Source organism: Pseudomonas wenzhouensis (assembly GCF_021029445.1).
Taxonomy (GTDB): domain Bacteria; phylum Pseudomonadota; class Gammaproteobacteria; order Pseudomonadales; family Pseudomonadaceae; genus Aquipseudomonas; species Aquipseudomonas wenzhouensis.
The window spans coordinates 3,483,413-3,598,161 of record NZ_CP072610.1 but is presented as its reverse complement, the minus strand read 5'-3'; the positions used below and the strand labels follow the sequence as shown (position 1 = coordinate 3,598,161).

The following is a 114,749-nucleotide window of genomic DNA, read 5'->3' as shown; positions in this document are numbered from 1 at the left end:
TGATCGCCGAGCTGATGGCCCGCAACTGGTTGCTCGGTGGGGAAAATTCCGGGCATCTGGTGTGCTTCCAGCACACCACCACGGGGGATGCCATCATTGCTGCGCTGCAGGTGCTGGTGGCGCTCAAGCGTCGTGATCAATCGCTGGCCGAGGCGCGCATGGGCGTCAAGAAGTGCCCGCAGGTGCTGATCAATGTGCGCTTTTCCGGTGAGCTCGATCCGCTTGAGCATCCTTCGGTGAAAGAGGCCTGTGCGCGTGTTACCGAGCGTATGGCTGGGCGTGGTCGCGTGTTGCTGCGCAAGTCCGGTACCGAGCCTCTTCTGCGCGTGATGGTCGAAGGTGATGACGAAGCTGCCGTGCGCAGCTATGCCGATGAATTGGCTAAGATTGTTGCGGAAGTCTGTGCATGATTGCGCTTGCTACGCGCATGGCTCTTGGGTAACATCTGCGCCCTCTTTGATCGACGAGGTAAGGCATGCGTCGCCCCTTGGTTGCAGGTAACTGGAAAATGCACGGTACCCGCGCCAGCGTCACAGAGCTGATCGAAGGGCTGAGTCAGCAGGTGTTGCCTGCTGACATTGATGTCGCGGTTTTCCCCTCGAGCTTGCATATCGCCCAGGCTGTTCAAGGCTTGAGTGGTAAGGCGGTGAAGGTTGGGGCGCAAGATTGCGCGGCGCAAGTGGAGCAGGGCGCCTTGACCGGTGAGTTGGCGACGAGTCAGTTGGTCGATGTGGGTTGCGAGTTTGTGCTGGTCGGTCACTCCGAGCGTCGTCTGATTCTGGGCGAAAGTGATGAAGCGGTCGTTCGCAAGTTTGCAGCCGTGCAGGCAGCTGGATTGATTCCAGTGCTTTGCCTCGGTGAAACACGCGAGCAGCGTGAGGCGAATACGACGCTGGATGTGGTGGGTGGCCAGTTGGCCGCAGTGATCGATGCTCTGGGTGTCGAGTCGCTGAGCGGTGCGGTGGTTGCCTATGAGCCTGTCTGGGCTATTGGTACCGGACTGACCGCCACGCCTGAGCAGGCTCAGGAAGTGCACGCCGCGATCCGTGCGCAGGCTGCGCACTTCGATGCTGGTGTCGCGGCTGGTTTGAGAATTCTTTATGGCGGCAGTGTAAAGGCCGCCAGTGCAGCCGAGTTGTTCGGCATGCAGGATATCGATGGGGGGCTTGTGGGTGGAGCCTCTCTGAATGCGGATGAATTCGGTGCGATCTGTCGCGCTGCAGGAAACTGAAGAATGCTGGAAACAGTCATTGTTGTTCTGCACCTGCTGGGTGCGATCGGGATTGTGGTGCTGGTGCTGTTGCAGCAGGGTAAAGGCGCTGACGCAGGTGCGTCGTTCGGTTCGGGTGCTTCGGCAACTGTATTCGGAAGCCAAGGTTCCTCTACCTTTCTGAGTAAGTTTACTGGTATACTTGCCGCAGCTTTTTTCATTACCAGCTTGGGTTTAGCGTACTTTGCTAAAGAGAAAGCTGATGCGCTGACACAGGTTGGTCTTCCAGATCCAGCGGTTCTGGAAGTTCAACAAAATCCGGTCGTCGAAGACGTGCCGGTGCTCGAAGAGCAAGCTCCTGCATCCGATGCTTCGGATGTGCCGGAGGCTCCAGGGCAGTAACCGTTTTGCCGAGGTGGTGAAATTGGTATACACGCTACCTTGAGGTGGTAGTGGCCATAGGCTGTAGGGGTTCGAGTCCCCTCCTCGGTACCATACTCAAGAAAGCCCGCTGTTCGCGGGCTTTCTTGTTGCTGGAGTGTTGGGTTGACCCTTGTCAGTGGGTAGCCGTATAATTCCGGCCCAGCTTTGACGCGGGGTGGAGCAGCTTGGTAGCTCGTCGGGCTCATAACCCGAAGGTCGTTGGTTCAAATCCAGCCCCCGCAACCAGTTTCAGAGGCCCCTTTTCAGGGGCTTTTTGTTAGCTGAAACACAGTGTCTGCTGATTCATGGCGGACTGACGGGATGGGCGTTTCGCCCATTTTTTATTTGCACAGCATGCACGAGGGCCGTTAAGTGTCGAGCAAGCTAGAACAGTTGCAGGCCTTGTTGGCCCCGGTAATCGAAGCGCTCGGTTATCAATGCTGGGGCATCGAGTTCCTGTCGCAGGGGCGTCATTCGCTGCTGCGTGTCTATATCGATAAAGCCGACGGCATCCTGATCGATGATTGTGAAATCGTCAGTCGTCAGCTCAGTGGTGTGCTCGATGTCGAGGATCCGATTACCTCGGAGTACACGCTGGAAGTTTCTTCTCCTGGCATGGATCGTCCGTTGTTCACGCTTGAACAGTTTGCGGCGCATGCTGGTGAGCAGGTGAAGATCAAGCTGCGTTCGCCTTTCGATGGGCGTCGCAACTTCCAGGGCCTCCTTCGCGGTGTGGAGGAGCAGGACGTGGTAGTGCAGGTGGATGACCACGAGTATCTGTTGCCGATCGACCTGATCGACAAGGCCAATATCATCCCCCGATTTGATTGAGAGGCGCATTCTGTGGCGCTGCTGCACAGCCGAGTATCGGCGCAGCATGAGTGGCACAGGTGACGCAAAGGTAGCGCGGCAGCGCACGTATCCTACGCCCATGGTGTGAACGTGATGCCGACTGCGCAGAACCAATGGATTGCGAAAGGCGAGGCGTACGATGAGCAAAGAAGTACTGCTGGTTGTTGAGTCGGTATCCAATGAAAAGGGTGTACCGGCTGGCGTGATTTTCGAGGCGCTGGAGCTTGCTCTGGCGACTGCCACCAAGAAACGTTTCGAGGACGAGGTCGACCTGCGTGTGGCGATCAATCGTCAGAACGGTAGCTACGAGACCTTCCGTCGCTGGACCGTGGTCGACGAGTCCGAGTTCGAAGATCCGGCCTACCAGCTGACCGACGACATGCCGCAGGCCGTCGAAGCCAATGCCAAGATCGGTGATGTGCTCGAAGAGAAAGTCGAGTCCATCGAGTTCGGTCGCATCGCCGCGCAAACCGCCAAGCAGGTCATCGTGCAGAAAGTGCGTGAAGCCGAGCGTGCACAGGTGGTCGACGCCTACCGCGAGCGCCTGGGTGAGATCATCTCCGGCACCGTGAAGAAGGTCACCCGCGACAACGTCATCGTCGACCTGGGCAACAACGCAGAAGCCTTGCTGGCCCGCGAAGACATCATCCCGCGCGAGACCTTCCGCGTTGGCGTGCGTCTGCGTGCCCTGCTCAAGGAAATTCGTACCGAGAACCGCGGCCCGCAACTGATTCTGTCGCGTACCGCGCCGGAAATGCTGATCGAGTTGTTCCGCATCGAAGTACCGGAAATTGCCGAAGGGCTGATCGACGTCAAGGCCGCCTCCCGTGATCCGGGGTCGCGCGCCAAGATCGCCGTGCGCTCCAAGGACAAGCGTATCGACCCGCAGGGTGCCTGCATCGGTATGCGTGGTTCGCGTGTCCAGGCCGTGTCCGGCGAGCTGGGTGGCGAGCGCGTCGATATCGTGCTGTGGGACGACAACCCCGCACAGTTCGTCATCAACGCCATGTCGCCGGCTGAAGTGGCGGCGATCATCGTTGACGAAGATGCCCATGCCATGGACATCGCCGTGGGCGAAGACAACCTGGCTCAGGCCATCGGTCGTGGTGGTCAGAACGTGCGTCTGGCCAGTCAGTTGACCGGCTGGACGCTGAACGTGATGACCGAAGCGGACATCCAGGCCAAGCAGCAAGCGGAAACCGGCGACATCATGCAGTCCTTCATCGACGAGCTGGAAGTCGACGAAGAACTGGCTCAAGTCCTGGTCGAAGAGGGTTTCACCAGTCTCGAAGAGATTGCCTACGTACCCATGGAAGAAATGCTCAGTATCGATGGCTTCGACGAGGAGATCGTCAATGAGCTGCGTGCACGGGCTAAGGATCGTCTGCTGACCAAGGCGATCGCCAACGAGGAAAAGTTGGCCGATGCCCATCCGGCAGATGATTTGCTGGAACTGGAAGGCATGGACAAGGCGCTGGCTCTGGAGCTTGCGCTGCGCGGCGTGATTACCCGTGAAGACCTGGCCGAGCAGTCGATTGACGACCTGCTCGACATCGACGGCATCGACGAAGAACGTGCCGGCAAGCTGATCATGGCCGCTCGAGCCCACTGGTTCGAATAAGCGGTTGCGGCCTGAGGAGAAAGATGCATGACGCAAGTCACGGTAAAAGAACTGGCCAAAGTGGTCGACACCCCGGTTGAGCGCCTGCTGCAGCAGATGCGTGAAGCCGGCCTGTCCCATGAAAGTGCCGAACAGGTAGTGACCGATAGTGAGAAGCAGGCCTTGCTGGCCCATCTCAAGAGCAGTCACGGCGACAAGGTCGAAGAGCCGCGCAAGATTACCTTGCAGCGCAAGACCACCAGCACCCTGCGTGTTGCTGGCAGCAAGACCATCAGCGTGGAAGTGCGCAAGAAGAAGACCTTCGTCAAGCGCAGCCCGGAAGAGCTCGAAGCCGAAAAGCAGCGTGAGCTGGAAGCTCAGCAGGCCGCTGCCGAAGCCGAGCGTCTGAAAGCCGAGGAAGAAGCCAAGCGCAAGGCCGAAGAAGAAGCCAAGCGTCAGGCCGCCACGGCGACCAGCCCAGCGTCCGCACCTGCTGCTGCGCCGGCTCCGGTCAGCGAGCCGGTTGTTGCCGCTCCGGTCGTCGACGCCGAGCGCAAGAAAGAGGAAGTGCGTCGTCCCGAGAAGGCGCGCAGTGACGAAGACGAGCGCCGTGAGCGCAAGCACGCACAACACCGCCCGACCCTCAAGGAAAAGGCGCCGGCGCCGCGTGTCGCGCCGCGTAGTGTTGACGAAGAGAGCGACGGCTTCCGTCGTGGTGGTCGTGGCAAGGCCAAGATGAAGAAGCGCAACCAGCACGGCTTCCAGAGCCCGACTGGTCCGATCGTGCGTGACGTATCGATTGGCGAGACCATCACCGTTTCCGATCTGGCCCAGCAAATGGCCATCAAGGGTGCGGAGATCGTCAAGTTCATGTTCAAGATGGGCACCCCGGTGACCATCAACCAGGTGCTGGATCAGGAAACCGCTCAACTGGTCGCCGAAGAGTTCGGTCACAAGGTCAAGCTGGTCAGCGACAACGCCCTGGAAGAACAACTGGCCGAATCCCTGAAGTTCGAGGGTGAAACCTTCCATCGTGCACCGGTCGTGACCGTGATGGGCCACGTTGACCATGGTAAGACTTCGCTGCTCGACTATATCCGTCGTGCCAAGGTGGCTTCCGGTGAAGCCGGTGGTATCACCCAGCATATCGGTGCCTACCACGTCGAAACCGAGCGCGGCATGGTCACCTTCCTCGACACTCCCGGTCACGCTGCGTTCACCCAGATGCGTGCCCGTGGTGCCAAGGCCACCGATATCGTCATTCTGGTCGTCGCCGCTGACGACGGCGTGATGCCGCAGACCCAGGAAGCCGTTCAGCATGCGAAAGCAGCTGGCGTGCCGATCGTGGTCGCGGTGAACAAGATCGACAAGCCCGATGCCAATCCGGACAACATCAAGAACGGCCTGGCCGCGCTTGACGTGATCCCGGAAGAGTGGGGCGGCGATGCACCTTACGTGCATGTCTCGGCGAAGATGGGTACCGGTATCGACGAGTTGCTCGAGGCCGTGCTGCTGCAGGCTGAAGTGCTCGAGCTGAAAGCCACGCCGTCGGCCCCGGGTCGTGGTGTGGTGGTCGAATCGCGTCTGGACAAGGGCCGTGGCCCGGTGGCTACCGTGCTGGTTCAGGATGGTACCCTGCGTCAGGGCGACATGGTGCTGGTCGGCGTCAACTATGGCCGCGTGCGTGCCATGCTCGACGAGAACGGCAAGTCGATCAAGGAAGCCGGTCCGTCGATTCCGGTCGAGATTCTCGGCCTGGACGGCACGCCGGATGCCGGTGACGAGATGATGGTGGTGGCCGACGAGAAGAAGGCCCGCGAAGTTGCGCTGTTCCGCCAGGGCAAGTTCCGCGAGGTCAAGCTCGCCCGTGCTCACGCCGGCAAGCTGGAAAACATCTTCGAGAACATGGGCCAGGAAGAGAAGAAGACCCTCAACATCGTCCTCAAGGCCGACGTTCGCGGTTCTCTGGAAGCCCTGCAAGGCTCGCTCAGCACCCTGGGCAACGACGAAGTGCAAGTGCGAGTGGTCGGTGGCGGCGTCGGTGGTATCACCGAGTCCGATGCCAACCTGGCGCTGGCTTCCAATGCCGTGCTGTTCGGTTTCAACGTCCGTGCTGACGCTGGTGCGCGCAAGATCGTCGAGTCCGAAGGCCTCGACATGCGCTACTACAACGTCATCTACGACATCATCGAAGACGTCAAGAAGGCGCTTACCGGTATGCTCGGCAGCGATGTTCGCGAGAACATCCTGGGCACCGCCGAAGTGCGTGACGTATTCCGTTCGCCGAAGTTTGGCGCGGTTGCCGGCTGCATGGTCATCGAAGGCACTGTCTTCCGTAACCGTCCGATCCGCGTACTGCGCGAGGACGTGGTGATCTTCGAGGGCGAGCTGGAATCGCTGCGTCGCTTCAAGGACGACGTCGCCGAAGTGCGCAACGGCATGGAGTGCGGTATTGGCGTGAAGAGCTACAACGACGTCAAGGTCGGCGACAAGATCGAAGTGTTCGAGAAAGTCCAGGTGGCTCGCAGCCTGTAATCGCGAGTCGCAACACGCAACGCCCGGCCCCGCATTCGCGCGGCCGGGCGTTTGCCGCTTTTGAGTCCGCTGACGAATAGACAGCGGACGCAGTAAAGGTAAGTAGAAAATGGCTAAAGATTACAGCCGTACCCAGCGTATCGGCGACCAGATGCAACGTGAACTGGCCCAGCTTATCCGGCGTGAGGTCAAGGACCCGCGTCTGGGGCTGGTGACCATCACCGCGGTCGATGTCAGTCGTGATATCGGTCACGCCAAGGTGTTCATCACCGTCATGGGGCAGGATGATGCCGACGCGATCAAGGAGAGCCTCAAGGTGCTCAACGACGCGGCCGGTTTCCTGCGCATGCAGCTGGGCAAGGCGATGAAGCTGCGCAGCGTGCCACAGTTGCACTTCCACTACGACGAGAGCGTCCAGCGCGGCGCGCACCTGTCGGCACTGATCGAGCGTGCCGTGGCGGAAGATCGTCTGCACGACGACACCGCAGGTTCCAAGGAGTAAGGTGTGGCGCAGGTCAAACGTATTCGCCGCAAGGTCGACGGCATCATTCTGCTCGACAAGCCGCGTGGCTTTACCTCCAACGCGGCGCTGCAGAAGGTGCGCTGGTTGCTCAACGCCGAGAAGGCTGGGCATACCGGTAGCCTCGACCCGCTGGCCACCGGCGTGCTGCCGCTGTGCTTCGGCGAGGCGACCAAGTTCTCCCAGTACCTGCTCGATGCCGACAAGGGCTACGAGACCGTCGCTCAGCTCGGTGTCACCACCACCACCGGTGATGCCGAAGGCGATGTGCTCGAACGGCGTCCGGTGACCGTTGGTCGTGTCGAAATCGAAGCGCTGCTGCCGCGTTTTCGTGGCGAAATCAAGCAGATACCGCCGATGTACTCGGCCCTGAAGAAGGATGGTCAGCCACTCTACAAGCTGGCTCGTGCGGGTGAAGTAGTGGAGCGCGAAGCGCGTTCTGTTACTATTGCGCGCCTGGAATTGCTGGCTTGCGAAGGCGAGCAGGCGCGCCTGGCGGTTGATTGCAGCAAAGGCACCTATATTCGTACGCTGGTCGAGGACATTGGCCAGTTGCTCGGTTGCGGTGCACATGTCGCCGAACTGCGCCGTACCAAGGCAGGCCCGTTCGACCTGGCGCGCACCGTGACGCTGGAAGAGCTGGAGGCCGCACACGCCGAAGGTGGTAACGAGGCGCTGGATCGCTTCCTGCTGCCGGCCGATAGCGGTCTGCAGGACTGGCCGCTGCTGCAGTTCTCCGAGCACAGCGCGTTCTACTGGCTGCAAGGGCAGCCGGTGCGTGCGCCGGAAGCGCCGAAGTTCGGCATGGTGCGGGTGCAGGATCACAATGGTCGCTTCATCGGTATCGGTGAGGTGAGTGACGATGGGCGTATTGCCCCGCGTCGATTGATTTATACCGGCGCCTAGCGCCGGACGGTTCGACCAAGAGGTCGAAACCTGAGGCTGGCGATAGCGGCGTCAGGATTGCGAGGGTGGCTGTCAGTAGGCACGGTCATGCCTCTTTTTAAAACACGGGAAGCGATTCCCGGCCTATTGAGACTGCTTCGGCAGTTTCCAGATGAGAGGAAGCCAACATGGCACTCAGCGTTGAAGAAAAAGCCCAGATCGTAAACGACTACAAGCAAGCTGAAGGCGATACCGGTAGCCCGGAAGTGCAGGTTGCCCTGCTGACCGCCAACATCAACAAGCTGCAAGGCCACTTCAAGGCCAACGGCAAAGATCACCACAGCCGTCGTGGTCTGATCCGTATGGTTAACCAGCGTCGTAAGCTGCTGGACTACCTGAAGGGTAAAGATGTCAGTCGTTACAGCGCCCTGATCGGTCGCCTGGGCCTGCGTCGTTAATAGACGCGAGCTGCACAAGTTGGAAGCTGGGAGTTCGGCGTCGCGCGTGGGGAGTGATCCTCATCGCGTGGCGCCGGGCTTCCAGCTTTTGGCTTTTCGAGGGATGCATCGGGTCCGACTCCCGCGCGTCTTTCCAATTTCCCCCAAGGCAACAAAGAGAAGGAAAACACCGTGAACCCGGTAATCAAGAAATTCCAGTTCGGTCAGTCGACCGTTACCCTCGAGACTGGCCGTATCGCCCGTCAAGCCTCCGGCGCCGTGCTGGTCACCGTTGATGACGACGTCAGCGTGCTGGTCGCCGTCACCGGCGCCAAGACGGCCGATCCGAGCAAGGGCTTCTTCCCGCTGTCCGTGCACTATCAGGAAAAGACCTACGCAGCCGGCAAGATCCCCGGCGGTTTCTTCAAGCGTGAAGCGCGTCCTTCCGAGAAGGAAACCCTGACTTCGCGCCTGATCGACCGTCCGATCCGTCCGCTGTTCCCGGAAGGCTTCCAGAACGAAGTGCAGGTCATCTGCACCGTGGTGTCCACCAGCAAGAAGACCGATCCGGATATCGCGGCGATGATCGGCACCTCGGCCGCTCTGGCCATCTCCGGTATCCCGTTCAACGGCCCGATCGGCGCCGCACGCGTGGCTTTCCACCCGGAAACCGGCTACCTGCTGAACCCGAACTACGAGCAGCTCAAGGCTTCCAGCCTGGACATGGTCGTGGCCGGCACCAAGGACGCTGTGCTGATGGTCGAGTCGGAAGCCAAAGAGCTGACCGAAGACCAGATGCTGGGCGCCGTACTGTTTGCCCATGAAGAATTCCAGGTGGTCATCCAGGCCGTTGCCGAGCTGGCCGCCGAAGCCGGCAAGCCGACCTGGGACTGGCAGCCGAAGCCGGAAAACACCGCACTGCTGAATGCCATCCGTAGCGAGTTCGGCGAGGCGATTTCCCAGGCCTATACCATCACCGTCAAGCAGGACCGCTACGCGCGTCTGGGCGAGCTGCGTGATCAGGTCGTGGCCAAGTTCTCCGGTGAAGAAGGTCAGCCTACTGCCGGTGAAGTCAAGGAAGCCTTCGGCGAGATCGAATACCGCACCGTGCGCGAGAACATCGTCAACGGCAAACCGCGTATCGATGGCCGTGACACCCGTACCGTGCGTGGCCTGAACATCGAAGTCGGCGTTCTGGACAAGACTCACGGTTCGGCGCTGTTCACCCGTGGCGAAACCCAGGCGCTGGTGGTTGCGACCCTCGGTACCGCACGCGACGCACAGCTGCTGGACACCCTCGAAGGCGAGAAGAAAGACCCCTTCATGCTGCACTACAACTTCCCGCCGTACTCGGTCGGTGAGTGTGGTCGCATGGGCGCCACTGGCCGCCGCGAAATCGGCCACGGCCGTCTCGCCCGTCGTGGCGTTGCCGCCATGCTGCCGAGCGCTGACGAGTTCCCGTACACCATCCGCGTAGTGTCGGAAATCACCGAGTCCAACGGTTCTTCCTCCATGGCTTCGGTGTGCGGCGCTTCGCTGGCGCTGATGGACGCCGGTGTGCCGATGAAGGCGCCGGTTGCCGGTATCGCCATGGGTCTGGTGCTCGAAGGCGAGAAATTCGCCGTTCTGACCGACATCCTCGGTGACGAAGATCACCTGGGCGACATGGACTTCAAAGTAGCCGGTACCGCCAAGGGTGTTACCGCGCTGCAGATGGACATCAAGATCCAGGGCATCACCGAAGAGATCATGGAGCAGGCGCTGGAGCAGGCGCTGGAAGCGCGTCTGAACATCCTCGGCCAGATGAACCAGGTCATCGCCCAGTCGCGCAGCGAGCTGTCGGCCAACGCACCGACCATGATCGCGATGAAGATCGACCAGGACAAGATCCGCGACGTCATCGGCAAGGGTGGCGCCACCATCCGCGCGATCTGCGAAGAGACCAAGGCGTCGATCGATATCGAAGACGACGGCTCGATCAAGATCTTCGGCGAAACCAAGGAAGCGGCCGAGGCGGCTCGTCAGCGCGTTCTGGGTATCACCGCAGAAGCCGAAATCGGCAAGATCTACGTCGGCAAGGTCGAGCGCATCGTCGACTTCGGCGCCTTCGTCAACATCCTGCCGGGCAAGGACGGTCTGGTGCACATCTCCATGCTGAGCGATCAGCGCGTGGAGAAGGTCACCGACGTACTGAAAGAAGGTCAGGAAGTGAAGGTACTGGTACTGGACGTGGACAACCGCGGCCGTATCAAGCTGTCGATCAAGGACGTCGCGGCTGCTGAGGCCTCTGGCGTCTAAGCACGACTCGTCTGTGCGAACGAGAAGGGCTCCTGCGGGAGCCCTTTTTTGTGCGTGCTCGGCCAACACCGAGGTGTACCGGTGGGGCATGCGTTGACTGGGTTGCCTGATCATGCAATTTGCCCGGATGTTTTTCTGCAACCCGGCGAAATGCAATTGAAAGCAAATTCCTGAATTTTATTAAGTTATTGATTTATAAGTAATTTTTAATTGTTCAAAAGCTGGCATAGCCCCTGCAACAGTACTGCTGAACCTGCAGCCAGGAGTTGGTTTGCAGATTGTCTGGAATGTACAGGAATCGAATCATGAAACAGCCAATCAACCGTTTTGCCGCTACCACCCTGACTGCTGCCGTGCTGAGCATGTCGCTGGCCTCGGCAGCCATCGCCGCAGAGCCGACCATGCTGGCGGCCAGTGAGACCGTGGACAAGGCTGAGCAGGCGGTCTCCGATACCTGGATCACCAGCAAGGTGAAGTCCACCTTCATCGCCGATCAGAGCCTCAGTGCCCTGGATATCAAGGTTGAAACCAATCAGGGTGTGGTGTCCCTGTCCGGCGTGGTCGCGAGCGACGCTGAGCGTGACCTGGCCATCGCCAAGACCCGCGAGGTCGAAGGCGTGCGTGACGTGGCGGCTGAAGCCCTGAAAACCGCTGACTGATAGCCGAGCCGGCCGGGCTCGCGCCCGGCCTCGCGCCCGGCCTCACGTTCCGTCACAGGGAGAATGACCATGAACAGCGATATCATCAAAGGCAAATGGAAGCAGCTCGGCGGTCGCATCAAGGAGCGCTGGGGTAACCTGACCGATGACGACCTGGACGTTGCCGAGGGCCACAGCGAATACCTGGCCGGCAAGCTGCAGGAACGTTACGGCTGGACCAAGGAAAAGGCCCAGCAGGAGCTGCGCGATTTCAGCGACAAGCTCTGAGCGCCTACTGTTGGCAGCATCGATATGACAAGACCCCGCTGGTTTGACTGGCGGGGTCTTTATCGTTACAGCGCATACCTGGGGTATTCTCAGGCGTTTTCGGTGGCATTGCCTGTGGCGTCAACTGCCGCGTTTACTGCGTATCTCACTGAGCCTGCCTCCCTCGAAACGCAGGAAGTGGTACATGCCGTTGTTTGGCCCATACACCCACTCCTCGACGCTCACCTCGTTGCGAAAGCCATAGCTGTCTACTACCTCCTTGTAGCCGATGAAGTCGCGGCTGGATGGTTCTCCGCACTTGCTCAGCACTTCGCTGGAGGGGGCTGTCTTGCTGACCAGGGCGCTGCCGCAGCGATAGGTCGAGGAGGCCTGGGCGGCCAGCGGCAGGCACAGCAGTAACATCAGGTAGTTGAGTTTGCGCATCATGCTTCTCCTGTTCAGCGCTCACGTCGCCGTTCGATGGCAACCAGACGATTGCCTTCGAAGCGCAGGATACTGAGCATGCCGTTGCTCGGGCCGTAGACCCATTCTTCGATCTTGAACTCGCGGCGCTCATAAGGGCCAAGGGTGTAACCGATCGGATCGCGATGCACCGGTGCGCCGCACTTGCGCTCGACTTCGAACGGGCGATCACCCAGGCTGACCAGAGCGCTGCCGCAGCGCAGCGTGTCGGCGAGCACACTCGCAGCGAACAGACCGGCACTCAGGGTTAGCGTGATGATGGATAAGCGGCGCATGGTCATTGGCTGTCCAGGTGCAGGGTGGTGAGTACGCGGCCATCGGCTTCGGCCTCGCCCAGATTGGCATCGATCAGATAGACGCGCTCATCGTACAGCCCGCCCTGTTCCACCAGATAGTCCTTGATCGTTGCCGCACGCTGCTGGGCCAGTTGGCGCAACAGCAGCTTGCTCTGAGACCAGGAAGCGAGTACGGCCTGGCGCATGTTCTGCTGGCGCTGCTCGCTGTCCAGTTCAGCCCATTCGGCCGGTGGTTGCTGCTTGAGGCGGCTGCGGTAGATGCCTTCGAGCAGCGCGGCCTGTTCGTCCTCGTCCACCATCAGTTCATCGGGGCTGGCCGGTACCTTATCGCCCCGGCGTTGCAGCACCTTGTACCAGGTTTCGCGAAATTCCCGCTGCAGGCGCTGCTCGGCCAGCAATGGGCCATCGGTGCTCTGCGCGGCCTGGCCTTCCACCTCCAGGCGCAGATTGGGCCGCTCCTGCAGTGCCTTGGCCAGGGTATCCAGGGCCTGACGTGCATCGCCCTGCAGCTCCGTAGAGCCGGCGGCGAACGGTACGGTACTGAGGTCTGAATTGCTGCCACCGACCAGTCCGGCGATGAACTTGAACGGCGCCTGGGCGGTGCGTAATACCAGATTGCGCAAGGTTTGCCAGACGATGGGCATGACGCTGAATTCGGGGTTGTTCAGATCGCCCTTGACCGGCAGTTCGAGGGTGATACGGCCCTGGGTATCCTTGAGCAGGGCCACTGCCAGGCGAATCGGCAGATCCACGGCGTCGGGGCTGTCGACGCGCTCGCCCAGTTGCAGGTTCTCCACCAGCACCTTGTTGTCGGCATTGAGTTGGCCCTTCTCGATGCGGTAGTGCAGATCCAGATTCAGCCGTCCCTTGCGGATGCGATAGCCGGCGAACTTGCCGGAATAGGGGGTGATGGTGGTCAATTCGACGTTCTTGAAGCTGGTAGCGATATCCAGGCTGTTGAGTGGATCGAATGGCGTCAGCTTACCTTTGATGCTCATTGGCGCGTAACGGTCGACCTTGCCCTGAATGTCGACGCTGGCCGCTTGCGGCTGCTGGTTGTCGAGCATGCCGATGCGCCCGTTCATCTGCTGGATGGCCGTGGCGAAGCTGGGGGTCAGGCTGAAGTCGGCGAAATTGGCCGAGCCGTCATTGATGGCGACGCCGCCGATGCGGATCGCCAGTGGTTTGCCCGCATCGGCCTTGCTCTCGTTCGGGGTCGCCGGCTGCGGCACGATCAGTTCGCTGACGTTGGTGGTCAGGTTCTCGTTGATCACGAAGCGTGCATAGGGCTGATCCAGCTCGATGCGTTCGATGGCCAGGCTTTCACCGTGGCGGTAGTCGAGACCATTAACCCGAACCTGCTTCCAGCGCACGAAATCACGCTCACGCAGGGTGTCCAGGGTGTGCAACTGGTCGACCCTGGCGCTGCCGGTGACGCTGAGGGCCAGCGGTTCGGTACTCTTGAGTTGCACGTCGAGGTCACTGCCGAGCAGGCCGCTGCGCAGTTCCAGGCGAATGAAGGGGCTCAGGTAGGCCTGCGCCAGACGCAGATCGATGTCCTGGGTAGCGACCTTGAGCTGAGCGCTGGTTGGGCTCAGTTGTACGTTGCCGGCAGCCTGCAGCTTGCCCTGTTTGCCCAGGCCGGTGTCGAGCCTGAGATCGAAAGGCTTGTCGCCAAGGCTGTCGAAGTTCTTCAGGTCGAAGTTCAGTGGGCCGACATCGACCGCCACTTCCTGCTGCGGTACTCGGTCGGCCAGGTGGGCCTTGTAGTCGCGTAGCTGCACATCCTGCAGCAGCACCTGCCAGGGCTTGCTCTCGCCGGGCTGCTGCGCCGGTTCGGCTGCTTCGCTCTTGGCGCCTTCTGGTTTGGCGAACAGCTTCTGCCAATCCAGCTGGCCGTCGGCTTCGCGCGCCGCCCAGGCCTCCAGCCCCTGGCTGCGTACCTGGCCGACCACCACCCGCTGCTTGGCCAGGTCGAGGCTGCTGTTGTCGATATCCAGGCGTTGCAAGCGTACCAGCGGTTTGCCTTGCGGGTCGTCGAGGGCGAAGGGGGCCAACTGCACCTTGATCTTGCTCAGCTGCAGCTTGGTACCGCTGGAGAGGTCGAGGCGATAGTCGCTGCTGAGATCGACCTGGCCTTCCTTGAGCACCAGTGGCAGGGCGTCGCGTACATAAGGCCAGAAGGTGCTCAGGCGGCCATCGCTGACGCTCAGGCTGCCGCTGGAGGTGATGGGGGTGAGGCTGACCTGGCCGCGCCAGTCGATCTGCGCGCCGTGCGGGCCGCTGGCGGTCAGGGTCATCTCGGCGTTGTCGCCGGCCAGGGTGCTGAGGTTGTGCAATTCAAGATCGAGCGCGTCGTAGGCGAACTCCACGGCCTCGCTTGGACGCAGATCCTGGAAGCGCAGCGACTTCTCGCGCAGACGAATGCGGTCGATGCGCAGTGGGAAGGGCTCGCTGTTCTCGGCCTTGGGTTCGGCCTGGCTCTCCGGCAGGTTGAACAACTGGGTGAGGTTGAGCGTGCCGTCTTTGTCGAAGAGTATCTCGGTACGTGCGCCATCGAGTTCGATATCGCTCAGGTGCAGGGCGCCGCTCCACAGGCTGTCGCTTTGCAGGTTGGCGTACAGGCGCTGGAAGCTCAGCTGCTCCTGGTTACTCTCGCCGATACGCAGGCCCCACAGGCTCAGCTCGAGGCTGAAGGGGTTGAGCTGCACGCGCTGCAGCGAGGCCGGCAGCGTGGCGTATTGCGCCAGTTGCTGGTTGGCGATGCGCAGGGCGATACCCGGCACAATCAGAAAGCCGATCAGGCTGTAGAGAAAAACGGCGATCAACAGTGCGCTCAGCGCGCGCTTCAGTCCTTTGGGCATGGCAATACGTCATCTGTCCAGATGGGGAGATGAGTTGGAGTATGGCACGCGCGCTCGGTTCCGGGCGTGTCGAGCGGCGTTTGCCAGGCAGGCGTTCTCAGAAGCGCAGGATCAGGCTCTTCAGTGGCGGCTTGCCGTCGCGCGAGGGGAAGTCGGTAGCCGGGGCAAGCACCTGGCAGTCGCGCACCGGGCGCCCGAGCTTCTCGGCACATCGCAGCACCTGCGTGCGCCAGTCGCTCATCTCCACCTTTGCCAGATTGTTGCAGCACACCAGCGTGCCGCCTTCAGCAGTGGCCAGCAGCGCCGGTTTGAGCAGGCTTTGATAATCGCGCAGCAGATCGACCGTACCGAAGGCGCTCTTGGCCCAAGCCGGCGGATCGAGGAACACCAGATCGAACTGACGCGGCTGCAGGCGCGGGTAGCTGGGCAGTTTCTGTCCGCGGCGGCTGCTGATCGGCAGGTCGGCGAGTTGGCGGATGGCCGGGAAGTAGTCGCTCTGGATGAACTGCATGGTCGGCAGCGCGGGATTGAGCGCGGCGTTCTCGCGGCCGACCGCCAGGTTGCCTTCGGCGAAGTCCAGGTTGACCACTTCACGGGCACCTCCTGCGGCGGCGCACAGGCCAACACCGCAGGTATAGGCGAACAGGTTGAGTACGGATTTACCGGCGCTGTTGGCTTTGACCCAGCCGCGTGCATTGCGCAGGTCGAGAAACAGCAGCGGGTCCTGTCCGGCATGGCGACCGCGCACCCGGTAATTCAGGCCCCATTCCTGGCCGACCAGATCCTCCAGGGCAGCCGCCTCGGTCTGATGCAGTTCGGGGTTGCGGTCGATGCGCGAATGGCTTTTCGAGCGGTCGTTGTAGACCAGCAGCAGGGGCAGGCCGAGTTGCTCCCGAACCCGGTCGGCCAGCGCCTGCAGGGCGTCATGTTGCAGTGGTTGGTGAAAGCTCTGCACCAGCAGTTGCGGGCCGTAGCGATCGACGGTCAGGCCGGGCGCACCTTCCTGCGTGCCATGGAACAGGCGATAGCAGTCGGTGCCTTGCGTGTGCAGGTCACTGAAGAGGTTTTCACGGGCGGCGAGGGCGGCGCGCAGCGCCTGATCAAGAGCGGGCATGCGCGGCATCTCGGGGTAGGAAAGGGCGGCAGTCTAGCAAGAAAAGCCGCTGCCCGAGGGAGCGCTCGCCTTATGAGTCAGGCAGCAGACGGCGACGGGCGCGCTGCGCGGCGCTGTTACGTACGGCCCAGCGCAGCAGGTTGGCGGTGCGCTGCACGCTGGCGCGGATCAGCGGGCGGCGCCAGGCGGCCTGGTGTTCGCCGAGCAGGTCGCTGGCCCAGTCCGGCAGCAGGTCGACGCCGGCCTGCATCATCAGGCCGCCGAAGGGCTTGGCGAGCAGGCTGGGCATCGGCGCGTCGTACAGCAGGCGCACCACTTCGCGTGTGCGCGCATCGCACAACAGTTGCGGACGCATGTGCTGCAGGTAATCGGCGATGGCCTGCGCGGATTTGGGCACGTCCTGCGCGCCGAGGCGTTCGGCGATCAGCGCCACTTCGCGGTAGTAGCGATCCTGTTCGGCCGCCGGCAGCTGCGGATCGACGTAGCGCAGGTAACCAGCAAGGAACTGGCTGACCTCGGAGACATGCACCCAGGTCAGCAGCTCGGGATCGCTGGCGGCGTAAGGACGGCCATCCGGCGCATGACCGACCACCTGCAGGTGGATGCGGCGCACCTTGTCGATCAGCTGTTCGGCATCGTGCAGCCCGCCGTAGGAGGTGCCGGCGATGAACAGGCTGGTGCGGCGCAGGCGGCCGAGCATGTCCTGGCGAAAGGTCGAGTGATCCCACACCCCGGCCAGTGCCAGCGGGTGGAGCATCTGCAGGAGCAGTGCAGAGATGCCGCCGACCATCATCGCGGTGAAGTCGGCATGGACTTCCCAGACCATCGACGCGGGGCCGAACAGGCCAGCATCTCCGCGTGGCTGGTCGAGGTCGAGCACGCCCAGCGAGGCGCCGGTGAGGCTGTGCACCTGTTTTTCGATCTGACGACGTAGGCTTTCCATGGCGCGCAGTGTCGGCGCTTGGCAGGCGCAAGACAAGATGCGCCCGGCCCTTTCAGGCCGGGCGCGAAGCTCAGCGGTTGAGGCGCTGATCGATCAGGCTGTCGACCACGCTGGGGTCGGCCAGGGTGGAGGTGTCGCCCATGTTTTCCAGTTCGTTGCAGGCGATCTTGCGCAGGATACGCCGCATGATCTTGCCCGAGCGGGTCTTGGGCAGGCCGGGCGCCCACTGGATCAGCTCCGGCTTGGCGAAGCTGCCGATCTCCTTGCCGACCAGGCTCAGCAGATCCTTCTTCAGCGCGTCGGAGGGCTCCTGATCATTCATCAGGGTGACGTAGGCGTAGATGCCCTGGCCCTTCACATCATGTGGATAGCCGACCACGGCGGCTTCGGCCACGGCATCGTGCAACACCAGCGCGCTCTCCACTTCGGCAGTGCCGATGCGGTGGCCAGAGACGTTGATCACGTCGTCGACGCGTCCGGTGATCCAGTAGTAGCCGTCCTCGTCGCGGCGTGCGCCGTCGCCGGTGAAGTAGTAGCCGGGGTAGGGCTTGAAGTAGGTGTCAATCATGCGCTGGTGATCGCCATAGACGCTGCGGATCTGGCTCGGCCAGCTGGCCTTGATCGCCAGTACGCCGCTGCCGGGGCCGTCGATTTCCTTGCCCTGCTCATCCAGCAGCACCGGCTGCACGCCAAAGAAGGGGCGGGTGGCCGAGCCCGGTTTGAGGTCGGTGGCGCCGGGCAGCGGGGTGATCAGGATCGAGCCGGTTTCGGTCTGCCACCAGGTATCGACGATGGGGCAGCGCATGTCACCGACCACATGGAAGTACCACTCCCAGGCTTCCGGGTTGATCGGCTCGCCCACGCTGCCGAGCAGACGCAGGCTGCTGCGCGAGGTAGCTTTCACCGGCGCCTCGCCCTCACGCATCAGTGCGCGCAGGGCGGTCGGTGCGGTGTAGAAGGTGTTGACCTGGTGCTTGTCGATCACCTGCCAGAAGCGCGAGGCGTCCGGGTAGTTCGGTACGCCCTCGAACATCAGGGTGGTGGCGGCATTGGCCAGCGGGCCGTAGACGATGTAGCTGTGCCCGGTGACCCAGCCGACATCGGCGGTGCACCAGTAGATCTCGCCTTCGTGGTAGTCGAACACGTACTTGTGGGTCATCGCCGCGCCAAGCAGGTAGCCGCCGGTGGTGTGCAGCACGCCTTTCGGCTTACCCGTGGAGCCGGAGGTGTAGAGGATGAACAGCGGGTCTTCGGCGTCCATCGGTTCGGCCGGGCACTCCGCGCTGACTTCCTTGAGCGCCTGGTGATACCAGAGGTCGCGGCCTTCGACCCAGGCGACGTCACCCTGGGTGCGCTCGACCACCACCACGGTGGACACATCCGGACAACTCTGCAGAGCCTTGTCGACGTTGGCTTTCAACGGGATGTACTTGCCGCCGCGCACGCCTTCATCGGCGGTGATCACGGCGCGGCAGTCGGCATCGAGAATACGATCGCGCAGGGCATCGGGGGAGAAGCCGCCGAACACCACCGAATGCACGGCGCCGATGCGCGCACAGGCGAGCATGGCGTAGGCCGCCTCGGGGATCATCGGCATGTAGATGCACACCCGGTCGCCCTTCTTCACGCCACGGCTTTTCAGTACGTTGGCCAGGCGACTGACGTTGTGGTGCAGCTTGTTATAGGTGATGTGCGCCGACTCGGCCGGGTTGTCGCCTTCCCAGATGATGGCGATCTGTTCGCCACGTTTTGCCAGGTGGCGATCGATGCAGTTGTAGGCGACGTTGAGCTGGCCGCCCTTGAACCATTCGGCGTGGCCCAGCTGCAGATCGCTGGCGTGTACCTGATCCCAGGGCTTGAACCAGTCGAGGAAGGCTTTGGCCTGCTCGGCCCAGAAGGTTTCGGGTTGCTCGACGGACTGCTGGTACAGGCGCAGATAGGCGTCGTTATCCAGGTGCGCACGCTGGCGCACGGCATCTGGCACGGGGTGACGGGTGATCTCGAACATGGCGGGGTCCTTGTAATTGTTTGTCCGCAACAATCACAAGGGTGCACCCAAGCAGGTGCTTGGTTCAAGGGGGGATTCAGTGGGCCAGTACAGCGCCGCCCGGCTCTCAGGTGCCGGGTGGCGCGAAGGGAGATGGATCAGCCGCGATGGCGCTCGCGGAAGTGGTCGATCAGGCCCTGGGTCGAGGCATCCGAGGCGCTGCTGTCGAGCTGGCCGGTCAGGCGCTGATAGACCTCCTTGCCCATCTCCTTGCCCAGCTCCACGCCCCATTGGTCGAAGGCGTTGATGCCCCAGATGGCGCTCTGCACGAAGACCTTGTGCTCGTACAGGGCCACCAGTGCGCCCAGCTCGAACGGTGCGATGCGGTTCATCACCAGGATATTGCTCGGACGGTTGCCGGGAATGACCTTGTGCGGCGCCAGGCGCTGCACGTCGGCCTCATTCATGCCTTTGGCGCGCAGTTCGGCTTCGGCCTCCTCACGCGTCTTGCCCTGCATCAGCGCTTGGGCCTGCGACAGGCAGTTGGCGAACAGCCACTGGTGATGGTCGGACAGCGGGTTGTAGCTGTTGACCGGGACGATGAAGTCCGCCGGTACCAGCAGACGGCCCTGGTGCAGCAATTGGTGGTAGGCATGCTGACCGTTGCAGCCGACGCCGCCCCAGATGATCGGCCCTGTAGCGATGTTCAGTTCGCTACCGTCCTGGCGCACGCTCTTGCCGTTGGACTCCATGTCCAGCTGTTGCAGGTGCTTGGTGAAATTACGCAGGTAGTGATCGTAGGGCAGGATCGCGTGGCTCTGCGCGCCCCAGAAATTGGTATACCAGATGCCCAGCAGGGCCATCAGCACCGGCATGTTCTCGGCCAGCGGTGCCTGGGTGAAATGCTGGTCCATGGCGTAGGCGCCGGCCAGCAGTTCCTTGAAGTTGGACACGCCGATGGCCAGGGCGATGGGCAGGCCGATGGCCGACCACAGTGAGTAACGCCCGCCGACCCAGTCCCACATGGGGAATATGTTTTCTTCGCCGATACCGAACTCGATGGCGGCCTTGCGGTTGCTGGTGACGGCAATGAAGTGGCGGTGCAACTCTTCTTCCGGGCCACCCATGGCCAGGTACCAGTCGCGCGCGGCCAGGGTGTTCTTCAGGGTTTCCAGGGTGCCGAACGACTTGCTGGAAACGATGAACAGCGTGGTTTCCGGGTCGAGGCGGGCGGTCAGTTCGCGGAATTCGCTGCCGTCGATATTGGCCAGGTAGTGGCAGCGCACACCGCGTTGGGTGAACGGACGCAGTGCTTCGGACACCAGTTGTGGGCCGAGGAAGGAGCCGCCGATGCCGATGTTGACCACTTCCTTGATCGGCTTTTCGCTGTAACCGCGCCACAGGCCGCTGTGAATGCGACTGACCAGTTCGGTGACCTGGTTCAGGACGCGATGGACTTCGGGAATGATGTCATGGCCGTCGACCAGCAGGCGGCGACCAATCGGGCTGCGCAGGGCCGTGTGCAGTGCGGCGCGGCCTTCCGAAGCATTGACCTGCTCACCGTTGAACAGGTTGGCGATGGACTCGTGCAGACCGGCCTGCTCGGCCAGTTGCATCAGCAGTTCCAGGCCGCGTTCGTCGATCAGGTTTTTCGAATAATCCAGCAGCAGCCCGCAGCTATCGAGGGAAAAGCGCTGGAAGCGCCGTGCGTCCGCTGCGAAGGCCTCGCGCATGCTGAACCCGGCCATTTCGGCGCGGTGTTGCTGCAGGGCCTGCCAGGCGGGCAGGGTGGTGACGTCGTGAGGCTGCTGGTAATAGGCCATCGGAGCTCCTGATCCGCAAAAGCAAAAGGCCCGGATCGATCCGGGCCTTTGAGAGTGTAACCGGCTGCCTTTGCAGGCAGCTACTGGCTTGGCAGTTCCACCACCAGATTGTCGATCAGGCGGGTGCTGCCCAGCTGTGCTGCAGTGAGAATCACCAGATGGCGGTCGTCGACCTGGGCCGGACGCAGATTCACCGCGTTGCGGATTTCCAGATAATCGGGGATGAAACCAGCGGTACGCTGTTGCGCCTGAGCAGTCTCGATAAGCCGTGCGTAGTCGCGAGCGCCACGGCGCAGTTCCTCGGCAATCGTTTGCAGGCCTCGATACAGCGTAGGGGCGGCGGCGCGTTGTTCGTCGCTGAGGTAGCCGTTGCGCGAAGACAGCGCGAGGCCGTCCTCGGCGCGTTGAGTCGGCGCACCAATGATCTGGATCGGCATGTTCAGGTCCTGCACCAGCGCGCGGATTACCGCCAGTTGCTGATAGTCCTTCTCGCCGAATACGGCCAGATCAGGCTGGACCATGTTGAACAGCTTGGTCACCACCGTCGCCACACCCTCGAAATGCCCCGGACGGCTGGCGCCGCAGAGACCTTCGGAAACACCGGGAACGCTGACGCGGGTCTGGTCACCCATGCCGTGTGGGTAGATTTCCGCAACATCGGGGTGAAACAGCAGGTGGCAGCCGGCTGCCAGCAGTTTTTCCTGGTCGGCGGCGAGGGTACGCGGATACTTGTCCAGATCTTCACCGGCGCCGAACTGCAGTGGATTGACGAAGATGCTGGCAACCACGAAGTCGGCGCGTTGGGCGGCGATCTCCACCAGCGAAACGTGACCCGCGTGCAGATTGCCCATGGTCGGCACGAAGCCGATCTGCTTGCCCTCGGCACGTGCCTGGGCAATGGCCGCGCGCAGCTCGCGCAGGGTTTTCACCATGTTCATGCGGAGAAACCGTGTTCGGCGGCGGGGAAGCTGCCGTCCTTGACCGCCTGAACGTAAGCGCTGAAAGCACCCTGAATGCTGCTCTGCCCCTCCATGAAGTTGCGTACGAACTTCGGCGCACGGCCCGACAGCGACAGCCCGAGCATGTCGTGCTGCACCAGTACCTGACCGTCGGTGGTGCTGCCGGCACCGATGCCGATCACCGGAATCTTCACCGCCTGGGTAATTTCCGCAGCCAGTTCGCTCGGCACGCATTCCAGCAGCAGCATGGCGGCGCCGGCCTGCTCCAGGGCCATGGCGTCGGCACGCATCTGCCGCGCCTGTGCTTCCTGGCGACCCTGCACCTTGTAACCGCCGAGGATGTTCACCGCTTGCGGGGTCAGCCCCAGGTGCGCACACACCGGCACGCCACGTTCGGCCAGCAGGCGAATCGGCTCAGCCAGCCAGCCGGCACCTTCGAGTTTGACCATATGGGCGCCGGCCTGCATCAACCGGGCGCTGTTGTGCAGCGCCTGTTCGGTGGTGGCGTAGGCCATGAATGGCAGGTCGGTGACGATCAGTGCACCCTGGTTGCCGCGCTTCACGCTGGCAGTGTGATAGGCCATGTCCTCGACGCTGACCGGCAGGGTGCTGTCATGCCCCTGCAGAACCATGCCCAGGGAGTCGCCAACCAGCAGCACATCGACGCCCGCCTGGCAGGCCGCATGGGCGAAGGTGGCGTCATAGCAGGTCAGCATGGCGATCTTTTCACCGTTCTGCTTGAGACTCTGCAGGGTGGTCAGGGTAACGTCAGGCATTTCAAGGGTCCTCGCTCAGGCTCGGTATACCGCTTCTATCCGGCAGCAATCCGGCCTGGATTGGCATCAAAAGTGCGCCCAGCGCAGGGCGACGGGACGCCTATAGTCCTGATGGGGGGGCACGAAGTCAATTGCGGGTGTTACCGCTCTGTTACTGGCGTTACCGCGCTAATGCCGCGCTAGAGCCTGCGCGGCCTTGCTGCCTTATTCCGGCAGGCGTTCCAGGCCGCTGAAGGGGCAGGCTTGCAGCAAGGCTGCGAGACTGCGGCCGTCCGGCAACTGCAGCTCGGCGACCAGCTCGGCCAGCGGGTAGAGCACGAAGGGGCGGGCGTGCATGTGATAGTGCGGCACGGTCAGGCGTTCATCGTCGATCAGGCGCTCACCGAACAGCAGAATGTCCAGATCCAGCGTGCGCGGGCCCCAGCGCTCGGCCTTGCGCACGCGGCCCTGTTCCTGCTCGATACCTTGCAGTGCATCGAGCAACTGCCAGGGCTCCAGTGCGGTATCCAGCGCCGCCACGGCGTTGACGTATCGCGGTTGATCGGCAGGGCCCAGCGGATCGCTGCTGTAGAACGACGAATGCGCCTGGAGTTGGCTGTGCGGCAACTGTGCGATGGCCTGCAAGGCCGCGCGCAGCTGTTGCAGGGGCTCGGCCAGGTTGCTGCCAAGGCCGATGTAAACCCGTTCCATCATTCGCCGCCGCTTTCGTCGCTGCGCTTGCGGCGATTGTTGTTGCTGCGGCGCCGTTTGCGCGGCGCGTTGCCGGTGGCTTCGCCTTTGCCGGCGAGGTCGCGAATCATCTGCCGGCGCTCGCTGTCATTGGCGTCCTGATAGTCCGTCCACCATTGACCCAGGCCGCCGGTGTCTTCGCCGGCCAGTTCGCGCAGCAGGAGGAAGTCGTAGCCGGCGCGGAAGCGCGGGTTTTCCAGCAGCAGGTCGGCACGCTTGCCGCTGCGGCGCGGCAGGCGCTCCTGCATGTCCCAGATCTCGCGAATCGGGATGGTGAAACGCTTGGGTACGGCAATGCGCTGGCACTGCTCGGCGATCAGTTCGTGGGCGGCTTCCTGCATCGCCGGAATCGGCGGCATGCCCTTGCTCTGCAGATGCAGCACACGCGCCGGCAATGCAGGCCAGAGCAGGGCCGCAAAGAGAAACGCCGGCGTCACGGATTTGCCATCGTGAATACGGTCGTCGGTGTTGATCAGTGCCTGACGAATCAGCTTCTCGGTGTACCCGGGATTGCGCTTGAGCGCTTCACCGCTGGCCGGGAACAACTGGGCGAACAGGTCGTGCTCGAGCAGCAGATCGAAGGTGTATTCGGCGTAACCGGCGAGAAATAGCTTGAGCACTTCGTCGAACAGGCGTGCCGACGGGATATCGCGCAGCATCGGTGCCAGGCGACGAATCGGTGCGGCGCTGTGCTTCTCGATGTCGAAGTCGAGTTTGGCGGCAAAGCGCACCGCACGCAGCATGCGTACCGGGTCTTCCAGGTAACGCTGTTCCGGATCGCCGATCAAGCGCACCAGGTGGTTGCGCACATCATGCATGCCACGGGCGTAGTCGAGGATGTGTTCCTGGGTCGGATCGTAGTACAGCGCGTTGATGGTGAAGTCACGGCGCTGTGCATCGTCTTCCAGGGTGCCGTAGACGTTGTCGCGCAGGATGCGGCCGCTCTCGTTGCGCGACGCCTGATTGGTGTTCTCTTCCTCATCGCCCTGGGGGTGATTGGCGCGGAAGGTGGCCACTTCGATGATTTCACGGCCGAAATGCACATGCACCAGCTTGAAACGGCGACCGATGACCCGGGCGTTACGAAATTCGGCACGCACCTGCTCGGGCGTGGCGCTGGTGGCCACGTCGAAATCCTTGGGGTCTATGTCCAGCAGCAGGTCACGCACGCAGCCGCCGACCAGGTAAGCCTGATAACCGGCCTTCTGCAGGCGTTCGACCACGCTGATGGCGTGGCGGCTGATTTCATTGCGTTTGAGTGGGTGTTGGCGACTGCTCAGCACTTCGGGCGTGCTGCGTGGATGTGGCGCACGGCGCAGAGGTGAGCGGAAGGACTTGAACAGCTTTTTCAGCATGGGATGCACTGTTTGGAGTAGTGACCGGCCTGTTGCGCATGCGCTTGAAAATCGTATTGCGTAGGCATTGGGGCGTTGCAGCAGTCTGCCATGGCAAGGTTTTTCAACTGCATGCGAAACGATGACCGCATGATTGCTGCGGATTCTAGCATCGTGTCGGGAGAAGGTGTGTAGAAGGGCGGCAGGCGGGGAATTCTGGGGCCAGAAGCTACTGGGGGAGCCGAAGCTCCCCCCCAAGTTGGTGCGTGCTGTTTTTTATTGTTATTGAGAGCCTGTTGTTTTTGTTGTTGGCTCTTCCCGGTTTACCGTGGCTTACCGGGTGCTCCCCAGAGAGGGGAGCCAATAGCAAACGGATTTCTTTGGACGCTGATGCTGCCTTAATAAACCAGTTCCGGCGCTGCCTTGAGGCAGTTTTGTTGTTCTCAGCCTGGTCGCTGGGGCGAACCCCTTGCGGCAACTCCTCTCCAAAAGAATCAGTTAGCTGCGCCTCCGTACCTTGTTGTTTTTGTTGTGCTGGAGTCGTTACGTCTTGTTCTTATTGTGTAGGGCATTGCTTGTTATTGTTGTTGTGCCAGAGATAAAGCAGATGCCGTGCCAGTTTTAGCGATTCCTTGTAAATCAAGGGTTTGCGGCAGGGTGGGGTGTTCGGTGGGGGAGGGGAAAGCCGGGTTTTCGTTACCGATAGACCCGGCCTTTGTTACGAGATATTGAAAAGGTAACAACCTGTGGAACCCCGGCGCAGACAGGTTGTCACCGAGGCGTTAAGTCAAGGGCTGCTGGTTACACCGGTTTTACGCCGTGGAATGCCCAGGCGCTGACGGCGCTCCCACAGGCATTTACGGCTGATGCCCAGTTTGCGCGCCAGTTCGGTTTCGGTCATGTGGTCCTGGTGCTCGAGGACGAAGTGCTGGAAGTAATCTTCCAGTGACAGATCCTCGGTCGGTTCGTGGCTGCTGCTGCTTTGCCCGGCCGCCGCCGAGAGGCTGAAGTCCTCGTCATCCAGGTCGTCCAGCTTGATATCGATGCCCAGCAGGTCGGCGCAAATTTCTGCGCCCTCGCAGAGGATCACTGCCCGCTCGATGGCGTTTTCCAGTTCACGCACGTTACCTGGCCAGGGGTAATGGCGGATCGCCTGTTCGGCATCATGGGCGAAGTGCAGAGGTTCGTAGCCCATGCGCGTGTACTGGCGCACGAGGAAGGCCTGGGCGATCTCCAGCACGTCGTTACCGCGTTCGCGCAGTGCCGGCAGCTTGAGGGCGATGACGTGCAAGCGGTAATAGAGGTCTTCACGAAACTGGCCGGTCTTGGCCAGAGTCTTGAGATCGCGGTGCGTCGCGGCGATCAGGCGCACGTCGACCTTCTGCGACTGCACCGAGCCGACCCGGCGAATTTCCCCTTCCTGCAGTACGCGTAGCAGTCGCGCCTGCGCTTCCAGCGGCAGTTCACCGATTTCGTCGAGGAACAGCGTGCCACCGTCGGCCGCCTCCACCAGACCGGCACGCCCGGCGCTGGCGCCGGTGAAGGCGCCTTTTTCGTGGCCGAACAGTTCGGACTCGATCAGGGTCTCCGGAATGGCCGCGCAGTTCACCGAAATCAGCGGCGCCTTGGCGCGTTTGGAGAGGTTGTGCAGAGCGCGCGCGACCAGCTCCTTGCCGGTGCCGGACTCGCCCTGCACCAGCACATTGGAGTCGGTGGGGGCGACCTTGCGAATCTTGCTGTAAAGCTCCTGCATGGCCGCGCAGGAGCCGATGATGCCGATCTCGCCGTTGGCGTTAGCCGTCGCCTTTTCGGTTGCGCCATTACGCGCGTTACCGCTGGTGGCGACAGGCGCCGGTGCGCGCCTGGCTTCCTGGTGATCACGCAGAATGCGGGCAACGGCCTGCAGCATCTCGTCGTGGTCGAACGGCTTGGCGATGTAGTCGACCGCGCCCATCTTCATCGAGTCCACCGCCGAGCGCAGGCTGGCGTAGCTGGTCATGATCAGCACCGGCGTGCCTTCACCCAGTTTGATCAGTTCGGTACCGGGTGCACCGGGCAGGCGCAGGTCACTGACGATCAGGTCGAAGGTGGGAATGCTGTAGCGCTCCTGGGCTTCCTGTACCGAGCCAGCTTCGCTGACCTGGTACTGATTGCGTTCGAGCAGGCGGCGCAAGGCAGAGCGGATAATGGTTTCGTCTTCGACGATAAGAATATGTGGCATCAATTCGGTCTCTCGACGGTCACGGAGGTGCCATGGGCGCCTCTCTCGCTGTTTACATCGCTACGGACGTCGCCTCGACATGCCTCGGCAGGGTGACCCGAATACGAGTGCCCAGTTGGCGCTCGGGGTCGGCCGGGCTGTCGATTGTTATCTGTCCATAATGCTCTTCCACGATCGAATAGACCAGCGCGAGGCCCAGGCCTGTCCCTTCGCCTGGGTCCTTGGTGGTGAAGAAAGGCTCGAACAGGCGGTCGATGATCGCCTTGGGAATGCCGCTGCCTTCATCCTCGACGATCAGGTCGACGGTGTGCTCGCTGGCCTCGCTGCGCACGCGGATGGCGCCGCCCGGTGGCGAGGCATCACGTGCGTTGGACAGCAGGTTGATCAGGACCTGGGCCAGGCGTTGTGGGTCGCCGCAGGCCCAGTGCTGCGGATCGCACAGGTTGTAGAACTGGATCTCGAAGTTGCGCTTGTTCAGCGACAGCAGGCCGATGGCGTCCTGCGCCACGTCGGCCAGGCACACCGGTTCGTCGCTGCGCTGGTGGCTGCCGGAGTGGGCGAAGCTCATCAGCGACTGGACGATGCGCGAGACGCGCTTGGTCTGTTCGAGGATCTGCCCGCTGATTTCGGTCAGTTCGGCGTCGTTCTCCCGCTCTTCACGCAGGTTCTGCGCCAGGCAGGCGATGCCGGTGATGGGGTTGCCGATCTCGTGGGCCACGCCGGCAGCGAGGCGACCGATGCTGGCCAGGCGTTCGGAGTGCACCAGTTTGTCTTCGAGCATCTGGGTTTCGGTCTGATCCTCGACCAGCAGCACCAGGCCACTGTTACCGGGAGCCAGCGGCTCGTTGATGGCTGCCTTGTGCAGGTTCAGCCAGCGAATCTGGCCATCGAGCGCCAGGTGCTGCTTGTGCAGGTGCTGGTCGGGGCGTTCGATGAAGTCCTGCAGCAGGCTTTGCCAGGGTTCGCTCAGGGTGCTCAGGCGCGAGCCGACGATGCGCTGGGCAGGGATGTCGGTGAGTTCTTCCATGGCCCGGTTCCACATCAGGATCTCCTGATCCTTGGCCAGCGAGCACACCCCCATGGGCAATTCCTGCAGGGTCTGGCGGTGGTAGCGGCGCAGGGCATCGAGTTCGGCGGCGAGGCCGGTGAGGCGTGACTGGTAATCCTCCAGGCGGCTTTCAATGAAGTGGATGTCCTCGGTGACATAACCTTCGGTGCCGGATTTGTAGGGCAGGAAGGTCTCGACGATGTCCTGTGCCACGCTCGGTCCCATCAGGCCGGACAGGTTGGCCTCGAGGCGGTCACGCAGGCGACGCAGGGCGTAGGGGCGGCCTTCGTCGAAGGGCAGGTGCAGATCACGCAGCGCCTGCTCCACTTCGCGCTGGGCGGTCTTGGCGCCCAGTGGCTTGGCCAGTTGCGCGGCGAAGTCCTGTGGCGACACGGCGACCAGTTCGCGGCGTTGCGGGCGGCGTACGTTGTCCACCGCGCAGGCTTCGGCGGCGCTCTTTTCCTCGGGGCTGGCTTCGCTGAACAGTGACACCAGGGTGAACACCAGCACGTTGGTCGCCAGCGAGGCGATGGCCGCCAGGTGCCAGCTGGCGTCATCGAGGACGTAGATGACGTTGAACAGTGGCAGGTAGAAACCTTCCAGATTGCCCAGCAGCGGCAGCAGCATGGTCAGCGCCCAGACGCCGGTGCCGGCCAGCAAGCCGGCGATGAAACCGCGACGGTTGGCCGTTTGCCAATACAGTACCGACAGCACGCCCGGCAGGAACTGCAGGGTGGCGACGAAGGCAACGATGCCCAGATTGGCCAGGTCCTGCTGGGCGCCGAGCAGCAGGTAGAAACCGTAGCCGGCCATGATGATGAAGGCGATCAGCGTGCGCCGGGTCCACTTCAGCCAGCGGTAGATATTGCCTTCGGCCGGTGGTTGGTACAGCGGCAGCACCAGATGATTCAGTGCCATGCCCGACAGCGCCAGGGTGCTGACGATGATCAGCCCACTAGAGGCTGACAGCCCGCCTATGTAAGCGAGCAGGGCCAGCGTCTCACTGTTGACGGCGATGCCCAGGCCCAGGGTGAAATATTCCGGGTTGGTGGTGGCGCCCAGTTTGAGGCCGGCCCAGAGAATCAGTGGCACGGCCAGGCTCATCAGCAGCAGGAACAGTGGCAGGCCCCAGCTGGCGCTGACCATGGCGCGTGGGTTGAGGTTCTCGGTGAAGGTCATGTGGTACATGTGCGGCATGACGATGGCCGAGGCGAAGAACACCAGCAGCAAGGTGCGCCATGGGCCTTCCTGCAGGGGCGTGTGCAGTGTCGCCAGTGCCGTTTGGTTCTGTACCAGCCACAGCTCCAGCTCGCGCGGGCCGCCGAATACCTGATACAGCGCGTACCAGCCGATCACGCCGAGGGCGACCAGCTTGACCAGCGACTCGAAGGCAATGGCGAACACCAGGCCTTCGTGTTTCTCGCGGGTGGCGATATGGCGCGCGCCGAACAGGATGGTGAAGAGGATGATCAGGCCGCAGTAGCTCAGCGCCACTTTTTCCTGCAGCGGTTCGCGGCTGAGGATGCCGATGGAGTCGGCTACCGCCTGAATCTGCAGGGCCAGCAGCGGCAGCACGCCGATGAGCATGAACAGGGTGGTCAGTGCCCCGGCCCAGGTGCTGCGAAAACGAAAGGCGAACAGGTCGGCCAGCGATGACAGCTGGTAGGTGCGGGTGATGCGCAGGATCGGGTAGAGCAGCACCGGCGCCAGCAGGAACGCACCGGAGACGCCCAGGTAGCTGGCGAGAAAGCCGTAGCCGTACTGATAAGCCAGGCCCACCGTGCCATAGAAGGCCCAGGCGCTGGCGTAGACGCCCAGTGACAGGGTGTAGGTCAGCGGGTGACGGATGATCCGACGGGGTACAAGGCCGTGTTCACTGGCCCAGGCGACGCCGAACAGCACCAGCAGATAGCCGGCGCTGATCAGGGTCAGTTCGCTCAGGCTAAAGCTCGTCAGCATCGCGTTGGCTCTGAAGAATGAAGGTGACGACGATCAGGATCAGCCACAGCAGATAAGGCCGGTACCAGGCGCCATTGGGGTCGATCCACCAGTCCATGATGGCCGGTGAGAACAGGTAGATCCCCACTACCAGGATCAGAACCAGTCGGTAGATATACATGTGACATCCCGTCGAAAGATGCCGCGATGGTAAAGGATGCCGCATATCGCAAGCCACAAACTTGAAGCCAGCACGCGTAGCCCGGATGAAATCCGGGGATGCCTGCACCATCGTCCCCGGATTACGTTCGGGCCACTACTACTTCAATTGCGCTTCGGCCAGGGTGCGGCTTCGGGGAATGCGGGTGGCATCCCAGTTGGCGATGCCCCAGGCCAGTAACTCGGCGGGGGCTGCACCTTGCAGCTCGGCTGGCGGTTGCTGACCCAGCGCACGCAGGGCGCGCAATAGCAGCGGGCTGGCCTGGTCGGCGGGCAAGGGCGGCGAACGGTAGCTTTTGCCCAGCTTGTGGCCGTCCGGCTGGATGATCAGCGGCACGTGCAGGTAACGCGGCTGCGGCAACCCGAATAGTTCCTGCAGGTAGAGCTGGCGCGTGGTGGAGTCGAGCAGGTCGGCGCCGCGCACCACATCGGTCACACCCTGCCAGGCATCGTCCAGTACCACCGCGAGCTGGTAGGCAAACAGGCCATCGCGGCGGCGAATGACGAAATCGCCCACTTCACGGCCCAGGTGCTGGCGGAACTCACCCTGCACACGGTCGACGAAGTGATAATCCAGCTCCGGTACGCGCAGGCGGATCGCCGCGTCGTGATCGGGATGACAGGCGTTGCGGCAGAAGCCCGGATAGATGCCGGCGTAGCCTTCGAGCTGCTTGCGCGAGCAGATGCAGGCGTAGGCCAGCCCCTGGGCGAACAGCCGGGCGATCACGGCGGCGTATTCGCTGTGGCGCGCACTCTGGCGCACCAGCCGGCCATCCCACTCGAAACCGTAGGTCTCCAGGGTGCGCAGGATGGCATCCTGGGCGCCGGGCATTTCCCGTGGCGGGTCGAGGTCTTCCATGCGCAGCAGCCAGCGGCCGCCAACGGCGCGGGCGTCGAGATAGGAGGCGAGGGCGGCGACCAGCGAGCCGAAGTGTAGATAACCGCTGGGCGTAGGGGCGAAGCGCCCGATGTAGGACGTGTTCATGGAGCCTGAGCCAGAAACAGAGCGGGGCGCCTGAGCGCCCCGTCGACAGATCAGGAACCGACCTGTTTTTCCTTGATTTCCGCCAGCGTCTTGCAGTCGATGCACAGGGTCGCGGTCGGGCGGGCTTCGAGGCGGCGGATGCCGATTTCGACACCGCAGGAGTCGCACCAGCCGTAGTCGTTGTCTTCGATCAGCTGCAGGGTCTCGTCGATCTTCTTGATCAGCTTGCGCTCGCGGTCACGGGCACGCAGTTCCAGGCTGAATTCTTCTTCCTGGCTGGCGCGGTCGGCCGGGTCAGGGAAATTGGCCGCTTCGTCCTGCATGTGGTGCACGGTGCGGTCGACTTCCTGCATCAGCTCCAGCTTCCACTTATTGAGGATGCTGGTGAAGTGAGCGCGCATCGGCTCGCTCATGTATTCCTCGCCCTTCTTTTCCTGATAGGGCTCGAAACCACGCATCAGCTGGCTGGTGCTTTGGGCTTTTTCTTTTGTGGGCATGGATGACGCCTCTCACTCTTTCAATTCCATCGCGCAGGTAATTCCGTTGCCAGGCGTTTGCCCGGCCCTGCGGCTGCAAGCGGGCGAACTTACCAGATCGAATCGGGGCGCGCTACTCCCGGTTGTCTCTGCCTTGCCCAGGCTGTGAGCGAAATCCTCACAGGGCTGAGCAACAAGCGTAGCGGTGCTTTTGTGCCCTTGCCGAGGCCCGAAGCCGCCCTGCTAGAATCCGCGCCTCGCAACCCTGAAGACAGAACCATGGCTCAGCTCTACAGTGCGCGCAGTCGCGCCATCGAACCCTTCCATGTGATGGCCTTGCTGGCGCGTGCCAACGAGTTGCAGGCAGCCGGTCACGATGTCATCCACCTGGAGATCGGCGAGCCGGACTTCACCACGGCCGAGCCGATCATTCGCGCCGGTCAGGCCGCGCTGGCGGCCGGGCACACCCGCTACACCGCCGCACGAGGCTTGCCGCAACTGCGCGAAGCCATCGCCGGCTTCTATGCCGAGCGCTATCGCCTGACGGTCGATCCGCAGCGTATTCTGGTCACCCCCGGTGGCTCCGGTGCATTGCTGCTGGCCGCCAGTCTGCTGGTCGATCCGGGCAAGCACTGGCTGCTGGCCGACCCGGGCTATCCGTGCAACCGCCACTTTCTGCGCCTGGTCGAAGGCGCCGCGCAATTGGTGCCGGTTGGCCCGGATGTGCGTTACCAACTCACCCCGCAACTGGTCGAGCGGCACTGGGACGAGGACAGTGTCGGCGCGCTGGTGGCTTCACCGGCCAACCCGACCGGCACCTTGCTGCACAAGGATGAGTTGGCGGCGCTGTCGACCTGCCTCAAGCAGCGTGGCGGCCATCTGGTGGTGGACGAGATCTACCACGGCCTGACCTATGGCTGCGATGCGCCCAGCGTGCTGGAAGTCGACGACGATGCCTTCGTGCTCAATAGTTTCTCCAAATATTTCGGCATGACCGGCTGGCGTCTGGGTTGGCTGGTGGCGCCCGAGGCCGCCGTGCCTGAGCTGGAAAAGCTGGCGCAGAACCTCTACATTAGCGCACCGAGCATGGCTCAGTATGCCGCGCTGGCCTGCTTCGAGCCGGCGACGCTGGCGATCCTCGAGGAGCGCCGCCACGAGTTTCAGCGCCGCCGCGATTACCTGCTGCCAGCGCTGCGCGAGCTGGGCTTCGGCATCGCCGTAGAGCCTGAAGGCGCTTTCTATTTATATGCCGATATCAGTGCCTTCGGCGGCGATGCCTTCGCTTTCTGCCGGCATTTCATCGAAACCGAGCACGTGGCCTTCACGCCGGGTCTGGACTTCGGTCGCTACCAGGCCGGGCATCATGTGCGCTTCGCCTATACGCAGAATGTCGAGCGTCTGCAGCAGGCCGTCGAGCGCATCGCCCGTGGCCTGAAAAGCTGGCAGCCCGATGCGCTTTGATCCGCCGCTGGAAGAAGGGCGCCTGCTGCGCCGCTACAAGCGCTTTCTTGCCGATATCGAGACCGCCAGCGGCGAGCAGATGACCATTCACTGCGCCAACACCGGCTCGATGCTCAACTGCATGAGCGAAGGCTGTAGGGTCTGGTTCAGCCGCAGCAACGATCCCAAGCGCAAGCTGCCGGGCAGTTGGGAAATCAGTGAAACGCCGCAGGGGCGTCTGGCCTGCATCAACACCGCGCGGGCCAATGCGCTGGTGGAGGAAGCGTTGCGCGCCGGGCTGATCAGCGAGCTGACCGGTTTCACCGCGCTCAAGCGCGAAGTGCCTTATGGCGTGGAGAACAGCCGCGCCGACTTTCGTCTGGATTACCCGCAAGGGCCGGCCTATGTCGAGGTCAAGAGCGTGACGCTGGGCTTCGATGGCAGCGATGTGGCGGCCTTTCCCGATGCGGTGACGCAGCGCGGCGCCAGGCACCTGCGCGAACTGGCGGCGCTGGCACGGGCCGGCGTGCGCACGGTGCAGCTGTACTGCGTGAACCTCTCCGGTATCCGCGCCGTAAGGGCGGCGGCGGAGATCGACCCGGCATACGCGGCGGTGTTGCGTGATGCCAAGGCTGCCGGAGTCGAGGTGCTGGCCTACGGCGCCGAGCTGAGCCCTGAAGGAATCACCCTGGTTCACCGGCTGGAGGTGTTGACGTAGTGTGTGCTGCGCGCACCCGCTTCTGTTTCGGTAGCACGGTGGGCGCGATGTTGGCGTAGCCCGGATGCAATCCTGGAAGCCAGTTTTCGCCCATCCCCGGATTGCATCCGGGCTACCTGGCTGCAGCGCCTGCGATCCAGATCCCGTGCGCGTCTTCCCTGCATTCCAGTCCCCGCAGCGCCTGCCCTTCGCAAGGCCCGGCCACGCATTCGCCGCTCTCGATGAGAAACAGCGCGCCATGAGTTGCACAGCGGATCAGGCTGCCGCTGTCATCGAGAAAGTCGTCTACCTGCCACTCCAGGGCAACGCCGCGGTGTGGGCAGCGGTTGAGGTAGGCGTATACCTGGCCGCCTCTGCGCACGGCGAACAGGCTCATCTGGTCGATCAGAAAGCCCCGGCTCTGACCTTCGGTCAGCTCGTTCGGGGCACATAGGCGGATCATCGCGTTCTCCGTTTCAGGTGGCGCGATTATCCCGCAGGAAGCAGGAGGGCGCATCCCTGCGCCAAGTGGAACTCAGAACTGCCAGGAGGCCGACACGCGGAAGGTGCGACCTGGCTCACTGTAGTAGTCGACCGGTTGCGGTGTAGTGCGGCCGCCAATGCTGGGCACGTTGAGGGCGTTCCAGTATTTCTTGTCGAACAGGTTGAACAGACCGGCCTGCAACCGGACGCCGTCCAGCGCTGCCGGCTGCCAGTAGCCGGTGAGGTCGACCACGCCGTAGCCGGGGGCCTTGAAGTCGCTGTCGTTCTCGACCTTGTCGCGACGGCGGGCGGCGGTCAGCATCAGATCCGCGCCGTAGTGCTGCTGGGTATAGCTCAGGCCCAGGGTGCCGGTCAGCGGGGCGACCGAGTTCAGGTGCTTTTTGGTTTCGCGATCCTTGCCCACGGCCCAGGCGACCGAAGTCCAGGCCTGCCAGGCGGGGGCGAACTGCCAGTGTGCGGTTCCTTCGGCGCCGTAGATGCGCACCTTGTCGCGGTTTTCCATGACTTCGAAGAAGGTCGGGAATTCGCCAGGCTGGAAGCCGTAATCCTCTTCGTTGGCGGTGATGCTGTCGATGAAGTTCCTGTAGCGGTTGTCGAACAGGCTGATGGCGCCACCCAGATGCCTGTCACCCAGGCGCGCGCCGACTTCGTAGCCGGTGCTTTCCTCGGGTTTGAGGTTGGGGTTGCCGACGCGCGCGTAGCCCATGCCGGAGTTGGTGAAGGTGCTGTACAGCTCGTTGACGTCCGGTGCCTTGAAGCCCTGCGCCCACTGCGCGTAGAGGGTCGCCAGCTCATGCGCCTGCCAGGTCAGCAGCAGGCTGCCGGCCCAGTTGGAGTCCTTGTTCTCGGTGAGCATCACGCTGTCGCCGGGCAGCACGTAACCGCTGGTGCCGCTCCTGGGGTTGTACTCGTAGCGGTCATAGCGCACGCCTGGCGTCAGGGTCAGGGTGTCGCTGAGGGCGATGTCGTCTTTCAGGTAGAGGCCATAGAGGTTGCCTGGCGTTTTCGGCATCTCGGCCTGGTTGGTGTGCAGGTTGATGCAGGAAAAGTAGATGCCGGCCGGCGTGCTGTCCGGGCGCGGCGGGAAGGGCGGCACCAGAACGCTGGGGCAGGCATCGTAGCCGCCGCTGTACTGCTCGGCCTCGATGCGGCTCCACTCCACGCCCAGGGTCAGATTGTGCTGGCCCAGCTGTTTGCCCAGGCTGCTGGTGACACCGTACTGGGTCTTTTCGATCTCGTTATTGCGGCCAAAGGGGCCGGCCAGCGTCCCGGCGCGGGTCGCCTCTACCTCATCCTCGCGCTGCAGCTTCTGCCAGTAAACGATGGTGTCGGCCCAGTCGAGCAGGCTGTCCGCGTCATCGGCGCGGTACTGGTGATCGAAGGACAGGCGCTTGCGCTCGTTGTTCTCGCGTGTGTCGTAGTGCCGAGGGTAGTTGGCGGTGCCCTGGTTGATGCGGCTGTCCATGTCCTCGGTGCGCTCGAACAGTTCGGCGGTCACACCAACGCGGTGCCCGCCGGCGAGCTTCTGCTGAACCTTGAGCAGCATGCTGTGCTGATCGGTATCGCTGGGGTTGGCTTCGGTACGCTGGGTGCCGAGCACATTCTGGGTACCCTGGTTTTCGAGTTGGTGGCCTGTGCGCCCGCCGGCCTGGAGTAGCCAGGCGGTGTCGTTGAAACGCCCGGCCAGAGCGGCATTGAGCCCCCAGCTACGGTCGGCGCTGTCGTAGTCATTCTTGACCAGACCGGCGAACGCGTCCCTATCGCCCAGCAGGTCATCAGGGTTCAGCGTGCGCAGTTGCAGCGCGCCACCCAGGGCGCCGGAGCCGACCTGGCTGGAGTTGGCGCCGCGCACCACATCGATGGCGGACAGGCTCTGGAAGTCGATGCTGTCCAGACCGCCGTTCACTTCGCGCACCGCATCGTTCAGCCAGGGCATGCGGATGCCGTCGACGGTGGTCAGCACGCGGTCGCGATCCAGACCACGGATGTTGATGCTGTTGTTGCTGCGGTTGAAGTTCACCCCGGGCTCGGCGCGGCGCGACAAGTCATCGAAGCTGCGGATCTGGCGGCGTTCCAGGGTCTGCGCATCGGTCTGCGTGGTGGTGGGCAGTGGCTGCTTGGCGGCGGCAGCAGTGACTTCGACGTCGGGCAGCTCGGCCGGCGTAGCGGCCAGAGCCAGTGAAGGGCACAGCAACAGCAGCGCGAGCCAGGGGCGGCGGGCATAGGGCGGGCGAACGAGCATGATGATACTCCTGTGCATGCGTGGCAGTTCTGCGACTGCCTGGTTGGCGACGGCGCAAGACGGTAACCAGAATATTTATCCGATGCAAATAATTCTCAGATAGATTATGGTTCTTCAAAGTTGCACTGCTGTGTCGATACGCGCTCGTGTCGCCGAAGGCGATGATTACCGTTCGTGAGAGAGGAAATTCCGATGAGTACCGCAAACACTCTGGCTGCGCCGGCTGCCGATCTTTACCAGGCCTGGCAGGCGCTACGTGATGAGCAGCCGCGCTTGCGTGCCCGTGAAGCGGCAGCGCAACTGGGCGTCAGCGAGGCCGAGCTGACCGCCAGCCGTCTGGGCATCGATACCCTGCGACTGCGCCCGGACTGGGCCGCACTGCTGCCGGCACTTGGCGGGCTCGGCCGTGTCATGGTGCTGACTCGTAACGAGCATTGCGTGCATGAGCGCAAGGGGCTGTATCGCGAGGTCAGCGTTGCCGCATCCGGGCAGATGGGCCTGGTGGTATCGGCCGATATCGATTTGCGTCTGTTTCTCGGTGGCTGGGCCAGCGTGTTCGCCGTCACCGAGCAAACCGCCAAGGGCACCCAGCGCAGCATCCAGGTGTTCGATCAGCAGGGTGTCGCCGTGCATAAGGTCTACCTGACCGAGCCCAGCGAGCTGGGCGCCTGGCAGCCGCTGATCGAGCGTTTTGCCGGCGAGCAAAGCGCCGAGTTGCAGTTGTTGCCAGCGCCGCCTGCGCCGCTGCGCAAGGCCGATGCCGAGATCGACAGCCAGGCGCTGCGCGCTGGTTGGGCGAAATTGCAGGACACGCACCATTTCTTCACCCTGCTCAAGAAGCATGAGGTGGCCCGCACCCAGGCGTTGCGCCTGGCCGGTGAGCAGTGGGCGCAGCCGCTGGCCACCTCCGAGCTGACGGTGCTGATGGAACAGGCCGCTGCCCGCGAAGTGCCGATCATGGTGTTCGTCGGCAATCGTCACTGCATTCAGATTCACACTGGCCCGGTACGCACGCTGCGCTGGATGGACAGCTGGTTCAACGTGCTCGATCCCGACTTCAATCTGCACCTGCAGACGCGCGGTGTGGTCGAGCTGTGGCGTGTGCGCAAGCCCAGCATCGATGGTGTGATCACCAGCCTGGAGGCCTTCGATGCCGACGGTGAGCTGGTGATCCAGCTGTTCGGCGCGCGCAAGCCGGGCATGGCCGAGCGTGACGATTGGCGCGAACTGGTCGAATCATTGCCCGTGCTGGCCTGAGCGGAGGAGTCCGGAGCATGCGTCTTGCCAATATTCTGGGCGGCCTGGCGGCCGTGCTGTTGTTTCCCCATCTGGTGCTGGCCAGCGAGTCGTTGCCGCAGCGCTGGGTGAGTTCAGGCGGTGCCCTGAGCGAGTGGGTGGTGGTGCTGGGCGGCGAGCGCAAGCTGGTCGGGGTCGATACCACCAGCCGTCATCCTGTGTCGCTGACCCAACTGCCGAGTGTCGGTTACCAGCGTCAACTGGCGGCCGAGGGTATTCTCGCCCTGCGTCCTGACCTGCTGCTCGGCAGCGAAGAAATGGGCCCGCCGCCGGTGCTCGAACAACTGGCAGCCGCGGGTGTGCATATCGAGCGCCTGACGGCGCGCGCCGAGCTGCACAGTCTGCAGGCCAACCTGCAGCGTCTGGGGCAGTTGCTCGGTGATGAAGCAGGCGCCCAACGTGCCTTCGCCGATTACCAGGCGCGTCTGCAGACCCAGCAGCAATGGGTCGAGCAGGCGCAGCGCAGTCAGGAAGCCCCCGGTGTGCTGCTACTACTCGGGCACGCTGGTGGCAGCCCGCTGGTGGGCGGTGCCGATACGGCGGCCGACTGGCTGATCAATCGTGCCGGTGGGCGCAATCTGGCCACTCACAGTGGTTACAAGGCACTCTCCAGTGAGGCGCTGTTGGCGCTCGATCCGCAGGTCGTGGTGGTCGCTGACCGTGCCCTGGAAGGCGACGCCGCGAGGCGGGCTTTGCTGCAGCAGAACCCGGCCCTGGCCGGTACGCGAGCGGCGCGCGAGGGGCGTTTGCTGGCGCTGGATCCGACCCTGCTGGTCGGCGGCCTGGGGCCGCGTGTGCCGGATGGACTGGCGATGCTCGCCGCAGGCTTTTATCCTGCCAGCCAACCCCTGACTGCCGAAGCCAAGCGCGAGCCATGATTCCAACCCTATCGACGCGTCCATTGTTCATCGCGCTGGGCCTGCTGCTGACGCTCGTGCTGTGGTTGTCGCTGGCGCTCGGCCCGGTCAACCTGCCACTGGGCGATACCCTGCGTGCCGCGCTGCGTCTGCTGGGCTTGCCCCTGGCGACGGATGCCGCGGTGCAGCAGGCCGAACTGATCCTGGCGCAAATCCGCATGCCGCGTACGCTGCTCGGCCTTGCCGTGGGCACGGTGCTGGCGCTCTGTGGTGTGGCGATGCAGGGCTTGTTTCGCAACCCATTGGCCGATCCCGGACTGGTCGGTGTTTCCAGTGGTGCTGCGCTGGGTGCTGCGGTGGCCATCGTTGGGGGCGCCGCATTCGGCGGTTTGCCCGAGGCTTTCGCCCCTTATCTGTTGTCGGTATGCGCCTTCGCCGGTGGCTTGCTGGTGACGGCGCTGGTCTACCGCCTGGGACGGCGTGATGGGCAGATCCACGTGGCGACCATGCTGCTGGCAGGGATCGCACTGACCGCACTGGCCGGTGCGGCCATCGGCCTGTTCACCTACCTGGCGGACGATGCGACCCTGCGTACCCTGACGTTCTGGAACCTGGGCAGTCTCAATGGCGCCAGTTATGCACGGCTCTGGCCGCTGTTGCTGGCCACATTGGCTGTAGCGCTGTGGCTGCCAAGACGGGCGCGGGCATTGAATGCCCTGCTGCTCGGCGAGTCGGAGGCGCGTCACCTCGGGTTCGATATCGAGCGAGTCAAACGTGAATTGGTGTTCTGCACCGCGCTGGGTGTCGGTGCAGCAGTGGCTGCCGCGGGTCTGATCGGTTTCATCGGCCTGGTGGTGCCGCACCTGATGCGTTTGCTGGTCGGTCCCGATCATCGCCTGCTGTTGCCGGCGTCAGCACTGGCCGGTGCCAGCCTGTTGCTGCTGGCGGATCTGGTCGCGCGTCTGGTGCTGGCGCCTGCCGAATTGCCGATTGGCATCGTCACGGCGCTGATTGGCGCGCCATTCTTCCTCTATCTGCTGCTGCGAGGACGCCACTGATGTTGCGCGCCGAACAGTTGGACGTCCGTCGCGGGCCTTGTGTGGTGCTCAGTGGTATCGACCTGCAACTGCGTCCCGGTGAAGTGCTGGGCGTGCTGGGGCCCAACGGTGCCGGCAAGAGCACCTTGCTGGCGGCCATGGCCGGCGAGTTGGCGGCCAGCACGGGGCGGGTGACCCTGGAGCAGCGTGCGCTGACTGACTGGCCCGGGCCGGAGCGAGCCAGGCGTCTGGCCGTATTACCGCAGAGTTCCAGTCTGAATTTCGCCTTCCGCGTCGAGGAGGTGGTCGCCATGGGCCGGCTGCCGCATGACAGCGGGCGCGTTCGCGACGCGCAGATCGTGCAGCAGGCGCTGCAGGCGGCCGATGCCGCGCACCTGGCGGGGCGCAGCTATTTGGCATTGTCTGGCGGCGAACGTCAGCGCGTGCACCTGGCACGGGTGCTGGCGCAGCTGTGGCCGGGCGGTGAGGGGCAGACCCTGCTGCTCGATGAGCCGACCTCGATGCTCGATCCCTTGCATCAGCACACCTGTCTGCAAGCGGTTCGCCGTCTGGCAGAATCCGGTGTAGCGGTACTGGTGATTCTTCATGACCTCAACCTGGCTGCGCGCTACTGTGATCGCCTTTTGCTGCTGGAGCGGGGCAGGGCACATGCCCTGGGTTCGCCTGCCGAGGTCTTGCGTGCCGAACCGCTGGAGGCCGTATTCGGTTTGCAAGTGCTGGTGCAGACTCATCCCGAGCGCAGCCATCCCCTGATCATCGCGCGTTGACCCGTGGAGCACTCGATGCGAGTTCTGTTGCTGAGCTGTCTGATGCTGCTGGCCGCCTGCCATGGCCGCGATACGTTGCCGCCCCCGCAACCGCTTGCACCGCTGGGGCATGAGCATGCCGACCTGGGCCGTATCGTCGATCTGGCCACTGGGCAGAACATCAGCCCTGAGCAACTCCTGCGGCGTCTGGCGTCGGCTCAGCGGGTGCTGGTTGGTGAGCAGCACGACAATCCCGATCATCACGCCCAGCAACTCTGGCTCTTGCGTGAGCTGGCATGGCAGCGGCCGCAGGGCAGCGTGCTGATGGAGATGCTCAATCCCGATCAGCAGCACAAGGTCGATCAGGCCCAGGCGGCTGTGCGTGCGGGGCAGGCAATTACCGATCCGTTCGACGCCCTGGCCTGGCAGTCGGGATGGGACTGGTCGCTCTACGGGGCGCTGGTCATGCACCAGTTGCGCCAGCCCTATCCCTTGCTCGCGGCCAATCTGGATCGTGCCGAGATCATGCAGATTTACCGTCAGCGCCCGACGTTGCAGGGCAAGCACTCTAGCGCCAGCGATGTACAAGAGCGCCTGCTGGCGGATATCCGCGAATCGCACTGCGGGCTACTGCCGGACACTCAACTGCCGGCGATGCTCGCCGTGCAGCAGCAGCGTGATCGGCGCATGGCCGAGGCGCTGCTGGCGGCGCCGCAGCCAAGCCTGCTGTTGGCCGGTGCCTTTCATGTGCGCAAGGATCTCGGTGTACCGCTGCACCTGACCGATCTGGGCGCGCGTGCGGGCAGCACGGTACTGATACTGGCCGAAGTCGGCCGTCAGGTCGATGCGTCCATGGCTGACTATGTCTGGTTCACGGCTGCGCTACCTGAACAGGATCACTGCGCCAAACTGCGACCCTAGCCGCCTTTCGCTCGCCCGCCAGGCGCTATCCTCGGCTTTTTGCCGCTTTGGAGCCCGCCCTATGGCCACTGACGTCCACGACCTGCTGCAAGGTTATTTCAACGCGCTCAATGAGCGGGACATTCGTGCCTGTCTGGCCCTGGTCTGCGACGAGCTGATTCTGCAGCCCAATCAGGGGCTCACCGAGCAGGGGCGTGATGCCTTCGCCGGATTTCTCGAGCGGCAGCTGCACTGCTACCGCGAAGTCCTCGAACCCCAGGTGATCCTGGCCGATCCGCAAGGTCGGCATGCCGCCTGCGAGTACCTGGTGAGCGGCGAATACCTGGCCACCGACGATGGACTGCCGGAGGCTTGCGGGCAGCATTATGCAATGCGCGTGGGTGCCTTTTTCGACATCCACGACGGCCTGATCAGCCGTATCGGTCTGCATTTCAATCTGCCGGACTGGCTGGCCCAGATCGACGACTGAGCGTTCCGGTACGGAATGCGGCAGGCCACAGTTTCTTCCAGGCAAAAAAAGACCCGGCAAGAGCCGGGTCAATAACCGTGATTAGCCTGATGAGGAGATAATCTGAAGAGGCCGACTGAATGGTCTCTTTAGCTTATCGGCTGATCTCGCGACCAGTTGAGGTAATAATAACAATTCTCATTTCATAGTCAACGCCTTTTTGAGAATTTCTCTCAGAAGGCTTCAGGCCCGGAAAAAACAACCCCGGCACGGGGCCGGGGTTGTTTCAGAGTTGCGTTTATCCTGGCAGGCGCAGCTGGGTGACTTCCTTGTTCAGCAGGTCGATGCGGCGGGCCATGCTTTCGATCAGGCTGTGTGCGATACGTGGGTTGCTCTGCATCAGGCTGAGGAACTGTTCCTTGGGTATCACCATCACCGTGCAGGGTTCGCTGGCGATCACCGTGGCGCTGCGTTTCTCGCGGGTGAATACCGCCATGGCGCCAAAGATTTCATCTTTCTGCACGTCGCCGACCTTTTGCCCGTCGACCTGGGCTTCGGCATGGCCTTCGATGATGATGAACACGTGGTCGGCTTCATCGCCCTGGTGAATCAGTTCCTCGCCAGCGGCGAAATGCTGGAAGCCGGTGGCCGGGCGGATCTCCGGCTGTTTCAGGCGGGCCAGCGCATCGGACAGCAGGGCCGTATGGCCGATCAGGTAGTGGATGAACTGTTCCTGGCGTTGCTCGTCGGCATAGATATGTTGGAACACCTCGGTGCGCGAGTAGGGCACCAGGCTGATAGGCTCTTCACTGCTGTAGCGGCAGGTGGGCAGATCGATCCCCTGGCGCAGGCCGACCAGATCACCTTCCTGCAGATAGAACAGCGGACGCTCATCGACCAGAGCGTGCAGCAGGCCATTCTCGATGATGAACAGCTGGTTGCCCGGCAAGACCTTGGCCAGGTCATCGACACGCTCAAGTTGCAGCGGCTCTCCGGCAGGCTGCAGCCCTTCCAGCAGGCGAGTGGGGATGCTCTGCAGGCGATTGATCAACTGATCGGCATAAGCCGGTTGCTCCCCGAGTAAATACATAACCGTAATTCCTTGAACTGGCTGGGCTGGCTGGGCACACGAAGATCCCTGAAACAATATGCTGCGCGGCCCGGCGAGTAAATCACCTTGCGCTGGTGTTGTGAGCTAGCTCTTGTTGTGATTTTGGGCAGCATCGAGCTGACCATTCAATTCGGCCTTGAGTGCCGGCGGCAATTCATTCCAGTGCACATCGAGCAACGCCCCCTCGATGGCATACAGCAGCACCTTGGAGGCGCGAAAACCACGGGCCTTGACTGCCCGGTAGGCGCTGACGGCACCATGCCGGCGCAGATCGCTGGCGCTGTGAATGCCTACGGCATGCAGCCACTGCGCCGAGGTTTTGCCCAGGTTCTTCAAATGTTGCAGTTCGTCGTTCATCGGGCCTCCCTGCGTGTGAGCGAAAGATTCACGGTGGCGTGCCTGGCAAAGTGTAGCGGTCAAATATCTAAGCGCTGCTGTGGTGCGTGAGGCGTTATTTGGTGCGATAGCGCAGGCGCGTGCCGAAATTTACGGACATGAGAATTTCGTCAGCGGTCAGCTCGACGGGAAAGTAGGCGCCGGAGATCTGCGCATGGGCCAGGCTGGCGCCTTCGATCCGGGCGTTGCGAAAGTCCAGGCCGCGCAGGTCGGCACCACGAAAATAGGCGTCGGTGAAGTTGACGGCATCGGTGTCCATGTTGCGCAGGTCGAGCCCGCGAAAGTCGCCGCCGGAGAGATCGACTTCGACATCCTTTGGCTTGCGTGCATTGAAGCCTTTGACATCGTCGTTGTGCAGGAGGTGGTAGAGCGGATGATCAAGCTGACGTGGCTGGCTCATGGCAGATACCGGTGATGGTCTCACCGGGAGTATAGAAGGCCTGCCGGGGTTTGCCCGGCAGGTGCTGGTCAGCGGTAGGCCGTGGCTCAGACTCCAGGCAGGCGCTGGCGAATGCGCTCGACCAGGCTGTCGAGGCTGGCGCTGTCATGGGTGTCAACGCGTTTGCTGTGGCTCAGTTCCTGTTCATCGAGTGGTTCGCGGCTGGCGTGTTGAGCCTGGATCACCTCCAGCGTCGCATCCGATGGATCCTGGCCTTCGCTCTGGCGCTGCGCCAGCCAACTGGCGATCACCGCCTCTGGCGCATGGCAGTCGAGGATCAGCAGGGGCACGCCGGTTTTCTCGGCCACTTCGCTGGCGGCCAGGCGCTGCGCAGCCTTGAGGTAGGTGGCATCGATCACCACGGGGAAGCCGGCCTGCAATACCTGGCGCGCGAGCTGATGCAGACGCAGGTAGGTGGCCTGGCTGGCCTCGGTGCTGTAGATGCCCGCAGTCAGTTGATCCCGGGTTTCGGCGCTCTGTTCGCCGAACAGGCGCTTGCGCTCGACGTCGGAGCGCAGGCGGATGGTGCCCAGCGCTTCGACCAGACGCATGGCGACGTGGCTTTTACCGACGGCAGAAACACCGTGGGTGATGGCCAGGAAGGGCGAGGGAATGGCGCTGTAGCTTTCCGCCAGAGCGGCATAGCTGCGGTACTGGCGCAGAATCACCGCGCGTTGCACCGAGCTCTCTTCCTGGCCCAGGCGGAACAGTGCGACCTTGCCACGTACCATGGCGCGGTAGGCCTTGTAGAAATTCAGCAGTTGCAGGGCCGCATAGTCACCGGTGCGTTCCAGCCAGCCGCTGATGAAACGATGCGCCAGGCACTTGAGGCCACGGTCTTCGAGGTCCATGGCCAGGAAGGCGATGTCGGCGGTCACGTCGGTCAGGCGAAAGGGCTCATTGAACTCGATGCAATCGAACAGCACCACGCGGCCATCGATCTGGGCGGCATTGCCCAGGTGGATATCGCCATGGCATTCACGGATGAAACCCTGTGCCTTGCGTTCGTTCAGCAGCGGCTGCAAGCGCTCGTAGCTAGATTGTGCCCAGGCTTCGAGGGCGTCGAGTTGCTGCAGGTCGGCAGCCTCGCTGAGCATCGGACGAATCTGCTCGAAATTCTGCTGCACCGGGGCCATGACCGCTTCAGCGCTGCCCAGCTCGTGCGTCTGCGGCACCTTGGGGGCGTTGAGGTGAAAGGTGGCGATCTGCTCGGCAAGCGCATCGATATGCGCATCGTTCAGCTCGCCGCGAGCCTGAATGGCGCTGAGCAATTGCTCCTGCGGGAACTGGCGCATTTTCAGGGCGTATTCGATGGCGGGCGTGCTGCCGTCGAGGCTGGGCGCGTCCTCGCTGCCGCCTATCGGCAACACCTGCAGATACAAATCCTGGGTCAGGCGCTGGTTCAGGCGCAGCTCTTCTTCGCAAAAATGACGACGTGCGTCGAGCTCGGTGAAGTCGAGGAAACCGAAATTGACCGGTTTCTTGATCTTGTAGGCGTAGGGGCCAGTGAGCAAAACCCAGGAAATGTGGGTCTCAATGACCTGAAACCCCTCCACAGGATGCGGATACAGGGCCGGGTTCTGCAATGCGGCAATCAGGGCTTGGCTCACGTTCGATCCTTGTTCTAGACGCTGTTCGAGCTGTGCATTATGGCCGCTGTGAGCTGCTCTGCAAACCATTCGGGCGGCCTGCTGGCGCCCATTTAAAGTGCGTATAATCCCGCCATGACTCGAAAACGCTCCCCTCGCTCAAACAAAAAATCCCGCTCCTCCGGCATGCGTCCCTGGCTTGCCTGGGGGCTCAAGCTCGGTCTTGTCGGTCTGGTAATCCTGGCTGGCTTCGCCATTTATCTCGACGCCGTGGTGCAGGAGAAGTTTTCCGGCAAGCGCTGGACCGTACCTGCCAAGGTCTACGCCAGGCCGCTGGAACTGTTCGTGGGCCAGAAACTGGCCAAGGATGATTTCCTGCGTGAACTCGATGCGCTGGGTTACCGCCGCGAAAGTGTGGTGAATGGACCGGGGGCAGTGTCCGTGGCCGGTAACACGATCGAGTTGCACAGTCGCGGCTTTCAGTTCTACGAGGGGGCTGAGCCAGCGCAGAGGGTGCGTGTGCGTTTCTCCGGTGACTACGTCGCTGGTCTGACCCAGGCCAATGGCAGCAACCTGGCCGTGGCGAGGTTGGAACCGGTGTTGATCGGTGGACTTTATCCGGCGCATCAGGAAGACCGCATCCTGATCAAGCTGGATCAGGTGCCGGCCTATCTGATCGAAGCGCTGGTGGCGGTCGAGGACCGTGACTACTTCGATCACTTTGGCGTGTCGCCCAAGGGCATCGCCCGTGCCATGTGGGTCAATGCCACGTCCGGGCGTCTGGTACAGGGCGGCAGTACCCTGACCCAGCAGTTGGTGAAGAACTTCTACCTGACCAACGAACGCACCCTGGCGCGCAAAGCCACGGAAGCGATGATGGCGGTACTGCTGGAGTTGCACTACGACAAGCGCGAGATTCTCGAGGCCTACATGAACGAGGTGTTCCTCGGTCAGGATGGGCAGCGCGCCATACATGGCTTCGGTCTGGCCAGTCAGTACTTCTTCAGTCAGCCGGTTTCCGAGCTGAAGCTCGAGCAGGTTGCGCTGCTGGTGGGGATGGTCAAGGGGCCGACCTTTTTCAATCCACGGCGCAATCCCGAACGTGCCTTGGCGCGGCGTAACCTGGTCATCGACCTGCTCGCCGAACAGGGTTCGATCACTGCTGACGAGGCCGCGGCGGCCAAGCAAAAGCCATTGGGCGTGACTTCGCGCGGCAGCATGGCCGACAGCTCGTTCCCGGCATTTCTGGATCTGGTCAAGCGTCAGTTGCGCGAAGACTATCGCGATCAGGATCTGACGGAAGAAGGCCTGCGTATCTTCACCAGCCTGGATCCGATTCTGCAGCTCAAGGCCGAAGAGGCTCTGGCCGAAACCCTCAAGCGCCTGGCCGGGCGCAAGGGCGTGGACGAGGTGCAGGCCGGGATGGTGGTGACCAACCCCGAGACGGGTGAGATCCAGGCCTTGATTGGCAGCCGTCAGCCGCGTTTCGCCGGTTTCAACCGAGCGCTGGACGCCGTGCGGCCGATTGGTTCGCTGATCAAGCCGGCGATCTACCTGTCGGCGCTGGAGCGTCCCAGCCAGTACACCCTGACCAGTTGGCTGGAGGATGAACCCTTCTCCATCAAGGGGCAGGACGGCCAGGTCTGGACTCCGCAGAACTATGACCGTAAGGCGCACGGCACCATCTACCTGTATCAGGGGTTGGCGCAGTCCTACAACCTGTCCACGGCCAAGCTCGGCCTGGAAATCGGCGTGCCCAATGTGCTCAAGACCCTGGAACGACTCGGGGTCGAGCGTCAGTGGCCGGCCTACCCGTCGATGCTGCTCGGTGCAGGGGCGCTGACGCCGATGGAGGTGGCCGGCATGTACCAGACTCTGGCCAATGGCGGCTTCAACACGCCGTTGCGCGGCATTCGCAGCGTACTGACCGCCGATGGTGAACCACTCGGGCGTTATCCATTCAAGATCCAGCAACGCTTCGATCCGGGTGCCATTTACCTGGTGCAGAACGCCATGCAGCGCACCATGCGTGAAGGTACGGGGCGTTCGGTGTACAGCCAACTGCCCAGCTCGCTGAACCTGGCGGGCAAGACCGGCACCAGTAACGACTCGCGTGACAGCTGGTTCGCCGGTTTCAGTCAGGACCTGCTGTCAGTGGTATGGCTGGGCCGCGACGATAACGGCCCGACCCCGCTGACCGGCGCGACCGGGGCGTTGCAGATCTGGACCAGCTTCATGCGCAAGGCAGACCCGCTGCCCCTGGACATGCCGATGCCGGATAACGTCACCCTGGCCTGGATCGATCGCCAGACCGGCTTGGGCTCGGCTTCGGGCTGCCCGAATGCAGTGCAGATGCCTTATATTCGCGGCAGCGAACCCGCCCCGGGCTCCGCGTGCGGTATCCAGGCTCCGGTCGAGTCCGTGATGGACTGGGTCAAGGGTTGGTTGGAATGACGGCCGGGTGGTGCATCCCGGTGTTACCTGAAGAGGATTGGATGTGAACAAGAAGTGGCTTGCCACACTGCTGGCAACGGCAGCTCTCAGTGGTTGCAGTACCGTACCGCAGGGCTCGATTCCGGTGATCGACGCCGGCGCTCCGCTGTCGTCGGGCGGTTCTGGCGCTGCGTCCAGCGCGAGCCCTGCAGCGGCGCCGCAACGTATCGAGGAAGACTCCGGGGTGGTGGTGATGGTGCCGCAGGGTGCGGTCTCTACCCCTTTGCAGACCGATGTGCAGCCGATTACCTCGAGTGGTGGCCTGACGTTCGATCCGCCCGTCAGCAGCCAGCCTGCCGTGCCCAGTCAGGGTAGCTTCGGTGCGTCGGCACCGAGCATGCCCAGTGGTATTCCCAGTGGCGGTGGCCTGGCGGCCGATGAGCAACTGGACGGTCCGGTGCTGGCTCTGCTGACCACTGCTCAGCAGCAGCAGGGCGGTGGCGATCTCAATGGTGCGGCCTCCAGTCTCGAACGCGCCCAGCGTATCGCCCCGCGCGAGCCGCAGGTGCTTTATCGTCTGGCTGAAGTCCGTATGGCTCAGGGCGATGCCGCGCAGGCCGAGCAACTGGCGCGCCGTGGTCTGACTCACGCCAGTGGCCGCCCGGCACTGCAGGCCAGCCTGTGGGATCTGATTGCCCGTGCGCGCGAGCGTCAGGGCGATTCTGCGGGCGCCGCTCAGGCTCGTGAGCGCGCCCGAGTCAATCTCTGATGGACGCTCGTGTGAGCATGCTGGCCGAACACCTGCTGCTGATCGAGCGTGAGTTGCGCCTGCTGGGCTGGTGGCAGGATGAGGCGCCGAGCGCCGAGGCGCTGGCCAGTCCTGAGCCGTTCTGCGTGGATACGCTGACCTTCGAGCAGTGGCTGCAGTGGATTTTTCTGCCGCGTATGAAGGTGCTGCTGGAAAGCGGCGCTGCACTGCCGTCGGTATCGGGTATCCAGGCGATGGGTGAGATGGTCTATCGGCAGCAGCCAGGCATTGCGCGCCGGCTGCTGGAGCTGCTGGGCGAATTCGATCGCCTGCTCACGCGCACGCCTTGAGGTCGTGCGCGTACTTCATCACTGGCAGTTTTCGGCGATGGATTTCTTCAGTTCGCTGATGCGTTCCTGGCGCTCGTTCTCGTCGATGCGGCGAATCTCACCATCATTTTCGATGCGCAGGCGCGGATTGTTTTCCAGTTGAGCCAGATTGGTGCGGGCGTTCTGGCAATATTCCTTGCGCTCGGCTTCCTGTTTGGCAATATCGTCCTTGACCTTCTTGTCGATGGCTGCCTGTTCGGGATCGAGCTGCTCTTCGATGCTCGGCGCCGGCTCGCTGGCGGCTTGGCGGGGAGGTGGCGCTGCAGTATTGATCGTCGTGGCTTGCTGACCTTGCGGGGGTTGCGCGCCGAAGTGGGTCACGCCTTTGTCATCGACCCACTTGTAAACCTGGCTGGCCATTGCAGTGGCGCTCAGTGCGAGCATCAGGGTGCCAGTAAGAATCATATGGCGCATGCTGTTTCCTTTATCGAGAGCGGCGGTGCTGTGGTTACTATAACCAAAAGCCGGCAATCTTCATTCTGCGCTGCGTCACAGCAGCGTGTCGAATAAACGGTTACACATCGCTTGACTTGCCCTCGCTGAACCCGAACAATCGCGCCTTACCCGTAGTGGAGTCCGCCGCAAGCGTCCTCCAGCTCCGGGAAAAGAGGCGCTACCCGCGCCGAACCGTGACACCCGCAACGCGTTACCTCGCGCTGGGAGGGTCAGCCCCGCAAGACCATGGGCTGCTCCGTTACTCGTCAAGCTGATGTTCCGAATCCACGACCACCGTCGTGCGTGTCTGCTGACAGTAAGAACCTACTTAGGGCTACCCGTTGGTGGGTGGCACACTGGCGTTCAAGAGGTGAACAACGTGGAGCTTTTATCCGGCGCTGAAATGGTCGTCCGCTTCCTGCGTGACGAAGGCGTTAAGTACATCTATGGGTACCCTGGCGGTGCTCTCCTGCATATTTACGATGCCCTGTTCAAAGAACCGGAAGTGACCCACATCCTGGTGCGTCATGAACAGGCTGCGACCCATATGGCTGACGGCTATGCCCGCGCCACCGGCAAAGCTGGTGTAGTGCTGGTGACCTCTGGCCCGGGCGCGACCAATGCCATCACCGGCATCGCCACCGCCTACATGGATTCCATTCCGATGGTGGTGATTTCGGGTCAGGTGCCAAGCAACATGGTCGGCACTGATGCGTTCCAGGAAACCGACATGGTCGGTATCTCTCGCCCGATCGTGAAGCACAGCTTCATCATCAAGCACCCGTCGGAAATTCCCGAAGTCCTGAAAAAGGCCTTCTACCTCGCCGAGTCCGGTCGTCCCGGCCCGGTCGTGGTCGACATTCCGAAGGACATGGGCGACCCGACCCAGAAGTTCGAGTACGTCTATCCGAAGAAGGTCAAGCTGCGCTCCTACAGCCCGGCGGTACGCGGCCACTCCGGGCAGATCCGCAAGGCAGCCGAAATGCTGCTCGCGGCCAAGCGTCCGGTCATGTATTCCGGCGGTGGTGTGATCATGGGCAATGCCTCTGCGCCGCTGACCGAGCTGGCACAGATGCTCAACCTGCCGGTCACCAACACCCTGATGGGTCTCGGTGGCTATCCGGGGACTGATCGTCAGTTCATCGGCATGCTTGGCATGCACGGCAGCTACACCGCCAACCTGACCATGCATCACGCTGACGTGATCCTGGCCGTCGGTGCGCGCTTCGATGATCGCGTGATCAATGGCGCGGCCAAGTTCTGCCCGAACGCCAAGATCATCCACATCGATATCGATCCGGCTTCGATCTCCAAGACCATCAAGGCTGACATTCCGATCGTCGGCCCAGTGGACAGCGTGCTGACCGAAATGGTCGCCATCCTCAAGGAAATCGGCGAAACCCCGAACAAGGACACCGTCGCCAGTTGGTGGAAGCAGATCGACGAGTGGCGCGGTAGCGGCCGCCTGTTCCCCTACAACGAGGGCGACGGTTCGATCATCAAGCCGCAGGCCGTGATCGAAACCCTGTGCGAAGTGACCAAAGGCGATGCCTTCGTCACCTCCGACGTTGGTCAGCATCAAATGTTCGCGGCGCAGTACTACCGCTTCAACAAACCCAATCGCTGGATCAACTCCGGTGGCCTTGGCACCATGGGCTTCGGTTTCCCGGCGGCGATGGGCGTCAAGATGAACTTCCCGGATGCCGATGTGGCGTGCGTCACCGGCGAAGGCAGCATCCAGATGAACATCCAGGAGCTGTCGACCTGCCTGCAGTACGACCTGCCGGTGAAGATCGTCAACCTGAACAACGGCGCGTTGGGTATGGTTCGTCAGTGGCAGGACATGCAATACAGCAGCCGTTACTCGCACTCCTACATGGAGTCGCTGCCTGACTTCGTCAAGTTGGCCGAAGCCTATGGGCATGTGGGCATGCGCATCACCGAGCTGAAAGACCTCAAGCCGGGTCTCGAAGAGGCCTTCGCCATGAAGAATCGCTTGGTCTTCCTCGATATCGCGGTCGATACCAGCGAGCACGTCTACCCGATGCAGATCCGGGATGGCGCAATGCGTGACATGTGGCTGAGCAAGACGGAGCGGACCTAAGATGCGACACATCATTTCCCTGCTGTTGGAAAACGAGCCGGGTGCACTGTCCCGCGTGGTCGGTCTGTTCTCCCAGCGCAACTACAATATCGAAAGCCTGACCGTTGCACCGACCGAGGATCCGACGCTGTCGCGTCTGACCCTGACCACGGTCGGGCAGGATGAGGTGATCGAGCAGATCACCAAGAACCTCAACAAGCTGGTCGAGGTGGTCAAGCTGGTCAACCTGTCGGAGAGCGCCCACATCGAGCGCGAGCTGATGCTGGTGAAGATCAAGGCAACCGGCGCCCAGCGCGCCGAGGTCAAGCGCACCACCGACATCTTCCGCGGCCAGATCGTGGATGTGACCAGTAGCGTTTACACCGTGCAGCTGACCGGCACCAGCGACAAGCTCGACAGCTTCATTCAGGCCATTGGCACCGCGTCGATTCTGGAAACCGTACGCAGTGGTGTCACCGGCATCGCGCGTGGCGACAAGGTACTGAGTATCTGATTGCCATGTTGATGCAGAGCCCCGCCCGGTGCGGGGCTTTTTATTGCCTGAAATTCAGCGCTGGCGATTCCAGAAGGCGGCGATCAGCGGATCCTTGAGGCGTTTTTCCAGCGCGAACAGGCCAATGTCATACGCGGTGAGTGGTGGCTGGATGTCGTAGATGCGAATGCGCGCAGTCAGCGGGCTGTTGTCCAGAACGATCTGCGGCACCACGCCGATGCCGAAGCCCAGGCTGACCATGCTGACGATGGCTTCGTTGCCGCTCACCTGGGCATAGATACGTGGCTTGATGTTGTGATGTTTGAGCCAGCGGTCGGTGCGCGTGCGTGCCAGGCCTTCTTCGGACAGAATCATCGGCACGTCCTTCCAGCTTTCCGCGCCCGGATGCTTGAGTTGTTCCTCGTTCAATAGCTGTGGTGCTTGCGGGCCGATAAAGCGCAATTCAGAGCGGGTGATCGACTGGAACACCACACCGTTGGGCAGGCTGTCGGGCAGGGCGCCAATGGCCAGATCTTCCAGGCTTTGCTGCACGCGCTCGACGGCTTTCGCCGGGTCGCCAGTGTGCAGTTTCATTTCGATGCGTGGGTAGTCCTGGCGGAAGCTGCTGAGGATGTCATAGAGGAAGCTGTAGCTGGCTGTGACCGAGCAGTACAGCGACAGCTCGCCGTGCAGGTTGAGCTGATCCTGCATGAAGGTCTGCCGTATTGCCTGCCAACCATTGATGACCTCGCTGGCGTACTCGCGAAACTGCTGGCCTTCGCGCGTCAGGCGCACCGAGCGGTTGTCGCGCACGAACAGGGCGGCGCCGAGTTCATCTTCGAGCTGCTTGATGCTGCGGCTGAGCGCGGACGGACTGACATGCTGTTCGCGACTGGTGCGGCCGAAGTGCAGGTTGTCGGCCAGGGCGAGAAAAAGCCTGAGGGAATGGCTGTCCATCTATATTTCACAAATCGGCATGTTGTGTTGCAAATATATCATTTTACGCAATGGTGTGGATCACTTAAGGTGTCCTCGTCGCGGTGCTTCGCACCCATCCCTTTCGATTGAAAAGAGCCCAGAACATGAAAGTTTATTACGACAAAGATTGCGACCTCTCCATCATCCAGGGCAAGAAAGTCGCCATCATCGGTTATGGCTCCCAGGGCCACGCCCAGGCCTGCAACCTGAAGGATTCCGGCGTTGACGTCACCGTGGGTCTGCGCAAAGGCTCCGCTACCGTGGCCAAGGCCGAAGCCCATGGCCTGAAAGTGGCTGACGTTGCCACTGCCGTTGCTGCTGCCGATCTGGTCATGATCCTGACCCCGGACGAGTTCCAGGGCCAGCTGTACAAGAACGAGATCGAGCCGAACATCAAGAAGGGCGCCACCCTGGCCTTCTCCCACGGCTTCGCCATCCACTACAACCAGGTCGTACCGCGTGCCGACCTCGACGTGATCATGATCGCGCCGAAGGCTCCGGGTCACACCGTACGCACCGAGTTCGTCAAGGGCGGCGGCATCCCTGATCTGATCGCCGTTTACCAGGACGCCTCCGGCAATGCCAAGAACGTTGCCCTGTCCTACGCCTCGGGCGTTGGCGGCGGCCGTACCGGTATCATCGAAACCACCTTCAAGGACGAGACCGAGACCGACCTGTTCGGTGAGCAGGCTGTTCTCTGCGGCGGTACCGTCGAGCTGGTCAAGGCCGGTTTCGAAACCCTGGTCGAAGCCGGTTATGCACCGGAAATGGCCTACTTCGAGTGCCTGCACGAGCTGAAGTTGATCGTCGATCTGATGTTCGAAGGCGGCATCGCCAACATGAACTACTCGATCTCCAACAACGCCGAGTACGGTGAGTACGTCACCGGTCCGGAAGTGATCAACGCCGAATCCCGTGCGGCCATGCGTAACGCTCTGAAACGCATCCAGAACGGCGAATACGCCAAGATGTTCATCACCGAGGGTGCTGCCAACTACCCGTCCATGACTGCCTATCGCCGCAACAATGCCGCTCACGGTATCGAAGTGGTCGGTGAGAAGCTGCGTGCGATGATGCCGTGGATCGCAGCCAACAAGATCGTCGACAAGACCAAGAACTAAGGTCTGCGATGTGCGAAAGAACGCGGCTTTATGCCGCGTTTTTTCATTCTGGAGCGAGGCTTCTGGTATAAAGCCAGCTCACTGGGTAGCGAACTGAGTTCAGGCGCCCGGGTCGAAATTCGTCAAACCCGTTGCAAGGTGCTGTTAATGAGTGAAGGTCCCGAGGATCAAAAGCCGGCTGGCGACAACCTGGAAAGCCTGCTGCCGATCGACGAGCACATAGAGGAAGGGCAGGATGCCGAAGGGCGCAAGGTGCGCCATCGCGGCATCTACCTGCTGCCCAATCTGTTCACCACGGCCAACCTGTTTGCCGGTTTCTATTCCATCATCAACGCGATGAACGGCAACTTCTACGTAGCTGCTGCCGCTGTGTTCGTGGCCATGGTGCTCGATAGCCTGGATGGCCGTGTGGCGCGCCTGACCAATACGCAAAGCGCATTCGGTGCCGAGTATGACTCGCTTTCCGACATGGTCGCCTTCGGTGTGGCGCCGGCACTGCTCGCGTTCGAATGGGCGCTGGGCAGCATGGGTAAAGTAGGCTGGATGGTCGCCTTCATCTATGTTGCCGGGGCGGCGTTGCGCCTGGCCCGGTTCAATACGCAGATCGGCAGTGTCGATAAGCGCTATTTCATCGGTCTGGCCAGTCCGGCTGCGGCCGGTGTGGTTGCCGGGACCGTTTGGGCGTTCAGTGACTTCGGCATCAAGGGCTCGAACATGTCCTTCGCCGTGGCGTTGCTGGTGGCGGCTGCAGGTTGCCTGATGGTCAGCAATATCAAGTACTACAGCTTCAAGGATCTGGATCTGAAGGGTCGTGTGCCGTTCGTGGCCATTCTTGCCGTTGTGCTGGTGTTTGCGGTGGTATTCAGCGATCCGCCCCGTATCCTGCTTCTGATCTTCCTCGCCTACGCGTTTTCTGGGCCTATTCAGTACCTGTTGCAGTTACGCCGTCGTAAATCGGTGTGATGCTGTAATTTCTTCCGCGTTCCGTGGTCTACAGTTCGTTTCTCGAACTTTAGTCGCGGAGTCGCCATGCTCATCCGAGTTCCCCCTTCCTCTCGGGCCTTCGAGTCCGAAGTCACCCCCGAGTCGGTTTATCTCTCCCGCCGCAAGCTGATGCAGGGCTCGCTGGCATTGGCGGCCATGGCTGCCATGCCGGGGCTGGCCAGTGCTGACGCTGCAGGTGTCTATGCGGATGTCGAGCCGTCGAAGGCTCCGGGCTGGTTTCAAGAGAAGCTGGCAGCAGCGCGCTGGCAGGCGATAACCGCTGAAGGTGAAAGCATCACGCCTTTCAGGGACGCCACGCATTACAACAACTTCTATGAGTTCGGCACAGGCAAGGGCGATCCGGCAGCCAATGCCGGCAAGCTGCAGGTTGAGCCCTGGACGGTGATGGTCGACGGCGAAGTAAGCAAGCCTGGCCGTTACTCTATTGAGGACCTGGTCAAACCGCATGCATTCGAGGAACGCATCTACCGGCTGCGTTGTGTCGAGGCCTGGTCCATGGTCATTCCCTGGCTGGGATTTCCGTTGGCTGATCTGCTCAAGCAGGTCGAACCCACTTCGTCGGCGCGCTATGTACGTTTCGAGACGCTGGTCGATCGTGAGCGCATGCCGGGCCAGCGTTCGGGGTTCTCGCTGATCGATTGGCCCTATGTCGAGGGGCTGCGTCTGGACGAGGCCATGCATCCGTTGACCTTTATGGCGGTGGGGATGTATGGGCGTGTATTGCCGAACCAGAATGGTGCACCGCTACGCCTGGTGGTGCCATGGAAGTATGGTTTCAAGAGCATCAAGTCCATCGTGCGGATCAGCCTGGTCGATGAGGCGCCCAAGACGACCTGGGAACGCATTGCACCTAACGAGTACGGCTTCTACGCCAACGTCAACCCGCAGGTGGATCACCCGCGCTGGTCGCAGGCCACCGAGCGGCGACTGCCCAGTGGCTTGTTCAGTCCGAATGTGATCGATACACGGATGTTTAATGGTTATGAGGAGGTCGCTGACCTTTATGCGGGCATGGATCTGTCGAGGTACTACTGATGCGCTATAGGCTTTGGCGTGTCGGCGTATTCCTGGCTGCGTCGATGCCGCCGCTGTATTGGTTGTATTGCGCCGTCTTCAATCTCCTGGGGCCTGACCCTGGCAAGGTTTTAGTGGACAACCTGGGGCTCGGAGCACTGGTTCTTCTGTTGATCACCCTGGCCATGACGCCACTGCAGCAGTTGAGTCGCTGGGGTGGCTGGATCGCGGTGAGTCGACAGTTGGGATTATGGTGCTTTGCCTACGCGGCACTGCATCTGTTCGGCTATGCACTGTTTATTGCTGGTATGCGAGCGGAGCTGGTACTGCGCGATTTGTCCGAGCGCCCCTATATCGTCGTGGGGGCACTGACCTTTGTAGGTTTATTGGTTCTGGCCATTACCTCAAACCGTTTCAGTATCAGAAGGCTGGGTCGTAGGTGGAAAACGCTGCATCGCCTGATCTACGTCATCCTGCTGCTGGCCTTGTTGCATATGCTCTGGGTGGTACGTGCCGATCTGGGCGAGTGGCTTGCTTATGCGCTCGTCGGTGGGGCGCTGCTACTGATGCGCGTCTTCGCAGTGGCAAGTGGGTTGCAGCGCGCAGGCGCCCTTTGGCGAGAAAATCCGAAGAAAGTTGGAATTTAGGCTTGACGCACAATCTGCTGGATGTAGAATGCGCGCCACTTCAGCGATGAAGTGCTTCAAAAACTTCTTGTTAATCAATAAGTTAAGTTCAATGAAGGGCTTGTAAAGCTGAATCTGGCGTGTAGAATGCGCGTCGGTCGACAGGGTGGAGGTTTGGCTCTGTTGGTGGTTCGGTCGAATGAATCGAAAGTGGTAGAAAAGAGGTGTTGACAGTGGTTTTGAACGCTGTAGAATGCGCCTCCCGCTGGAGAGAAGAAGTTCTGATCGAAAGCGCAAGTGGTTGAGTAGAAAAGAGTTTCTCCGGAAACAGAATCGAAAAACAGCTTGACAGGTAGAAAGGCTGCTGTAGAATGCGCGGCCTCGGTTGAGACGAAAGGCTTAACCAACTGTTCTTTAACAACTGAATCAAGCAATTCGTGTGGGTGCTTGTGAGGTAAGACTGATAGTCAACTGATTATCAGCATCACAAAGCAACACTCGTTAATTCGAGAGTTACCTTTCATTAATTTGAAAGTTTTGCGATTGCTGAGCCAAGTTTAGGGTTTTCTCAAAACCCAAGCAGTATTGAACTGAAGAGTTTGATCATGGCTCAGATTGAACGCTGGCGGCAGGCCTAACACATGCAAGTCGAGCGGATGACGGGAGCTTGCTCCCTGATTTAGCGGCGGACGGGTGAGTAATGCCTAGGAATCTGCCTGGTAGTGGGGGATAACGTTCCGAAAGGAACGCTAATACCGCATACGTCCTACGGGAGAAAGCAGGGGACCTTCGGGCCTTGCGCTATCAGATGAGCCTAGGTCGGATTAGCTAGTTGGTGAGGTAAAGGCTCACCAAGGCGACGATCCGTAACTGGTCTGAGAGGATGATCAGTCACACTGGAACTGAGACACGGTCCAGACTCCTACGGGAGGCAGCAGTGGGGAATATTGGACAATGGGCGAAAGCCTGATCCAGCCATGCCGCGTGTGTGAAGAAGGTCTTCGGATTGTAAAGCACTTTAAGTTGGGAGGAAGGGCATTAACCTAATACGTTAGTGTTTTGACGTTACCGACAGAATAAGCACCGGCTAACTTCGTGCCAGCAGCCGCGGTAATACGAAGGGTGCAAGCGTTAATCGGAATTACTGGGCGTAAAGCGCGCGTAGGTGGTTCAGTAAGTTGGATGTGAAATCCCCGGGCTCAACCTGGGAACTGCATCCAAAACTGCTGAGCTAGAGTACGGTAGAGGGTGGTGGAATTTCCTGTGTAGCGGTGAAATGCGTAGATATAGGAAGGAACACCAGTGGCGAAGGCGACCACCTGGACTGATACTGACACTGAGGTGCGAAAGCGTGGGGAGCAAACAGGATTAGATACCCTGGTAGTCCACGCCGTAAACGATGTCAACTAGCCGTTGGAATCCTTGAGATTTTAGTGGCGCAGCTAACGCATTAAGTTGACCGCCTGGGGAGTACGGCCGCAAGGTTAAAACTCAAATGAATTGACGGGGGCCCGCACAAGCGGTGGAGCATGTGGTTTAATTCGAAGCAACGCGAAGAACCTTACCTGGCCTTGACATGCTGAGAACTTTCCAGAGATGGATTGGTGCCTTCGGGAACTCAGACACAGGTGCTGCATGGCTGTCGTCAGCTCGTGTCGTGAGATGTTGGGTTAAGTCCCGTAACGAGCGCAACCCTTGTCCTTAGTTACCAGCACCTCGGGTGGGCACTCTAAGGAGACTGCCGGTGACAAACCGGAGGAAGGTGGGGATGACGTCAAGTCATCATGGCCCTTACGGCCAGGGCTACACACGTGCTACAATGGTCGGTACAAAGGGTTGCCAAGCCGCGAGGTGGAGCTAATCCCATAAAACCGATCGTAGTCCGGATCGCAGTCTGCAACTCGACTGCGTGAAGTCGGAATCGCTAGTAATCGTGAATCAGAATGTCACGGTGAATACGTTCCCGGGCCTTGTACACACCGCCCGTCACACCATGGGAGTGGGTTGCTCCAGAAGTAGCTAGTCTAACCTTCGGGGGGACGGTTACCACGGAGTGATTCATGACTGGGGTGAAGTCGTAACAAGGTAGCCGTAGGGGAACCTGCGGCTGGATCACCTCCTTAATCGAAGACATCAGCTTCTTCATAAGTATCCACACGAATTGCTTGATTCATAGTCGAAGACGATGCTGTAACGCGACCCTGTTATAGGTCTGTAGCTCAGTTGGTTAGAGCGCACCCCTGATAAGGGTGAGGTCGGCAGTTCAAATCTGCCCAGACCTACCAATTGCTTGGTGCAGAAGAATACGGGGCCATAGCTCAGCTGGGAGAGCGCCTGCCTTGCACGCAGGAGGTCAGCGGTTCGATCCCGCTTGGCTCCACCACTCTCTACGCGGTTACGGTGTGAAGATAAAGAGTTCAGAAATGAGCGCTTCAGGGTAGATCTTGCGAGTGCTGATTTCTGGTCTTTTGACCGGTACGAATATCGTTCTTTAAAAATTTGGATATGTGATAGAAGTGACTGATTAATTGCTTTCACTGGCAATTGATCTGGTCAAGGTAAAATTTGTAGTTCTCAAGACGCAAATTTTCGGCGAATGTCGTCTTCACGATTGAGACAGTAACCAGATTGCTTGGGGTTATATGGTCAAGTGAAGAAGCGCATACGGTGGATGCCTTGGCAGTCAGAGGCGATGAAAGACGTGGTAGCCTGCGAAAAGCTTTGGGGAGTCGGCAAACAGACTGTGATCCAGAGATCTCTGAATGGGGGAACCCACCCGGCATAAGCCGGGTATCTTGTACTGAATCCATAGGTGCAAGAGGCGAACCAGGGGAACTGAAACATCTAAGTACCCTGAGGAAAAGAAATCAACCGAGATTCCCTAAGTAGTGGCGAGCGAACGGGGACTAGCCCTTAAGTTGATTTGAGTGTAGTGGAAGGCTCTGGAAAGTGCCGCCGTAGTGGGTGATAGCCCCGTACACGAAACGCTCTTATCAATGAAATCGAGTAGGACGGGGCACGAGAAACCTTGTCTGAACATGGGGGGACCATCCTCCAAGGCTAAATACTACTGACTGACCGATAGTGAACCAGTACCGTGAGGGAAAGGCGAAAAGAACCCCGGAGAGGGGAGTGAAATAGAACCTGAAACCGTATGCGTACAAGCAGTGGGAGCCTACTTTGTTGGGTGACTGCGTACCTTTTGTATAATGGGTCAGCGACTTATATTCAGTGGCGAGCTTAACCGAATAGGGGAGGCGTAGCGAAAGCGAGTCTTAATAGGGCGCTTTAGTCGCTGGGTATAGACCCGAAACCGGGCGATCTATCCATGGGCAGGTTGAAGGTTAGGTAACACTGACTGGAGGACCGAACCGACTACCGTTGAAAAGTTAGCGGATGACCTGTGGATCGGAGTGAAAGGCTAATCAAGCTCGGAGATAGCTGGTTCTCCTCGAAAGCTATTTAGGTAGCGCCTCGTGTATCACTGCTGGGGGTAGAGCACTGTTTCGGCTAGGGGGTCATCCCGACTTACCAAACCGATGCAAACTCCGAATACCAGCAAGTGTCAGCACGGGAGACACACGGCGGGTGCTAACGTCCGTCGTGAAAAGGGAAACAACCCAGACCGTCAGCTAAGGTCCCAAAGTTATGGTTAAGTGGGAAACGATGTGGGAAGGCTTAGACAGCTAGGAGGTTGGCTTAGAAGCAGCCATCCTTTAAAGAAAGCGTAATAGCTCACTAGTCGAGTCGGCCTGCGCGGAAGATGTAACGGGGCTCAAACCATACACCGAAGCTACGGGTTCATCCTTTGGATGAGCGGTAGAGGAGCGTTCTGTAAGCCTGTGAAGGTGAGTTGAGAAGCTTGCTGGAGGTATCAGAAGTGCGAATGCTGACATGAGTAACGACAATGCGAGTGAAAAACTCGCACGCCGAAAGACCAAGGTTTCCTGCGCAACGTTAATCGACGCAGGGTTAGTCGGCCCCTAAGGCGAGGCAGAAATGCGTAGTCGATGGGAAACGGGTTAATAATCCCGTACTTCTAGTTACTGCGATGGAGGGACGGAGAAGGCTAGGCCAGCACGGCGTTGGTTGTCCGTGTTTAAGGTGGTAGGCTGAGATCTTAGGTAAATCCGGGATCTTAAGGCCGAGAGCTGATGACGAGCGTTCTTTTAGAATGCGAAGTGGTTGATGCCATGCTTCCAGGAAAAGCTTCTAAGCTTCAGGTAACTAGGAACCGTACCCCAAACCGACACAGGTGGTTAGGTAGAGAATACCAAGGCGCTTGAGAGAACTCGGGTGAAGGAACTAGGCAAAATGGCACCGTAACTTCGGGAGAAGGTGCGCCGGTGAGGGTGAAGTATTTACTACGTAAGCCCATGCCGGTCGAAGATACCAGGCCGCTGCGACTGTTTATTAAAAACACAGCACTCTGCAAACACGAAAGTGGACGTATAGGGTGTGACGCCTGCCCGGTGCCGGAAGGTTAATTGATGGGGTTAGCGCAAGCGAAGCTCTTGATCGAAGCCCCGGTAAACGGCGGCCGTAACTATAACGGTCCTAAGGTAGCGAAATTCCTTGTCGGGTAAGTTCCGACCTGCACGAATGGCGTAACGATGGCGGCGCTGTCTCCACCCGAGACTCAGTGAAATTGAAATCGCTGTGAAGATGCAGTGTATCCGCGGCTAGACGGAAAGACCCCGTGAACCTTTACTATAGCTTTGCACTGGACTTTGAGCTTGCTTGTGTAGGATAGGTGGGAGGCTTTGAAGTGGGGACGCCAGTTCTCATGGAGCCATCCTTGAAATACCACCCTGGCAACCTTGAGGTTCTAACTCTGGTCCGTTATCCGGATCGAGGACAGTGTATGGTGGGTAGTTTGACTGGGGCGGTCTCCTCCCAAAGAGTAACGGAGGAGTACGAAGGTGCGCTCAGACCGGTCGGAAATCGGTCGTAGAGTATAAAGGCAAAAGCGCGCTTGACTGCGAGACAGACACGTCGAGCAGGTACGAAAGTAGGTCTTAGTGATCCGGTGGTTCTGTATGGAAGGGCCATCGCTCAACGGATAAAAGGTACTCCGGGGATAACAGGCTGATACCGCCCAAGAGTTCATATCGACGGCGGTGTTTGGCACCTCGATGTCGGCTCATCACATCCTGGGGCTGAAGCCGGTCCCAAGGGTATGGCTGTTCGCCATTTAAAGTGGTACGCGAGCTGGGTTTAGAACGTCGTGAGACAGTTCGGTCCCTATCTGCCGTGGACGTTTGAGATTTGAGAGGGGCTGACCTTAGTACGAGAGGACCGGGTTGGACGAACCTCTGGTGTTCCGGTTGTCACGCCAGTGGCATTGCCGGGTAGCTATGTTCGGAAAAGATAACCGCTGAAAGCATCTAAGCGGGAAACTTGCCTCAAGATGAGATCTCACTGGAGCCTTGAGCTCCCTAAAGGGCCGTCGAAGACTACGACGTTGATAGGTTGGGTGTGTAAGCGCTGTGAGGCGTTGAGCTAACCAATACTAATTGCCCGTGAGGCTTGACCATATAACACCCAAACAATCTGCGAAGGCATAAGCCGGAGACAGAGGGTGTCGATGGTGAAGTCGACAGAAAGCCGAAAATTTGCAAGAACTACAAAGCATCTATCACGTATCCAAGGGATAGCGTCTCACGACGACATCCCAACCGAATTGCTTGACGACCATAGAGCGTTGGAACCACCTGATCCCATCCCGAACTCAGTAGTGAAACGACGCATCGCCGATGGTAGTGTGGTGCTTCACCATGTGAGAGTAGGTCATCGTCAAGCTCCTATACGAAACCCCCGCTTCGAAAGAGGCGGGGGTTTATTCTTTGAGCGCGGAAAAATAGAGCTGCGTGTAGGGTGCGCTGCGCGCACCAACAAGGACGCCGACAGGTCGGTGCGCGCGGTGCACCCTACGATATGTCGGCGTCTGGTGTCGCTCGGGTAGAATGCGTGAATTCTGCAGGGGACTTTCATGTCTGACTCGCCGCCCGAATCTTCCTTGTCATCTTTGCCACTCGAACAGTTGATTGCCTGTCATGAATGCGATCTGCTGATGCGCAAGCCGGTGTTGCAGGATGGCGAGAGTGCCGAATGTCCGCGCTGCGGCTACGAATTGTTCAGCCATCGGCATCGTGTCGTGCGGCGCAGTATGGCGTTGGTGCTGACCGCCCTGCTTCTTTACGTGCCAGCCAACTTCCTGCCCATCATGCAGCTCAATCTACTTGGACAGACCTCGCAAGATACGGTCTGGAGTGGCGTGGTCGGCCTGTATGAAAGCGGCATGCAGGGCATCGCAGTGGTGGTGTTTCTGTGCAGCATGGCCGTGCCATTGCTCAAGTTGCTTTGCCAGCTACTGGTGCTCCTGAGTATTCGTATGGATTTCGCTCGTAGCTACGGTCTGTTGCTCTATCGGATCTACCACCACATGCGTGAGTGGGGAATGCTCGAGGTCTACCTGATGGGCATTCTGGTGGCGATGGTGAAATTGATGGACCTGGCTGATCTGAGCTTGGGGCTTGGCTTGTTCTGCTTTATCGCCTTGCTGTTGGTGCAGGTGTGGTTGGAAGTGACCATGGCCCCTCATCAGATCTGGGAAGCGTTGTCCGGGGAGAATGTCCATGCGGGCGATTGATGCGGGTTTGCTGATCTGTCATGAGTGCCACCAGCTCAATCCACTTGATACAGATGTCAGGCGCCAATACTGCAGCCGCTGTGGCGGGCAGATTCATGCCCGTCGCCCCAATAGTCTGATCAGAACCTGGGCCTTGTTGCTGACGTCGGCGATTCTCTATATCCCAGCCAATCTTCTCCCGATCATGACGGTCAATAGCCTGGGCAGAGGCTCGCCTGCGACCATCATGGGCGGTGTGGTGGAGCTGATTCACTTTGGCATGCTGCCGATTGCTGCCGTGGTGTTTATCGCAAGTATTCTGGTGCCGACTTTCAAGTTGGTAGGTATCGCATTGCTGCTGTATTCGGTGCAGCGTCATCAGCAGATGTCCGCGCGGCAGCGTATTCTCATGTACCGCTTTATCGAGTGGATTGGCCGTTGGTCGATGCTCGATATTTTCGTCATCGCCATTCTGGTGGCCGTGGTGAATTTTGGCAGCCTGGCCAGCATCGAAGCTGGAGCGGGAGCGGCTGCCTTTGCCAGTGTGGTGATCCTGACCATGCTCGCTGCTCTGACGTTCGACCCTCGCCTTATCTGGGATAACACGGAAACCGATCATGACTGACCTTCCTCTGGCCAAGACGCGTCCTGCTTCGAACTGGTCGGCCATTTGGGTATTGCCGCTTATCGCGCTGCTGATTGGTGGTTGGCTGGCCTGGCGCGCCTATAGCGAGGCAGGCATTCAGGTCGAATTGGTATTTGCCAGCGGGGAGGGTATTCAGGCTGGCAAGACCGAGCTGATGTTCAAGGGCATGGCGGTAGGCAAGGTGACCGCTATCAGTCTCGACTCGAGTGGCGAGAAACGTGGCGTGGTCGCCCAGTTGGAAGTGAACAAGGAACTGGAGCAATACCTGCGTAGCGGCACGCGCTTCTGGTTGGTCAAGCCCAATGTCAGCCTGGCCGGTATCAGTGGTCTGGAGACGCTGGTATCGGGTAACTACATTACCTTCAGTCCGGGCGAGGGTGAGGCGACGCGCAGCTTTACCGCCCTGCCTCAGGAGCCGCCCATGGGCGATGACGTGCCTGGCTTGCATATCACCCTGAAAGCCGAACGCTTGGGCTCGCTCAATCGTGACAGTCCCGTGTTCTACCGTCAGATTCAGGTGGGGCGAGTCAAGAGTTATACCCTGGGCGATGATCAGAGCACGGTTGAAGTGAAGGTGTTCATCGAGCCTGCATACGCGCATCTGGTGCGCAAACATACGCGCTTCTGGAATGCCAGCGGTATCAGTGTCGATGCCGATCTGTCGGGTTTCAAGCTGCGCAGCGAATCGCTGGCCAGCATCGTTGCCGGCGGTATCGCCTTCGCCACGCCTGAACATCGCAAGGACAGCCCGGCGACCGACCCTGCGCTGCCATTTCGTCTGTATGAGGATTACGACGAGGCTCAGGCAGGCATCAAGGTTATCGTCAAACTCAGTGATTTCGATGGTTTGCAGGAAGGCCGCACGCCGGTGATGTACAAGGGCATCCAGGTTGGCTCGCTGAAAACCATGCAGATAGACCGTGACCTGAACAGTGCGACGGCTGAACTGACGATCAATCCGTTGGCTGAAGATTATCTGGTCGAGGGCTCGGATTTCTGGGTGGTCAAACCCTCCATTTCCCTGGCCGGTATCACGGGGCTCGAAGCCTTGGTCAAGGGTAACTACATTGCCGTGCGTCCCGGTGATAAAGGCAATCCGCCGGCACGCAGCTTCGTGGCTCGCAGCAAGGCGCCACCTCTTGACTTGGGCGCGCCGGGCCTGCATCTGGTGTTGTTCAGCGATCAGCTAGGCTCAATCGAAGTGGGTAGCCCGGTGCTCTACCGGCAGATCAAGGTCGGCTCGGTGCAGAGTTACCAGCTGGGACGCGACAACAGTCAGGTGGTACTCGGTGTGCATATCGAGCCGGATTACGTGCACCTGATCAATACGTCGACGCGCTTCTGGAATGCCAGCGGCATCACCCTCAAGGGCGGGTTGTCGGGCGTCGAGGTCAAGAGCGAATCCCTGCAGACGCTTTTGGCAGGCGGCATTGCCTTCGAGACGCCGGATCTGCAAGCCGCCAGATCCGACCGCCAGGTGCAGCGCTTCGCCCTGCATGCGGATCGCGACAGCGCCTTGCAACTGGGCAAGCAGATCACCATCCGTGTGGCCGATGGCGATGGCCTGCAACCCGGTACGCTGGTGCGCTACAAGGGGCTGGAGGTCGGCAAGGTGGAAACGCTTGGCCTGACCGATGATCTGCAAGGCGTGATCCTCAATGTGCGTATCACTCAGGCGGTCGAGCAGATCACTCGTGAAGGGACGCAGTTCTGGGTAGTGAAGCCGGAGCTGAGCCTGACCCGTGCTGCGAATCTCGGGACGCTGGTCAGCGGTCAGTATCTGGAGGTACGACCGGCCGCGCAGAAGGGCGCGCGTCGTACCCAGTTCACTGCACTGGCAAGCCCGCCGAACCAGGCGGTGCGTGAGGAAGGCTTGCGTCTGGTGCTGAGCGCGCCACGGCGGGGATCGATCAAGCCGGGGGTGATCGTCAGCTACCGCGAAGTGCCGGTGGGCAAGGTGGTGGATTTCGAACTGGGCCCGACCTCGGATCGTGTGCTGATCCATGTGCTGATCGAGCCACGCTATGCGCCGCTGGTGCGTTCGGGCAGCCGCTTCTGGAATGCCAGCGGTATTGGTGTGGATGCCGGGCTGTTCAAGGGCGTCAAGGTGCGTACTGAATCGCTGGAGGCGTTGCTCGAAGGCGGCATTGCCTTTGCCACACCGAACAATCCGGATATGGGCGGACCGGCTCAGCCGGGGCAGACCTTTGCCTTGTTCGACGAGCCCGGCGAAGGCTGGCTGGAGTGGGCGCCGAAGATCGTGCTGGAGTAGTAAGACTGTCATGGAAGCGAAAGGGGCCGCAGCGAGCGGCCCCTTTCATTTTGACGGATATAAAGGCTCGCGGCTAAAGCCCCTCCTACAGTTGCATCCTGTACCGTGGGAGGGGCTTTAGCCGCGACGAGTCAGGCCGGCTCGGTTGTCTCTTCCTGCTGAGTTGCCTGGGCCTTGGCACTTTCGCGTGGCTTGATGAATTTCCAGTCCGCCTCGTCGATGTAGATACCGTTGGGGCCGCTGCCGCCTTCCAGGTCGATGGCCACGTGGGCCGAGACCTGCGGTTTCACCGACGCCAGGATCGGCACGAAACCGAGCTGCAGGCTGGTCTCGATCAGCGCCTGCTGGTTGCGCTCGTCGATGTCCGCTGCCTCGTCGAGGTAGTAGGGCAGGCGAATGCGCCCGGCCTGCTCGCGATCCATCAGGTGCAGCAACAGGTACATGTTGGTCAGCGCCTTGATGGTCATGGTGGTGCCGTTGGAAGCAGCGCCATCGATGTCGGTGTGAATCACCGGCTGGCCATGCACCTTGGTGATCTCGAAAGCCAGTTCGAACAGATCCTTCAGGCCCAACTGGTTGCCATTGGCCGCCACCAGGCGCGACAGGTAGTCCTTGGCTTCCTCGTTCTTGGCATCCTGATCGGCCGATTGCGACAGGTCGAACACCGACAGGGTTTCGCCTTCCTCATACTGGCCGGCGCTGTGGATGATCTGATCGATATGGCGCAGGGCTTCCTTGTTCGGTGCCAGGACGATGCGGAAGCTTTGCAGGTTGGAGACCTGGCGCTTGTTGATCTCGCGGTTGAACAGCGCCAGTTGGTGTTCCAGGTTGTCGTAGTCGCTGCGGATATTGCGCAGGGTGCGGGCGATGTCGGTGACCGCCGCACGGCGCGCCTTGGCCAGGGTTAGCGCTTCGTCCTGGCGGTGGGCATAGGCATTGACCAAGAGTTGCAGGCGGCGCTCGACGTCGTCCTCGCTGTCGAACTTGGCCACACCTTTCAGGCGCACCTGGGCGTAGAGCGCCTCGATCTGGCCGTCGATGCGTTGCAGTGCCTGCCAGGTGTCCTGATAGTCGTTAAGCAGCGGCAGCAGATTGTCCAGCGAGTCGTCCACCGGCTCCATGAACGGCGTGCCGAAGGGCAGGTCAGCCGGCAGCAACTGGCGACGACGCAGGGCATCTTCCAGGGTGCGTTCCTTGGCTTCCAGATCGGCCAGTTGGCGGCCGACCAGTTGCAGCTTGGCGGAGAGTTGCTGCACGCGTTCGGCGAAGGCATCGCTGGCACGCTTGAGTTCATCCTGGGCGCCTTCCAGTTCGGCCAGGCGTTCCAGCTTCTGCGGCTCTTCGGCAGCGAGGGTCTGGCTCTTGCGGAAGTCTTCCAGAGCCTTCTGCGCGTCCAGCACGGCCTGGTACAGCGTCTCGGCCTGGGCCTTGCTGGCGGCGCGGTCGGCGGCGACCGATTGCTGGGTCTTGAGCTGCTTGAGTTCGCGCTCCAGGCGATCCTTCTGGTCGCGCAGGGCGGCGCGGTCAGCCAGTGCCTGCAGCGCCGGCGGCTCGATATGGCTGAGGTCGATGGACAGGCCCGGCACGGCGAAGGTGTCGCCCTTGAAGCGATCCAGCACTGCTTCGACGGCCTTGACCCAGTCATCGCCCTCGGCCTGGATGCCTTTCTCGCCGAGCGGCAGGCTGAACAACTGGCCGTTGAACAGGCGCATCAGGCGGTCGACGTCCTGCTGGCTGAACTCCTCGCGCAGGCGCGAGTAGCTGTTGTTGTCGGCGTGGTCGAGCTGCTGCTTGACCGACTTGAGGCGTTTTTCCAGATCGCGCAGACGCTCGTCCAGGTCTTCGCTGGAGAACTGGCGCGACTGCGCCAGGGCACCGGCCAGTTCGTCGTGGGCATCCTTGGCGGCGAGCAGTTGCTCTTCCAGCACCTTGGCGTTTTCAACCAGGGCGAAGCGGTTCTTCAGTACCGACAGCTCACCCAGCCAGCGCTGGATTTCACTGATCTCGCGTTCCAGACGCATCAGCTCGGCGGTGCCGCCGCGCTGTTCGTTCTGCAGGCCGTCCTGCTCGTTGCGATAGTGCTCAGCCTGGATCACCAGCTCTTCCTTGCGCGCATCGGCGTAGTCGTGCCAAGTGCCCAGCAGGTTATCGAGCAGCGGCGAGAGACGGTGCATCTTGCCGCGTAGAGTCTCGCGCTGAGTGACGCCCGAGGCCAGTGCCTCGATCAGCGGGCCGGCGGTGACCAGGGCCTGGTAGTCCTGCTCCATGCGGCGCACGTCGCGGAAGGCTTCCTCGGTGGCGGCGATATAGTCGACGCTGCCCGAGCGCAGGCTGTGCTCGAAGGCGTCGAGGAACAGCTGCTTGAGCTTGGCCGCTGTAATCTCTCTCATGTGCAGCAGATTGATGAACAGCGCGCGGAAGGTCTTCAGGCTCTGCTCGCTGGTCGAGCGCAGCGGGATCAGGGTCAGGTCCAGCGGAATGCTGGTGTGACCGCCGACCAGCAGGCGACGAAGTTCGTCGGGCTTCAGCTCGTAGGCGGTGATGCCGGCCTGGCCGAGGTTCTTGAACAGCTCGCGCTGACGCAGGCAGGTGCCGTTGCTCTGGTAATGCTCCAGATCCAGCTCACCGGCGTAGGCGAAGAACTGGTGGCCGAAGCCGCCGCCCGGGCCGCGACCGGCCACACCGATGACATGCGGTCCGTGGGGCAGGGCGACTTCGACGAGGATATAGCTGGTGTCGCTGGCGAAGTAGAACTTGCGCGAGGCTTCCAGGCTGTACTTGCCGAAGCTCATGTCCGACATGCGCGCCAGGATGGGGAACTGCAGGGCGTTGATCGAGGCGGATTTGCCGAGGTTGTTGGCGCCGTAGACCGACAGCGGGTTTTCCAGCGGGAACAGGCCGAGGCTGTAGCCGGCAGTGTTCAGCAGGGCGAAGCGGCGGATGCCGTAGCGTTCCTGGCTCATGCGTCCATCTCCTGTGCGGCGCGTTCTTCGGCCATGGCACGAGCCAGGGCGTCCTCCTCGGATTTTTCGATATCGATGACAGCGGTTGCGTCGGCGTCGCCGTCATCGTCCAGCAGCACCGGCGCCGGCAGCGGCAGGTCGCTGCTGTGCAGGCTGGCGGCCAGGTCGCGGTCGTGCTGCACTGACAGGCAGACGTCGAGGAAACGGTGCATCGGCGGCAGGAAGCGGTATACGCCGTTGCTGTCCTCGGCGAAACCGAGCTGGATGAGGCGGCGGATGATCTTGTCTTCCAGCTCCTCGAAGGTGGTGACTTCGGCCTGCAGGAACAGGTCGCGGTACTTCTCTAGCAGTGCCGGCAGCTCGTCACGGCCGATGCTGCCGCCGTCGAGTACGGAGAGCGGATCGCGGCCCTGGTCGGCCAGGTGCTCGACCAGAATGAAGGTGAACAGCGCCAGGCGTTGGGCGGTCTTGTTCACCTGTGGGGCGACCTGCTCGGGCACGAAGTAGTAGAAGCCGCGCGGGTCACAGACCAGCTCGAAGCCGAGGGCGCGGAACAGCGCGCGATACTGGTCCTGCATGCTGGACAGCTGGGCGTAGCATTCCGGCTCGCTGCGCGAGATGTGGTAGCCCTTGAACAAGTCGCGGAAGGCCGCCGCGAGCTGGGTCATTTCTTTCAGATCGATATTCATAGGTGATGCTCTTTGGCAGTTGCAGCCGTGGCTGCAACTGAAACGATTGGGCGCCCAATGGTGGACAAGCTGCGTACGCGGTACTCAGCCATTGGGACGGCCCACCAGGGCATAGGAGCTGATGCTGATTTCATGCTCGCGGGTCAGGTAGGTCTGACGCTCCAGACGGTCGCGCTGGAAGCGCGATTCACGCGACAGGCGCGAGAACCAGTAGAGCAACTCGTCGGTGGCGCCTTCCGGTTCCTGCTCCAGCAGCCAGGTCATCAGATCCGGCAGCGGCAGCGCCTGTTCGCAGCGCTCGATCATTTCCCGCGCGGTCTTTGGTGCCTTGGGCGCGCCGCCCTTGCGGCTGCCACTGGCCTTGGGGAAATGCGCCGGCTTGGTTTCGAAGCGCGCCAGGGCGTAGACGTAGGCCTCGACCTGGCTGGCGCTGCCGAGGAAATTGCTCTGCGGCCGGGTGAACAGCGGCATGGCCGCCTGAGGTACGGCGTCGATGCCCTTCTTGCGGATCACCGACAGCGCCAGTGCGGCGCCACGGGTCACGGCGTTGTGCCGACGGGCTTCCTCGCGCAGCGGTAGCAGCAGCTCGCGCGCCTTGCGCATGGTCAGCTGAGCGGTGGTCTGCATTTCCAGAATGCGCGCGTGGGTGCGCAGCAGCAGGTCGTCGTCGACCAGTTGGCCAAGGCGCTGCTGGTCGCCGAGCAGGCGCAGCAGCACCTGTTCGACGCGGCGCACGCCTTGCTCGAAGGCACCGTCAGCGGCGACCAACTGGATCATCGGCTCGACGTATTCGTCCCAGGTGGCCAGCACTTCGGCGTAGCGCTGGCGCAGGGGAATCTGCCGGTCGCTGGTCTTAGCCCGGTCGGCCACGCTGACCAGCGCCTGTTCGTCGTTGGCCAGCTTCTTCAGTACGTCGCGCACGCGCATATCGAGCAGGCGCAACTGACGCGCGAGGTCATTGGCATCGCGCACCTCGAAGGCATCCTGGATATAGCCGGCCAGGCGCTCCAGGTGGCGCAGGTAGGCTTCGATCTCCAGGCACAGGCCGAGGCGGTGCTCGCGGCGCAGGTAGGCCAGGAAGTCATGAATCTGCGCGTTGAGCTCGAAACGGTTGGGGCTCTTGGCCACCGGCACCAGGATGTCCAGGCGGATCCAGGTGTCGAGCAGGGCAGTGGTGTCGCTGGGCGTGGCGTCGGGCAACTGCGTGGAGAGCTGGTTGCGCAGCTCCACCAGGCTCAGGGTGCCGGCGTCGAAACGCTCGCAGAGCGGTTCGAGCAATGTCCAGTGTTCGGCGAGGGCGCGCAATACGCGCTTGGGATCGATCATCGAGGCGCCGGGTCCAGGCAAGTGAAAAGGGGAGGATTGTACTGCAAGCGCGATGCCTGTTTTGAGTCCCAATCGATCAGAGGCATGGAGCAGCGATGCCGGGGACAAGCTTATCGCGACGTGACGTCATCGGGCTGTAACCAGGCTTTCATAGCCTGTCAGCCCAGGCAGGCTGAATAATGGTCATCGCCTGTTGTACAAAAAATCTCCAATGCCCTTTCGATATGCGCCGGTTATCGGCACAATTCGCGTCCACTTTTTCCGGGGGGCTGAAAACCCTCCATTGGCCGACCTTGCTGGGGCGACGAGATGATCCAGACGCCGTACTACCTCATCGACAAACAGAAGCTTCTGGTCAACCTGGAGAAGATCGCCTATGTGCGCGAGAACTCCGGTGCCAAGGCGCTGCTGGCGCTGAAATGCTTCGCCACCTGGTCGGTGTTCGACCTGATGCAGCAATACATGGACGGCACCACGTCGTCGTCGCTGTATGAGCTGAAGCTGGGCCGGCAGAAGTTCGCCGGCGAAACCCACGCCTACAGCGTGGCATGGGCCGACGACGAGATTGAAGAGATGGTCGCCAACTGCGACAAGATCATCTTCAACTCCATCGGTCAGCTCGAACGCTTCTCTGAGCGTACCGAGGGCACCATCCGCGGCCTGCGCGTCAACCCGCAGGTGAGCAGCTCCGACTACCTGCTGGCCGACCCGGCGCGTCCGTTCAGCCGCCTGGGCGAATGGGACCCGGCGAAGATCGAGCAGGTCATGGGGCAGATTTCCGGCTTCATGTTTCATAACAACTGCGAGAACGGCAGCTTCGAACTGTTCGACAAGATGCTCACCACCATCGAGGAGCGCTTCGGTCATCTGATCGCCCAGGTCGAGTGGGTCAGTCTTGGTGGCGGCATCCACTTCACCGGCGAGGGCTATCCGATCGATGCCTTCTGCGCGCGCCTTAAAGCCTTCTCCGAGAAGTACGGCGTGCAGGTGTATCTGGAGCCGGGCGAAGCGGCGATCACCCTGAGCGCCTCGCTGGAAGTGACCGTGCTCGACACCCTTTACAACGGCAAGCATCTGGCGGTGGTCGACAGCTCCATCGAAGCGCACATGCTCGATCTGCTGATCTATCGCCTCAACGCCAAGATGGCGCCGAGCGATGGCGAACACACCTACATGGTCTGCGGCAAATCCTGCCTGGCTGGCGATATCTTCGGCGAGTACCAGTTCGACAAACCGCTGCAGATCGGTGATCGCCTGTCGTTCATCGACGCGGCCGGTTACACCATGGTCAAGAAGAACTGGTTCAACGGCCTGAAGATGCCGTCCATCGTGGTCAAGCAACTCGACGGTAGTGTCGAGGTGGCGCGCCAGTTTGGCTTCGACGACTACCTGTCCAGTCTGTCGTAACTTCGTTGTGGCGATCCGCTTCAGCCTTGCATGACCCGTAGGGTGGGCTTCAGCCCACCTTCGCGATACACATCAAACGCTTTCAACAACGCAGTTCTCTGGAGGTGAAACAATTGAAGAAGAATGTTCTGATCATTGGGGCAGGAGGTGTTGCCAAGGTGGTGGCCCATAAGTGCGCGCAACACAATGACGAGTTAGGTCGCATTGCAATTGCGTCGCGCAACATCTCCAAATGCCAGGCCATCATCGACAGCGTGCAGGCAAAGGGCGGCCTCAAGCAGCCCGGCGAGATCAAGGCCTACGCGCTGAACGCCCTGGACGTGGAAGCGACCAAGGCACTGATCCGCGAGACCGAATCGCAGATCGTCATCAACGTGGGCTCGGCGTTCCTCAATATGTCCGTGCTGCGCGCCTGCATCGACACCGGCGTTGCCTATCTGGACACCGCCATCCACGAAGATCCGAGCAAGATCTGTGAAACCCCGCCGTGGTACGGCAACTACGAGTGGAAGCACCTGGCCGAATGCCAGGAAAAAGGCGTGACCGCCATCCTCGGCGTCGGCTTCGACCCGGGCGTGGTCAACACCTATGCCGCTCTGGCGCAACAACAGTACTTCGACACGATCGAGTCGATCGACATCCTCGACGTCAACGCCGGTTCGCACGGCAAGTACTTCGCCACCAATTTCGACCCGGAAATCAATTTCCGCGAATTCACCGGCACGGTCTACAGCTGGCAGAACAGCCAGTGGGTGAGCAACCGCATGTTCGAAGTCAAACGCACCGACGATCTGCCGGTGGTGGGCGAACAGAACCTGTACCTGACCGGCCATGACGAGGTGCACTCGCTGTCCAAGCACCTCGACGTACCGAACGTCCGCTTCTGGATGAGCTTCGGCGACCACTACATCAATGTGTTCACCGTGCTGAAGAACCTCGGCCTGCTCTCCGAGCAGCCGGTCAAGACCGCTGAAGGCCTCGAAGTAGTGCCGCTGAAAGTGGTCAAGGCCGTGCTGCCCGACCCCGCTTCGCTGGCGCCGGGCTACACCGGCAAGACCTGCATCGGCGACCTGGTCAAGGGCACCAAGGATGGCCAGCCGCGCGAGCTGTTCATCTACAACGTGGCCGACCACGAAGAAGCCTTCGCCGAGACCGACAGTCAGGGCATTTCCTACACCGCCGGCGTACCGCCAGTCGCCGCCGCGCTGCTGGTAGCGCGTGGCGAGTGGGATGCCCAGCGCATGGTCAACGTCGAGGAGCTGCCGGCCGAGCCGTTCCTCAAGCTGCTGGACGTAATGGGCCTGCCGACGCGCATCAAGGATGAGCACGGCGACCGTCCCTGGGATCAGTAAGCCCAGGTGAACCCCGAAAACCCCGCTGCGCAAGCTGCGGGGTTTTTGTTTTGGGGCGCTTTGTTTGCCCGCAATCTCGTTGCGGCGCTTCCCGCTCTGGCCATTTCACGCGACAATCCGCCACTGTTGAACATCCTCTATCTGGAGCGCCTGTGATTACCGAACAGCGCCGTCGCGCCTACCTCGACGCCATGCAGGTGGCCACCTGGCTGCCGCGTACCGAACTGCCCTTCGCGGCGGCGTCGCGCCCGGAGCTGCTCAAGCCGCTGCAGGAGGAAGCGTTCGAGCCTGTGCCGGAGCCTGTTGCTGTCACGCCGGCAGCCGTGCGCGAAGCGCCGGTCGAGCGGCCGAAGATCGAGATTCCGCGCCCCGCTGCCCAGCCGCGCCAGGCGGCTGTCGAGCCGGTGGCCGAGGCGGAACCTGTCGAGGAAAAACCGGCCCGGGTCAGTCTGCCTCCGCCGCGTTTTGCCCTGCAGTTGCTGCGCGCCGGCGACTGCGCCCTGCTGGTGGAACTGCCCACCGGCCAGCCGTTCCAGAGCCGCGATCCGGCGTACATCCTGCTCAAGGATCTGCTACGCGCCGCCGGCTTGCCGGACAGCCCGCAGTTGCTTGGCGAGCCGGTGCGCTGGCCGCTACTGGTGCGCGGCAATATGGATCAAGGCCCGCAAGCGGCGCTGGAATTCGTGCAGAGCTTCGTGGCTGCGCGTTTGGAAGAGCAGCCCAGCGCCTGCCTGTGGCTGGTTGGCTTGCCGGCCATTCGCTTTGCCGGCGAAGGCGATGAGCACAGCTACAACCGCGAGCTGCAGGTCGAAGGCCTTGGCGCTTGCTGGGCGCTACCGGGCCTGGAACTGCTGATGGAAGAACCAACGCGCAAGCGCGAACTGTGGCAGGCCATGCGGCGCGTGCGCCAGCGCTGGCTGGCCTGATACGATCAGCTGCGCGTCGGCCCTGCTGCGTTGAAAACAGGTTCGGAATGCTCATGTACAAAAGTACACTCCGCTTCCTCACCTGTTTTCGCCTTGCATGGCTCTAGCTCGCAAGATCGTGACTATTTCCGAGTATCCCAATGAGCGATGCGATTACCTTCCGCCCGATGACCGAGGCGGATCTCGATGCCGTATTGAAGATCGAATACGCCGCCTTCAGCCACCCGTGGACGCGCGGCATCTTTACCGATAGCCTCAAGTCCTATAACTGCTGGCTGATGTTCGAAGGCAATCAGCAGGTCGGTCATGGTGTGATCAACCTGATCCTCGACGAAGCGCACCTGCTCAATATCACCGTCAAGCCGGAAAGCCAGGGTCGCGGTCTTGGCTTGCGCCTGCTCGAACACCTGATGAAAGAAGCCTACGAGCTGGGCGGGCGCGAGTGTTTCCTCGAAGTGCGTGCCAGCAACCAGAGCGCCTACCGTCTGTACGAGCGTTTCGGCTTCAATGAAGTGGGACGCCGTCGCGATTACTACCCGGCTGTTGGCGGCCGCGAAGACGCGCTGGTGATGGCCTGCACGTTGGTCGATTGATGTCATTACGTTTTAAGACGTAGCCCGGATGCAATCCGGGAAATCGTTGCCCCGGATTGCATCCGGGCTACGCTCTGGCCAAGGCGTTTCACCCCGGATGCCCATCCACTCGCGGCCGACACAGCAGCGGCGCGTAATGCCAGGCGAACAGGGCGAAGGCCACGGCCCAGCAGAGCGCCGCCAGCCATAGCCAACTGCTGCCCGCCGAGACCCGAATCAGCGCGCCCAGATTGAGCAGGCCGAAGGCCCAGGCCATTGCCTGCGGCGGTTGCAATGCGCGGCCGGTATGACCGAGGCTGACCCGCGCCATCATCGCCAGGATCAGTCCACCCATCGCACCCACCGCCAGCGCATGGCTGGCCAGGCTGGGTTGCGTCAGCCAACCCAGATGCCAGGCTGCCATGCCGAGGCTGGCGATCAGCAGCCAGGCGTAGCCCAGGTGCAGCGACCACAGCAGCGGCACGCCCCAGATGTCGCGCAGGTGCCAGCGCCACAGGCGCAGGCCGTGCAGCACGCTCAGTACGATGAACGGCATGGCCAGCGAGGGGCTGGCCTGCAGGTTATGCCCGCTGGCGAACAGCGCGGCGACCAGCACGCCGCAGGCCAGCAGCAAACGATCCAGCCAGGGATGGGCGGCAAAGGCCTCGGCCCGGCCCAGGCCGCGCTGGGTGAAGAAAGGGATCACACGCCCGCCGATCAGGCTCAGCAGCACCGCAATCAGCCACAGTGCGGCCAACGCTCCGCGACGTTGCAGGTTGTCATCGCCCTGCGCCAGACCGGTGAGTGTCAGTGCCTGGCACAGCGCAAGCAGGCTGAGCACCAGCAAAATCAGGTAATTGTTGCGTTGCCGGGCCGCGATCAACTGGTGCGCCATCTGCGCAATCAACAGGCCGATAAAGGCCAGTTGTAGCGCGATCAGCATTGCCAACGGCACAGGGATAAACCAGACCAGGCGCGCCACCAGCCATAAGCCGAACAAGGCGATCAACGGCCGCCCGCTGAGGCCGGGGCGGCCCGTCCAGTTCTGTACGGCAGTGAGCAGGAAGCCGGCGATGATCGCCAGGCCGAAACCAAAGGGCATTTCATGGCGATGCCAGGCCAGCATGCCGCCTGGCACTGCAGGGCTCGTCAGACCGTGCAGCACCGCCGCCCAAAGGGCGACGGCGAGCAAGGCGAACAGGGCGCCGGCGATAAAGAACGGGCGAAAGCCCAGGCGCCAGAGCGGCGCGATGGCCAATGCCTGCTGGCGATCAAGCAATTGCATGTGTACCTGCCTCGTCTTTCAGGCGTTGCTGCGCGACCAGGCGCAGCACGTAGCTGATCTTCAGAATGCTGGGGCCGAGCAGCGTCAGGCTATGCGCCAGTACCAGCGACGGTACGTTCAGCTGTTTCTCCAGGCCATAGGCCGCGAGAAGGCCCACCAGCAGCAGGATCAGGCCGGCCCAGAGCAACTGGCTGGACAGGTGCAGGATCTGCAGCGGTGGAAGATTCAGCGGGTACATGGTTTGCCTCCTCATCGTTCAGCTATCCAGAGCCGAGGCCGGGCCGAAGAACTCGTAGCGGCTCTGCTCGGCCGGTACGCCCAGTGCCTGCAGATGGCGCCTGACCTGGGCCATGAAGGGTTTCGGGCCGAGGAAGTAGGCGTCCAGATCGCGCTCGGCCGGTAGCCACTGCTCCAGCAGTTCGCGGCTGAGCAAGCCCTCGGCGTCGGCCGCATCGCCCGCGCGCGGTTCGCTGTAGCACACGTAATGGCGAATCTGCGGATGCTCGGCGGCATGCGCATCGACCCAGTCGCGGAAGGCGTGCACCTCGGCATTGCGTGCGCAGTGGATGAAGTGGATCGGCCGGCCCGAATGCCGCGCGGCATCGAGCATGGCCAGCGCCGGGGTAATGCCGACACCGGCGCTGATCAGAGCCAGCGGCTTGTCCGACGCGCTCAGGGTGAACTCGCCTGCTGGCGGGAACAGCTCCAGCACATCGCCAACCTGAACCACGTCGTGCAGATGGTTGGACACGCGGCCGCCTGGCTCGCGCTTGACGCTGATGCGGTACTCACGGCCGTTGGCCAGGGCCGACAGCGAGTAGTTGCGGCGTACCTCTTCGCCGTTCAGCTGCAGGCGCATACCGATGTACTGGCCGGGCTGATGGTCGATCAGGGCGCCGCCATCGACAGGCTGCAGGTAGAAGGAAACGATCTCGGCGCTTTCGACGACCTTGCGTGCTACGCGGAAGGCCCGCGCGCCACGCCAGCCGCCAGGCGCTGCGGCATTCTGCGCGTACTGGCTTTCTTCTGCGCCGATGAGGATGTCGGCCAGTTGTTGATAGGCTGCCGCCCAGGCATTGATCACCGCGTCGGTGGCGATCTCGGCGCCCAGCACCTCGCGGATCGCGCGCAACAGGCAGCCGCCAACGATGGGGTAGTGCTCGGGGAGAATCTGCAGCGACACATGCTTGTTGACGATCTGCGCCACCAGCGGGCCGAGCGCTTCGAGGCGGTCGATATGCCGCGCGTACATCAGTACGCCGTTCGCCAGTGCGCGCGGCTGGTCGCCGCTGGCCTGGTGTGCCTGGTTGAACAGCGGGCGCACCTCGGGGTGTTCGCTGAGCATCATTCGGTAGAAATGCGTGGTCAGCGCTTCGCCGCCGCTTTCCAGCAGGGGCACGGTGGCTTTGATCAGGTCACGTTGGACAGGGGTCAGCATGAAGGTATCTCCGCAAGGCAAATAAAGACGCCGGTGTGGCTCGTCTGGCCAGTTGTGGCGTGCTAGCGTTGGCGGTAGATACGTATCAGTAAACGTGCCAAGTAAATAATCTATTAATATCAATAACTTGCTTTTTTTGTTGTCTTTATGACTCGTCATGCTTTCGAGTCATAAAAACATTGAGTAGTCGAAATGACCGCTAATCCGTTGCTGGAAGCCCTGATTCCCCTGGTCGCCGACTTGTCCCGTGAGCTGGATGACGGTGAGCGTTACCGTCGCCTGCTTGCCGCCTTGCGCCAGTTGTTCCCCTGCGATGCCGTCGCGCTGCTGCGGCTCGACGGCGAGGTGCTGGTGCCGCTGGCGGTCGAGGGGCTGAGCCCCGATACCCTGGGGCGGCGCTTCAGGGTCAGCGAGCATCCACGTCTGGCTGCGTTGCTGGAGCACGCCGGGCCTACGCGTTTCGCCGCCGATTGTGGCCTGCCTGACCCCTACGACGGGCTAGTCGAGGGGCTGCATGGCCATCTGGAAGTGCATGATTGCCTGGGCTGCCCGCTCTATCTGGACGAACAGCTCTGGGGCCTGCTGACCCTGGATTCGCTTGATCCGACCAGTTTCGGCCGGCTCGATCTGGACAGCCTCGAGGCCTTCGCCAGCCTGGCGGCGGCCACGGTCAAGGTCAGCGAGCGTATCAGCGGCCTGGCGCAGCGGGTCGAGGCCGAGCGCCAGCTCACCGAGCTGTACAAGCAGGCGCGTCAGCAACCGCGCGAGCTGGTAGGGCAGAGCGCGGCGCTGCGCAAGCTGCAGGGCGAAATTCGCCTGGTCGGCGACAGCCCGCTGACCGTGCTGATCACCGGCGAGACCGGGGTCGGCAAGGAGCTGGTGGCCGAAGCGATCCACGCCGCCTCGCCACGGGCGCAGCGGCCGCTGGTCAGCATCAACTGCGCGGCATTGCCCGATGCGCTGGTGGAGAGCGAACTGTTCGGTCATGTGCGCGGCGCCTTCTCCGGGGCCATGAGCGAGCGCAGCGGCAAGTTCGAGTTGGCCGATGGCGGCAGCCTGTTCCTCGATGAAGTGGGCGAGCTGCCGCTGGCGATCCAGGCCAAGCTGTTGCGCGTGCTGCAGAGTGGTCAGTTGCAGCGTGTCGGTTCGGATCGCGAGCACCGCGTCGACGTGCGGGTGATCGCCGCCACCAACCGCGACCTGGCAGCGGAAGTGCGTGCCGGCCGTTTTCGCGCCGATCTCTATCACCGCCTGAGCGTCTACCCGCTACCAGTGCCGCCATTGCGTGAACGCGGCCGCGATGTGCTGCTGCTGGCCGGTTACTTCCTCGAAGAGAACCGCGCCCGGCTCGGGCTGCGCAGCCTGCGCCTGAGCACGGAGGCGCAGAAGGCGCTGCTCGGTCATGATTGGCCGGGCAACGTGCGCGAGCTGGAGCACCTGATCGGTCGCGCTGCGATCAAGGCGCTGGCGCGCCATGGCGAGCGCCCGCGCATTCTCAGCCTCGATGTGCAGGATTTGGATTTGCCGAGCAGTAAGCTGCACGCAGCCGTTGAGGTCGTGTTGACGAGCGCTGAGCCGGTGCCGCAAGGCGTTGAGCTGCGCACGGCGGTGGACGCTTTCCAGCGCCAGTTGATCGAACAGTGCCTGGCGCGCCATCAGGGCAAATGGGCCGATGCGGCGCGTGAGCTGGGACTGGATCGCGCCAACCTCAGCCGTTTGGCCAAGCGGCTGGGTATTCGCTAGGGAAGAGCAAGAGGCTTGTGTAGGAGCCGCGCCTCGCGGCGAATGCGATCGAGCCAGCGGCGCAGAAGCAAAAGCTTCGCCCCGGGGCGGGGCTCCCACAGTCTGTCAGCGTTGGCTGGCGGTGCGCCTGGCGCACCCTTCACGGGAGCCTCAGGTACGTAGCCCGGATGCAGTCCGGGGCCAGCCATTCCCGGATTTCATCCGGGCTAGAGTTGGAACACCAGCGCCTTGAGGCCGCTTTCGGGGGAGATGTCGGGAAACTCCGGCGGGTTGTCCAGGCGCTCGATGAAGCGCAGTTGCGGCGCTTCGGCGGCCATGCCCTCGATCAGAAAGTCCGGGCCGATATCCGGGTCGTTGACGCAGGCCAGCACCGTGCCGTGCTCGGTCATCAGCTCAGGCAAGCGCCGGAGAATCTTGGTGTAGTCCTGGGTGAGGGCGAAGCTGCCTTTCTGAAAGCTTGGCGGGTCGATGATCACCAGGTCATAAGGCCCGCTCTTGCGCACCTTGCCCCAGGACTTGAACAGCTCGTGGCCGAGAAACTCCACTCGGGAGAGGTCGTGCTGGTTCAGGCGATGGTTGTCGCGCCCGCGGGACAGCGCGGCGCGTGCCATGTCCAGGTTGACCACCTGCGCGGCACCGCCAGCGATGGCCGCGACGGAGAAGCCGCAGGTGTAGGCGAACAGGTTGAGCACGAGCTTGCCGGCCGCCTGCTCACGCACCCACTGGCGACCCAGGCGCATATCGAGGAACAGCCCGCTGTTCTGCTTGCTGCCCAGATCCAGTAGGTAATGCAGACCATCTTCGATGATCGGCCATTGCGCCTGCGGCTCACCGGCCAGCCATTCGCTCTCGCTGCCCTGCACGTAGCGGTGCTGCAGTAGCAGGCCGCGCGCGCCGCTAGTCTGCCACTGTGGCGTTGTCAGTAGCTCGATGAGTAACGGCTTGAGTGTCGGCGACGGCTCGCGAAACAGCATCACCAGTACGATGCCGGACAGCCAGTCGACGGTGATCTGTTCCAGCCCCGGCCAGCAGCGGCCACGGCCATGGAACAGGCGACGGGTCTCGGTGCTGGGGTGGTTGTCCAGTGCCTGCAGCAGGTGCTCGCGCAGGATGGCGAGGGCGGCGTCAGTCATCGCGGGTCAGCACTTCCAGCAGCTCGATCTCGAAGGTCAGGTCGGAGTTGGGCGGAATCGAACCGACGCTGCGCTCGCCGTAACCCAGGTGCGCCGGCACCTGCAGCTTGCGCTTGCCACCGACCTGCATGCCCATCAGACCCTGGTCCCAGCCCTTGATCACCCGGCCAGTGCCGATCACGCACTGGAACGGCTTGCCGCGTGAGTAGGATGAGTCGAACTCCGTGCCATCGGCCAGCCAGCCGCGATATTGGGTGGTGATCAGGGCGCCCTTGACCACGGTCTTGCCGTCGCCCTGTTGCAGGTCTTCGATGATCAGTTGGTCAGTCATGGCGGGTTCCGTGTCGGTTATGGGCAGCCTGGAGGATGCGCTGCGCAGGTACGCGCAACTGGGTCAGCAGGTAGTCGGCGAAGGCCGGGTAATAGTCTTGCAGGGCGATGGCGCCGGCCATGCAGTCCAACCAGGCCTGGGCAAGGGCAGCGTCTACCGGCCACTGCGCATGGAAGGCCGGAATGCTGATGCTGCCGTACTGCTCAGTGAACAGGCGCGGCCCGCCCAGCCAGCCGCTGAGGAAGCACGCCAGCTTGTCGCGCGCGGCGCTCAGGTCAGCGGGGTGCAGGGCACGTAAGGCGGCGGCTTCGGGGCGTTCGTCCATCAGTCGGTAGAAGTCATCGACCAGCCGGCGCAGGCCGTCGATGCCGCCAGCGGCCTGATAGGAGGCATCACCGGTGCCGTAGGGAGGTGTTTCGCTCATCGAACCATCGTCCGGAAAAGGCGCCATTGTAACCGCTGGCGTAGAATGCTCGGCCAGTTTGGTTTGAGGTTTGGAGCTGCATGCAGGTGCTGTTCTCCCTCTCCCGCTTGCGGGAGAGGGCCGGGGAGAGGGAAAAGAGCGAAACCCTCTCCCCCAGCCCCTCTCCCATAAATGGGAGAGGGGAGTGCAACCGCAGGCTCGGATGAATGATGACGCAACCCCAGCAAGGCTTCGTGCTCAGCCGCCATTGGCGCGACACGTCGGAGGGCACCGAGGTGGCCTTCTGGCTGGCCACCGATGAGGGCCCGCGCCAGGTGCGCCTGCCGTGCCAGGACGTGGTGGCCTTCATCCCGGCCGAGCAGCGTGCCTGGGCCGAGCCGTTGTTGCGTAATGAAACGGGCGTAGAGCTGCGACCGCTTTCCTTGCGCGACTTCAAGCGTCGCCCGGTGCTGGGCCTGTATTGCCGCCAGTACCGCCAGTTGCTGCAGCTGGAGAAGAAGCTGCGTCAGGTCGGTGTCGATGTGTACGAGGCCGATATCCGCCCGCCGGATCGCTACCTGATGGAGCGCTTTATTACCGCCAGCGTGCTGTTCGACGGTATCGCGCAGGAAGACGGCAGCCTGCTGTGCAAGTCGCTCAAACACGCGCCTGATTACCGACCAACGCTGCGTCTGGTGTCGCTGGATATCGAGACCAGCGCGCGGGGCGAACTGTATTCCATCGCCCTGGAAGGCTGCGGCCAGCGCCAGGTGTACATGCTCGGTCCGGCCAATGGCGACGCCAGCAGCGTCGACTTCGACCTGGAGTACTGCGACAGCTGCCAGTTGCTGCTCGAACGGCTGAATGCCTGGCTGCAGCGGCATGACCCGGACGCCATCATCGGCTGGAACCTGGTGCAGTTCGACCTGCGCGTGCTGCGCGATCACGCCGAGCAACTCAAGGTGCCGCTGCTGCTGGGGCGTGGCGGCGACGTGATGGGCTGGCGTCAGCACAACAGCAGTCAGCACTATTTCGCCGAGGCGGCCGGGCGGCTGATTATCGACGGCATCGAGGCGCTACGCTCGGCGACCTGGAGTTTCCCTTCGTTCAGCCTGGAATCGGTGGCGCAGACCCTGCTCGGCGAGGGCAAGGCGATCGATACACCCTATGCGCGCATGGACGAGATTCAGCGCATGTTCGACGAGGACAAGCCGGCGCTGGCGCGCTACAACCTCAAGGACTGCGAGCTGGTCACGCGCATCTTCGCCCACACCGATCTGCTCGCCTTCCTCCTGGAGCGCTCCAGCGTCACTGGCCTGGCCGCCGACCGCAGCGGCGGCTCGGTGGCGGCCTTCACTCACCTTTACCTGCCGCCGATGCACCGCCTGGGCTACGTCGCGCCGAACCTCGGCGATATTCGCGGTGAGAACAGCCCCGGCGGCTTCGTCATGGATTCGCGCCCCGGCCTCTACGATTCGGTGCTGGTGCTGGACTACAAGAGCCTGTATCCGTCGATCATCCGCAGCTTTCTGATCGACCCGCTGGGTCTGGTTGAAGGCTTGCACCAGCCGGATGACGAACATTCGGTGGAAGGCTTTCGCGGCGCACGCTTCTCGCGCACCCGGCATTGCCTGCCGGCCATCGTCGAGCGCGTCTGGCAGGGGCGTGAGGCGGCCAAGCGCGACGGCAACAAGGCGCTGTCGCAGGCGCTGAAGATCATCATGAATGCCTTCTACGGCGTGCTCGGCTCCAGTGGTTGCCGCTTCTTCGACCCGCGCCTGGCCTCGTCCATCACCTTGCGCGGGCATCAGATCATGAAGCGCACCCGCGAGCTGATCGAAGCCGAGGGGCATGCGGTGATCTACGGCGACACCGACTCCACCTTCGTCTGGCTCGGTCGTGCTCATGACGAGGACGAGGCGACACGCATCGGCCGCGCGCTGGTGGCTCGGGTCAACGCCTGGTGGCGCCAGCATCTGCAGAATGAGTACGACCTGACCAGCGCCCTGGAGCTGCAGTTCGAGACCCATTACCGGCGCTTTCTCATGCCCACCATTCGCGGCACCGAGGAGGGCAGCAAGAAGCGTTATGCCGGCCTGGTTCACGACGTGGACGGCAGCGAACGCATGGTGTTCAAGGGCCTGGAGACGGTGCGCACCGACTGGTCGCCGCTGGCCCAGCGCTTTCAGCAGGAACTCTATCGCCTGGTATTCGCCGGCCAGCCCTACGAGGACTACGTGCGCGACTACGTCAAACGTACGCTGGCCGGCGAGCTGGACGAGCTGTTGGTCTACCGTAAGCGTTTGCGCCGACGCCTCGACGACTACCAGCGCAACGTGCCGCCGCACGTGCGCGCCGCGCGCCTGGCCGACGAATACAACCAGCAGTTGGGGAGGCCGTTGCAATATCAGCGTGGTGGCTGGATCAGCTACCTGATCACCACCGGCGGGCCGCAACCACTGGAGCGCCTGCTGTCGCCGGTGGACTACGAGCACTACATCAGCCGCCAGCTCAAGCCGGTGGCCGACGCCATTCTGCCGTTCGTCGGCGGTGAGTTCGAGCGTCTGGTGAACGGGCAGTTGGGGTTGTTCTGAAAACGCCTGGCTGCCGCTCTGGCTGGCCGTTTTGCACGGCTGCATGATCAATCAGTCATGAAATGTTTTGTAATATTCGCCGCATTGAGTGGCATATGCGGCCTGAGTATCTTTGCGCCCGTGATGCCGGGCCCCTCTGGCGGTGAATACCGCGATGTCGGAATCACAGTCTGTTCAATCTGACTGTAGGAGGGGCTCCATGACTGCCCTAGAACCGTTCCTCTTCGCCGAGTTCCTCGGCACGGCCACCTGGTTGTGGCTGGTCTTCATCGCTGTCGTCATTTCCCTGTTGGCCTTCGATCTTGGCGTGCTGCACCGCGATAATCGCGAGATCGGCGTGCGCGAGAGCCTGTTGCTCTCGGGTGGCTACATCACTGCGGGTCTGTTGTTCGGTGTCTGGGTGTTCTTCCAGAAGGGCGGCGACGCCAGCATGGATTACGTCACCGGCTTTCTGATCGAGAAATCGTTGTCGATGGACAACGTGTTTCTCATGGCCATGATCTTCAGCTTCCTCGCCATCCCGCGGCAGTACCAGCACAAGGTGCTGTTCTGGGGAATCATGGGCGTGCTGGTGCTGCGGGCGATCATGATCGGCCTGGGTGCAGCGCTGATTCACGAGTTCAGCTGGATTCTCTATGTGTTCGGCGCATTCCTGTTCTTCACCGGCGTGAAGATGCTGTTCTCCAAGCTCGACGATGCGCCGGACCTGCAGAATAACGTGCTGGTCAAGTTCCTGCGCAAGCACCTGCGCGTGACTGATGAGCTGCACGGCCAACACTTCTTCGTGCGCCAGGATGATGGCAAAGGGCGCAGCGTGCTGTGGGTGACGCCGCTGTTCCTGGCGCTGATCCTGATCGAGTGCGCCGACCTGGTGTTCGCCATCGACAGCGTGCCGGCGATCTTCGCCATCACCCAGGATCCGTTCATCGTCTACACCTCGAACATCTTCGCCATCCTCGGCTTGCGCGCCCTGTACTTCGCCCTGGCGGCGCTGATCCACCGCTTCGCCTACCTCAAGTACGCGCTGGCGCTGGTGCTGGTGTTCATCGGCGCGAAGATCTTCCTGGTCGGCATCATCGGCAAGATCCCGGCCGTGGTGTCGCTGAGCGTGACCCTGGGCCTGCTGATCGGTGGCGTGCTGCTGTCGCTGTACAAGACCCGTGGCCAGGCGCCGGTCAATATCTGACGTATCAATCCCGCCCGGCCCGTGATGTGGCGAGCCGGGCCTCGCAATCGGAGAGGCATGATGCTCAAACACTGGAAGAATCGTCTGGCGCCCATGGCATTGGGTGTCGCCTTGCTCGGTCTGGTTGGCTGTGAAGCCGCCGAACAGTCCGCGCAGAAACTGGCCGAGGAGGCGAAAAAGGAAGCACAGGCGCTGCTCAGCGACTCCGTCGGTGAAGTGGTGAATGAGGTCAACCGCCAGGTGGATGCCTTGCAGGAGTCGACCAATCGCGCCATGGGCAAGGCCGAACAGGACGATCAGGACAAGCAGGACGAGGACGCAGAGCAGGACGCCGCCAAGGTGCTCGAGCAGAGCGTCGAGACCTGACGCTCGTGGGCGCGTTGCGCCTGCAGCAATTTGTAGCAGCTCGATGATGCATGGCAGGGTGACATTTGGCGTGTCGCCCGGTCTTAGGTTCTGTACGAAAAGTGCCTGCGCTCGGTGATGCTTCGTTAAAAATAGGTTCGGAATGCTCATTTACAGCTCGTAAACTCCGCTTCCTCACCCATTTTTGCCTCGCCTGACCTTCGCTCGACGACTTTTCGTACAGAACCTAGGTTCGGCCTGACCGGTACGAGCGCAGCGAGAAGCAGGATGACGCGGCGCCTCGTCCCCAGGCCCGACCACTGTCTTTGATCATCTCGCGAGCTCTGACCATGAACATCTCCCTACGCTGGGTGCACCGCACGTTGCTGGCCAGCCTTCTGCTGATCGTCACCGCGCTGGGTTTCTTCACCTGGCAGTATTTCTTTCCCGTGCAGGCCGCCAGTGGTTGGTCCTATCGCGTGGCCTATGAAGATATCCAGAAGGCTGCCGGGCTGGCGCGCTCTGCAGACGGCGGCATTCTGGTCAGCCAGGAACTGCAGGATGGCCAGGGCAGCATCCTGTTGATCCAGCCGGATGGCGAGCGTGAGGTGGTGGTCGCCGGTTTGTCCAAGCCCGATGGCATGCTCGCCACGCGCGGTGGCCTGGTATTCAGCCAGGAGTCCGGCGACAAGCCGGTCAGCTTTCTGCAGGACGGGCGTGTTTCCAGCCTCTTTCAGGGCAACACGGTGCAGGGGCTATGGGATGACGGCCATTACCTCTACGCCATCGAGGATCGCAAGGGTGATGGCCGGCTGTGGCGCTACCGCTGGGATGACCGCCAGTTGAGCGTCGTGCGTGACAACCTCTCGGAAACCGAGTCGATCACCCGCTGTAGCGACGGTCGTATGCTTTACAGCGAAAAGGAGAGCGGCGTGATTCGCGAACTGCGTGAGGATGGCCGTGACCCGGTGGTGCTCGACGGTCTGCGTAACCCCACCTTCCTGCTGTGCGACGAGCAGGGACTATGGATCAGCGAAGACTCGACCCATCGCGCTCGCCTGCTGTTGGTCGATGCACAGGGCCGGCAGACGACCGTGTTGTCGTTCCTCAAGGCGCCGCAGGCCATTATGGCGCTGGAAGATGGGCGTTATCTGATCGCCGAGGGAGGGCGTGATCGCGTGCTGGAATTGAACATGCCGCGTGCGTCAGGGGCCGATGGCTAGTCGACAGAACGGGTGCTTGGCTGATCGATGAAGCAGGGCGAAGCCACTGGCTTCGCCCTCGCGGGTTGCTTTCAGGGCTTGCGTGGCACCGGCTTGAGCAGTTCGTCCGGTGGCATCTCGCACTGGATCTTGCGCCCGATCAGCGCTTCGATCGGCGGCAGGGCGTAGGCGTCGTCCTCGCCGGCGAAGCTGATCGAGGTGCCGCTGCTGCCGGCACGGCCGGTACGACCGATGCGGTGCACGTAGTCGTCCGGATCTTCCGGCAGGGTGAAGTTGATCACATGGCTGATGCCATCGACGTGGATACCGCGCCCGGCCACATCGGTGGCGACCATGACGCGGATCTTGCCTTCACGGAAGCCTTCCAGCGCGCGGATGCGCTTGTGCTGGGGGATGTCGCCGGACATCTGCACGGCGCTGATGCCGTCGCGGGTCAGGCGCTCCTCGATACGGCGTACTTCGTCCTTGCGGTTGGCGAAGACCATTACCCGCGTCCAGTTGTTCTGGCTGATCAGGTTGTACAGCAGCTTGTACTTGTCTGCCGAGGCCACGGCGTAGACGTGCTGCTCGACGGTGTCGCTGGCAACGTTCTCCGGCTCGATCTCGACGATGGCCGGGTTGACCGTCCACTGCTTGGCCAGGTTCATCACGTCGTCGGTGAAGGTGGCGGAGAACAGCAGGGTTTGGCGGTCGCCCTTCATCGGCGTCTGGCGGATGATCTGCCGTACCTGCGGGATGAAGCCCATGTCGAGCATGCGGTCGGCCTCATCGAGCACCATCACCTCGACCATGTCCAGGTGCACTTCACCGCGCTGGTTGAAGTCCAGCAGGCGGCCCGGGGTAGCGACGAGGATGTCGCAGAAGCGCGATTCCAGCTGCTTGAGTTGCTTGTCGAAATCCATGCCGCCGACGAACTGCATGACGTTGAGGCCGGTGTATTTGGTTAGCTCGGCCGCGTCCTTGGCGATCTGCACCACCAGTTCACGGGTCGGCGCGATGATCAGCGCGCGCGGCTCGCCCATGTAGCGCTCTTTCGGCGGTGGGGTCTGCAGCAGTTGGGTGATGATCGAGATGAGGAACGCGGCAGTCTTGCCGGTACCGGTCTGGGCGCGACCGATGGCGTCCTGGCCCTTGAGGGTGTAGCCCAGTACGCCCGCCTGAATCGGCGTGCAGTAGGGGAAGCCGAGGTCGTGAATGGCATGCATCAGCTCGGGGGCGAGCTTGAAGTCATGGAAGCGCGTCTTGCCTTCGACCGGCTCGACCACGAAGTCTTCCAGCTTCCAGGTGTCCAGCGGTTTTGCCGGGCGCTCGCGGCGCGGCTTGTCGGCCTTGGCCGGACGCGGCACACGCTCTGCACTCTGCGTGGCGCTGGCTTCGGGTTTGCGCGCAGGGTTGTCCTGGCGCTCGTTGTCATGGGTTGCGCCGGTCTTGGCCGGTGCAGGCGCTACGGGTGCAGTGTCTGGCTGTGGCTGCTCGCCTTCGGCCTTGCCGAACATTTTCTTGAGTGCTTCGAGCACGGGCTTCTCATCGATTGGTTAAGGAGTGAACGCTCGCCAGTGTAATGCAAGACGCGGGCGCGGCGAAGTGTCTGCGCGCGTCTGTCAAGGGGCGACCTGATCTGTCCGGCAGGCTGCTTGGCCGCAGGCGCCTGAACGTGCCGGCCATGATTGCGGCGCTGATGCTGGCGCCCAAGCCTGCAGGGTTTCGCCGAGGCCGGCTGGCTGCGTTGTTCATCCGGGGTCGTCCCTGCATGCCCGTGATGGTAGCCGGGCGCGTGATGCATGGCCGTCAACCGCTCAGGCAGTTACGACCTTGCTGCTTGGCCTGGTACAGCGCGGCATCGGCTCGCGCGATCAGGCCTTGCAGGCTGTCCTGATGCTGCATCTGCGCCAGCCCGATGGAAATGGTCATGCCCGGTAGAACGCCAACTGGCGAGTAGAAAGAGGTGATCCGCTCCAGGCTGATGCGCAGGCGTTCGGCGATGCTGCGGGCGTCGTCGGCGGCGATTTCCGGCAGGAGGATGACGAACTCCTCGCCACCGAAACGTATCAGGCTGTCCTTGGCCCGCAACTGGCTGTTGAGCGTGTTGGCCACCAGGCACAAGGCATAGTCGCCCGCCAGATGGCCATGCTGGTCGTTGTAGGCCTTGAAGTGGTCGACATCGAGCATCAGCAGGGAAATCGGCTCTTCGTTGAAGGCGCAGCGGGTACTTTCACGTTCGAACACATGTTCCAGCCAGCGTCGGTTGAAGCAGCCGGTGAGGGTGTCGATATTGGCATGCTGTTCGCTGTCGAGAATTTGCCGGTTGCCCTTGCGTACACGCTCACAGAGCAACTGCAGCAGGTTCTGCATCACCTGGGGCGATTGCTGAAAGAGCGTTACCAGCGACTCACGGTGCAGACGCAGGACGATGGAGGGACATTCGGCGACCACGTAGGCCGAGGGGCGTTCGTTGTCGATGAAGCTGATTTCGCCGGCGCAATCACCCACTTCCAGAGTGCCGACGGGCTGGTTGTCCAGCGAACCGAGATAAACACGTAAACGCCCCTGAAGCAGCAGGTAGAGATGCTGGTTACGGTCGAAGGGGGATAACAACACCTCGCCGGCTTCCAGTTCGCAGGCGCGAAACTCCGCCAGGAGTCGCTCCAGGTTGTTGGCCGCGATGTTGTGAAACAGCCGCAGGCGCTGGATCTGCTGTAGATCTGCTGGCCAGTACGCCGTTTTCATCGCGTTTTCACCGGGCCTGGGCGGGCGAAGAGCATCGCTAACACTCCATGTTGTGTTCACGTGTCGATAATCGACACTATTCCCACACAAGTAGCATGGCAATGCCCACAGCAATGCCGGCCGACCAATGGCGGTACGAAAGTACAAATGTGTGAGCGGATGCGCGTCCCTGCGCACCCCGGGGGGTATCCAGTGGATGCGATGGCCCACGGCGTAGCCTGCCAGACGCTCGCCAATGGCGGCAGCCAGTGCCTGGCTGTCATTGGCCAGATGGATGTGCGACAACTGCCCGGCCTTGTCGTCACTCAGCCCCTCGACCCTGGCTGCCGGATGCAGTTCGGCGACAACTGCCTGGTAACCCGGGCGATGGCATCGAAACGCAGCGCCGGTCTGAGCCGCACGTAGACCACCGGCAGTTCACCGGCTTTCTCGTCCGGCTTGCCCACGGCAGCAGCCAGGGCTACGGCCGGGTGCTTGTGCAGGGCTTCTTCGATCCTCTGCGGATCGATGTTGTGGCCGCCGCGAATGATCAGCTCCTTGCTGCCCGGCTGGGTCAGGCCGCCAGTAATTGGCTCAACCATTTTGCGATATCGCGAATTTCTTCCGGCAGCACTTCATGGCCCATCGGATAGTCGTGCCATTGCGCCGGTACCCCGCTGGCCTGCAGGCGGTCGTACGCGGCACGGCCCATGTCGGGTATCACCACGTCGTCGAATCTGCCATGCAAACACAGCACCGGCAGTTGTCTTTTTGTATCCGCCATCTGCATGTCATCGCTGAACGTGGGGGCGTAGGTCGACAGCGCCAGGACGCCGCCGAGAGGCTGTGCATAACGTAGGAAGGCGGTGTGCAGCACCACCGCGCCGCCCTGGGAAAAGCCTGCCAGGACGATGCGTTCAGCGGCGATACCCTCTGCGCGCTCAGCCTCGATCAGGGCGATCACCTGGTCGGCCGACTCCTCCAGTTGCGCTTGGTCGATGGCCCGTGCCGGACTCATGGCGAGGATGTCGTACCAGCTCGGCATGCTCCAGCCGCCATTGATGGTCACCGGGCGAGTAGGGGCCTGCGGCAGGATGAAGCGCGTGCTGGGCAGTTGCTCCTGCAGCATTTCGGCGACCGGCAGGAAATCGTAACGGTCGGCCCCCAGCCCATGCAGCCAGATCACGCTGGCGTCAACGGTTTGTGGGGGCTGCAGAATCATGGGTGCGGTCATTGGTAGCTCCGGTGTGGTGCGTGCGCCTCAATTTGGGGCGACATCCGATTCAGGGTCTGGCGCATCAGTGAACAAGTTGTCGCACGGGTGAAACTTTTGCTCTTGACCCCCGTATATACGGCCTTTTGCCATGTGCTGGTACGGCCCTTGCTAAAACCTATTCGAACTGACGAAGCGGTGCGCTAACGGTAACACTGTGCCATTGCCATCGCTCAACAGGCAGGAATCTGCTGTGTGGGGTTCCTATAAGACCGTCGGGGGTGATCGATCACCCAGGCGGATGACGATCCGTCTCAGGCCCGTTCAACCAATGGGCTGGGCAGGAGCAGTTGGCCAGCAGAGGGTAAAGCCGACTAGACTCCAGCCTGACGTTCGAACTTCTCGTCGATACCGTTGCTGCCAGCGGGTCGCGTGCCTCAAAAGGGTGGGGAAGGCGGACGGAGACTCCAACACAACAAGAGCAACTGGAGGTTTTTGATGAAGATGGTGAAATCCACCCTGGCTGTACTGACCACCGCAGCCGTGCTCGGTGTCAGTGGCTTTGCCCAGGCAGGCGCCACCCTGGATGCCGTACAGAAGAAAGGCTTCGTGCAGTGCGGTATCAGCGACGGTCTGCCGGGCTTCTCCTATGCCGATGAAAAAGGCAATTTCCTGGGCCTGGACGTCGATATCTGCCGCGCGGTTGCCGCTGCGGTGTTCGGTGATGCGACCAAGGTCAAGTACAGCCCGCTGACCGCCAAGGAGCGCTTCACCGCGCTGCAGTCCGGCGAAGTCGACATCCTGTCGCGCAACACCACCTGGACCAGCTCGCGTGACGCGGCGCTGGGCCTGAACTTCACCGGCGTGACCTACTATGACGGTCAGGGCTTTCTGGTGAACAAGAAGCTGGGTGTCTCCAGCGCCAAGGAACTGGACGGCGCCACCGTCTGCATCCAGGCCGGTACCACCACCGAGCTGAACCTTTCCGACTACTTCCGTGCCAACGGCATGAAGTACACCCCCATCACTTACGACACCTCTGACGAGAGCGCCAAGTCGGTCGAAGCCGGTCGTTGCGACGTGCTGACCTCTGACCAGTCGCAGCTGTACGCACAGCGCATCAAGCTGGCCAATCCGGACGACTACGTGGTGCTGCCGGAAGTCATCTCCAAGGAACCGCTCGGCCCGTCCGTTCGTCAGGGTGACGAGGAGTGGTTCGATATCGTGCGCTGGAGCCTGTTCGCCATGCTCAACGCCGAGGAGCTGGGTGTGACGTCGGCCAACGTCGAAGAAACCGCGAAAACCACCAAGAACCCGGACGTCGCCCGTCTGCTGGGTACCGAGGGTGAGTTCGGCAAGGATCTCAAGTTGCCGAAAGACTGGGCTGTGCAGATCGTCAAGCAGGTTGGCAACTACGGCGAGTCGTTCGACCGCAACGTCGGTGCCGGCAGTGAGCTGAAGATCGAGCGTGGTCTCAATGCCCTGTGGAACAAGGGTGGTCTGCAGTACGCACCGCCAGTGCGTTGACCGTCCACAGCGGCAGACCTCGGGTCTGCCGCTGTCGTTTCCACGTAAGGAACGTCCTGAAAGAGCCGTCATTGCCGTGTAAGCGGTATCCATGACCCTGCAGCCTGTGCGCTCCCGTCTCTGCGGGAGTGACGCCAAGTGGGCTTTTTCAGCGTTCCCAGAGTGAAGTCCGCCCCCGCGCTGGCGCGGGGGCGCGGCCTCCATGAGGGTTGTTATGCAAACGACTGCCAATGTCCCGCGCCCCAAAGGATCACTGCTGACCGATCCGCAGGTGCGCGCCTGGGCTTTCCAGATCATTGCCGTTGTCGCTGTCGTGGCGCTCGGCTGGTTTCTCTTCCAGAACACCCAGGCCAACCTGGAGAAGCGCGGAATCATTTCCGGCTTCGCGTTCCTCAATAACAGTGCCGGGTTCGGTATCGCCCAGCACCTGATCGACTACACGGAAAGCGACAGTTACGGCCGCGTCTTTCTGATTGGTCTGCTCAATACCCTGCTGGTGTCCTTCATCGGCATCGTGCTGGCTTCGATTCTCGGTTTTCTGCTGGGTGTGGCGCGTCTGTCACCCAACTGGCTGATCAGCAAGCTGGCCACCGTCTATATCGAGATCTTCCGCAACATTCCGCCGTTGCTGCAGATCCTGTTCTGGTACTTCGCGGTCTTTCTCGCGCTTCCCGGGCCTCGGCAAAGCCTCGAAGTCGGGGATACCTTCTTCCTCAACAGTCGCGGGCTGTACATGCCGTCACCCGCACCATCGGAGAGCTTTGGCCTGTTCGCCGTGGTCGTGCTGGCCACCGTCGTCGGCATCATCGCCCTCGGGCGTTGGGCCAGGAAGCGTCGTGAGGCCACCGGCCAGATCTTCCCGCTGCTGTGGACATCGCTGGCGCTGATCGTGGTCATGCCCGGCCTGGCCGTGCTGATCGGCGGCAACCCGCTGGTGTGGAGCGTGCCGGAACTGACTGGTTTCAACTTCCGTGGCGGCTGGGTGATGATTCCCGAGCTGATGGCCCTGACCCTGGCGCTGACCATCTACACCGCTGCCTTCATTGCCGAGAACGTGCGTTCGGGGATCATGGCCGTCAGCCATGGGCAGACCGAAGCCGCGCGCTCGCTGGGGTTGCGTCCGGGCATCACCTTGCGTCTGGTGATCATCCCGCAGGCCCTGCGCGTGATCATCCCGCCGCTGACCAGCCAATACCTCAACCTGGCGAAGAACTCTTCGCTGGCTGCCGGTATCGGTTATCCGGACATGGTGTCGCTGTTCGCCGGCACCGTACTCAACCAGACCGGCCAGGCCATCGAGGTGATCGCCATCACTATGAGCGTGTATCTGGCGATCAGTATCAGCATTTCCCTGCTGATGAACTGGTACAACAAGCGCATTGCGCTGATCGAGCGGTAAGGAGCAGCCATGCAGACTCATACCTTCAAACCGGATCTGCCACCGCCGCGCATGAGTGTCGGCCCGGTAGCTTGGCTCAAGGCCAACCTGTTTTCCAACTGGTTCAACACCCTGCTGACGTTGTTGGCTGCCTACCTGATCTGGCTGATCGTGCCGCCGCTGTTGCAGTGGGCGTTCATCGATGCCAACTGGGTCGGTACGACCCGTGCCGACTGCACCCAGTCAGGCGCCTGCTGGGTGTTCATCCAGCAGCGTTTCGGCCAGTTCATGTATGGCTTCTATCCCAGCGAATTGCGCTGGCGTGTCGATGCCACCCTGTGGTTGGCCATCATCGGCGCCGCACCGTTGTTCCTGCCGCAGATGCCGCGCAAGGCTGTCTACGGGCTGGCGCTGCTGGTGATCTATCCGGTCATCGCCTGGTGCCTGCTGCACGGCGGCGTGTTTGGCCTGAGCGTGGTGTCCACCAGCCAGTGGGGCGGCCTGATGCTGACCCTGGTGATCGCCTATGTGGGGATCACCGGTGCCTTGCCACTGGGCATCCTGCTGGCGCTGGGACGACGTTCCAACCTGCCGGCGATCAAGGTCATCTGCGTCACCTTCATCGAGTTCTGGCGCGGTGTGCCGTTGATCACCGTGCTGTTCATGTCTTCGGTGATGCTGCCGCTGTTCCTGCCCGAAGGCATGCACTTCGACAAGCTGATGCGCGCGCTGATCGGGGTGATCCTGTTCCAGTCCGCCTACATCGCCGAGGTGGTGCGCGGCGGTCTGCAGGCCATTCCCAAGGGGCAGTACGAAGCGGCTGCCGCCATGGGCCTGGGTTACTGGCGCATGATGGGCCTGGTGATCCTGCCGCAGGCGCTCAAGCTGGTCATCCCCGGCATCGTCAACACCTTCATTTCACTGTTCAAGGACACCAGCCTGGTGATCATCATCGGCCTGTTCGACTTGCTCAACAGCATCAAGCAGGCGACCACCGACCCAGCCTGGCTGGGCATGGCCACCGAAGGCTATGTGTTCGCGGCGCTGATTTTCTGGATTTTCTGTTTTGGTATGTCCCGCTACTCCATGCACCTGGAGCGCAAGCTGGACACCGGCCACAAGCGTTAGGAGTGAATTATGAGTGAAGCAATCAAGCAACCCAGCGCTGAGCCGATGATCCTGCTGCAGGGCGTGAACAAGTGGTACGGCCAGTTCCACGTGCTCAAGGATATCAACCTGAGCGTGCAGCAGGGCGAGCGTATCGTGCTCTGCGGACCGTCCGGTTCGGGCAAGTCCACCACCATTCGCTGCATCAACCGCCTGGAAGAGCACCAGCAGGGGCGCATCGTGGTCGATGGCACCGAGCTGACCAGCGACCTCAAGCACATCGAGGCGATTCGCCGCGAAGTGGGCATGGTATTCCAGCACTTCAACCTGTTCCCGCACCTCACCGTGCTGCAGAACTGCACGCTGGCGCCGATGTGGGTACGCAAGATGCCCAAGCGTCAGGCCGAGGAAATCGCCATGCATTTCCTCGAGCGCGTGCGCATTCCCGAGCAGGCCAACAAGTACCCGGGGCAGCTCTCCGGTGGTCAGCAGCAGCGTGTGGCGATTGCCCGCGCGCTGTGCATGAAGCCGAAGATCATGCTGTTCGACGAGCCGACTTCGGCACTCGACCCGGAGATGGTGAAAGAGGTGCTGGACACCATGATCGGCCTGGCCGAAGACGGCATGACCATGCTCTGCGTGACCCACGAAATGGGCTTTGCCCGCACCGTGGCCAACCGGGTGATCTTCATGGACAAGGGCGAGATCGTCGAGCAGGCCGAGCCTGATACCTTCTTCTCCAATCCGCAGAACGAACGTACCAAGCTGTTCCTCAGTCAGATTCTGCACTGAGTTGGCATCGTGCTATCGATAAGGGAGCCTTCGGGCTCCCTTTCTCATTGTTGGTGCCGCTCCAGCTGGGGTCAATCTGTAGGAGCGGCGCCCCGCCGCGTACCGAGGTGGCGCTGGTAGACAAAGCTTCGCCCCGGGGCGGGGCTCCTACGGGAAGCCGCTGTGATGGAGCCTAGTGGCGTCGCATGCGTTTGCGAAAGGCCCCGGGCGTTTCCCCGCAGAGTTGTTTGAAGCGCTTGGCGAAGGTGGCACGGTCGGCGAACCCGACCTGGCTGGCGATCTGCTCCAGCGAACTGCCTGAATCGGCCAGCGCCTGTTGCGCGACGCTGATACGCAGGCGTTGCAGGTAGTCGCCCGGGGTCAGCCCGGTGGCTTGCCTGAAGCGGCGCAGCAGGGTGCGTACCGAGCAATGGGCCTGTTGCGCCAGGCGGTTGAGGTCGATCACTTCGCCATGCTGTTCGTGCAGCCAGGCCAGCAGCGGCGCCAGGGACTGGTCTATGTTGTCGGGCAGCAGCGGGGCGAAGCGCGTCTGCGTGCCGCGCTGACGTTCGATCACCATGGCACTGGCGACCTGTTGCGCCAGCCATTCGCCGGCATGCCGGGCGATCAGGTGAAGGCACAGGTCGAGGCCGGCCTGGGCGCCACCGGAGCAGAACAGCGGGCCATCTTCAGTCAGCAGCAGATCGCTACGCAGGTTCACTTTGGGAAAGTGCCGGGTGAAGGTGGCGGCCAACGCCCAGTGGGTGGTGGCCTGGCGCCCATCGAGCAGGCCGGCAGCCGCCAGCAGGAAGGCGCTGCTGCATAGGCTGGCTAGCTGTTGCCGGTCGCGCCTGGCCAGCCAGGGCAGCAGCCTGGCATTGCTCTCCAGGGTACGGCTGACGGCGCTGCCGGTGGCCGGAATGATCAGCAGATCCGCTCGCTCGGCGAGTGCAAGATCACCGTCGACCTGGATCTGGGCGAACTCCAGTTGCACCGGTTGGCCATCGAGGCTGAAGCGCTGCAGTCGAAAGTGCGGTGTGCCGGCCAGGCGATTGGCCAGGCTGAAGGCATCCTGCGCCATGCTCAGGCTGGAGCAGACAGTTTGCGGGCAGACGTACAAGGCAATGTGCAGCATGGCCGTGACCTGAATGGGTTTGGCGATTATTGACATAAAGTTGTCTTTATAGCCAATGGTCATGCCGTCGGCCTGCGACCAGACTAGGCTGCATTCACAATCGAGCCGCAGCGCGCGTTTTACACGCTGTCATCATCGACCTGCACGCAGGAGCGCCCCATGCACCACCCCAATGCCGAACTCCTTCAGCGTTTCTACAGCGCCTTCCAGCAGCTCGATGCCGAGACCATGGCGGCCTGCTACGCCGCTGATGTGCGTTTCTCCGACCCGGTCTTCACTGACCTGCAGGGCGCCGAGTTGGGCGATATGTGGCGCATGCTCTGTAGCCGCGCCGAAGACTTTTCGCTGACCTTCGACTCGGTGCACGCCGACGACCATGCCGGCAGCGCGCGCTGGGTCGCTACCTATCGTTTCAGCGCTACCGGCCGTCAGGTGGTCAATCACATCCAGGCGCGCTTCGTGTTTCGCGACGGCTCGATCATCGAGCATCGTGACCATTTCGACCTGTGGCGCTGGGCACGCCAGGCGTTGGGTGGCAAAGGGCTGCTGCTGGGCTGGGCGCCACCGGTTCAGGCTGCCATTCGTCGGCAGGCGGCACGCGGCCTGGCGCAATTCCGCGCTTCACGCTAAGGCAGATGAAGGAACGCAGTGGTAGGCTAGCCGGTCTTAGCCTTCAATAATGAGAGTGCGCACATGGGGTGCCGCACCTCCACTGCCAAGAGACCTGCCGTGACCGAACTGATCGTTGCCGTAAAACAGGCCAAAGCCTGGGGGGTCCATGCCGTTACCGCCAGCGGTGTGATCCTCGCACTGCTGGCGCTACTGGCTGTACTCGACGGCCAACCCCAGCAGTGCCTGCTCTGGCTCGGTCTGGCGTTGCTGGTCGATGGCCTGGACGGCTCGCTGGCGCGCCGTTACGACGTCAAGGGCGTGCTGCCGCATTTCGACGGCTCGACCCTGGATCTGGTGATCGACTACCTCACCTATGTGTTCATTCCGGCGATCTTCCTCTATCGCTTCATTCCCCTCCCTGAATACACCGCGCTGTTCGCCGTGGGGTTGATTCTGCTGTCGTCGCTGTTCTGCTTCTGCAACCTGAACATGAAGAGCAAGGACAACTACTTCGTCGGCTTCCCGGCCGCCTGGAACGTGGTGGTGTTGTATTTCTACATCCTCGACGTGCATCCCTGGGTGACCCTCGGCGTGATCGTGCTGCTGGCCGGTCTGACCCTGACCAGGATGAAGTTCCTGCACCCGTTCCGCGTACGTCAGTTCATGCCGCTGAATATCCTGGTGACCTTCGTCTGGATGCTCTCCAGCGCGCTGCTGATTCTGCAGTACCCCGTCAGCCAGCCCTGGCTGCTGGCGTTGTGGTGGCTGGCCTCTGCCTACTTCGTCGGCATGTGCCTGTGGCGCTCGGCGCGCGAGTGGTTTCCGGCGCGCGGATGACGGCGGCCGTCGACAAACCCTGGTTCGTCTACCTGGTGCGCGCTGCCAACGGCGCGCTGTACTGCGGCATCAGCGATGACCCGCAGCGGCGTTTCGCTCAGCATCAGAGCGGCAAGGGTGCGCGCTTCTTCCATACCAGCCCTGCGCAGGCACTGGCCTATGTCGAAGCCTGCGCTGGCAAGGGCGATGCCCTGCGCCGTGAGCGGGCCATCAAGCGCCTGAGCAAAGCGGCCAAGGAGGCGCTCATTCTGAGCGTTGATGGCGCTTCATCAGCCGTAGGCGGTGTGCGTGACTAGGTTGCGCGGGTAAGCTGGGTGCTTTCGAACCGTCGCGGAGCGCGCCATGCACGAGTTGATCCTTCACCATTACCCGACCTCGCCGTTTGCCGAGAAGGCTCGCTTGCTACTGGGCTTCAAGCAACTGTCCTGGCGCTCGGTGATGATCCCGCCGGTGATGCCCAAGCCGGATCTCACCGCGCTGACCGGCGGCTACCGCAAGACGCCGGTGTTGCAGATCGGTGCCGACATCTACTGCGATACCGCGCTGATCGCTCGCCGTCTGGAAGCCGAGAAAGCCACCCCGGCACTGTTCCCGGAAGGGCAGGGCTTCAATGTCGCGACCCTCGCCCAATGGGCCGACGCGGTGTTGTTCCAGCATGCTGTGTCACTGGTCTTCGCCCCCGAGTCCATGGCGGTGCGCTTTGCCAAGGTGCCACCGGAGTTCGCCAAGGCTTTCGCGGCTGATCGTGCCGCGCTGTTTTCCGGCGGCACGGCCAGCCGTTTGCCGTTGGAGCAGGCACGTCACCAGTGGCCGGCGCTGATGGGGCGTTTGCAGCAGCAGTTGCAGCAGGGCGGTGGCGACTTCCTGTTTGGCCAGCCCTCGATTGCCGACTTCGCCGTCGCGCATCCGTTGTGGTTCCTGCGCGCCACACCTATCACGGCACCCCTGGTGGACGATTATCCGGAAGTCGCCGCCTGGCTGGCGCGGGTGCTGGGTTTTGGGCATGGCTCACTGAGCGAGATGAGCGGCGAAGAGGCTATCGCCGTGGCGCGCGAGGCAACGCCGGCAGCACTCCCGGACGAAGCCTTCGTCGACCCCAACGGTTTTGAGGCCGGCCAGATCGTGAGCATTGCAGCGGTCGATTACGGTGTCGACCCGGTGCAAGGCGAGTTGCTGTTCGCCGGGCGCGAGGAGCTGATCCTGCGCCGCGAGGACGAGCGTGCCGGTATCGTGCATGTGCACTTCCCGCGGCTGGGCTTCCGTATCGAGGCGCGCTGATAGCGTCCGTAGCCCGGATGCAATCCGGGGACGACGAGTCAGGGATGCCTGGATTGCATTCGGGTTACGTGGGTGGTCAGTGCGGGTGGATGATGATTTTTTCATCCACCACGGCGTGCATCGAGGCGCTAAGCAACCGCTTCAACGCTGATCCGGCAGCAGAAAATTACCCGGCCCGGCGCTGTCCAGCGTCGGCACTTCGGCTTCGTCCTTGAGATCGACGCCCGAGAGCTGGCGGCGGCAGGCCTCGCGCATCAGGTACATCAGGCGGAAGGTGGCCATGCCATAGCTCAGACCCTCCAGGCGCACGTTGGAGATGCAGTTGCGGTAGGCGTCGTTGAGGCCGACGCGCGGCGCGTAGGTGAAGTACAGGCCCAGGCTGTCCGGCGAACTCAGGCCGGGGCGCTCGCCAATCAGGATCACCGTCATCTTCGCCCCCAGGCGCTGCCCCACTTCATCGGCAACGGCCACCCGGCCCTGTTCCACCAGGGTAATCGGTGCCAGCGACCAGCCTTCTGCCTGCACCTGCTCCAGCAAACGGTCGAGAAACGGCAGGCTGTGCTTGTGCACTGCCAGCGATGACAGGCCGTCAGCGATGACGATGGCCAGGTCACAGCCCCGGCCGTGCTCGGCGGCGTAGTCATCGAGCAGGCGTGCGGCATCTTCGTGCAGGCGCCGGCCCAGATCCGGGCGTTGCAGGTAGGTGTGACGGTCGGCGGCGGCGCTGTGCAACAACAGGGTGGGCAACTGGCGGTCATGCAACGCTTCGCGCAGGGCAGTGTGGTCGAATGGCAGATGCACGGCGTCACGCGCCTGGGCGTGGGCGAACTGGAAATCCAGTTGCGCAGCAGTCGGCAGGCTGGTGCCGGCGCGGCCCAGTGCAATGCGTGCCGGTGTCAATTGGCGCAGTTGCTGCCAGGGGTTTGCGGTGGCGGGGGACTTTTCGCTCATGACGGCCTCGATTGATCAGGACAACTGCGCCAACGCCTGGCGAAATGCCGGAGGTAGCTCATCGCCCATGCGCAGGCGGCCACCCTGTTGCTGGAAAATCCCCATGCGCGCCAGCCAGGCCTCGAACTCCGGTGCAGCGTGCAGGCCGAGCACCTTGCGTGCATACAGGGCATCGTGGAAGGAGGTGGTCTGGTAGTTGAGCATCACGTCATCCGAGCCGGGAATGCCCATGATGAAGTTGATGCCCGCCGTGCCGAGCAGGGTCAGCAGCATGTCCATGTCGTCCTGGTCGGCTTCGGCATGGTTGGTGTAGCAGATGTCGCAGCCCATGGGCACGCCGAGCAGCTTGCCGCAGAAATGATCTTCCAGCCCGGCGCGGATGATCTGCTTGCCGTTGTACAGGTACTCCGGGCCGATGAAGCCGACCACGGTATTGACCAGAAACGGGTTGAAGTGGCGAGCCACGGCGTAGGCGCGGGTTTCGCAGGTCTGCTGGTCGACGCCGTGGTTGGCGTTGGCCGACAGCGCGCTGCCCTGGCCGGTTTCGAAGTACATCAGGTTGTTGCCGAGGGTGCCGCGCTTGAGGCTCAGGCCGGCTTCGTAGCCTTCCTGCAGCACCTTGAGGCTGACGCCGAAGCTGGCATTGGCCGCCTCGGTGCCGGCGATGGACTGGAACACCAGATCCAGCGGCGCGCCGCGCTCGATGGCAGCGATGGAGCTGGTGACGTGGGTCAGCACGCAGGACTGGGTGGGAATCTCGTAGCGCTGGATCACCGCATCGAGCATCTCCAGCAGGGTGCATACGGCGCTCATGCTGTCGGTGGCCGGGTTGATGCCGATCATGGCATCGCCGTTACCGTAGAGCAGGCCGTCGACCACGCTGGCGGCGATGCCGGCCGGATCGTCGGTCGGGTGGTTCGGTTGCAGGCGGGTGGACATGCGCCCGCGCAGCCCCTGGGTGTTGCGGAAGCGGGTGACCACGCGGGTCTTCTGCGCCACCAGAACCAGATCCTGAATACGCATGATCTTCGACACCGCCGCGACCATCTCCGGCGTCAGCCCAGGGGCCAGCGCCGTGAGGCTGGCTTCGTCGGCGTCGTCGCAGAGCAGCCAGTCGCGAAACCCGCCCACCGTGAGGTGGCTGACCGGGGCGAAGGCCTGGGCATCATGAGTGTCGATGATCAGGCGGGTGACTTCGTCGCTCTCATAGGGAATCAGCGCCTCCTGCAGAAAGGTCTTCAGCGGCACATTGGCCAGCGTCATCTGCGCGGCGGCGCGCTCGGCATCGTTGCTGGCCGCGACGCCGGCCAGGTAGTCGCCGGAGCGTGCCGGCGTAGCCTTGGCCATCAGCTCGCGCAGGCTGTCGAAGCGCCAGGTCTGGCCGGCCATGCTGTGGGAGTAGCTTGCCATGTATCTGTCCTCAACCAGTCTCTCTCGTTCGCCGTCGGGCAACGCCCGGCGTCTGCGTGGCAGGCGTCAGGCGTTGCGGCGGTTGTCAGGCCGGGCTGACCTGCGGCTTACCTGCGACCGGGTACTCATCCTGTTCGATGATGCCGACAGCGCGATCCTGTTGCTCCAGTTCCAGCGCCTTGGGCACCGATAGCCAATAGGCCAGGCCGATGGCGGCAAAACCTGCGATCAGCTTGCCGATCAGCACTGGCAGGATGATGGTGGGCTGGAAGTTGGCCGTAAAGGACAAGTGGTCACCCAGCAGGAAGGCCGCGCAGACGGCGAAGGCGATGTTGATCACCTTGTCCTTCGGTGGCATGAAGCGCACCAGGCGGAACATGGCCAGGATGTTGGCGATGGTCGCGAGCATGCCGGCGCTGCCCACGGCGCTCAGACCGACCTTGCTGCCCAGGTGTTCCAGCGGGCCGCCGAAGTATTTGCGCAGCAGGTAGACCATAGGGAAAGCGCCCGCCAGCATGATGCCGATGTAGCCGGCGGTTTCCAGGGCGCGGGTCTGGTCTTCGGCGTCCGCGATGATCGGGTCGAAGCCCCAGCCACCAAAGACGATGGTGAACACCCCGGTGAAGTACTCGACGATGGAGAATACCAGCACCAGTTTGATCATCGCGTCCAGGCCACGGCCGAAACCGATGAAGCCCTTGATCATCAGATCCGGCAGAAAGCGCAGGCCGGCAGCCAGGGCAACGACGAAGACGATGATCGGCAGCAGGTTGGCGAAGATGCTGCCCAGGCCCATGGCCAGCTGATAGGTCGCCTCGCCATTGGTGGCGACCACTTCGCGGATCATCGGGTCGCTCGCTACCAGCAATACGCTGGCAATCAGTACGCCGAGCGGAATGGTCAGGATGCCGGACATGATGCCCAGTGCCATGTATTTGTGGTCACGCTTGTCGAGCATCGCCAGCCCCATGGGGATGGAGAAGACGATGGTGGCACCACCCATGAAGCCGGTGATCAGCGCCATGACCAGCGCTTCCTTGCTCGACGCCAGCGCCGATGCCAAGTGATAGCCGCCCATGTCCGAGGCGATGATCATGGTCGCGGCCAGTGCCGGGTCGGCGCCGAGGGCGTTGAAAAACGGCCCGCAAGCCTTCTCGATGATCACCGTGAGATACGGGATGGAGGCCATGATGCCGGCCGCCGGTACGAAGATGTAGCCGGTGGCGTGGATGCCCTCCATGAACTCCTTGCCCAGGCCCTTCTCGCTGTCGTAGATGGCCGCGAACGCCCCTGCAACGGCGCAGGCCATGATGATGTAGAGAACGTAATTACCTATCTGATCCATTGCTGTGCCCTGACTGTCTTTATTGAGTGACGGTGCGGTATTGGCCCGCTCGAACGCTGCCTTGGCCGAGCCCTCTGCGCAGAGGCAGCAGGGCCGGCTTGCGGACGATCCGAACGGGCGTGAGCCGCGTCTTGTGCATGGCAGACCGTAAACAACGGTGGATTAAAAGAACCCCAGCGGATTGATGTCGTAGCTCACCAGCAGGTTCTTGGTCTGCTGGTAGTGATCGAGCATCATCTTGTGGGTTTCACGCCCGACCCCGGACTTCTTGTAGCCGCCGAAGGCAGCATGCGCCGGGTACAGGTGGTAGCAGTTGGTCCACACGCGACCAGCCTTGATCGCACGGCCCATGCGGTAGGCGACATTCATGTCGCGGCTCCACACGCCGGCGCCTAGGCCGAACTCGGTGTCGTTGGCAATGGCCAGGGCTTCGGCTTCGTCCTTGAAGGTGGTCACACCGATCACCGGGCCGAAGATCTCTTCCTGGAACACGCGCATCTGGTTGGTGCCCTTGAGCAGGGTCGGCTGGATGTAGTAACCGCTGGCCAGGTCGCCGTCCAGACGCTCGGCGGCGCCACCGGTCAGCACCTGCGCGCCTTCCTGCTGGGCGATCTCCAGGTAGCTCAAGATCTTGTCGAACTGCTGTTGCGAGGCCTGGGCACCGACCATGGTCTCGGTATCCAGCGGGTTGCCGCGCTTGATCTGTTTGACCTTCTTCATCACCTCGACCATGAAGGCGTCGTAGATCGACTCCTGCACCAGCGCACGCGACGGGCAGGTGCACACCTCGCCCTGGTTGAAGAAGCCCAGCACCAGACCTTCGGCGGCTTTCTCGATGAAGGCCGGCTCGGCGTTCATGATGTCGGCGAAGAAAATGTTCGGCGATTTGCCACCCAGCTCGACGGTGCTCGGAATGATGTTCTCGGCCGCGCATTTGAGGATGTGCGAACCGACCGGGGTGGAGCCGGTGAAGGCGATCTTGGCGATGCGCTTGCTGGTGGCCAGCGCTTCACCAGCCTCGCGGCCGAAGCCCTGGACGATGTTGAGCACGCCCGGCGGCAGCAGGTCGCCGATGATTTCCATCAGCAGGGTGATCGACAGCGGCGTCTGCTCGGCTGGCTTGAGCACGATGGCGTTGCCGGCGGCCAGGGCCGGAGCCAGTTTCCAGGCGGCCATCAGCAGCGGGAAGTTCCACGGGATGATCTGCCCGACCACGCCCAGCGGCTCGTGGAAGTGGTAGGCCACGGTGCCGTCGTTGATCTCGGCGGTGCTACCCTCCTGGGCGCGGATGCAGCCGGCGAAGTAGCGGAAGTGGTCGGCAGCCAGCGGTACGTCGGCGTTGAGGGTTTCACGCACGGCCTTGCCGTTGTCCCAGGTTTCGGCCACGGCCAGCAGCTCGAGGTTGGCTTCGATGCGGTCGGCGATTTTCAGCAGGATGTGCGAGCGTTCCTGCACGCTGGTGCGCCCCCAGGCATCGGCGGCGGCATGCGCGGCGTCCAGTGCCTTGTCGATATCGGCGGCGTTGGAACGGGGAAATTCGGCGATCACCGAGCCGTCGACCGGGCTGGTGTTGCTGAAATACTGGCCGCTGAGCGGGGCGACGAACTCGCCACCGATGTAGTTGCCGTAACGCGGCTTGAGGGTGACGACGGCGCCGCTAGTTCCAGGCTTGGCATAAATCATGAGCGTTCTCCGAAACGATGTTGTTGTAGTTGTACGTAGCAGGTGAGCTGACGTTCAGCCTGGGTCGATCATGAGCCGATTTCATGGGCGCAACTTGACTGCACAGGGGGCTTGCTGTCGTGCAAAGTCAACTTTGCAGGCGCCAACGCTGCCTGTGTCGTAATGGGTCAAGTCGTCCGCTGCGTTTTGGTGCGAATGTTTCAAAATGACTCACTCGCCTGGCAGGGCGGGGCACGGAGGTGGCGTTTGAACCGTGGTTTTGCGGTGCGACAGTGCAGGCGTATTTCTTGCTTGTCGAAACGCACTGTTACCAAGGAGGCCCCGATGAGTGCCTTTCTCTCCCAGGCAGGTGGTTCGTTCGGCGCTTCGCTGTTGTCCGGTGCGCCGGCTAATGCGGGTGTGCTGGCGGCTGCTGCGAGTGGCCTGTGCGGCTTCATCGAAAAGCAGGGCGGTGACCCGGATCGTATCCTCGGGGTCTCCGGCATCGACCCCGAGTGCCTGCGCCATCCGACCCTGAGCCTGGCGCTGCCCAATTACTGCCAGGTGCTGGAAGAAGCCGCGCATCAGTCCGGCTGCGACAACTTCGGTCTGTACTACGGTCAGCAGTTCAAGCCGCAGGCGCTTGGCCTGCTTGGTTATATCGGGCTGTGCTCGGCGACCCTGGAACAGGCGCTGATCAACTTCGCCCGCGCCTTTCCGCTGCACCAGCGCAACAGCCTGATCCGCCTGGTCGACGAGGGCGAGTGCTACCGCTTCGACTATCAAGTGCGCCATGGCGCCATTCTCAGCCGCCGCCAGGATGCCGAGTTGACCCTGGGCATGGCCCTCAACCTGGTGCGTCATGTGCTTGGCCCGCAGTGGGCGCCGCGCGCGGTGCACTTCGAACACCCACGGCCAGAGCATTGGCACGAGCACTGTAAGGTGTTCGATGCGCCGGTGTATTTCGAGCAGCCGTGCAATTCCCTGCTGATTCCCAAGCGCGGCCTCGACCGCGCCATGCCGGACAGTGATCCGGTACTGCTGATGGTCATGCAGGACTCGCTGAACCAGATCAGCGCCCTGTGCGGGCGTGGTGAGCGGGATATGGTCAACGACGTGCGCGAGCAGATTCGCCAGCGTCTGCTGTACGGCGAGCCGGCGCTGGAAGATGTCGCGGAAATGCTCGGCATGGCCAGTTGGTCGCTGCAGCGGCGCCTGCGTGAGCAGGGGCTGAGCTTCTCGCAACTGGTGGACAACGTGCGCCGCGAACTGGCCAACCGTTACCTGCGCCAGCCGCAGCTACCCATCTCGCACCTGGCGCCGTTGCTCGGCTATTCGGAAACCAGCGCCTTCTCGCGCGCCTTCCGCCGCTGGTTCGGCGTCAGCCCACGGCAGTGGCGGCGTGAGGATGGTTCGCTGAGTTGAGGTCAGTAGGCGGCGCGGATGGCGCGCACGTCGTAGCCGTGAATCACCTGGCCGCGCAGATCGATCACCGGCACGCCCCGGCCACCCAGCGCCTGGTACTGGGCGCGGCCAGCCGCATCGTTCTCGATATCCACTTCGCGATAGGCAATGCCATCCTCGGCGAACAGCTCGCGGGTCTTGGCGCAGTAACCGCACCATTGCGTCGCGTAGAGCACGATCTCGCCGCTGGCGTTGCCGGCCTGCGGCGGGTTCAACCAGCGGTCGATCTTGTCCCAGTTCTGCCACAGAGCCAGCGCGGCGAGCAGCAATACAATCGTCTTCATGGTTTCGCGTCCTTGTGTGATAGCGCGGTCATGTCAGGCCCGTAGGTTTGTAGGGTGGGCTTCAGCCCACCAACAACGATCTCAGCTTCCTAAGGTAGCTCGGGTGCCGACTTGGACTGCTTTGGTGGACTAAAGCGGATCGCCACCCGGCCCGCCCTACGAATGCATCAATCCTGCCGCCGCTTGAGCTGATCTTTCAACTGGGTCGGCAACTGACGAATGATCAGCATGTCGCGGCCCTCGTCGTATTCGATCTTCGAGCCCAGCAGGTGCGCCTCGAAGCTGATCGACAGCCCTTCAGCACGCCCGGTAAAGCGCTGGAACTGGCTCAAGGTACGTTTGTCCGCCGGAAATTCCGGGGCCATGCCGTAGTCCTTGTTGCGGATGTGCTCGTAGAAGGCCTTGGGGCGTTCCTCGTCGATCAGCCCGGAGAGCTCTTCCAGGGTGATCGGCTCGCCCATCTTGGCCTGGCCGGTAGCGTAGCCGACCAGGGTCTTGGTCTTCTCGCGGGCCTGTTCTTCGGGCAGGTCTTCGCTTTCCACGAAGTCGCTGAAGGCCTTGAGCAGGGTGCGGGTTTCGCCGGGGCCGTCGACGCCTTCCTGGCAACCAATGAAGTCGCGGAAGTAGTCCGAGACCTTCTTGCCGTTCTTGCCCTTGATGAAGGAGATGTATTGCTTGGACTGCTTGTTGTTCTGCCACTCGCTGATGTTGATGCGCGCGGCCAAGTGCAACTGGCCCAGATCCAGGTGCTTGGCCGGCGTCACGTCCAGCGCGTCGGTCACCGCCACGCCTTCGCTGTGGTGCAGCAGGGCGATGGCCAGGTAGTCGGTCATGCCTTGCTGGTAGTGGGCGAACAGCACGTGGCCGCCAGTGGACAGGTTAGATTCTTCCATCAGCTTCTGCAGGTGCTCGACGGCCTGGCGGCTGAAGGCGGTGAAGTCCTGCTCGCCATCGAGATAGGCCTTGAGCCAGCCGCTGAACGGGTAGGCGCCGGATTCCTCGTGGAACAGCCCCCAGGCCTTGCCCTGCTTGGCGTTGTAGCTCTCGTTGAGGTCGGCCAGCAGGTTCTCCATGGCTTGCGACGTGGCCAACTCGCTGTCGCGGGCGTGCAGCACGGCGGGGCTGCCGTCGGGCTTCTTGTCGATCAGGTGGACGATGCAGTGACGGATCGGCATGGCGGTCTCGTGGGCAAATGAAACAAGAGCCGAAGTTTACCCGAAGCGGGTCATGGATTCTGGTGCGCATGCATCGGTGAACGCTATGCAGCCGCTCGCGGCTAAAGCCCACAGAAGTCGTCGCGGGCTCAGTCCAAGCGATGGACAAACTTCGCGTTGTCCACGAACTGTAGGAGCCCCGCCCCAGGGCGAATGGTGGGTTCAGCTCATGATCGAGGTTGCCTGAACCATTCGCCGCGAGGCGCGGCTCCTAACCGTCAGAAACGGCTACTTCACTTTTACTCAGGGTGGAGGCGCTTTTTCCATCCACTGCGCATCGGTGGACATGAAAAAGCGATGTCCACCCTACGGCTGCCGCCGCCGCTGCAACTCGCGCAACCGCTCGATCACATAGCGCACATGCATGTGCAGCTCGTACAGCTCATTGGAGTACGACAGCGGCACTTCCACCGCGGCGAGTTCGTCTTCCAGTTTCTCCAGCCGCTCGATTTCGCTGCCGAGCGCGTCCGGCAGTGAGCCGGCGTGCAGTTTGCGGTCGATCTCGCGCAGGTATTTGTACCAGCGGTAGATGCGCGCGCGGATGCGCCACTGGTAGATCGGCCCAACGGCCTTGAACAGCGGGATCATCACCACGATCAGCGGGATCAGCAGGATGATGTAGCGGTCGGCCAGCGAGGCGATGCGAAACGGCAGGTAGCGCTGCAAAATCGGCAGCCCCTTGGCGTAGTAATGCCCGGCATCCTTGTGCAGCTCGAAGGTGCGCGGCTCGGCGCTGGGGAAGGTGCCGGCGGCGTCGAGCAGATTGCCGTTCTTCATCACCTCACGGCTGGCTGCGAGAAACAGCGGCACCAGGCCGGGGTTGAAGTCGTCATTGACCACCAGCGTGGCCACCGGGGCCAGGGTGACAATGTCGCGGTCCGGCGCATTGCTGGCCAGATCGAGCAGGCCTTCACCGACCTTCACCTGATTGAAGAAGGGCAGGCGCGCCTCGTAGGCCGCAGCACGGCGAAAGTGCGCCAGGGCGATGTCCGGGTTGGCGGCCAGTTGCTGCACCAGGGCATTTTCTGCCGGGCCGACGAAGAAGGCCGCGTCCAGCTCGCCCGCCATCAATGCGCGAGCGGCCTTACCGCCGCCGAGGCTCTGCCAGGTGTCGGGATACTGCTCGGGGACGATGGCGTTGGCGCCGAGGATGGCGTCGCTGGCGGCGCGCGTACCACTGCCTTCGCCGCCCAGGCCGAGGCGCAGCGGCAGCAGGTCGGCAATGCGATCCAACTCAATGTCACGGCGATAGAACAGCCACAGCGGCTCCTGATAGATCGCCCCCAGGCTCTGTAACTGGCGTTGTTCGTCAGGCGCCAACTGGCGCTCCAGGCCGCTCTGCACCAGGGCGATCTGCACCTCGGGCGCCTCGGCGAGCAGGCGTTGCAGGTTGTCACGCGAGCCGGAGGTGGGTACCAGGGTGAGCTCGAAACCTTCCTTGGCCAGTTCTTCCTTCAGTCGCTCGGCAAACTGCTGATAGGCGCCGCCTTGCGTGCCGGTGGCCATGCTGGCGCTCATCGGCGGTGGCGGCGCGACGAACTGGAACAGCGCCCAGACCAGCGCGGCCACCACCGGCACCACCCACAGGTTGGCCAGGATCATGATTTTCAGGTCATTGAGTATGCGGCGCATGAGGCTTCCTTTCGGCAAATTCAGCCTAAGGATAGAACCCATGTTCCCCAAGGTCATCCGTGGTGAGGATGACGCTCTTTCATCCGCCATCAGGCATGCGCGGAGGATCGCTACGCCAGCGCCTTGTGCCGGGCGCGCAGATGATCGAGCAGCAGCAGGGCGACGAGCAGTGCCACGGCATACAACGCATCGCTGCCGAGCATCACCAGCACCGCCGCACAGAGCAGCGTGCTCAGCCCGGCCAGCAAACGCCAGATACCGCGCAACAGCACCCAGCCCGCTGCCATGCTGAACAGGTAGATCAGCACGAAGTTACCATTGGCATAGCGAATCAGGTCATCCACCGACAGCTTCAGCGTGGCCGACAGCACGGCGCACAGCGCGCAACTGATCACCACCAGCAACAAGGCCTTGCCCGGCACGCCCTGGCAGTTGCGCACGGCCAGGCTGGCGGGCAGGCGACCTTCTTCGGCCAGGCTCCAGATCAGCCGGGCGAACCCCTGGATGTATACGTTCATCGAAGCGAAGCAGGCCAGGTAGCCCAGCACCGCCACCAGCGCGCGTGCCTGGTCGCCGAGCAGTTGCTCGAACAGGCGCGGCAGCGCGGTGGTATCGCTGTGCACGTCACCGTAGGTGGCAAAACTCAGCACCGCCACCGAACAGGCCCAGTACACCAGGCCAGCCAGCAGCACACCGAGCAGCAGCGCCAGGGGGAAGTCGCGCTCGGGGCGTTTGAACTCCTCGCCCAGGTGAGTGAAGGCCTCGATGCCGACGAAGCACCAGAACATCACCCCCAGCGCTGTCGGCAGCAAATGCCATTGGCCGTCCATGGCTGGCAGCAGCGGCTGGCTGGCGCGCGGCAGATCACCCATCCACCAGATCAGCGCAACGCTGGCAACGATGGCCACGGCGATCAACCCCTGCAGCAGGCCCGAAGCTTTTGGCGGGCGCTGGCCAAGCAGCAGAATGGCAGCCAGCGTGGCCAGTTCGATGGCCAACAGGCCGACGCGATCAAGGTCGAACAGCGCCAGCCAGAAGCCGCTGGCGATATGCAGCGCAGCCGGCAGCCCGACCGGCAGCACGGCGAGAAACAGCAGGGCACTGACGCCTTCCATGCGCTGGCCGAAGGCGCGGCCGATCAGGTGCGGCGCGCCGCCGGCATGTGGGAAGCGCTTGCCTAATTGAGCGAAGGTGAAGGCCACCGGCAGCACCAGAGCAATGAGGATCATCCAGGCCCATAGCGACGCCGCGCCTGCGGCCGTGGCGGCCAACGCCGGCACCACGAAGATGCCCGTGCCGAGCAGTGAGGTGCTGAGCAGGGCGACACCCTGCAGCAGGCCCAACTCCTTGTTCAATCGACTCATGGGGTATGCTCACGCCTTTATTGAAGCCGCCATGGTAGAGCGCCGCCCGCTTGCAGGCTGTCGCCTTTTGCCGACGAAATGGCGGTTTCCTCCGTCAACCTGATTGCCACCCCGAGAAGCCCGTGGACAAGTTCGATCGCCAGATCCTCGCCCTGCTGCGCAGCGACGCGCGCACCTCCGTCAGCCACATCGCCCGTGAGGTCAACCTGTCACGTTCGGCGGTCAGCGAGCGCATTCGCCAGCTGGAAACGAGCGGGGTGATTCGCGGCTATCACGCCCAGGTGGCGGTGCCAGGCGAGGGCGGGGTCAAGGCCTTCCTCGAACTCTTCTACCAGAATGGGCGCTGCCAGGATTATGTCGAGCGCATGCGCGAATACCCGGAAATCCGCCACTGCAGCGGCATCAGCGGCGAAACCGACATGCTGGTGCAGGTCGAAGCACCGAGCATGGCGCGCCTGAGCGAAGTGCGCGCGGCCATCGAAGCCTTCCCGCAGATGCAGCGGGTCAAGACCCATATCGTCGTGCAGGACTGGCCGCTATGAGCCTGCGCGTCCTGCATACATCCGACTGGCACCTTGGCCAGCACTTCATGGGCAAGACCCGCCAGGCCGAACACCAGGCTTTTTGCGCCTGGCTGCTGGAGCAGGTGCGCGCGCATCAGGTGGACGTGCTGCTGATCGCCGGCGATGTGTTCGACACCGGCGCGCCACCCAGCTATGCCCGCGAGCAGTATTACCGCCTGGTGGTGGCGCTGCGCGATGCCGGTTGCGCCCTGGTGGTGCTCGGCGGCAACCACGATTCACCGGCCATGCTCGGTGAGAGTCGCAGCCTGCTGGCGCAACTGGGCACGCATGTGGTGCCGGGTGTGGGAGTCGATCTGGCCGAACAGGTGCTGCTGCTGAAGGATCGCGCTGGCCAGCCGGGCGCCATCCTCTGCGCCATCCCCTTTATCCGCCCGCGTGACGTCATGTCCAGCCAGGCCGGGCAAAGCGCACAGGACAAACAGCAATCGCTGCAACAGGCCATCGCCGAGCACTACCGCGCGTTACACGAGCTGGCGCTGAGCAAGCGCGAGGCACTGGGCCTGGCACTGCCGATCATCGCCACCGGCCACCTGACCACCGTCGGCGCCAGTGCCAGCGAGTCGGTACGGGAAATCTACGTCGGCAGCCTGGAAGCCTTCCCTACCAGCGCCTTCCCGCCAGCCGACTACATCGCCCTCGGCCATATCCACCGCCCACAAAAGGTTGGCGGTCTGGAGCATGTCCGCTACTGCGGCTCGCCCATTGCCCTGTCCTTCGACGAAGCGCGCCAGCAGAAGGAAGTGCTGCTGCTGCAGTTCGGCGAGGCCGCGCTGCACTCGATCACAGCGCTGCCCGTGCCGGTATTTCAGCCAATGGCGAGCCTGCGCGGCTCGCTCAAGGAACTGGCCGATGCCATCGCCGAAATCGCCAAGCAGGGCACACCCGAACGGCCCGTATGGCTGGAAGTGCAAGTGAGCACCGATGACTACCTGAGCGACCTGCAAAGCCGCATCAACGCCCTGTGCGAAGGTCACCCCGTCGAAGTGCTACGCATCCGCCGCGAACGTGGCAACGCATCGGCCAACCTGACCAGCGAAGCGCGGGAAACGCTGGACGAACTATCCGTGGAAGACGTCTTCGTCCGCCGCCTGCAGCAGGAAGCCTTGCAGGAAGAGGATGCCCAGCGCTTGCAAGGGCTGTATTGGCAAGTGCTGGAAACACTGCCCAACGCCTAACGGCACCCCGTAGCCCGGATGCAATCCGGGAATGGCCCTCGCAACAATCCAGCCAAGTGCCTGCCCGTAGCCTGGGTAGAGCACAGCGAAACCCAGGTGCGATTCGATGGGTGTCGTGTTGCTCTAGCCAGCCGACGCTGCTGCTCGTGCAATCGAGATTGGCAGGAGGTCGCCATGGCCGACTCCTTGCCTGTTTTTGTATAGTGGTAATGGTTGAGCAAAAAGAGGAAGTCAAGCGAATACGTTGGCAGGACAGTGATGTGGCGGTAGCGTATTGATTTAAATGGTTTTTCTTTGTGGTTGGCGTGACGATAGTGCGGAGTTAGATGGAAGGCTCTACTATCGTGTTAGTACCGCCTTCCATCTAATCACTGTTATGTGCTTTTCTAGCCCCTACGCCAAGGAGGGAGAATGAATAAAATAAATAGCAATAAGAAAAAAAGAACGAACAAAGCGCCAGAGAGCAGCTACGAGAAAATTAAACGCGCCCTAGAAAATCCAAACTATAAATTCAGAACAATAAATGGCGTTGCATCTGAGGCGCATGTGAGTTTTGAAGCCATCGAAAAGGCCATGAGAGAGCACTCTGACGAAATTGTTAAACTCTTCAGAAAAGGCGAAAATGGTGAAGTATCGCTGTTGATCTGGCCAAGTCCGTTTACCAAGTTGCCGAGAGTGTCCGATTCGGCCAGGTGGTGCAGCGCAAGCGGCTGAACCGAGAGGCGTTCCGGCGATATATACAGGAGCAGGCCGAGCCGGTCGAGTGGGTGATGGAAGCCTGTGGTACGGCACATTACTGGGGGCGCTTGGCGCAATCGCTCGGCCATCAGGTCAAGCTGCTGCACCCGCGCTACGTGCGGCCCTATCGCCGTCGTAACAAAACCGACCGCAATGACTGCGATGCCATGCTCGAAGCGGCGCGCTGCACCGATATTCATCCCGTGCCGGTGAAGAGCCACGAGCAACAACAGCTCCAGCAATTGCATGGGCTGCGGGAAACCTGGAAGAAGAGCCGCACCCAGCGCATCAACCTGCTGCGCGGCATGCTGCGTGAAGCGGGCATCGAAGCCCCGACCTCGACCGCCGCCTTTATCCGTGCAGCTAGTGAGCTGGTTGAGCAGCCTGAACTCGCATCCTTGAGCCGTCTGCTGCATATCGTCCTGGCTGAGATCAACCTGTACGAACAATGCATGGCCGAATGCGAACAGCAACTTAAGCGCTGGCACGCTGACGATGAAATCGTACGCAAACTGGATGAAGTCAGTGGTATTGGCTTGCTGACCGCCAGTGCCCTGACCGCCGCTGTCGGTAAGCCCGAGCGCTTTGCCAATGGTCGCCAGCTCAGCGCCTGGCTGGGTATGACACCGCGCGAGTTCAGCAGTGGCAATAGCCGCAAGCTCGGCCATATCAGCCGACAGGGCAATGTCTATGTGCGCACTTTGTTTATCCATGGATCCCGCGCGGCCTTGCTGGCGGCACAACGCTGCCAGGCCCGCACACCGGAAAAACTGACCCAACTGCAGCGCTGGGCTGTGCAGACAGCAGCCCGTATCGGCCACAACAAGGCGGCGGCGGTGGCGCTGGCCAACAAACTGGTGCGGATCTGCTGGGCGGTGTGGTGCCACGAGCGGCGGTTCAATGGCAATTGGCAGAGCGGAAAGCCCGCCTGACGGCGGGGGTAATCAGTAAAGGTGTGATGGTTTTCT

At 62.0% G+C, this 114,749-nt stretch carries 100 protein-coding genes, 4 tRNA genes, 3 rRNA genes and 1 pseudogene (1 of these 108 cut by a window edge); 62 read left to right on the top strand and 46 right to left on the bottom strand.

Going from position 1 to position 114,749, the window contains the following annotated elements; all coding sequences use genetic code 11:
* The 14 genes from glmM to J7655_RS16605 all read left to right on the top strand — a co-directional run.
* A protein-coding gene (glmM, locus tag J7655_RS16670) for a phosphoglucosamine mutase (protein ID WP_230925385.1) crosses the window boundary here: on the top strand, positions 1-410 show its 3' portion. The gene continues 928 nt to the left of window position 1, outside the view; only the last 410 of its 1,338 coding nucleotides appear in the window; its start codon lies off the left edge, out of view; it ends in the stop codon at positions 408-410.
* A gap of 65 nt (positions 411-475) precedes the next feature.
* Complete coding sequence (gene tpiA, locus J7655_RS16665) at positions 476-1,231, top strand: triose-phosphate isomerase (protein ID WP_230925384.1); 756 nt, start codon at positions 476-478, stop codon at positions 1,229-1,231.
* 3 nt (positions 1,232-1,234) lie between these two features.
* Positions 1,235-1,612, top strand: coding sequence for a preprotein translocase subunit SecG (gene secG, locus J7655_RS16660; protein ID WP_230925383.1), 378 nt, complete (start codon positions 1,235-1,237; stop codon positions 1,610-1,612).
* 7 nt (positions 1,613-1,619) lie between these two features.
* Positions 1,620-1,705: transfer RNA gene (locus J7655_RS16655), tRNA-Leu, on the top strand.
* 97 nt (positions 1,706-1,802) lie between these two features.
* Positions 1,803-1,879 (top strand) — tRNA-Met (locus J7655_RS16650).
* 126 nt (positions 1,880-2,005) lie between these two features.
* Positions 2,006-2,464, top strand: a complete 459-nt coding sequence (rimP, locus tag J7655_RS16645) for a ribosome maturation factor RimP (protein WP_075749482.1) — start codon at positions 2,006-2,008, stop codon at positions 2,462-2,464.
* Between the two features lie 160 nt (positions 2,465-2,624).
* Entirely contained in the window at positions 2,625-4,106 is a 1,482-nt protein-coding gene (gene nusA, locus J7655_RS16640) for a transcription termination factor NusA (RefSeq protein WP_230925382.1), read from the top strand.
* A gap of 27 nt (positions 4,107-4,133) precedes the next feature.
* On the top strand, positions 4,134-6,620 hold the full coding sequence (infB, locus tag J7655_RS16635; RefSeq protein WP_230925381.1) for a translation initiation factor IF-2: 2,487 nt from the start codon (positions 4,134-4,136) through the stop codon (positions 6,618-6,620).
* 109 nt (positions 6,621-6,729) lie between these two features.
* The gene (rbfA, locus tag J7655_RS16630; RefSeq protein WP_230925380.1) at positions 6,730-7,122 is read left to right on the top strand and encodes a 30S ribosome-binding factor RbfA; all 393 of its coding nucleotides are present in this window, start codon (positions 6,730-6,732) and stop codon (positions 7,120-7,122) included.
* A gap of 3 nt (positions 7,123-7,125) precedes the next feature.
* A complete protein-coding gene (truB, locus tag J7655_RS16625; RefSeq protein WP_230925379.1) occupies positions 7,126-8,046 on the top strand; it encodes a tRNA pseudouridine(55) synthase TruB in 921 nt (306 codons plus the stop codon).
* 167 nt (positions 8,047-8,213) lie between these two features.
* Complete coding sequence (gene rpsO, locus J7655_RS16620) at positions 8,214-8,483, top strand: 30S ribosomal protein S15 (protein ID WP_230925378.1); 270 nt, start codon at positions 8,214-8,216, stop codon at positions 8,481-8,483.
* A 171-nt stretch (positions 8,484-8,654) separates the two neighbouring features.
* A complete protein-coding gene (pnp, locus tag J7655_RS16615; protein WP_230925377.1) occupies positions 8,655-10,760 on the top strand; it encodes a polyribonucleotide nucleotidyltransferase in 2,106 nt (701 codons plus the stop codon).
* A gap of 305 nt (positions 10,761-11,065) precedes the next feature.
* On the top strand, positions 11,066-11,419 hold the full coding sequence (locus J7655_RS16610) for a BON domain-containing protein (protein ID WP_230925376.1): 354 nt from the start codon (positions 11,066-11,068) through the stop codon (positions 11,417-11,419).
* Positions 11,420-11,488: 69 nt separating this feature from the next.
* A complete protein-coding gene (locus J7655_RS16605; protein ID WP_230925375.1) occupies positions 11,489-11,686 on the top strand; it encodes a CsbD family protein in 198 nt (65 codons plus the stop codon).
* 120 nt (positions 11,687-11,806) lie between these two features.
* Here J7655_RS16605 and J7655_RS16600 read toward each other — a convergent pair whose 3' ends face one another.
* The 16 genes from J7655_RS16600 to dksA form a co-directional block, all read right to left on the bottom strand.
* A complete protein-coding gene (locus J7655_RS16600; RefSeq protein ID WP_230927747.1) occupies positions 11,807-12,109 on the bottom strand; it encodes a DUF2845 domain-containing protein in 303 nt (100 codons plus the stop codon).
* A 14-nt stretch (positions 12,110-12,123) separates the two neighbouring features.
* On the bottom strand, positions 12,124-12,429 hold the full coding sequence (locus J7655_RS16595) for a DUF2845 domain-containing protein (protein WP_230925374.1): 306 nt from the start codon (positions 12,427-12,429) through the stop codon (positions 12,124-12,126).
* On the bottom strand, positions 12,426-15,308 hold the full coding sequence (locus J7655_RS16590; protein WP_230925373.1) for a DUF748 domain-containing protein: 2,883 nt from the start codon (positions 15,306-15,308) through the stop codon (positions 12,426-12,428). Before J7655_RS16590 ends, J7655_RS16595 begins: the two co-directional genes overlap by 4 nt.
* Before the next feature lie 97 nt (positions 15,309-15,405).
* Positions 15,406-16,422 (bottom strand): class I SAM-dependent rRNA methyltransferase, encoded by a 1,017-nt coding sequence (locus J7655_RS16585; protein WP_230925372.1) that lies wholly within the window; start codon positions 16,420-16,422, stop codon positions 15,406-15,408.
* Positions 16,423-16,492: 70 nt separating this feature from the next.
* Complete coding sequence (locus J7655_RS16580; protein ID WP_230925371.1) at positions 16,493-17,365, bottom strand: oxygenase MpaB family protein; 873 nt, start codon at positions 17,363-17,365, stop codon at positions 16,493-16,495.
* 70 nt (positions 17,366-17,435) lie between these two features.
* Positions 17,436-19,373, bottom strand: coding sequence for an acetate--CoA ligase (acs, locus tag J7655_RS16575; RefSeq protein ID WP_230925370.1), 1,938 nt, complete (start codon positions 19,371-19,373; stop codon positions 17,436-17,438).
* Between the two features lie 137 nt (positions 19,374-19,510).
* Positions 19,511-21,175, bottom strand: coding sequence for a glucose-6-phosphate isomerase (gene pgi, locus J7655_RS16570; RefSeq protein WP_230925369.1), 1,665 nt, complete (start codon positions 21,173-21,175; stop codon positions 19,511-19,513).
* Positions 21,176-21,255: 80 nt separating this feature from the next.
* Complete coding sequence (gene panC, locus J7655_RS16565) at positions 21,256-22,113, bottom strand: pantoate--beta-alanine ligase (protein ID WP_230925368.1); 858 nt, start codon at positions 22,111-22,113, stop codon at positions 21,256-21,258.
* The gene (gene panB, locus J7655_RS16560) at positions 22,110-22,910 is read right to left on the bottom strand and encodes a 3-methyl-2-oxobutanoate hydroxymethyltransferase (RefSeq protein WP_230925367.1); all 801 of its coding nucleotides are present in this window, start codon (positions 22,908-22,910) and stop codon (positions 22,110-22,112) included. Before panB ends, panC begins: the two co-directional genes overlap by 4 nt.
* Positions 22,911-23,114: 204 nt before the next feature.
* On the bottom strand, positions 23,115-23,603 hold the full coding sequence (folK, locus tag J7655_RS16555) for a 2-amino-4-hydroxy-6-hydroxymethyldihydropteridine diphosphokinase (protein WP_230925366.1): 489 nt from the start codon (positions 23,601-23,603) through the stop codon (positions 23,115-23,117).
* Entirely contained in the window at positions 23,600-24,994 is a 1,395-nt protein-coding gene (locus J7655_RS16550; protein ID WP_230925365.1) for a polynucleotide adenylyltransferase PcnB, read from the bottom strand. Before J7655_RS16550 ends, folK begins: the two co-directional genes overlap by 4 nt.
* Positions 24,995-25,760: 766 nt before the next feature.
* Positions 25,761-27,194 (bottom strand): sigma-54-dependent transcriptional regulator, encoded by a 1,434-nt coding sequence (locus J7655_RS16545; RefSeq protein WP_230925364.1) that lies wholly within the window; start codon positions 27,192-27,194, stop codon positions 25,761-25,763.
* A gap of 52 nt (positions 27,195-27,246) precedes the next feature.
* Positions 27,247-30,201, bottom strand: coding sequence for a sensor histidine kinase (locus tag J7655_RS16540; RefSeq protein WP_230925363.1), 2,955 nt, complete (start codon positions 30,199-30,201; stop codon positions 27,247-27,249).
* Positions 30,185-30,361, bottom strand: coding sequence for a hypothetical protein (locus J7655_RS16535; protein WP_003244646.1), 177 nt, complete (start codon positions 30,359-30,361; stop codon positions 30,185-30,187). The genes J7655_RS16540 and J7655_RS16535 overlap by 17 nt, the downstream gene beginning before the upstream one ends.
* A gap of 138 nt (positions 30,362-30,499) precedes the next feature.
* A complete protein-coding gene (gluQRS, locus tag J7655_RS16530; RefSeq protein WP_230925362.1) occupies positions 30,500-31,384 on the bottom strand; it encodes a tRNA glutamyl-Q(34) synthetase GluQRS in 885 nt (294 codons plus the stop codon).
* Positions 31,385-31,434: 50 nt separating this feature from the next.
* Positions 31,435-31,881 (bottom strand): RNA polymerase-binding protein DksA, encoded by a 447-nt coding sequence (gene dksA, locus J7655_RS16525; RefSeq protein WP_004424336.1) that lies wholly within the window; start codon positions 31,879-31,881, stop codon positions 31,435-31,437.
* A 258-nt stretch (positions 31,882-32,139) separates the two neighbouring features.
* Here dksA and J7655_RS16520 point away from each other — a divergent pair, with 258 nt between their 5' ends.
* Positions 32,140-33,321, top strand: a complete 1,182-nt coding sequence (locus tag J7655_RS16520; protein ID WP_230925361.1) for a pyridoxal phosphate-dependent aminotransferase — start codon at positions 32,140-32,142, stop codon at positions 33,319-33,321.
* On the top strand, positions 33,311-34,018 hold the full coding sequence (gene sfsA, locus J7655_RS16515) for a DNA/RNA nuclease SfsA (protein WP_230925360.1): 708 nt from the start codon (positions 33,311-33,313) through the stop codon (positions 34,016-34,018). Before J7655_RS16520 ends, sfsA begins: the two co-directional genes overlap by 11 nt.
* Before the next feature lie 112 nt (positions 34,019-34,130).
* On the opposite strand, the gene J7655_RS16510 is transcribed toward sfsA, so the two are convergent.
* Both J7655_RS16510 and J7655_RS16505 read right to left on the bottom strand, forming a co-directional pair.
* A complete protein-coding gene (locus J7655_RS16510) occupies positions 34,131-34,460 on the bottom strand; it encodes a Rieske (2Fe-2S) protein (RefSeq protein ID WP_230925359.1) in 330 nt (109 codons plus the stop codon).
* Positions 34,461-34,532: 72 nt separating this feature from the next.
* Positions 34,533-36,743 carry a TonB-dependent hemoglobin/transferrin/lactoferrin family receptor gene (locus J7655_RS16505; RefSeq protein ID WP_230925358.1) on the bottom strand — a complete coding sequence of 737 codons (2,211 nt, stop codon included), beginning with the start codon at positions 36,741-36,743 and terminating at the stop codon, positions 34,533-34,535.
* Positions 36,744-36,935: 192 nt separating this feature from the next.
* Here J7655_RS16505 and J7655_RS16500 point away from each other — a divergent pair, with 192 nt between their 5' ends.
* The 6 genes from J7655_RS16500 to J7655_RS16475 all read left to right on the top strand — a co-directional run bounded on the left by J7655_RS16500 (position 36,936) and on the right by J7655_RS16475 (position 42,090).
* Positions 36,936-38,000 carry a hemin-degrading factor gene (locus J7655_RS16500; RefSeq protein WP_230925357.1) on the top strand — a complete coding sequence of 355 codons (1,065 nt, stop codon included), beginning with the start codon at positions 36,936-36,938 and terminating at the stop codon, positions 37,998-38,000.
* Positions 38,001-38,017: 17 nt separating this feature from the next.
* The gene (locus J7655_RS16495) at positions 38,018-38,917 is read left to right on the top strand and encodes a heme/hemin ABC transporter substrate-binding protein (protein ID WP_230925356.1); all 900 of its coding nucleotides are present in this window, start codon (positions 38,018-38,020) and stop codon (positions 38,915-38,917) included.
* Positions 38,914-39,954: a FecCD family ABC transporter permease gene (locus tag J7655_RS16490; RefSeq protein ID WP_230925355.1), complete on the top strand. Its 1,041-nt coding sequence runs from the start codon at positions 38,914-38,916 to the stop codon at positions 39,952-39,954. The genes J7655_RS16495 and J7655_RS16490 overlap by 4 nt, the downstream gene beginning before the upstream one ends.
* The gene (locus J7655_RS16485) at positions 39,954-40,721 is read left to right on the top strand and encodes a heme ABC transporter ATP-binding protein (protein ID WP_230925354.1); all 768 of its coding nucleotides are present in this window, start codon (positions 39,954-39,956) and stop codon (positions 40,719-40,721) included. Before J7655_RS16490 ends, J7655_RS16485 begins: the two co-directional genes overlap by 1 nt.
* 15 nt (positions 40,722-40,736) lie before the next feature.
* Positions 40,737-41,621 carry a ChaN family lipoprotein gene (locus tag J7655_RS16480; RefSeq protein ID WP_230925353.1) on the top strand — a complete coding sequence of 295 codons (885 nt, stop codon included), beginning with the start codon at positions 40,737-40,739 and terminating at the stop codon, positions 41,619-41,621.
* 61 nt (positions 41,622-41,682) lie between these two features.
* The gene (locus J7655_RS16475) at positions 41,683-42,090 is read left to right on the top strand and encodes a nuclear transport factor 2 family protein (RefSeq protein WP_230925352.1); all 408 of its coding nucleotides are present in this window, start codon (positions 41,683-41,685) and stop codon (positions 42,088-42,090) included.
* Between the two features lie 277 nt (positions 42,091-42,367).
* On the opposite strand, the gene J7655_RS16470 is transcribed toward J7655_RS16475, so the two are convergent.
* The 4 genes from J7655_RS16470 to J7655_RS16455 form a co-directional block, all read right to left on the bottom strand.
* Positions 42,368-43,159 carry a cyclic nucleotide-binding domain-containing protein gene (locus tag J7655_RS16470; RefSeq protein WP_230925351.1) on the bottom strand — a complete coding sequence of 264 codons (792 nt, stop codon included), beginning with the start codon at positions 43,157-43,159 and terminating at the stop codon, positions 42,368-42,370.
* Positions 43,160-43,264: 105 nt separating this feature from the next.
* Complete coding sequence (locus J7655_RS16465; RefSeq protein ID WP_003462840.1) at positions 43,265-43,537, bottom strand: TfoX/Sxy family protein; 273 nt, start codon at positions 43,535-43,537, stop codon at positions 43,265-43,267.
* Positions 43,538-43,631: 94 nt separating this feature from the next.
* A complete protein-coding gene (locus J7655_RS16460; RefSeq protein ID WP_125874448.1) occupies positions 43,632-43,976 on the bottom strand; it encodes a pentapeptide repeat-containing protein in 345 nt (114 codons plus the stop codon).
* A gap of 86 nt (positions 43,977-44,062) precedes the next feature.
* Positions 44,063-45,625 (bottom strand): bifunctional aminoglycoside phosphotransferase/ATP-binding protein, encoded by a 1,563-nt coding sequence (locus J7655_RS16455; RefSeq protein ID WP_230925350.1) that lies wholly within the window; start codon positions 45,623-45,625, stop codon positions 44,063-44,065.
* Positions 45,626-45,739: 114 nt separating this feature from the next.
* On the opposite strand from J7655_RS16455, the gene mrcB reads away from it, so the two are divergent.
* The 3 genes from mrcB to J7655_RS16440 are packed head-to-tail and all read left to right on the top strand — an operon-like array spanning position 45,740 to position 49,135.
* On the top strand, positions 45,740-48,058 hold the full coding sequence (gene mrcB, locus J7655_RS16450; protein WP_230925349.1) for a penicillin-binding protein 1B: 2,319 nt from the start codon (positions 45,740-45,742) through the stop codon (positions 48,056-48,058).
* Between the two features lie 43 nt (positions 48,059-48,101).
* Entirely contained in the window at positions 48,102-48,806 is a 705-nt protein-coding gene (locus J7655_RS16445) for a tetratricopeptide repeat protein (protein WP_230925348.1), read from the top strand.
* The gene (locus tag J7655_RS16440; RefSeq protein ID WP_147812008.1) at positions 48,806-49,135 is read left to right on the top strand and encodes a YqcC family protein; all 330 of its coding nucleotides are present in this window, start codon (positions 48,806-48,808) and stop codon (positions 49,133-49,135) included. Before J7655_RS16445 ends, J7655_RS16440 begins: the two co-directional genes overlap by 1 nt.
* 18 nt (positions 49,136-49,153) lie before the next feature.
* On the opposite strand, the gene J7655_RS16435 is transcribed toward J7655_RS16440, so the two are convergent.
* Positions 49,154-49,588 carry a DUF4124 domain-containing protein gene (locus J7655_RS16435; RefSeq protein WP_230925347.1) on the bottom strand — a complete coding sequence of 145 codons (435 nt, stop codon included), beginning with the start codon at positions 49,586-49,588 and terminating at the stop codon, positions 49,154-49,156.
* A gap of 400 nt (positions 49,589-49,988) precedes the next feature.
* Between J7655_RS16435 and J7655_RS16430 the strand changes: the two genes are divergently transcribed.
* Positions 49,989-51,713 carry an acetolactate synthase 3 large subunit gene (locus J7655_RS16430; protein ID WP_230925346.1) on the top strand — a complete coding sequence of 575 codons (1,725 nt, stop codon included), beginning with the start codon at positions 49,989-49,991 and terminating at the stop codon, positions 51,711-51,713.
* Between the two features lies 1 nt (position 51,714).
* Positions 51,715-52,206: an acetolactate synthase small subunit gene (gene ilvN / locus J7655_RS16425; RefSeq protein ID WP_037001488.1), complete on the top strand. Its 492-nt coding sequence runs from the start codon at positions 51,715-51,717 to the stop codon at positions 52,204-52,206.
* A 54-nt stretch (positions 52,207-52,260) separates the two neighbouring features.
* Here ilvN and ilvY read toward each other — a convergent pair whose 3' ends face one another.
* Positions 52,261-53,142 (bottom strand): HTH-type transcriptional activator IlvY, encoded by an 882-nt coding sequence (gene ilvY / locus J7655_RS16420; RefSeq protein WP_230925345.1) that lies wholly within the window; start codon positions 53,140-53,142, stop codon positions 52,261-52,263.
* A gap of 83 nt (positions 53,143-53,225) precedes the next feature.
* On the opposite strand from ilvY, the gene ilvC reads away from it, so the two are divergent.
* The 12 genes from ilvC to J7655_RS16360 all read left to right on the top strand — a co-directional run bounded on the left by ilvC (position 53,226) and on the right by J7655_RS16360 (position 66,478).
* Positions 53,226-54,284 carry a ketol-acid reductoisomerase gene (gene ilvC / locus J7655_RS16415; RefSeq protein ID WP_260469837.1) on the top strand — a complete coding sequence of 353 codons (1,059 nt, stop codon included), beginning with the start codon at positions 53,226-53,228 and terminating at the stop codon, positions 54,282-54,284.
* Positions 54,285-54,431: 147 nt separating this feature from the next.
* Positions 54,432-55,247, top strand: coding sequence for a CDP-diacylglycerol--serine O-phosphatidyltransferase (gene pssA, locus J7655_RS16410; protein ID WP_230925344.1), 816 nt, complete (start codon positions 54,432-54,434; stop codon positions 55,245-55,247).
* Positions 55,248-55,313: 66 nt separating this feature from the next.
* Positions 55,314-56,324: a protein-methionine-sulfoxide reductase catalytic subunit MsrP gene (gene msrP, locus J7655_RS16405; RefSeq protein ID WP_230925343.1), complete on the top strand. Its 1,011-nt coding sequence runs from the start codon at positions 55,314-55,316 to the stop codon at positions 56,322-56,324.
* Positions 56,324-56,950 (top strand): protein-methionine-sulfoxide reductase heme-binding subunit MsrQ, encoded by a 627-nt coding sequence (msrQ, locus tag J7655_RS16400; protein WP_230925342.1) that lies wholly within the window; start codon positions 56,324-56,326, stop codon positions 56,948-56,950. The genes msrP and msrQ overlap by 1 nt, the downstream gene beginning before the upstream one ends.
* Before the next feature lie 566 nt (positions 56,951-57,516).
* Positions 57,517-59,052 (top strand): 16S ribosomal RNA (locus J7655_RS16395).
* Positions 59,053-59,137: 85 nt separating this feature from the next.
* Positions 59,138-59,214 (top strand) — tRNA-Ile (locus J7655_RS16390).
* A gap of 22 nt (positions 59,215-59,236) precedes the next feature.
* A tRNA-Ala gene (locus J7655_RS16385) sits at positions 59,237-59,312 on the top strand.
* A gap of 261 nt (positions 59,313-59,573) precedes the next feature.
* A 23S ribosomal RNA gene (locus J7655_RS16380) occupies positions 59,574-62,466 on the top strand.
* A 149-nt stretch (positions 62,467-62,615) separates the two neighbouring features.
* Positions 62,616-62,731: ribosomal RNA gene (gene rrf / locus J7655_RS16375) — 5S ribosomal RNA — on the top strand.
* The 16S, 23S and 5S rRNA genes sit together here with 2 tRNA genes alongside, the layout of an rRNA operon.
* Positions 62,732-62,921: 190 nt before the next feature.
* A complete protein-coding gene (locus J7655_RS16370; protein ID WP_230925341.1) occupies positions 62,922-63,581 on the top strand; it encodes a paraquat-inducible protein A in 660 nt (219 codons plus the stop codon).
* Complete coding sequence (locus J7655_RS16365) at positions 63,568-64,185, top strand: paraquat-inducible protein A (protein ID WP_230925340.1); 618 nt, start codon at positions 63,568-63,570, stop codon at positions 64,183-64,185. The genes J7655_RS16370 and J7655_RS16365 overlap by 14 nt, the downstream gene beginning before the upstream one ends.
* A complete protein-coding gene (locus tag J7655_RS16360; protein WP_230925339.1) occupies positions 64,178-66,478 on the top strand; it encodes a PqiB family protein in 2,301 nt (766 codons plus the stop codon). The genes J7655_RS16365 and J7655_RS16360 overlap by 8 nt, the downstream gene beginning before the upstream one ends.
* Positions 66,479-66,609: 131 nt before the next feature.
* On the opposite strand, the gene mksF is transcribed toward J7655_RS16360, so the two are convergent.
* From mksF to mksB, 3 genes are all read right to left on the bottom strand, one after another.
* Entirely contained in the window at positions 66,610-69,441 is a 2,832-nt protein-coding gene (gene mksF / locus J7655_RS16355; protein WP_230925338.1) for an Mks condensin complex protein MksF, read from the bottom strand.
* Complete coding sequence (mksE, locus tag J7655_RS16350) at positions 69,438-70,130, bottom strand: Mks condensin complex protein MksE (RefSeq protein WP_230925337.1); 693 nt, start codon at positions 70,128-70,130, stop codon at positions 69,438-69,440. The genes mksF and mksE overlap by 4 nt, the downstream gene beginning before the upstream one ends.
* Positions 70,131-70,214: 84 nt before the next feature.
* Positions 70,215-71,456: an Mks condensin complex protein MksB gene (gene mksB, locus J7655_RS16345; RefSeq protein WP_230925336.1), complete on the bottom strand. Its 1,242-nt coding sequence runs from the start codon at positions 71,454-71,456 to the stop codon at positions 70,215-70,217.
* Between the two features lie 309 nt (positions 71,457-71,765).
* Here mksB and J7655_RS16340 point away from each other — a divergent pair, with 309 nt between their 5' ends.
* The 5 genes from J7655_RS16340 to rimI all read left to right on the top strand — a co-directional run bounded on the left by J7655_RS16340 (position 71,766) and on the right by rimI (position 75,734).
* Positions 71,766-72,863 carry a carboxynorspermidine decarboxylase gene (locus tag J7655_RS16340; protein WP_230925335.1) on the top strand — a complete coding sequence of 366 codons (1,098 nt, stop codon included), beginning with the start codon at positions 71,766-71,768 and terminating at the stop codon, positions 72,861-72,863.
* Positions 72,864-72,976: 113 nt separating this feature from the next.
* On the top strand, positions 72,977-74,215 hold the full coding sequence (locus J7655_RS16335; protein ID WP_230925334.1) for a saccharopine dehydrogenase family protein: 1,239 nt from the start codon (positions 72,977-72,979) through the stop codon (positions 74,213-74,215).
* A 6-nt stretch (positions 74,216-74,221) separates the two neighbouring features.
* A complete protein-coding gene (locus J7655_RS16330) occupies positions 74,222-74,371 on the top strand; it encodes a hypothetical protein (protein ID WP_230925333.1) in 150 nt (49 codons plus the stop codon).
* Entirely contained in the window at positions 74,368-75,141 is a 774-nt protein-coding gene (locus J7655_RS16325) for an energy transducer TonB (RefSeq protein WP_230925332.1), read from the top strand. The genes J7655_RS16330 and J7655_RS16325 overlap by 4 nt, the downstream gene beginning before the upstream one ends.
* Before the next feature lie 140 nt (positions 75,142-75,281).
* Entirely contained in the window at positions 75,282-75,734 is a 453-nt protein-coding gene (gene rimI / locus J7655_RS16320) for a ribosomal protein S18-alanine N-acetyltransferase (protein WP_004424255.1), read from the top strand.
* Positions 75,735-75,822: 88 nt separating this feature from the next.
* Here rimI and J7655_RS16315 read toward each other — a convergent pair whose 3' ends face one another.
* The 3 genes from J7655_RS16315 to hmpA are packed head-to-tail and all read right to left on the bottom strand — an operon-like array spanning position 75,823 to position 78,436.
* On the bottom strand, positions 75,823-76,998 hold the full coding sequence (locus J7655_RS16315; RefSeq protein WP_230925331.1) for an NnrS family protein: 1,176 nt from the start codon (positions 76,996-76,998) through the stop codon (positions 75,823-75,825).
* Positions 76,985-77,236, bottom strand: coding sequence for a transmembrane sensor/regulator PpyR (locus tag J7655_RS16310; RefSeq protein WP_230925330.1), 252 nt, complete (start codon positions 77,234-77,236; stop codon positions 76,985-76,987). The genes J7655_RS16315 and J7655_RS16310 overlap by 14 nt, the downstream gene beginning before the upstream one ends.
* Before the next feature lie 18 nt (positions 77,237-77,254).
* Positions 77,255-78,436, bottom strand: a complete 1,182-nt coding sequence (gene hmpA, locus J7655_RS16305) for an NO-inducible flavohemoprotein (protein WP_230925329.1) — start codon at positions 78,434-78,436, stop codon at positions 77,255-77,257.
* Positions 78,437-78,628: 192 nt separating this feature from the next.
* Between hmpA and norR the strand changes: the two genes are divergently transcribed.
* Positions 78,629-80,179 carry a nitric oxide reductase transcriptional regulator NorR gene (norR, locus tag J7655_RS16300; RefSeq protein WP_230925328.1) on the top strand — a complete coding sequence of 517 codons (1,551 nt, stop codon included), beginning with the start codon at positions 78,629-78,631 and terminating at the stop codon, positions 80,177-80,179.
* A 206-nt stretch (positions 80,180-80,385) separates the two neighbouring features.
* Here norR and J7655_RS16295 read toward each other — a convergent pair whose 3' ends face one another.
* From J7655_RS16295 to J7655_RS16285, 3 genes are read right to left on the bottom strand one after another with little or no spacing between them, the layout of a single operon-like run.
* Positions 80,386-81,312: a class I SAM-dependent methyltransferase gene (locus J7655_RS16295; RefSeq protein WP_230925327.1), complete on the bottom strand. Its 927-nt coding sequence runs from the start codon at positions 81,310-81,312 to the stop codon at positions 80,386-80,388.
* A complete protein-coding gene (locus J7655_RS16290) occupies positions 81,305-81,643 on the bottom strand; it encodes an FKBP-type peptidyl-prolyl cis-trans isomerase (protein ID WP_230925326.1) in 339 nt (112 codons plus the stop codon). Before J7655_RS16290 ends, J7655_RS16295 begins: the two co-directional genes overlap by 8 nt.
* A complete protein-coding gene (locus tag J7655_RS16285; RefSeq protein WP_230925325.1) occupies positions 81,636-82,067 on the bottom strand; it encodes a group II truncated hemoglobin in 432 nt (143 codons plus the stop codon). Before J7655_RS16285 ends, J7655_RS16290 begins: the two co-directional genes overlap by 8 nt.
* A 209-nt stretch (positions 82,068-82,276) precedes the next feature.
* Here J7655_RS16285 and J7655_RS16280 point away from each other — a divergent pair, with 209 nt between their 5' ends.
* The 4 genes from J7655_RS16280 to J7655_RS16265 all read left to right on the top strand — a co-directional run bounded on the left by J7655_RS16280 (position 82,277) and on the right by J7655_RS16265 (position 87,394).
* On the top strand, positions 82,277-84,640 hold the full coding sequence (locus J7655_RS16280) for a DNA polymerase II (RefSeq protein ID WP_230927746.1): 2,364 nt from the start codon (positions 82,277-82,279) through the stop codon (positions 84,638-84,640).
* A 199-nt stretch (positions 84,641-84,839) separates the two neighbouring features.
* A complete protein-coding gene (locus tag J7655_RS16275; protein WP_230925324.1) occupies positions 84,840-85,826 on the top strand; it encodes a TerC family protein in 987 nt (328 codons plus the stop codon).
* 57 nt (positions 85,827-85,883) lie between these two features.
* Positions 85,884-86,192, top strand: a complete 309-nt coding sequence (locus J7655_RS16270; protein WP_230925323.1) for a hypothetical protein — start codon at positions 85,884-85,886, stop codon at positions 86,190-86,192.
* A gap of 329 nt (positions 86,193-86,521) precedes the next feature.
* Positions 86,522-87,394, top strand: coding sequence for a hypothetical protein (locus J7655_RS16265; protein WP_230925322.1), 873 nt, complete (start codon positions 86,522-86,524; stop codon positions 87,392-87,394).
* Positions 87,395-87,465: 71 nt separating this feature from the next.
* On the opposite strand, the gene rhlB is transcribed toward J7655_RS16265, so the two are convergent.
* The 4 genes and pseudogenes from rhlB to J7655_RS16245 form a co-directional block, all read right to left on the bottom strand.
* Positions 87,466-88,911: an ATP-dependent RNA helicase RhlB gene (rhlB, locus tag J7655_RS16260; protein WP_230925321.1), complete on the bottom strand. Its 1,446-nt coding sequence runs from the start codon at positions 88,909-88,911 to the stop codon at positions 87,466-87,468.
* A 271-nt stretch (positions 88,912-89,182) separates the two neighbouring features.
* On the bottom strand, positions 89,183-90,121 hold the full coding sequence (locus J7655_RS16255; protein ID WP_169970681.1) for a GGDEF domain-containing protein: 939 nt from the start codon (positions 90,119-90,121) through the stop codon (positions 89,183-89,185).
* Between the two features lie 192 nt (positions 90,122-90,313).
* Positions 90,314-90,663: pseudogene (locus J7655_RS16250) on the bottom strand (AMP-binding enzyme); the annotation flags it as partial.
* 11 nt (positions 90,664-90,674) lie between these two features.
* The gene (locus J7655_RS16245; RefSeq protein WP_230925319.1) at positions 90,675-91,334 is read right to left on the bottom strand and encodes an alpha/beta hydrolase; all 660 of its coding nucleotides are present in this window, start codon (positions 91,332-91,334) and stop codon (positions 90,675-90,677) included.
* A 477-nt stretch (positions 91,335-91,811) separates the two neighbouring features.
* Here J7655_RS16245 and J7655_RS16240 point away from each other — a divergent pair, with 477 nt between their 5' ends.
* The 4 genes from J7655_RS16240 (at position 91,812) to J7655_RS16225 (ending at position 96,117) form a co-directional block, all read left to right on the top strand.
* On the top strand, positions 91,812-92,840 hold the full coding sequence (locus tag J7655_RS16240) for an amino acid ABC transporter substrate-binding protein (protein WP_230925318.1): 1,029 nt from the start codon (positions 91,812-91,814) through the stop codon (positions 92,838-92,840).
* Between the two features lie 214 nt (positions 92,841-93,054).
* Complete coding sequence (locus tag J7655_RS16235) at positions 93,055-94,239, top strand: amino acid ABC transporter permease (protein WP_230925317.1); 1,185 nt, start codon at positions 93,055-93,057, stop codon at positions 94,237-94,239.
* Positions 94,240-94,248: 9 nt separating this feature from the next.
* Complete coding sequence (locus J7655_RS16230; protein WP_169970659.1) at positions 94,249-95,346, top strand: amino acid ABC transporter permease; 1,098 nt, start codon at positions 94,249-94,251, stop codon at positions 95,344-95,346.
* Positions 95,347-95,355: 9 nt separating this feature from the next.
* On the top strand, positions 95,356-96,117 hold the full coding sequence (locus J7655_RS16225) for an amino acid ABC transporter ATP-binding protein (protein WP_004424210.1): 762 nt from the start codon (positions 95,356-95,358) through the stop codon (positions 96,115-96,117).
* 172 nt (positions 96,118-96,289) lie between these two features.
* Here the strand turns inward: J7655_RS16225 and J7655_RS16220 are convergent, their stop codons facing one another.
* Positions 96,290-97,231 carry a GlxA family transcriptional regulator gene (locus tag J7655_RS16220; RefSeq protein ID WP_230927745.1) on the bottom strand — a complete coding sequence of 314 codons (942 nt, stop codon included), beginning with the start codon at positions 97,229-97,231 and terminating at the stop codon, positions 96,290-96,292.
* Positions 97,232-97,390: 159 nt separating this feature from the next.
* Between J7655_RS16220 and J7655_RS16215 the strand changes: the two genes are divergently transcribed.
* The 4 genes from J7655_RS16215 to J7655_RS16200 all read left to right on the top strand — a co-directional run bounded on the left by J7655_RS16215 (position 97,391) and on the right by J7655_RS16200 (position 99,958).
* Positions 97,391-97,861, top strand: coding sequence for a nuclear transport factor 2 family protein (locus J7655_RS16215; RefSeq protein ID WP_230925316.1), 471 nt, complete (start codon positions 97,391-97,393; stop codon positions 97,859-97,861).
* Between the two features lie 63 nt (positions 97,862-97,924).
* Positions 97,925-98,680, top strand: a complete 756-nt coding sequence (gene pcsA / locus J7655_RS16210; protein WP_420850890.1) for a phosphatidylcholine synthase — start codon at positions 97,925-97,927, stop codon at positions 98,678-98,680.
* A complete protein-coding gene (locus tag J7655_RS16205) occupies positions 98,677-98,976 on the top strand; it encodes a GIY-YIG nuclease family protein (RefSeq protein ID WP_230925314.1) in 300 nt (99 codons plus the stop codon). Before pcsA ends, J7655_RS16205 begins: the two co-directional genes overlap by 4 nt.
* A gap of 46 nt (positions 98,977-99,022) precedes the next feature.
* The gene (locus J7655_RS16200) at positions 99,023-99,958 is read left to right on the top strand and encodes a glutathione S-transferase family protein (RefSeq protein ID WP_230925313.1); all 936 of its coding nucleotides are present in this window, start codon (positions 99,023-99,025) and stop codon (positions 99,956-99,958) included.
* Positions 99,959-100,099: 141 nt separating this feature from the next.
* Here J7655_RS16200 and eutC read toward each other — a convergent pair whose 3' ends face one another.
* From eutC to exaC, 4 genes are all read right to left on the bottom strand, one after another.
* Entirely contained in the window at positions 100,100-100,909 is an 810-nt protein-coding gene (eutC, locus tag J7655_RS16195; RefSeq protein WP_230925312.1) for an ethanolamine ammonia-lyase subunit EutC, read from the bottom strand.
* Positions 100,910-100,924: 15 nt separating this feature from the next.
* Complete coding sequence (locus J7655_RS16190) at positions 100,925-102,319, bottom strand: ethanolamine ammonia-lyase subunit EutB (RefSeq protein ID WP_074861244.1); 1,395 nt, start codon at positions 102,317-102,319, stop codon at positions 100,925-100,927.
* Between the two features lie 85 nt (positions 102,320-102,404).
* Complete coding sequence (gene eutH, locus J7655_RS16185; RefSeq protein WP_128578197.1) at positions 102,405-103,664, bottom strand: ethanolamine utilization protein EutH; 1,260 nt, start codon at positions 103,662-103,664, stop codon at positions 102,405-102,407.
* A 162-nt stretch (positions 103,665-103,826) separates the two neighbouring features.
* Positions 103,827-105,347 carry an acetaldehyde dehydrogenase ExaC gene (gene exaC, locus J7655_RS16180; protein ID WP_230925311.1) on the bottom strand — a complete coding sequence of 507 codons (1,521 nt, stop codon included), beginning with the start codon at positions 105,345-105,347 and terminating at the stop codon, positions 103,827-103,829.
* 324 nt (positions 105,348-105,671) lie between these two features.
* Between exaC and qhpR the strand changes: the two genes are divergently transcribed.
* Positions 105,672-106,751, top strand: a complete 1,080-nt coding sequence (gene qhpR, locus J7655_RS16175; RefSeq protein ID WP_230925310.1) for an AraC-like transcriptional regulator QhpR — start codon at positions 105,672-105,674, stop codon at positions 106,749-106,751.
* 2 nt (positions 106,752-106,753) lie between these two features.
* On the opposite strand, the gene J7655_RS16170 is transcribed toward qhpR, so the two are convergent.
* The 4 genes from J7655_RS16170 to yjeH all read right to left on the bottom strand — a co-directional run bounded on the left by J7655_RS16170 (position 106,754) and on the right by yjeH (position 111,284).
* Positions 106,754-107,074: a glutaredoxin family protein gene (locus J7655_RS16170; protein ID WP_230925309.1), complete on the bottom strand. Its 321-nt coding sequence runs from the start codon at positions 107,072-107,074 to the stop codon at positions 106,754-106,756.
* Positions 107,075-107,241: 167 nt separating this feature from the next.
* Positions 107,242-108,249, bottom strand: a complete 1,008-nt coding sequence (gene yejK, locus J7655_RS16165; RefSeq protein WP_143510255.1) for a nucleoid-associated protein YejK — start codon at positions 108,247-108,249, stop codon at positions 107,242-107,244.
* A 345-nt stretch (positions 108,250-108,594) separates the two neighbouring features.
* Entirely contained in the window at positions 108,595-109,920 is a 1,326-nt protein-coding gene (locus J7655_RS16160; RefSeq protein ID WP_230925308.1) for a TAXI family TRAP transporter solute-binding subunit, read from the bottom strand.
* A 110-nt stretch (positions 109,921-110,030) separates the two neighbouring features.
* Positions 110,031-111,284, bottom strand: coding sequence for an L-methionine/branched-chain amino acid transporter (gene yjeH / locus J7655_RS16155; RefSeq protein WP_230925307.1), 1,254 nt, complete (start codon positions 111,282-111,284; stop codon positions 110,031-110,033).
* Between the two features lie 122 nt (positions 111,285-111,406).
* Between yjeH and J7655_RS16150 the strand changes: the two genes are divergently transcribed.
* From J7655_RS16150 to J7655_RS16135, 4 genes are all read left to right on the top strand, one after another.
* The gene (locus tag J7655_RS16150; RefSeq protein WP_125875136.1) at positions 111,407-111,826 is read left to right on the top strand and encodes an Lrp/AsnC family transcriptional regulator; all 420 of its coding nucleotides are present in this window, start codon (positions 111,407-111,409) and stop codon (positions 111,824-111,826) included.
* Positions 111,823-113,043 (top strand): exonuclease subunit SbcD, encoded by a 1,221-nt coding sequence (sbcD, locus tag J7655_RS16145; protein WP_230925306.1) that lies wholly within the window; start codon positions 111,823-111,825, stop codon positions 113,041-113,043. Before J7655_RS16150 ends, sbcD begins: the two co-directional genes overlap by 4 nt.
* Positions 113,044-113,454: 411 nt before the next feature.
* Positions 113,455-113,757: a hypothetical protein gene (locus J7655_RS16140; protein WP_230925305.1), complete on the top strand. Its 303-nt coding sequence runs from the start codon at positions 113,455-113,457 to the stop codon at positions 113,755-113,757.
* A complete protein-coding gene (locus J7655_RS16135; RefSeq protein ID WP_230927744.1) occupies positions 113,676-114,713 on the top strand; it encodes an IS110 family RNA-guided transposase in 1,038 nt (345 codons plus the stop codon). Before J7655_RS16140 ends, J7655_RS16135 begins: the two co-directional genes overlap by 82 nt.
* Positions 114,714-114,749 lie beyond the last annotated feature (36 nt).

Coding starts and splice junctions, on each gene's coding strand:
- tpiA (WP_230925384.1), top strand. CDS start 476: ATGCGTCGCCCCTTGGTTGCAGGTAACTGGAAAATGCACGGTACCCGC.
- secG (WP_230925383.1), top strand. CDS start 1,235: ATGCTGGAAACAGTCATTGTTGTTCTGCACCTGCTGGGTGCGATCGGG.
- nusA (WP_230925382.1), top strand. CDS start 2,625: ATGAGCAAAGAAGTACTGCTGGTTGTTGAGTCGGTATCCAATGAAAAG.
- infB (WP_230925381.1), top strand. CDS start 4,134: ATGACGCAAGTCACGGTAAAAGAACTGGCCAAAGTGGTCGACACCCCG.
- rbfA (WP_230925380.1), top strand. CDS start 6,730: ATGGCTAAAGATTACAGCCGTACCCAGCGTATCGGCGACCAGATGCAA.
- rpsO (WP_230925378.1), top strand. CDS start 8,214: ATGGCACTCAGCGTTGAAGAAAAAGCCCAGATCGTAAACGACTACAAG.
- J7655_RS16610 (WP_230925376.1), top strand. CDS start 11,066: ATGAAACAGCCAATCAACCGTTTTGCCGCTACCACCCTGACTGCTGCC.
- J7655_RS16605 (WP_230925375.1), top strand. CDS start 11,489: ATGAACAGCGATATCATCAAAGGCAAATGGAAGCAGCTCGGCGGTCGC.
- J7655_RS16600 (WP_230927747.1), bottom strand. CDS start 12,109: ATGCGCAAACTCAACTACCTGATGTTACTGCTGTGCCTGCCGCTGGCC.
- J7655_RS16595 (WP_230925374.1), bottom strand. CDS start 12,429: ATGACCATGCGCCGCTTATCCATCATCACGCTAACCCTGAGTGCCGGT.
- J7655_RS16590 (WP_230925373.1), bottom strand. CDS start 15,308: ATGCCCAAAGGACTGAAGCGCGCGCTGAGCGCACTGTTGATCGCCGTT.
- J7655_RS16585 (WP_230925372.1), bottom strand. CDS start 16,422: ATGCCCGCTCTTGATCAGGCGCTGCGCGCCGCCCTCGCCGCCCGTGAA.
- J7655_RS16580 (WP_230925371.1), bottom strand. CDS start 17,365: ATGGAAAGCCTACGTCGTCAGATCGAAAAACAGGTGCACAGCCTCACC.
- acs (WP_230925370.1), bottom strand. CDS start 19,373: ATGTTCGAGATCACCCGTCACCCCGTGCCAGATGCCGTGCGCCAGCGT.
- pgi (WP_230925369.1), bottom strand. CDS start 21,175: ATGGCCTATTACCAGCAGCCTCACGACGTCACCACCCTGCCCGCCTGG.
- panC (WP_230925368.1), bottom strand. CDS start 22,113: ATGAACATGGTGAAAACCCTGCGCGAGCTGCGCGCGGCCATTGCCCAG.
- panB (WP_230925367.1), bottom strand. CDS start 22,910: ATGCCTGACGTTACCCTGACCACCCTGCAGAGTCTCAAGCAGAACGGT.
- folK (WP_230925366.1), bottom strand. CDS start 23,603: ATGATGGAACGGGTTTACATCGGCCTTGGCAGCAACCTGGCCGAGCCC.
- J7655_RS16550 (WP_230925365.1), bottom strand. CDS start 24,994: ATGCTGAAAAAGCTGTTCAAGTCCTTCCGCTCACCTCTGCGCCGTGCG.
- J7655_RS16545 (WP_230925364.1), bottom strand. CDS start 27,194: ATGCCACATATTCTTATCGTCGAAGACGAAACCATTATCCGCTCTGCC.
- J7655_RS16540 (WP_230925363.1), bottom strand. CDS start 30,201: ATGCTGACGAGCTTTAGCCTGAGCGAACTGACCCTGATCAGCGCCGGC.
- J7655_RS16535 (WP_003244646.1), bottom strand. CDS start 30,361: ATGTATATCTACCGACTGGTTCTGATCCTGGTAGTGGGGATCTACCTG.
- gluQRS (WP_230925362.1), bottom strand. CDS start 31,384: ATGAACACGTCCTACATCGGGCGCTTCGCCCCTACGCCCAGCGGTTAT.
- dksA (WP_004424336.1), bottom strand. CDS start 31,881: ATGCCCACAAAAGAAAAAGCCCAAAGCACCAGCCAGCTGATGCGTGGT.
- J7655_RS16520 (WP_230925361.1), top strand. CDS start 32,140: ATGGCTCAGCTCTACAGTGCGCGCAGTCGCGCCATCGAACCCTTCCAT.
- sfsA (WP_230925360.1), top strand. CDS start 33,311: ATGCGCTTTGATCCGCCGCTGGAAGAAGGGCGCCTGCTGCGCCGCTAC.
- J7655_RS16510 (WP_230925359.1), bottom strand. CDS start 34,460: ATGATCCGCCTATGTGCCCCGAACGAGCTGACCGAAGGTCAGAGCCGG.
- J7655_RS16505 (WP_230925358.1), bottom strand. CDS start 36,743: ATGCTCGTTCGCCCGCCCTATGCCCGCCGCCCCTGGCTCGCGCTGCTG.
- J7655_RS16500 (WP_230925357.1), top strand. CDS start 36,936: ATGAGTACCGCAAACACTCTGGCTGCGCCGGCTGCCGATCTTTACCAG.
- J7655_RS16495 (WP_230925356.1), top strand. CDS start 38,018: ATGCGTCTTGCCAATATTCTGGGCGGCCTGGCGGCCGTGCTGTTGTTT.
- J7655_RS16490 (WP_230925355.1), top strand. CDS start 38,914: ATGATTCCAACCCTATCGACGCGTCCATTGTTCATCGCGCTGGGCCTG.
- J7655_RS16485 (WP_230925354.1), top strand. CDS start 39,954: ATGTTGCGCGCCGAACAGTTGGACGTCCGTCGCGGGCCTTGTGTGGTG.
- J7655_RS16480 (WP_230925353.1), top strand. CDS start 40,737: ATGCGAGTTCTGTTGCTGAGCTGTCTGATGCTGCTGGCCGCCTGCCAT.
- J7655_RS16475 (WP_230925352.1), top strand. CDS start 41,683: ATGGCCACTGACGTCCACGACCTGCTGCAAGGTTATTTCAACGCGCTC.
- J7655_RS16470 (WP_230925351.1), bottom strand. CDS start 43,159: ATGTATTTACTCGGGGAGCAACCGGCTTATGCCGATCAGTTGATCAAT.
- J7655_RS16465 (WP_003462840.1), bottom strand. CDS start 43,537: ATGAACGACGAACTGCAACATTTGAAGAACCTGGGCAAAACCTCGGCG.
- J7655_RS16460 (WP_125874448.1), bottom strand. CDS start 43,976: ATGAGCCAGCCACGTCAGCTTGATCATCCGCTCTACCACCTCCTGCAC.
- mrcB (WP_230925349.1), top strand. CDS start 45,740: ATGACTCGAAAACGCTCCCCTCGCTCAAACAAAAAATCCCGCTCCTCC.
- J7655_RS16440 (WP_147812008.1), top strand. CDS start 48,806: ATGGACGCTCGTGTGAGCATGCTGGCCGAACACCTGCTGCTGATCGAG.
- J7655_RS16435 (WP_230925347.1), bottom strand. CDS start 49,588: ATGCGCCATATGATTCTTACTGGCACCCTGATGCTCGCACTGAGCGCC.
- ilvN (WP_037001488.1), top strand. CDS start 51,715: ATGCGACACATCATTTCCCTGCTGTTGGAAAACGAGCCGGGTGCACTG.
- ilvY (WP_230925345.1), bottom strand. CDS start 53,142: ATGGACAGCCATTCCCTCAGGCTTTTTCTCGCCCTGGCCGACAACCTG.
- pssA (WP_230925344.1), top strand. CDS start 54,432: ATGAGTGAAGGTCCCGAGGATCAAAAGCCGGCTGGCGACAACCTGGAA.
- msrP (WP_230925343.1), top strand. CDS start 55,314: ATGCTCATCCGAGTTCCCCCTTCCTCTCGGGCCTTCGAGTCCGAAGTC.
- msrQ (WP_230925342.1), top strand. CDS start 56,324: ATGCGCTATAGGCTTTGGCGTGTCGGCGTATTCCTGGCTGCGTCGATG.
- J7655_RS16370 (WP_230925341.1), top strand. CDS start 62,922: ATGTCTGACTCGCCGCCCGAATCTTCCTTGTCATCTTTGCCACTCGAA.
- J7655_RS16365 (WP_230925340.1), top strand. CDS start 63,568: ATGCGGGCGATTGATGCGGGTTTGCTGATCTGTCATGAGTGCCACCAG.
- J7655_RS16360 (WP_230925339.1), top strand. CDS start 64,178: ATGACTGACCTTCCTCTGGCCAAGACGCGTCCTGCTTCGAACTGGTCG.
- mksF (WP_230925338.1), bottom strand. CDS start 69,441: ATGAGCCAGGAACGCTACGGCATCCGCCGCTTCGCCCTGCTGAACACT.
- mksE (WP_230925337.1), bottom strand. CDS start 70,130: ATGAATATCGATCTGAAAGAAATGACCCAGCTCGCGGCGGCCTTCCGC.
- mksB (WP_230925336.1), bottom strand. CDS start 71,456: ATGATCGATCCCAAGCGCGTATTGCGCGCCCTCGCCGAACACTGGACA.
- J7655_RS16340 (WP_230925335.1), top strand. CDS start 71,766: ATGATCCAGACGCCGTACTACCTCATCGACAAACAGAAGCTTCTGGTC.
- rimI (WP_004424255.1), top strand. CDS start 75,282: ATGAGCGATGCGATTACCTTCCGCCCGATGACCGAGGCGGATCTCGAT.
- J7655_RS16315 (WP_230925331.1), bottom strand. CDS start 76,998: ATGCAATTGCTTGATCGCCAGCAGGCATTGGCCATCGCGCCGCTCTGG.
- J7655_RS16310 (WP_230925330.1), bottom strand. CDS start 77,236: ATGTACCCGCTGAATCTTCCACCGCTGCAGATCCTGCACCTGTCCAGC.
- hmpA (WP_230925329.1), bottom strand. CDS start 78,436: ATGCTGACCCCTGTCCAACGTGACCTGATCAAAGCCACCGTGCCCCTG.
- norR (WP_230925328.1), top strand. CDS start 78,629: ATGACCGCTAATCCGTTGCTGGAAGCCCTGATTCCCCTGGTCGCCGAC.
- J7655_RS16295 (WP_230925327.1), bottom strand. CDS start 81,312: ATGACTGACGCCGCCCTCGCCATCCTGCGCGAGCACCTGCTGCAGGCA.
- J7655_RS16290 (WP_230925326.1), bottom strand. CDS start 81,643: ATGACTGACCAACTGATCATCGAAGACCTGCAACAGGGCGACGGCAAG.
- J7655_RS16285 (WP_230925325.1), bottom strand. CDS start 82,067: ATGAGCGAAACACCTCCCTACGGCACCGGTGATGCCTCCTATCAGGCC.
- J7655_RS16280 (WP_230927746.1), top strand. CDS start 82,277: ATGACGCAACCCCAGCAAGGCTTCGTGCTCAGCCGCCATTGGCGCGAC.
- J7655_RS16275 (WP_230925324.1), top strand. CDS start 84,840: ATGACTGCCCTAGAACCGTTCCTCTTCGCCGAGTTCCTCGGCACGGCC.
- J7655_RS16270 (WP_230925323.1), top strand. CDS start 85,884: ATGATGCTCAAACACTGGAAGAATCGTCTGGCGCCCATGGCATTGGGT.
- J7655_RS16265 (WP_230925322.1), top strand. CDS start 86,522: ATGAACATCTCCCTACGCTGGGTGCACCGCACGTTGCTGGCCAGCCTT.
- J7655_RS16255 (WP_169970681.1), bottom strand. CDS start 90,121: ATGAAAACGGCGTACTGGCCAGCAGATCTACAGCAGATCCAGCGCCTG.
- J7655_RS16245 (WP_230925319.1), bottom strand. CDS start 91,334: ATGACCGCACCCATGATTCTGCAGCCCCCACAAACCGTTGACGCCAGC.
- J7655_RS16240 (WP_230925318.1), top strand. CDS start 91,812: ATGAAGATGGTGAAATCCACCCTGGCTGTACTGACCACCGCAGCCGTG.
- J7655_RS16235 (WP_230925317.1), top strand. CDS start 93,055: ATGCAAACGACTGCCAATGTCCCGCGCCCCAAAGGATCACTGCTGACC.
- J7655_RS16230 (WP_169970659.1), top strand. CDS start 94,249: ATGCAGACTCATACCTTCAAACCGGATCTGCCACCGCCGCGCATGAGT.
- J7655_RS16225 (WP_004424210.1), top strand. CDS start 95,356: ATGAGTGAAGCAATCAAGCAACCCAGCGCTGAGCCGATGATCCTGCTG.
- J7655_RS16220 (WP_230927745.1), bottom strand. CDS start 97,231: ATGCTGCACATTGCCTTGTACGTCTGCCCGCAAACTGTCTGCTCCAGC.
- J7655_RS16215 (WP_230925316.1), top strand. CDS start 97,391: ATGCACCACCCCAATGCCGAACTCCTTCAGCGTTTCTACAGCGCCTTC.
- pcsA (WP_420850890.1), top strand. CDS start 97,925: ATGGGGTGCCGCACCTCCACTGCCAAGAGACCTGCCGTGACCGAACTG.
- J7655_RS16205 (WP_230925314.1), top strand. CDS start 98,677: ATGACGGCGGCCGTCGACAAACCCTGGTTCGTCTACCTGGTGCGCGCT.
- J7655_RS16200 (WP_230925313.1), top strand. CDS start 99,023: ATGCACGAGTTGATCCTTCACCATTACCCGACCTCGCCGTTTGCCGAG.
- eutC (WP_230925312.1), bottom strand. CDS start 100,909: ATGAGCGAAAAGTCCCCCGCCACCGCAAACCCCTGGCAGCAACTGCGC.
- J7655_RS16190 (WP_074861244.1), bottom strand. CDS start 102,319: ATGGCAAGCTACTCCCACAGCATGGCCGGCCAGACCTGGCGCTTCGAC.
- eutH (WP_128578197.1), bottom strand. CDS start 103,664: ATGGATCAGATAGGTAATTACGTTCTCTACATCATCATGGCCTGCGCC.
- exaC (WP_230925311.1), bottom strand. CDS start 105,347: ATGATTTATGCCAAGCCTGGAACTAGCGGCGCCGTCGTCACCCTCAAG.
- qhpR (WP_230925310.1), top strand. CDS start 105,672: ATGAGTGCCTTTCTCTCCCAGGCAGGTGGTTCGTTCGGCGCTTCGCTG.
- J7655_RS16170 (WP_230925309.1), bottom strand. CDS start 107,074: ATGAAGACGATTGTATTGCTGCTCGCCGCGCTGGCTCTGTGGCAGAAC.
- yejK (WP_143510255.1), bottom strand. CDS start 108,249: ATGCCGATCCGTCACTGCATCGTCCACCTGATCGACAAGAAGCCCGAC.
- J7655_RS16160 (WP_230925308.1), bottom strand. CDS start 109,920: ATGCGCCGCATACTCAATGACCTGAAAATCATGATCCTGGCCAACCTG.
- yjeH (WP_230925307.1), bottom strand. CDS start 111,284: ATGAGTCGATTGAACAAGGAGTTGGGCCTGCTGCAGGGTGTCGCCCTG.
- sbcD (WP_230925306.1), top strand. CDS start 111,823: ATGAGCCTGCGCGTCCTGCATACATCCGACTGGCACCTTGGCCAGCAC.
- J7655_RS16140 (WP_230925305.1), top strand. CDS start 113,455: ATGAATAAAATAAATAGCAATAAGAAAAAAAGAACGAACAAAGCGCCA.